At 37.1% G+C, this 115,343-nt stretch carries 114 protein-coding genes, 1 pseudogene and 1 riboswitch (2 of these 116 running past the window's edge); of the genes and pseudogenes, 37 read left to right on the top strand and 78 right to left on the bottom strand.

Annotation, left to right across the window (positions count from 1 at the left end):
* Window positions 1-95, bottom strand: the start of a protein-coding gene (gene nhaC / locus C1726_RS10410) for a Na+/H+ antiporter NhaC (RefSeq protein WP_102273074.1). Its footprint begins 1,327 nt before the window's first position; the window shows 95 of its 1,422 coding nt (coding positions 1-95); it begins with the start codon at window positions 93-95; its stop codon lies beyond the left edge, outside the window.
* Between the two features lie 226 nt (window positions 96-321).
* Between nhaC and yfkAB the strand changes: the two genes are divergently transcribed.
* Window positions 322-1,458 (top strand): radical SAM/CxCxxxxC motif protein YfkAB, encoded by a 1,137-nt coding sequence (gene yfkAB, locus C1726_RS10405; protein ID WP_102273073.1) that lies wholly within the window; start codon window positions 322-324, stop codon window positions 1,456-1,458.
* Between the two features lie 71 nt (window positions 1,459-1,529).
* Here the strand turns inward: yfkAB and C1726_RS10400 are convergent, their stop codons facing one another.
* Window positions 1,530-2,342, bottom strand: coding sequence for a YfkD famly protein (locus C1726_RS10400; RefSeq protein ID WP_102273072.1), 813 nt, complete (start codon window positions 2,340-2,342; stop codon window positions 1,530-1,532).
* 527 nt (window positions 2,343-2,869) lie between these two features.
* Window positions 2,870-3,928 carry a calcium/proton exchanger gene (gene cax / locus C1726_RS10395; RefSeq protein WP_102273268.1) on the bottom strand — a complete coding sequence of 353 codons (1,059 nt, stop codon included), beginning with the start codon at window positions 3,926-3,928 and terminating at the stop codon, window positions 2,870-2,872.
* A 186-nt stretch (window positions 3,929-4,114) separates the two neighbouring features.
* On the opposite strand from cax, the gene C1726_RS10390 reads away from it, so the two are divergent.
* Window positions 4,115-5,299 carry an MFS transporter gene (locus C1726_RS10390; protein WP_102273071.1) on the top strand — a complete coding sequence of 395 codons (1,185 nt, stop codon included), beginning with the start codon at window positions 4,115-4,117 and terminating at the stop codon, window positions 5,297-5,299.
* A 202-nt stretch (window positions 5,300-5,501) separates the two neighbouring features.
* Window positions 5,502-7,427, top strand: a complete 1,926-nt coding sequence (locus C1726_RS10385; RefSeq protein WP_102273070.1) for a heavy metal translocating P-type ATPase — start codon at window positions 5,502-5,504, stop codon at window positions 7,425-7,427.
* Between the two features lie 222 nt (window positions 7,428-7,649).
* Here the strand turns inward: C1726_RS10385 and C1726_RS10380 are convergent, their stop codons facing one another.
* Genes C1726_RS10380 through C1726_RS10370 form a run of 3 tightly spaced genes read right to left on the bottom strand, consistent with a single transcriptional unit; the run spans window position 7,650 to window position 9,329 of the window.
* Window positions 7,650-8,474, bottom strand: coding sequence for a YihY/virulence factor BrkB family protein (locus C1726_RS10380; RefSeq protein WP_102273069.1), 825 nt, complete (start codon window positions 8,472-8,474; stop codon window positions 7,650-7,652).
* A 28-nt stretch (window positions 8,475-8,502) separates the two neighbouring features.
* Window positions 8,503-8,838 (bottom strand): YtxH domain-containing protein, encoded by a 336-nt coding sequence (locus C1726_RS10375; protein ID WP_102273068.1) that lies wholly within the window; start codon window positions 8,836-8,838, stop codon window positions 8,503-8,505.
* Window positions 8,839-8,858: 20 nt separating this feature from the next.
* Window positions 8,859-9,329: a low molecular weight protein-tyrosine-phosphatase gene (locus tag C1726_RS10370; RefSeq protein ID WP_102273067.1), complete on the bottom strand. Its 471-nt coding sequence runs from the start codon at window positions 9,327-9,329 to the stop codon at window positions 8,859-8,861.
* A 379-nt stretch (window positions 9,330-9,708) separates the two neighbouring features.
* Here C1726_RS10370 and C1726_RS10365 point away from each other — a divergent pair, with 379 nt between their 5' ends.
* The 3 genes from C1726_RS10365 to C1726_RS10355 all read left to right on the top strand — a co-directional run bounded on the left by C1726_RS10365 (window position 9,709) and on the right by C1726_RS10355 (window position 11,695).
* A complete protein-coding gene (locus C1726_RS10365; protein WP_053479034.1) occupies window positions 9,709-9,936 on the top strand; it encodes a DUF1128 domain-containing protein in 228 nt (75 codons plus the stop codon).
* Window positions 9,937-10,118: 182 nt separating this feature from the next.
* Window positions 10,119-11,177 carry a tRNA 2-selenouridine(34) synthase MnmH gene (gene mnmH, locus C1726_RS10360; protein WP_102273066.1) on the top strand — a complete coding sequence of 353 codons (1,059 nt, stop codon included), beginning with the start codon at window positions 10,119-10,121 and terminating at the stop codon, window positions 11,175-11,177.
* Between the two features lie 194 nt (window positions 11,178-11,371).
* Window positions 11,372-11,695 (top strand): helix-turn-helix domain-containing protein, encoded by a 324-nt coding sequence (locus tag C1726_RS10355; RefSeq protein ID WP_102273065.1) that lies wholly within the window; start codon window positions 11,372-11,374, stop codon window positions 11,693-11,695.
* Window positions 11,696-11,830: 135 nt separating this feature from the next.
* On the opposite strand, the gene C1726_RS10350 is transcribed toward C1726_RS10355, so the two are convergent.
* From C1726_RS10350 to sipW, 8 genes are all read right to left on the bottom strand, one after another.
* Window positions 11,831-11,968 carry an anti-repressor SinI family protein gene (locus C1726_RS10350; RefSeq protein ID WP_102273267.1) on the bottom strand — a complete coding sequence of 46 codons (138 nt, stop codon included), beginning with the start codon at window positions 11,966-11,968 and terminating at the stop codon, window positions 11,831-11,833.
* Window positions 11,969-12,006: 38 nt separating this feature from the next.
* Window positions 12,007-12,099, bottom strand: a riboswitch (cyclic di-GMP riboswitch).
* Window positions 12,100-12,419: 320 nt separating this feature from the next.
* Window positions 12,420-12,710 carry a DUF5658 family protein gene (locus C1726_RS10345; protein WP_102273064.1) on the bottom strand — a complete coding sequence of 97 codons (291 nt, stop codon included), beginning with the start codon at window positions 12,708-12,710 and terminating at the stop codon, window positions 12,420-12,422.
* Window positions 12,711-12,831: 121 nt separating this feature from the next.
* Complete coding sequence (locus C1726_RS10340) at window positions 12,832-12,954, bottom strand: anti-repressor SinI family protein (RefSeq protein ID WP_102273063.1); 123 nt, start codon at window positions 12,952-12,954, stop codon at window positions 12,832-12,834.
* A gap of 117 nt (window positions 12,955-13,071) precedes the next feature.
* A complete protein-coding gene (locus C1726_RS10335) occupies window positions 13,072-13,278 on the bottom strand; it encodes a hypothetical protein (protein ID WP_102273062.1) in 207 nt (68 codons plus the stop codon).
* 112 nt (window positions 13,279-13,390) lie between these two features.
* Entirely contained in the window at window positions 13,391-13,951 is a 561-nt protein-coding gene (locus C1726_RS10330; RefSeq protein ID WP_102273061.1) for a TasA family protein, read from the bottom strand.
* A gap of 45 nt (window positions 13,952-13,996) precedes the next feature.
* On the bottom strand, window positions 13,997-15,013 hold the full coding sequence (locus C1726_RS10325; protein WP_102273060.1) for an LPXTG cell wall anchor domain-containing protein: 1,017 nt from the start codon (window positions 15,011-15,013) through the stop codon (window positions 13,997-13,999).
* Window positions 15,014-15,080: 67 nt separating this feature from the next.
* Entirely contained in the window at window positions 15,081-15,713 is a 633-nt protein-coding gene (locus tag C1726_RS10320; protein WP_102273059.1) for a CalY family protein, read from the bottom strand.
* 82 nt (window positions 15,714-15,795) lie between these two features.
* A complete protein-coding gene (gene sipW / locus C1726_RS10315; protein WP_102273266.1) occupies window positions 15,796-16,386 on the bottom strand; it encodes a signal peptidase I SipW in 591 nt (196 codons plus the stop codon).
* Between the two features lie 298 nt (window positions 16,387-16,684).
* Between sipW and C1726_RS10310 the strand changes: the two genes are divergently transcribed.
* Window positions 16,685-17,284 carry a class D sortase gene (locus C1726_RS10310; RefSeq protein ID WP_102273058.1) on the top strand — a complete coding sequence of 200 codons (600 nt, stop codon included), beginning with the start codon at window positions 16,685-16,687 and terminating at the stop codon, window positions 17,282-17,284.
* Between the two features lie 48 nt (window positions 17,285-17,332).
* Here the strand turns inward: C1726_RS10310 and C1726_RS10305 are convergent, their stop codons facing one another.
* The 25 genes from C1726_RS10305 to C1726_RS10185 form a co-directional block, all read right to left on the bottom strand.
* Window positions 17,333-17,860: a KdsC family phosphatase gene (locus tag C1726_RS10305; protein WP_102273057.1), complete on the bottom strand. Its 528-nt coding sequence runs from the start codon at window positions 17,858-17,860 to the stop codon at window positions 17,333-17,335.
* Window positions 17,861-17,862: 2 nt separating this feature from the next.
* Entirely contained in the window at window positions 17,863-18,846 is a 984-nt protein-coding gene (locus C1726_RS10300; RefSeq protein ID WP_102273056.1) for a KpsF/GutQ family sugar-phosphate isomerase, read from the bottom strand.
* Between the two features lie 18 nt (window positions 18,847-18,864).
* Window positions 18,865-19,692 carry a 3-deoxy-8-phosphooctulonate synthase gene (gene kdsA, locus C1726_RS10295; protein WP_102273055.1) on the bottom strand — a complete coding sequence of 276 codons (828 nt, stop codon included), beginning with the start codon at window positions 19,690-19,692 and terminating at the stop codon, window positions 18,865-18,867.
* A 23-nt stretch (window positions 19,693-19,715) separates the two neighbouring features.
* Entirely contained in the window at window positions 19,716-20,381 is a 666-nt protein-coding gene (locus C1726_RS10290) for an acylneuraminate cytidylyltransferase family protein (RefSeq protein WP_102273265.1), read from the bottom strand.
* Between the two features lie 5 nt (window positions 20,382-20,386).
* Window positions 20,387-21,235 (bottom strand): 6-hydroxymethylpterin diphosphokinase MptE-like protein, encoded by an 849-nt coding sequence (locus C1726_RS10285; protein WP_102273054.1) that lies wholly within the window; start codon window positions 21,233-21,235, stop codon window positions 20,387-20,389.
* Complete coding sequence (locus tag C1726_RS10280) at window positions 21,204-22,043, bottom strand: peptidoglycan bridge formation glycyltransferase FemA/FemB family protein (RefSeq protein WP_102273053.1); 840 nt, start codon at window positions 22,041-22,043, stop codon at window positions 21,204-21,206. The genes C1726_RS10285 and C1726_RS10280 overlap by 32 nt, the downstream gene beginning before the upstream one ends.
* A gap of 37 nt (window positions 22,044-22,080) precedes the next feature.
* Window positions 22,081-23,181, bottom strand: a complete 1,101-nt coding sequence (locus C1726_RS10275) for a lipid II:glycine glycyltransferase FemX (protein WP_102273052.1) — start codon at window positions 23,179-23,181, stop codon at window positions 22,081-22,083.
* Window positions 23,182-23,186: 5 nt separating this feature from the next.
* On the bottom strand, window positions 23,187-24,158 hold the full coding sequence (locus C1726_RS10270) for an ATP-grasp domain-containing protein (protein WP_102273051.1): 972 nt from the start codon (window positions 24,156-24,158) through the stop codon (window positions 23,187-23,189).
* 24 nt (window positions 24,159-24,182) lie between these two features.
* Window positions 24,183-25,442, bottom strand: a complete 1,260-nt coding sequence (locus C1726_RS10265; protein ID WP_407642023.1) for a type III PLP-dependent enzyme domain-containing protein — start codon at window positions 25,440-25,442, stop codon at window positions 24,183-24,185.
* 10 nt (window positions 25,443-25,452) lie between these two features.
* Window positions 25,453-26,061: a sugar transferase gene (locus C1726_RS10260; RefSeq protein WP_102273050.1), complete on the bottom strand. Its 609-nt coding sequence runs from the start codon at window positions 26,059-26,061 to the stop codon at window positions 25,453-25,455.
* Window positions 26,045-26,917 carry a hypothetical protein gene (locus C1726_RS10255; protein ID WP_102273049.1) on the bottom strand — a complete coding sequence of 291 codons (873 nt, stop codon included), beginning with the start codon at window positions 26,915-26,917 and terminating at the stop codon, window positions 26,045-26,047. The genes C1726_RS10260 and C1726_RS10255 overlap by 17 nt, the downstream gene beginning before the upstream one ends.
* Window positions 26,918-26,951: 34 nt before the next feature.
* Window positions 26,952-28,472, bottom strand: coding sequence for a murein biosynthesis integral membrane protein MurJ (murJ, locus tag C1726_RS10250; RefSeq protein WP_102273048.1), 1,521 nt, complete (start codon window positions 28,470-28,472; stop codon window positions 26,952-26,954).
* A 41-nt stretch (window positions 28,473-28,513) separates the two neighbouring features.
* A complete protein-coding gene (locus C1726_RS10245) occupies window positions 28,514-29,599 on the bottom strand; it encodes a hypothetical protein (RefSeq protein ID WP_142385072.1) in 1,086 nt (361 codons plus the stop codon).
* Window positions 29,600-29,649: 50 nt separating this feature from the next.
* Window positions 29,650-30,777, bottom strand: coding sequence for a glycosyltransferase family 4 protein (locus tag C1726_RS10240; RefSeq protein WP_102273046.1), 1,128 nt, complete (start codon window positions 30,775-30,777; stop codon window positions 29,650-29,652).
* Entirely contained in the window at window positions 30,774-32,060 is a 1,287-nt protein-coding gene (locus tag C1726_RS10235) for an O-antigen ligase family protein (protein ID WP_102273045.1), read from the bottom strand. Before C1726_RS10235 ends, C1726_RS10240 begins: the two co-directional genes overlap by 4 nt.
* A 65-nt stretch (window positions 32,061-32,125) precedes the next feature.
* Complete coding sequence (locus tag C1726_RS10230; RefSeq protein ID WP_102273044.1) at window positions 32,126-33,658, bottom strand: glycosyl hydrolase family 28-related protein; 1,533 nt, start codon at window positions 33,656-33,658, stop codon at window positions 32,126-32,128.
* Between the two features lie 38 nt (window positions 33,659-33,696).
* A complete protein-coding gene (locus tag C1726_RS10225; protein ID WP_102273043.1) occupies window positions 33,697-34,467 on the bottom strand; it encodes a tyrosine-protein phosphatase in 771 nt (256 codons plus the stop codon).
* A gap of 32 nt (window positions 34,468-34,499) precedes the next feature.
* Entirely contained in the window at window positions 34,500-35,189 is a 690-nt protein-coding gene (locus C1726_RS10220; protein ID WP_102273042.1) for a CpsD/CapB family tyrosine-protein kinase, read from the bottom strand.
* Window positions 35,179-35,904: a YveK family protein gene (locus C1726_RS10215; RefSeq protein ID WP_102273263.1), complete on the bottom strand. Its 726-nt coding sequence runs from the start codon at window positions 35,902-35,904 to the stop codon at window positions 35,179-35,181. Before C1726_RS10215 ends, C1726_RS10220 begins: the two co-directional genes overlap by 11 nt.
* 56 nt (window positions 35,905-35,960) lie before the next feature.
* A complete protein-coding gene (locus C1726_RS10210) occupies window positions 35,961-36,317 on the bottom strand; it encodes a helix-turn-helix domain-containing protein (protein WP_102273041.1) in 357 nt (118 codons plus the stop codon).
* Window positions 36,318-36,386: 69 nt separating this feature from the next.
* Window positions 36,387-37,493, bottom strand: coding sequence for an aminotransferase class I/II-fold pyridoxal phosphate-dependent enzyme (locus C1726_RS10205; protein ID WP_102273262.1), 1,107 nt, complete (start codon window positions 37,491-37,493; stop codon window positions 36,387-36,389).
* Between the two features lie 122 nt (window positions 37,494-37,615).
* Window positions 37,616-38,506 (bottom strand): UTP--glucose-1-phosphate uridylyltransferase GalU, encoded by an 891-nt coding sequence (gene galU / locus C1726_RS10200; protein WP_102273040.1) that lies wholly within the window; start codon window positions 38,504-38,506, stop codon window positions 37,616-37,618.
* A gap of 27 nt (window positions 38,507-38,533) precedes the next feature.
* Entirely contained in the window at window positions 38,534-40,351 is a 1,818-nt protein-coding gene (locus C1726_RS10195; RefSeq protein ID WP_102273039.1) for a polysaccharide biosynthesis protein, read from the bottom strand.
* Between the two features lie 430 nt (window positions 40,352-40,781).
* Entirely contained in the window at window positions 40,782-41,693 is a 912-nt protein-coding gene (locus tag C1726_RS10190) for a pseudouridine-5'-phosphate glycosidase (RefSeq protein WP_102273038.1), read from the bottom strand.
* Between the two features lie 17 nt (window positions 41,694-41,710).
* Window positions 41,711-42,805: a carbohydrate kinase gene (locus tag C1726_RS10185; RefSeq protein WP_102273037.1), complete on the bottom strand. Its 1,095-nt coding sequence runs from the start codon at window positions 42,803-42,805 to the stop codon at window positions 41,711-41,713.
* Window positions 42,806-42,978: 173 nt separating this feature from the next.
* Here C1726_RS10185 and C1726_RS10180 point away from each other — a divergent pair, with 173 nt between their 5' ends.
* Window positions 42,979-43,395: a MarR family winged helix-turn-helix transcriptional regulator gene (locus C1726_RS10180; RefSeq protein ID WP_102273036.1), complete on the top strand. Its 417-nt coding sequence runs from the start codon at window positions 42,979-42,981 to the stop codon at window positions 43,393-43,395.
* 140 nt (window positions 43,396-43,535) lie between these two features.
* Window positions 43,536-44,738 (top strand): MFS transporter, encoded by a 1,203-nt coding sequence (locus C1726_RS10175; protein ID WP_102273035.1) that lies wholly within the window; start codon window positions 43,536-43,538, stop codon window positions 44,736-44,738.
* Window positions 44,739-45,084: 346 nt separating this feature from the next.
* Here the strand turns inward: C1726_RS10175 and motB are convergent, their stop codons facing one another.
* From motB to C1726_RS10160, 3 genes are all read right to left on the bottom strand, one after another.
* On the bottom strand, window positions 45,085-45,873 hold the full coding sequence (gene motB, locus C1726_RS10170; protein ID WP_102273034.1) for a flagellar motor protein MotB: 789 nt from the start codon (window positions 45,871-45,873) through the stop codon (window positions 45,085-45,087).
* On the bottom strand, window positions 45,866-46,660 hold the full coding sequence (gene motA / locus C1726_RS10165) for a flagellar motor stator protein MotA (RefSeq protein ID WP_102273033.1): 795 nt from the start codon (window positions 46,658-46,660) through the stop codon (window positions 45,866-45,868). Before motA ends, motB begins: the two co-directional genes overlap by 8 nt.
* Window positions 46,661-47,042: 382 nt before the next feature.
* Complete coding sequence (locus C1726_RS10160; protein WP_102273032.1) at window positions 47,043-47,255, bottom strand: hypothetical protein; 213 nt, start codon at window positions 47,253-47,255, stop codon at window positions 47,043-47,045.
* Window positions 47,256-47,452: 197 nt separating this feature from the next.
* On the opposite strand from C1726_RS10160, the gene C1726_RS26150 reads away from it, so the two are divergent.
* Window positions 47,453-47,629: a hypothetical protein gene (locus C1726_RS26150; RefSeq protein ID WP_180968175.1), complete on the top strand. Its 177-nt coding sequence runs from the start codon at window positions 47,453-47,455 to the stop codon at window positions 47,627-47,629.
* Window positions 47,630-47,671: 42 nt separating this feature from the next.
* Here the strand turns inward: C1726_RS26150 and hutH are convergent, their stop codons facing one another.
* Window positions 47,672-49,165 carry a histidine ammonia-lyase gene (hutH, locus tag C1726_RS10155; protein ID WP_102273031.1) on the bottom strand — a complete coding sequence of 498 codons (1,494 nt, stop codon included), beginning with the start codon at window positions 49,163-49,165 and terminating at the stop codon, window positions 47,672-47,674.
* 361 nt (window positions 49,166-49,526) lie between these two features.
* Complete coding sequence (locus C1726_RS10150; RefSeq protein ID WP_102273030.1) at window positions 49,527-51,716, bottom strand: DNA topoisomerase III; 2,190 nt, start codon at window positions 51,714-51,716, stop codon at window positions 49,527-49,529.
* Between the two features lie 222 nt (window positions 51,717-51,938).
* Here C1726_RS10150 and C1726_RS10145 point away from each other — a divergent pair, with 222 nt between their 5' ends.
* From C1726_RS10145 to C1726_RS10135, 3 genes are all read left to right on the top strand, one after another.
* Window positions 51,939-53,252: a short-chain fatty acid transporter gene (locus C1726_RS10145; protein WP_102273029.1), complete on the top strand. Its 1,314-nt coding sequence runs from the start codon at window positions 51,939-51,941 to the stop codon at window positions 53,250-53,252.
* Window positions 53,253-53,369: 117 nt separating this feature from the next.
* On the top strand, window positions 53,370-54,647 hold the full coding sequence (locus tag C1726_RS10140) for an MDR family MFS transporter (protein ID WP_102273028.1): 1,278 nt from the start codon (window positions 53,370-53,372) through the stop codon (window positions 54,645-54,647).
* 259 nt (window positions 54,648-54,906) lie between these two features.
* Entirely contained in the window at window positions 54,907-56,139 is a 1,233-nt protein-coding gene (locus tag C1726_RS10135) for an aminopeptidase (RefSeq protein WP_102273027.1), read from the top strand.
* 43 nt (window positions 56,140-56,182) lie between these two features.
* Here C1726_RS10135 and C1726_RS10130 read toward each other — a convergent pair whose 3' ends face one another.
* From C1726_RS10130 to C1726_RS10120, 3 genes are all read right to left on the bottom strand, one after another.
* Window positions 56,183-57,337 (bottom strand): hypothetical protein, encoded by a 1,155-nt coding sequence (locus tag C1726_RS10130; RefSeq protein WP_102273026.1) that lies wholly within the window; start codon window positions 57,335-57,337, stop codon window positions 56,183-56,185.
* Between the two features lie 133 nt (window positions 57,338-57,470).
* Window positions 57,471-58,919: a sodium/pantothenate symporter gene (gene panF, locus C1726_RS10125; RefSeq protein WP_102273025.1), complete on the bottom strand. Its 1,449-nt coding sequence runs from the start codon at window positions 58,917-58,919 to the stop codon at window positions 57,471-57,473.
* Complete coding sequence (locus C1726_RS10120) at window positions 58,916-59,212, bottom strand: YhdT family protein (RefSeq protein ID WP_102273024.1); 297 nt, start codon at window positions 59,210-59,212, stop codon at window positions 58,916-58,918. Before C1726_RS10120 ends, panF begins: the two co-directional genes overlap by 4 nt.
* 277 nt (window positions 59,213-59,489) lie before the next feature.
* Between C1726_RS10120 and mscL the strand changes: the two genes are divergently transcribed.
* The 3 genes and pseudogenes from mscL to C1726_RS10105 form a co-directional block, all read left to right on the top strand.
* Window positions 59,490-59,861 carry a large conductance mechanosensitive channel protein MscL gene (gene mscL, locus C1726_RS10115; protein ID WP_102273023.1) on the top strand — a complete coding sequence of 124 codons (372 nt, stop codon included), beginning with the start codon at window positions 59,490-59,492 and terminating at the stop codon, window positions 59,859-59,861.
* 72 nt (window positions 59,862-59,933) lie between these two features.
* Window positions 59,934-60,572, top strand: a complete 639-nt coding sequence (locus C1726_RS10110) for a Bax inhibitor-1/YccA family protein (protein ID WP_102273022.1) — start codon at window positions 59,934-59,936, stop codon at window positions 60,570-60,572.
* Between the two features lie 232 nt (window positions 60,573-60,804).
* Window positions 60,805-61,242 (top strand): annotated as a pseudogene (locus C1726_RS10105) (peroxiredoxin-like family protein); the annotation flags it as partial.
* Between the two features lie 13 nt (window positions 61,243-61,255).
* Here C1726_RS10105 and C1726_RS10100 read toward each other — a convergent pair.
* From C1726_RS10100 to C1726_RS10080, 5 genes are all read right to left on the bottom strand, one after another.
* Window positions 61,256-61,555 carry a hypothetical protein gene (locus C1726_RS10100; RefSeq protein WP_102273020.1) on the bottom strand — a complete coding sequence of 100 codons (300 nt, stop codon included), beginning with the start codon at window positions 61,553-61,555 and terminating at the stop codon, window positions 61,256-61,258.
* 147 nt (window positions 61,556-61,702) lie between these two features.
* Entirely contained in the window at window positions 61,703-63,046 is a 1,344-nt protein-coding gene (locus C1726_RS10095; RefSeq protein ID WP_102273019.1) for a TldD/PmbA family protein, read from the bottom strand.
* 1 nt (window position 63,047) lies between these two features.
* Window positions 63,048-64,439 carry a TldD/PmbA family protein gene (locus C1726_RS10090; RefSeq protein WP_102273018.1) on the bottom strand — a complete coding sequence of 464 codons (1,392 nt, stop codon included), beginning with the start codon at window positions 64,437-64,439 and terminating at the stop codon, window positions 63,048-63,050.
* 1,840 nt (window positions 64,440-66,279) lie between these two features.
* Window positions 66,280-67,791 (bottom strand): cardiolipin synthase, encoded by a 1,512-nt coding sequence (gene cls, locus C1726_RS10085; RefSeq protein WP_102273017.1) that lies wholly within the window; start codon window positions 67,789-67,791, stop codon window positions 66,280-66,282.
* A gap of 150 nt (window positions 67,792-67,941) precedes the next feature.
* Window positions 67,942-69,372, bottom strand: coding sequence for an erythromycin esterase family protein (locus tag C1726_RS10080; RefSeq protein WP_102273261.1), 1,431 nt, complete (start codon window positions 69,370-69,372; stop codon window positions 67,942-67,944).
* Window positions 69,373-69,504: 132 nt separating this feature from the next.
* Here C1726_RS10080 and C1726_RS10075 point away from each other — a divergent pair, with 132 nt between their 5' ends.
* A complete protein-coding gene (locus C1726_RS10075) occupies window positions 69,505-70,002 on the top strand; it encodes a GNAT family N-acetyltransferase (RefSeq protein ID WP_102273016.1) in 498 nt (165 codons plus the stop codon).
* 136 nt (window positions 70,003-70,138) lie between these two features.
* Here the strand turns inward: C1726_RS10075 and C1726_RS10070 are convergent, their stop codons facing one another.
* Both C1726_RS10070 and ggt read right to left on the bottom strand, forming a co-directional pair.
* On the bottom strand, window positions 70,139-70,465 hold the full coding sequence (locus C1726_RS10070) for an SCP2 sterol-binding domain-containing protein (RefSeq protein WP_102273015.1): 327 nt from the start codon (window positions 70,463-70,465) through the stop codon (window positions 70,139-70,141).
* Between the two features lie 144 nt (window positions 70,466-70,609).
* Window positions 70,610-72,379 carry a gamma-glutamyltransferase gene (gene ggt, locus C1726_RS10065; protein WP_102273014.1) on the bottom strand — a complete coding sequence of 590 codons (1,770 nt, stop codon included), beginning with the start codon at window positions 72,377-72,379 and terminating at the stop codon, window positions 70,610-70,612.
* A gap of 227 nt (window positions 72,380-72,606) precedes the next feature.
* Here ggt and C1726_RS10060 point away from each other — a divergent pair, with 227 nt between their 5' ends.
* Entirely contained in the window at window positions 72,607-73,119 is a 513-nt protein-coding gene (locus C1726_RS10060; protein ID WP_102273013.1) for an acyl-CoA thioesterase, read from the top strand.
* 38 nt (window positions 73,120-73,157) lie between these two features.
* On the opposite strand, the gene C1726_RS10055 is transcribed toward C1726_RS10060, so the two are convergent.
* The 6 genes from C1726_RS10055 to C1726_RS26755 all read right to left on the bottom strand — a co-directional run bounded on the left by C1726_RS10055 (window position 73,158) and on the right by C1726_RS26755 (window position 79,701).
* The gene (locus C1726_RS10055; protein ID WP_102273012.1) at window positions 73,158-73,700 is read right to left on the bottom strand and encodes an RNA polymerase sigma factor; all 543 of its coding nucleotides are present in this window, start codon (window positions 73,698-73,700) and stop codon (window positions 73,158-73,160) included.
* A gap of 96 nt (window positions 73,701-73,796) precedes the next feature.
* Window positions 73,797-75,122 carry a polysaccharide biosynthesis protein gene (locus C1726_RS10050; RefSeq protein ID WP_102273011.1) on the bottom strand — a complete coding sequence of 442 codons (1,326 nt, stop codon included), beginning with the start codon at window positions 75,120-75,122 and terminating at the stop codon, window positions 73,797-73,799.
* A 206-nt stretch (window positions 75,123-75,328) separates the two neighbouring features.
* Entirely contained in the window at window positions 75,329-75,874 is a 546-nt protein-coding gene (locus C1726_RS10045) for a DUF1697 domain-containing protein (RefSeq protein WP_102273010.1), read from the bottom strand.
* Between the two features lie 139 nt (window positions 75,875-76,013).
* On the bottom strand, window positions 76,014-77,288 hold the full coding sequence (locus C1726_RS10040; RefSeq protein WP_102273009.1) for an L-cysteine desulfidase family protein: 1,275 nt from the start codon (window positions 77,286-77,288) through the stop codon (window positions 76,014-76,016).
* An 81-nt stretch (window positions 77,289-77,369) separates the two neighbouring features.
* The gene (abc-f, locus tag C1726_RS10035) at window positions 77,370-79,253 is read right to left on the bottom strand and encodes a ribosomal protection-like ABC-F family protein (protein ID WP_102273008.1); all 1,884 of its coding nucleotides are present in this window, start codon (window positions 79,251-79,253) and stop codon (window positions 77,370-77,372) included.
* Between the two features lie 316 nt (window positions 79,254-79,569).
* On the bottom strand, window positions 79,570-79,701 hold the full coding sequence (locus C1726_RS26755) for an RAxF-45 family protein (RefSeq protein ID WP_268877013.1): 132 nt from the start codon (window positions 79,699-79,701) through the stop codon (window positions 79,570-79,572).
* Window positions 79,702-79,894: 193 nt separating this feature from the next.
* Between C1726_RS26755 and C1726_RS10030 the strand changes: the two genes are divergently transcribed.
* Entirely contained in the window at window positions 79,895-80,578 is a 684-nt protein-coding gene (locus tag C1726_RS10030) for a DUF421 domain-containing protein (RefSeq protein ID WP_102273007.1), read from the top strand.
* 76 nt (window positions 80,579-80,654) lie between these two features.
* Here the strand turns inward: C1726_RS10030 and C1726_RS10025 are convergent, their stop codons facing one another.
* The 6 genes from C1726_RS10025 to C1726_RS10000 form a co-directional block, all read right to left on the bottom strand.
* Window positions 80,655-81,605 carry a cation diffusion facilitator family transporter gene (locus tag C1726_RS10025; protein WP_102273006.1) on the bottom strand — a complete coding sequence of 317 codons (951 nt, stop codon included), beginning with the start codon at window positions 81,603-81,605 and terminating at the stop codon, window positions 80,655-80,657.
* A gap of 129 nt (window positions 81,606-81,734) precedes the next feature.
* Window positions 81,735-82,367, bottom strand: a complete 633-nt coding sequence (locus C1726_RS10020; protein WP_102273005.1) for a response regulator transcription factor — start codon at window positions 82,365-82,367, stop codon at window positions 81,735-81,737.
* A gap of 41 nt (window positions 82,368-82,408) precedes the next feature.
* The gene (locus tag C1726_RS10015) at window positions 82,409-83,431 is read right to left on the bottom strand and encodes a sensor histidine kinase (protein WP_102273004.1); all 1,023 of its coding nucleotides are present in this window, start codon (window positions 83,429-83,431) and stop codon (window positions 82,409-82,411) included.
* Window positions 83,428-84,162: a cell wall-active antibiotics response protein LiaF gene (gene liaF / locus C1726_RS10010; protein WP_102273003.1), complete on the bottom strand. Its 735-nt coding sequence runs from the start codon at window positions 84,160-84,162 to the stop codon at window positions 83,428-83,430. The genes C1726_RS10015 and liaF overlap by 4 nt, the downstream gene beginning before the upstream one ends.
* Window positions 84,163-84,246: 84 nt before the next feature.
* Window positions 84,247-84,894, bottom strand: a complete 648-nt coding sequence (locus C1726_RS10005; RefSeq protein ID WP_102273002.1) for a PspA/IM30 family protein — start codon at window positions 84,892-84,894, stop codon at window positions 84,247-84,249.
* Window positions 84,895-84,919: 25 nt separating this feature from the next.
* Window positions 84,920-85,264, bottom strand: a complete 345-nt coding sequence (locus C1726_RS10000) for a lmo0954 family membrane protein (RefSeq protein ID WP_102273001.1) — start codon at window positions 85,262-85,264, stop codon at window positions 84,920-84,922.
* Between the two features lie 197 nt (window positions 85,265-85,461).
* On the opposite strand from C1726_RS10000, the gene C1726_RS09995 reads away from it, so the two are divergent.
* Window positions 85,462-86,439: a VanW family protein gene (locus tag C1726_RS09995; RefSeq protein WP_102273000.1), complete on the top strand. Its 978-nt coding sequence runs from the start codon at window positions 85,462-85,464 to the stop codon at window positions 86,437-86,439.
* A gap of 33 nt (window positions 86,440-86,472) precedes the next feature.
* Window positions 86,473-87,999: an FAD-dependent oxidoreductase gene (locus C1726_RS09990; RefSeq protein WP_102272999.1), complete on the top strand. Its 1,527-nt coding sequence runs from the start codon at window positions 86,473-86,475 to the stop codon at window positions 87,997-87,999.
* Between the two features lie 85 nt (window positions 88,000-88,084).
* Here the strand turns inward: C1726_RS09990 and C1726_RS26750 are convergent, their stop codons facing one another.
* Together C1726_RS26750 and C1726_RS09985 are read right to left on the bottom strand one after the other, a co-directional pair.
* Window positions 88,085-88,219 carry a hypothetical protein gene (locus C1726_RS26750; protein WP_268877012.1) on the bottom strand — a complete coding sequence of 45 codons (135 nt, stop codon included), beginning with the start codon at window positions 88,217-88,219 and terminating at the stop codon, window positions 88,085-88,087.
* A gap of 77 nt (window positions 88,220-88,296) precedes the next feature.
* Entirely contained in the window at window positions 88,297-89,436 is a 1,140-nt protein-coding gene (locus tag C1726_RS09985; protein ID WP_102272998.1) for a DEAD/DEAH box helicase, read from the bottom strand.
* Between the two features lie 183 nt (window positions 89,437-89,619).
* On the opposite strand from C1726_RS09985, the gene C1726_RS09980 reads away from it, so the two are divergent.
* Window positions 89,620-90,042 carry a hypothetical protein gene (locus C1726_RS09980; protein ID WP_102272997.1) on the top strand — a complete coding sequence of 141 codons (423 nt, stop codon included), beginning with the start codon at window positions 89,620-89,622 and terminating at the stop codon, window positions 90,040-90,042.
* Between the two features lie 38 nt (window positions 90,043-90,080).
* Here C1726_RS09980 and C1726_RS09975 read toward each other — a convergent pair whose 3' ends face one another.
* Window positions 90,081-91,532 (bottom strand): alanine/glycine:cation symporter family protein, encoded by a 1,452-nt coding sequence (locus C1726_RS09975; RefSeq protein WP_102272996.1) that lies wholly within the window; start codon window positions 91,530-91,532, stop codon window positions 90,081-90,083.
* 297 nt (window positions 91,533-91,829) lie between these two features.
* Here C1726_RS09975 and C1726_RS09970 point away from each other — a divergent pair, with 297 nt between their 5' ends.
* Window positions 91,830-93,038, top strand: coding sequence for an MFS transporter (locus tag C1726_RS09970; RefSeq protein ID WP_102272995.1), 1,209 nt, complete (start codon window positions 91,830-91,832; stop codon window positions 93,036-93,038).
* Between the two features lie 128 nt (window positions 93,039-93,166).
* Window positions 93,167-93,748, top strand: a complete 582-nt coding sequence (locus tag C1726_RS09965) for a hypothetical protein (RefSeq protein WP_102272994.1) — start codon at window positions 93,167-93,169, stop codon at window positions 93,746-93,748.
* A 46-nt stretch (window positions 93,749-93,794) separates the two neighbouring features.
* Here the strand turns inward: C1726_RS09965 and C1726_RS09960 are convergent, their stop codons facing one another.
* The gene (locus C1726_RS09960) at window positions 93,795-94,706 is read right to left on the bottom strand and encodes an aminoglycoside phosphotransferase family protein (protein WP_102272993.1); all 912 of its coding nucleotides are present in this window, start codon (window positions 94,704-94,706) and stop codon (window positions 93,795-93,797) included.
* Between the two features lie 401 nt (window positions 94,707-95,107).
* On the opposite strand from C1726_RS09960, the gene C1726_RS09955 reads away from it, so the two are divergent.
* Window positions 95,108-96,157 carry a lactonase family protein gene (locus C1726_RS09955; protein WP_102272992.1) on the top strand — a complete coding sequence of 350 codons (1,050 nt, stop codon included), beginning with the start codon at window positions 95,108-95,110 and terminating at the stop codon, window positions 96,155-96,157.
* 47 nt (window positions 96,158-96,204) lie between these two features.
* Here the strand turns inward: C1726_RS09955 and map are convergent, their stop codons facing one another.
* Window positions 96,205-96,945, bottom strand: coding sequence for a type I methionyl aminopeptidase (gene map, locus C1726_RS09950; RefSeq protein ID WP_102272991.1), 741 nt, complete (start codon window positions 96,943-96,945; stop codon window positions 96,205-96,207).
* 68 nt (window positions 96,946-97,013) lie between these two features.
* Window positions 97,014-98,018, bottom strand: a complete 1,005-nt coding sequence (locus C1726_RS09945; RefSeq protein WP_102272990.1) for a zinc-binding dehydrogenase — start codon at window positions 98,016-98,018, stop codon at window positions 97,014-97,016.
* 188 nt (window positions 98,019-98,206) lie between these two features.
* On the opposite strand from C1726_RS09945, the gene C1726_RS09940 reads away from it, so the two are divergent.
* Both C1726_RS09940 and C1726_RS09935 read left to right on the top strand, forming a co-directional pair.
* The gene (locus tag C1726_RS09940; protein WP_102272989.1) at window positions 98,207-99,379 is read left to right on the top strand and encodes an amino acid deaminase/aldolase; all 1,173 of its coding nucleotides are present in this window, start codon (window positions 98,207-98,209) and stop codon (window positions 99,377-99,379) included.
* Window positions 99,379-100,713 (top strand): D-arabinono-1,4-lactone oxidase, encoded by a 1,335-nt coding sequence (locus C1726_RS09935; protein ID WP_180968171.1) that lies wholly within the window; start codon window positions 99,379-99,381, stop codon window positions 100,711-100,713. Before C1726_RS09940 ends, C1726_RS09935 begins: the two co-directional genes overlap by 1 nt.
* Before the next feature lie 62 nt (window positions 100,714-100,775).
* Here C1726_RS09935 and C1726_RS09930 read toward each other — a convergent pair whose 3' ends face one another.
* On the bottom strand, window positions 100,776-100,976 hold the full coding sequence (locus C1726_RS09930) for a cold-shock protein (protein WP_102272987.1): 201 nt from the start codon (window positions 100,974-100,976) through the stop codon (window positions 100,776-100,778).
* Between the two features lie 347 nt (window positions 100,977-101,323).
* On the opposite strand from C1726_RS09930, the gene yunB reads away from it, so the two are divergent.
* The gene (gene yunB / locus C1726_RS09925; protein ID WP_180968156.1) at window positions 101,324-102,088 is read left to right on the top strand and encodes a sporulation protein YunB; all 765 of its coding nucleotides are present in this window, start codon (window positions 101,324-101,326) and stop codon (window positions 102,086-102,088) included.
* 88 nt (window positions 102,089-102,176) lie between these two features.
* Here yunB and C1726_RS09920 read toward each other — a convergent pair whose 3' ends face one another.
* Window positions 102,177-104,018: a M6 family metalloprotease domain-containing protein gene (locus tag C1726_RS09920; RefSeq protein ID WP_102272985.1), complete on the bottom strand. Its 1,842-nt coding sequence runs from the start codon at window positions 104,016-104,018 to the stop codon at window positions 102,177-102,179.
* 280 nt (window positions 104,019-104,298) lie between these two features.
* Here C1726_RS09920 and C1726_RS09915 point away from each other — a divergent pair, with 280 nt between their 5' ends.
* From C1726_RS09915 to C1726_RS09905, 3 genes are all read left to right on the top strand, one after another.
* Window positions 104,299-105,030, top strand: coding sequence for a DUF3784 domain-containing protein (locus C1726_RS09915; protein ID WP_102272984.1), 732 nt, complete (start codon window positions 104,299-104,301; stop codon window positions 105,028-105,030).
* A 30-nt stretch (window positions 105,031-105,060) separates the two neighbouring features.
* The gene (locus tag C1726_RS09910) at window positions 105,061-106,020 is read left to right on the top strand and encodes a calcium/sodium antiporter (protein WP_102272983.1); all 960 of its coding nucleotides are present in this window, start codon (window positions 105,061-105,063) and stop codon (window positions 106,018-106,020) included.
* Window positions 106,021-106,140: 120 nt separating this feature from the next.
* Window positions 106,141-106,602, top strand: a complete 462-nt coding sequence (locus C1726_RS09905) for a CoxG family protein (RefSeq protein WP_102272982.1) — start codon at window positions 106,141-106,143, stop codon at window positions 106,600-106,602.
* Between the two features lie 54 nt (window positions 106,603-106,656).
* On the opposite strand, the gene C1726_RS09900 is transcribed toward C1726_RS09905, so the two are convergent.
* Entirely contained in the window at window positions 106,657-107,193 is a 537-nt protein-coding gene (locus C1726_RS09900; RefSeq protein WP_102272981.1) for a ribonuclease H-like YkuK family protein, read from the bottom strand.
* 227 nt (window positions 107,194-107,420) lie between these two features.
* On the opposite strand from C1726_RS09900, the gene C1726_RS09895 reads away from it, so the two are divergent.
* A complete protein-coding gene (locus tag C1726_RS09895) occupies window positions 107,421-108,155 on the top strand; it encodes a DsbA family oxidoreductase (protein WP_102272980.1) in 735 nt (244 codons plus the stop codon).
* Between the two features lie 56 nt (window positions 108,156-108,211).
* Here the strand turns inward: C1726_RS09895 and C1726_RS09890 are convergent, their stop codons facing one another.
* A complete protein-coding gene (locus C1726_RS09890) occupies window positions 108,212-108,664 on the bottom strand; it encodes a hypothetical protein (RefSeq protein WP_102272979.1) in 453 nt (150 codons plus the stop codon).
* A 260-nt stretch (window positions 108,665-108,924) separates the two neighbouring features.
* Here C1726_RS09890 and C1726_RS09885 point away from each other — a divergent pair, with 260 nt between their 5' ends.
* From C1726_RS09885 to C1726_RS09870, 4 genes are read left to right on the top strand one after another with little or no spacing between them, the layout of a single operon-like run.
* Window positions 108,925-109,449, top strand: a complete 525-nt coding sequence (locus tag C1726_RS09885) for a cupredoxin domain-containing protein (protein WP_102272978.1) — start codon at window positions 108,925-108,927, stop codon at window positions 109,447-109,449.
* Between the two features lie 20 nt (window positions 109,450-109,469).
* On the top strand, window positions 109,470-110,951 hold the full coding sequence (locus C1726_RS09880) for a cbb3-type cytochrome c oxidase subunit I (protein ID WP_102272977.1): 1,482 nt from the start codon (window positions 109,470-109,472) through the stop codon (window positions 110,949-110,951).
* Entirely contained in the window at window positions 110,932-111,564 is a 633-nt protein-coding gene (locus C1726_RS09875; RefSeq protein ID WP_102272976.1) for an SCO family protein, read from the top strand. Before C1726_RS09880 ends, C1726_RS09875 begins: the two co-directional genes overlap by 20 nt.
* Before the next feature lie 4 nt (window positions 111,565-111,568).
* Entirely contained in the window at window positions 111,569-112,126 is a 558-nt protein-coding gene (locus tag C1726_RS09870) for a hypothetical protein (RefSeq protein ID WP_102272975.1), read from the top strand.
* Window positions 112,127-112,161: 35 nt separating this feature from the next.
* Here the strand turns inward: C1726_RS09870 and C1726_RS09865 are convergent, their stop codons facing one another.
* On the bottom strand, window positions 112,162-113,436 hold the full coding sequence (locus C1726_RS09865; protein ID WP_102272974.1) for an MFS transporter: 1,275 nt from the start codon (window positions 113,434-113,436) through the stop codon (window positions 112,162-112,164).
* Window positions 113,437-113,910: an ArsR/SmtB family transcription factor gene (locus C1726_RS09860; RefSeq protein ID WP_235822743.1), complete on the bottom strand. Its 474-nt coding sequence runs from the start codon at window positions 113,908-113,910 to the stop codon at window positions 113,437-113,439.
* 224 nt (window positions 113,911-114,134) lie between these two features.
* Between C1726_RS09860 and C1726_RS09855 the strand changes: the two genes are divergently transcribed.
* Window positions 114,135-115,343: the 5' portion of a methyl-accepting chemotaxis protein gene (locus tag C1726_RS09855; protein WP_102272973.1), read on the top strand. Its footprint extends 327 nt past the window's final position; only the first 1,209 of its 1,536 coding nucleotides appear in the window; the start codon lies at window positions 114,135-114,137; its stop codon lies off the right edge, out of view.

The raw sequence follows: 115,343 nt of genomic DNA, 5'->3' as shown, positions 1-115,343 counted from the left end.
GGCCCTTGCTCCAATTTAACAACCGTAAAAAACATGACCAAAATCATTACAGCAAGCGGAATAATTGCAACTAAAAATGGCATATCCCTTTTCATAAACTTTCCCCCGTTCCCAAAATACAGTAATAATTAGACAATTTAAAATTGTCGTTAAATAGTCGTTAATAAAAATATAATAAACTTTCATATAGTTGCAAGTCAATTAATTTTTATCCAAATATAATTTCAGAAAAGTTGGTTTTTATTATGGATAATCAGTATCTATTGACAATATAGCCCGTAAAATTAATAATATCAGATGTTACTAGAAAGGAAGAAAAGTATGATAGGAAAGCTAAAGCAAATAAGCCCGAAATATGATCCATGGGAAGCATATATGGACATGGAGGAATATGGAAAGCTGACTCTGTCTAATATTGAATTTACGACCACTGTTTTATGTAATATGAGATGTGAGCATTGTGCTGTCGGCTATACACTTCAGCCCAAAGATCCAAATGCACTGCCAATTGATTTTTTGCTTAATAGACTTGAGGAAGTTCCACATTTAAGATCATTAAGCATTACTGGCGGAGAACCAATGCTATCGAAAAAGTCTGTGGAAGAATATGTTGTCCCACTACTCCGTTACGCACATAATCGAGGTGTTCGGACACAGATTAACTCGAACTTGACACTCGAACTTAGCCGTTATGAGTCAATTATTCCTTTTCTTGATGTTCTGCATATTTCTCATAATTGGGGAACCGAGAATGATTTTATCGAAGGCGGCTTTGCGATGATGGAGCGCAAGCCTACTGTTGAACAAAGAATGAGACTTTTTGATCGAATGATTGAGAATAGCCGTGAGCTTGCAAAAGCAGGTGTAATGGTTTCCGCGGAGACGATGCTTAATAAACGCACCTTGCCATATCTTGAGAAAATTCATAAGCAAATTGTTGAAGAAATGAATTGTGGACGACATGAAATTCACCCGATGTATCCATCTGATTTTGCCTCCACATTAGAAACATTGTCTTTAGAGGAAATGCGTTCAGCTATTCACCATTTACTTGATATACGTAATGAGGATACATGGATGCTGTTTGGCACCCTTCCATTTTATGCATGCAGCTCGAATGCGGATGATTTAGATCTATTAAAACGGCTCTATGCTGCAAAAAATGTAACTGTACGAAATGATCCTGATGGACGCTCCCGCTTAAATGTAAATATTTTCACTGGTGAGGTGATTGTGACCGATTTCGGTGATACCCCGGCACTTGGAAATATTCAGGAGGATACTCTTGAAGAGGTGTTTCAAAAATGGATGGGATCCGATCTTGCAGAATCATTGAACTGTCATTGTCCACAAGTTCGCTGCCTCGGTCCGAATGTATTAGTGAAAAACAGCTACTACAAGGATATTGATTTTCTAAAAAGAAATGCTCAGCTTACTCACACAACAACCAGCCGCTAAAAACGGCTGGTTTGTTTTATTTTCAATCCAAATATTGCAGGGTACATATCGTCCGCAGACAAAGAAAGATATTACCTTGGGTGTTCAGATGCCATAAAACCAAATGAGACATGATCTTGAATCGGAATCCATGCCCCCACACCTTGTGAAGTAACATTTTTAATAATGATCATTTTTTTGTTCCCTTTTAGCATGATATATACTTCTCCATAAGTTACCTTTCCTTTTTCATTGACAGCTGGGGCATAGGCATATAAATAGCCTAAACGCTTTGGCGGAATGTTGTATTTATGATCCTTTTTTGTTCCTCCGCCTATAATTGTTTCAAAATCGAGCGGCAATCCTGACTTCTCCATTGCTTTTAAAAGCATCATCTTTTTAACATCTTCAGTATTTGGAACTTTAGCTGTAAGTCCCCCTCTAACAATTTTTTGAGCCTCTTGAACGTAATGAATTTGATAAGGAGCCTTTCCACCCCGATTATCAAAATAATTTGTATTAATCTTTTGATACTCCCAGTTTGGCGATGTTTCCGACGACTCATAATTCAGCGGCCATTGCCCTAAATAAATAATTGCCCGATATCCAATAGCAAATGGCGTGCTATTTACCGTCGTTTCATTAAGCATTCGAATCAGATCAGGGTTCTCAATCTTTACTTTCGATGAATCAATTAACTTTTGTGCGAGTTCACTAGGCTGCAAAGTTGGCATGTCTTGAGCCGGATTCGGATACGTATTTTCTTTCGTTATTTGCAAAACCGAATTCGGAACCGTTACTCCCTTTGGCTCATCCTTTTTCTGCGCCTTATCTGCCCCAGCAGGATGTTGAAGTGTAAATAAAAGAATTAGACCTAACAAGAAAATGGACAAGTACTTTTTCATGCTGATAAACTCCTTTCAACTCACAATCTTTTTAGGTTTGCTTATAGTTTTTTCGGAGTTGTGCAATATTATCCATTCCTAGAAATAAAATTAAACGTTGTTTCACATATTTTGTAACACTTTTGTAAAAATCAGAATATTTACAAATATTAATAAATATTTTATAATTAATTTACTTAAAAGAAAAAGGAGGGCCGTTAAGTCGATTCGCTTACTAATAAAGGAGGATGGCATTTTTATTGTATAGAAATCATCGTTCCAGCATAGGTTTTATGGTCAAATAACAACATGAAAGTTGGTGATCAATGCCTTTTCAAGCGAGTAGATTGACATTCCTTTTCTAATCGGATAATAGAAAGAAACGACTCTGTGATTGCTGCAGAGTCGTTTTTGTATGTTGAGAAGCTATATTTTAGTTGCCCATTTTTATTTTGTAAAATCTTTATTATTTTTGCAGATACAACCCTCTTTTTTGCATGTTCCTTATTATTCTTGCAAATATTAGCTCTATCTTTGTAAATCTCACTTTAAAGAAGATAAAATCCTATTCCCATTATTAAATAAGCAGCCAGCAATGTTGCTCCTTCAAACCAATTGGTTTCGCCATCATTAGAAATGATAATCATAAGCAAGGCTGCCGTGACCATCGTGATAAGCTCTGGAAGCGTAAATACTAAAGGCATTGCAACAGGAAACATTAAAGATATTAAAACAAGCAAAGGAGCGACGAACATTGCTACTTGCAAGGTTGAACCAATAGCAATTTCAACGGCAATGTCCATCTTATTCTTATAGGCCATAATGATTGCTGATGCATGCTCAGCCGCATTCCCAACAATAGCAACAATGACTACCCCGATAAACAGCTCTGACCAGCCAAAGGTTTCTCCGACAGATTCAAAGGTATGCACTAAATTTTCAGAAACGTAAGCGACAGCTATTGTTGCAAGAAGAAGAACTGTAATGGCTTTGCCCTTCCCCCATTCAGGCTCTTCCTCTTCATGCCGGCTTTCGCTTACATCATCCGTTTGATATACCCCACGATGGGTGACAAGCTTGAAAAATAAAGCAGCTAAGTACAAAACAATCAAGATAATAGAAATCCCAACGCTAAAACTTAATGTTTTACTTTCAGACATCGTCTGCGAAAAAATTTCCGGGATTACAAAAGCAACAATGACACCAAACATAAGCAGCCCCGAATTATGTCTAGCGTCAAAAACATTAAAGGTTTGACGTTTATATTTAAGCCCCCCGATAAAAAAGGATAAACCGGCAACTAATAATAAATTTCCTAAAACGGACCCAGTTAACGAAGCTAGAACAACGCCAATCAAGCCCTCTTTCAGCGCAAAAATGGATATAATCAGTTCAACAGCATTTCCAAATGTAGCATTCAATAACCCGCCAATCCTCGGTCCCGCTACAATTGCCAGACTTTCAGTTGCTCTTCCCATAAAGCTTGCTAATGCAATAATCGTTAAGCAATAAACAATAAATAAGATAATACTTGACCAATGCATCAAGGTCCCGATAACAGATAGCGGAACTCCAGCCAATACTAATACCGTAAATACTTTATTCATTGCATTCAATCATCCCTTCTAGACCTAATTCACATTCCCCTTTGCTTGCTCCACACTTTTTTCACCTTAATATGTCATTTTATTCTTCCCTGACATTTGATTTAAAAACATTATTTTTCTTGCCATTGCCTATTATTCTCGAGTACCATCATTAGTGAGTGAATAACAGAAATAGAGGGATTCAAAATGAATAAAGAAAATACAAGATTTTGGATTTTAGTTAGTATTGTTGCGATTTCCGGTTTTAGTCAAGGAATGCTGCTCCCTCTAATTGCGATCATTTTTGAAAATGAGGGAATATCCTCCAGCTTAAACGGACTAAATGCGACAGGCTTATATATTGGCATCTTGCTCATTTCCCCTTTTATGGAATTTCCTTTAAGAAAATATGGCTATAAACCTGTCATTATTCTCGGTGGATTACTGGTTGTTGTTTCGCTGATTCTCTTTCCACTTTGGAAATCCTTTTGGTTCTGGTTTATCTTAAGACTATTAATCGGAATAGGTGATCACGCCCTTCACTTCGGGACGCAAACATGGATTACTTCCTCTTCACCTGAGCATAAAAGAGGGCGGAATATTTCTTTATATGGATTATTTTTTGGCGTCGGATTTGCCGTTGGACCTTTAATGGCACCGCTTGTCAAAGTTAACGAGGCTTTGCCATTTATCATCTCATCTGCCCTTTGCCTTATTGCGTGGCTTTTTATTTTTACATTAAAAAATGATTTTCCTGAGCAGGCAATTGAAGTCAATTCATTAAAAGAAACTGTCAAGCGCTTTAAAAAAGCTACCAAATATGGCTGGGTCGCATTTTTGCCTCCTCTAGGCTATGGATTTCTCGAAGCATCATTAAACGGAAGCTTTCCCGTCTACGGACTAAGGATCGGGCTGGAGGTATCCAGTGTATCCATCCTCCTCACCTCCTTTGCGGTTGGTGCAATTGTTTTTCAATTGCCGCTAGGGATTCTTAGTGATAAATATGGAAGAAGAAACATATTGATGATCATTTTATTTGCTGGATTTTTAAGCTTTACTGCAGCGAGTCTTTTGGAAGAAAATATGTTTGCACTAACAAGCTGCCTGTTTATTGCGGGGATGGCTGTCGGTTCAACCTTTTCTCTTGGCATCAGTTTTATGACTGACTTAATGCCAAAGAATTTGCTTCCGACAGGAAACCTTCTTTGCGGGGTAGCCTTTAGTATTGGGAGTTTAATTGGACCATATATCGGCGGGGTTTTTATCCAATACTTTAAATCAATTAGTTTTTTCAATATCATTAGTATGATGCTTTTACTCATTTTCTTGATTGTTGTTTTATTTGGACAAAAGCAAGCTGCTGTAAAAAAGGAATCATATTTTAATGGTTAATAAGGAAACATTTCTCTGTTCATTGCATTCCTTATATAGTAAACTAGATTTAATAAACTAAAATGAATATGTGTCTACAATGATTTTTTTGCTGTCGCCTGCGGGCGGCAGCTTTCGTCGTTTTATAGGGCAATTGACGTTGATTATTTTTCTCAACAAGAATAACAAGAGTCTACATTCATCATCCAAAGGAGGAATCATTTTGAGCACTGAAGCTAGAACTTTGTCCCAAAATACAACCTTAACAGAAAACAAAAGCCTTTTTGAAAAAGCAAAGCCTCATGCCGAATTAATTGCTGCACTGCTAAGCGGTGTTCTCATTGCAGCTGGCTGGCTGCTAGACAAAAATGGGCTTGCAGCAGCTTCGATCAGCACTTATATAGTAGCCTTTATCATTGGCGGCTTTGCAAAAGCAAAGGAAGGCATCGAGGAAACCATTGCCAATAAAGAATTAAATGTAGAGATGCTTATGATTTTTGCAGCCATTGGCTCCTGCATTATCGGCTACTGGACAGAAGGTGCCATACTCATTTTCATCTTTGCGGTAAGTGGTGCGATGGAAACGTATACGATGAATAAAAGTCATAAAGAAATATCTGCATTAATGGAGCTTCAGCCGGAGCAAGCTTTACGAATCAAGGATGGATATGAAGAAAAAGTACATGTTTCCGAATTAGTCGTTGGAGATTTCATATTAGTAAAACCAGGTGAGCGCATTCCATCTGACGGTAAAATCGCCAAAGGGCATACTACAATTGATGAGGCAGCGATTACTGGCGAATCCATTCCTGTATCTAAAGATAAAGAGGATGCCGTTTTCGCTGGTACAGTTAATTTAAATGGGGCGATTACAGTTGAAATTACAAAGCCTAACAGTGAAACCCTTTTTCAAAAGATCATCCAGCTTGTTCAATCAGCACAAAGTGAAAAGTCCCCTTCCCAGCTATTCATTGAAAAATTTGAAGGCACATATGTCAAGGTAATCTTAACAGTAGTTGTGCTAATGATGTTTCTTCCACACTTCCTGTTAGGCTGGAGCTGGATGGAAACCTTTTACCGGGCGATGATTTTGCTTGTTGTTGCTTCCCCTTGTGCTTTAGTAGCATCAATTATGCCTGCTACCTTATCTGCAATTTCAAATGGGGCAAGACACGGGATTCTCTTTAAAGGGGGCGTCCATTTAGAAAACTTAAGCCATCTAAAAGCCATTGCATTTGATAAAACAGGCACATTAACAAAAGGAAAGCCTGAAGTAACTGATATCATTGCTGCCGATGGCGTTTCTAGTGATGAAATGCTATTAATAGCTGCCTCCATTGAAAGTCACTCTACGCATCCATTGGCAAACGCCATTGTTAATTATGCAAAAAAGACTTTAGATCGGGCATTGTTTACTCCTGAAAGAATGGAGGATATTCCAGGCTGGGGAGTAAAGGCTTTTATGCTTGAGAATGAGTGGAAAATTGGCAAACCGTCATTTGTTGGGCTTGAAGCAGCAGAAAGCTTTTCTAACGGGGCTTTAGCAGGAATGGCCAGTCAAGGCAAAACCGTTGTTTTTGTTCAAAAGAACGGTGAAATAGCTGCTCTTATCGCTCTTCAAGATGTGGTTCGCGAAGAAACCAAAAAAGCAATTGATCAATTAAAAACGCAAGGAATTTATACAATCATGCTAACTGGAGACAGCCAAAAAACAGGGAAAGCCATTGCAAAAGAAGCCCACTTAGATGACTTTATTGCGGAATGTTTACCTGAAAACAAAGTAGAGCATTTGAAAAGACTTAAGGAAACTCATAGCAATGTGGCAATGGTTGGGGATGGAATTAATGACGCTCCGGCACTTGCCACTGCCAATGTTGGGATTGCCATGGGAGAAGGCTCTGATGTCGCGCTTGAAACGGCAGATGTAGTTCTCATGAAAAACGATTTGCCGCGTATTTCTGATGCCATCCAGCTTTCTAGACGAATGAATCGAATTATCAAGCAAAATGTCGTCTTTTCTATTACCGTGATCATGTTCTTAATCGCATCCAACTTTCTTCAATTTGTGGATCTTCCATTTGGAGTGATCGCACATGAAGGCAGCACCATTTTAGTTATTCTCAATAGCTTAAGACTGTTAAAATCATAAGAGGAGCCCGGGATTCCCCGGGCTTTTCTTAATGATATCCATTTTGTCCGTTTGCAGAACCGGATGTTTTTTGCTTCGGCTTGTTCTTGCCCTTTTGCTTTGTTCCGCCATCTTTTTTTGTTTGCTTTGTCAATTCGATTGCCTCCTTTGAATGAATCATTTCCCCCTGTCTTATTCTTTAACAGAAGCTTATTTTTATCATAGGAAACTTATAGCATATTTTTAACAATCATCACTTTTATATTTACTGAAAATAGCATTGATTTCTCCGCCAAGAATGATGATGACCCCTGTTAGATAAAACCAAATCATCAGGACAATGATCGCACCAATGCTTCCATAAGTGGCGGAGTAATTGCCAAAATTCGTCACATAAAAGGAAAAGGCGAGGGATGATAACGCCCAGCCAACTGTAGCAAATATAGCGCCTGGAATAACAGTTATGCACTTTAATTTTTTATTAGGGGCGATCCAATATAGCCCTGTAAACACAATGAACAAAATAATCGAACTAACGAGCCACCTAAGCGTATTCCATATCGACATAAACTCATCAGAAAGGCCGAACTTAGCAAATAAGTAGATCCCAATCAATTTTCCAAATACCGGAAGAAGCAAAGCAACGACAAAAACAAATAGCATCGCAAAGGTAAATAAAATCGCCATTCCCCTTGCAAAAAGAAAAGGACGGCTTTCCTCTACTTCATAAGCTGAATTCAGGGCTTTGACAATTGCATTAATTCCATTCGAGGCAGACCAAATGGTTGCAATGATTCCAAAGGAAAGGAGCTTTCCATTTTTTTTTGAGAGTTCATTAATGTTTGTTTCAATTAATTGCATGCTATCTCCTGGTGCAAAATCACGGATAACTCCAAGAATATCCTCCTGAGTGATTGGCAAATAGGGCAAGAGCGTAACTAAAAATAAAAGTAATGGAAAGAGCGAGAGCAGAAAGAAATAGGCCAATTGAGCAGCTAGGCCAAATAGATCATTTGCAAATATTCTTTTTACTAACCTCGGAATAAGAGTCTTGATGGCTTGTCCCATTTCAACACCTCCCTCTTTTCACTTACGCTTAATTCTTATCTTCGATTGGCCACTCTTTATAGGACTCATCGAAATCATCTTCCATTCCAGCCATATCTGCTGTCCCTTCCTTTAGTTCTTCCACTTTGCTGGCAATAAAGGAGACATCAGTAGTGACTTGCTCGATCGTTGTTTTCACCTTATTTGTCATTTCCTTCACTTGACTAATCGCCTCGTTGGGATGTTTTATATAATGTGTAATCTCACCCGTAGTCTTTTTACAATTTGCTGCAACAGCTTGTCTCGTGTCCTTATCAAATAAGCTTAATGCACCGCCTGCTATTGCACCTAAAAATACACCTTTCCAAAATAACGATTTCCCCATTTTTTCACACACTCACTTTCTTATATATTATGGTTCCTGCGCACTTCTTTTAATAAATTTGTACAGCCAATTTTCACGAGTTCATATGTTTCCTCAAAATTCCCAGTAAAATAGGGATCCGGGATATTCTTTTCTTGTCTTTCGTCGACATAATCAAGAAGTCTAACAATATGTGCAGAAGATTTTCCCTTGATAAGCTTCTCTATATTTTGAACATTAGAAGCATCCATTCCAACTATGTATTGAAAATCATGTAAATCACTTTCTCGAATCTGCCGAGCCCGAAGACCCTCTGCATCAATATTGTATTTTATTAAAATGTTTCTCGTCCCTTCATGGGGCTGACTGCCAACATGCCAGTCCCCTGTACCTGCTGAATCAACATGAACCTCATGTTCCAATCCTTCCCTCTTAACAAGTTCTCGAAACATCGCTTCTGCCATCGGTGAACGGCAAATGTTTCCTAAACATACAAATAAAACGTTAATCATGTTCCAATTCCTCCTTGTCATCATTTTCTTTCATATCGCTATCTTCTGCAACCCATATCAATATTTACTGTTGACATTTTATAATGAACATGGAAAGATGGGAATATTATTAGAAAAGCAGAAGCGCCTCGGTCATCGCCGTACAAACTGGAAGGACCGCGACTGAGATAAAGGAGACACAATGAGCGTTAGCGAATTGATGTCGACTTATCGTAGGGAGGGGACCTGAAGTTTGATAGGCGATAGGCGCTGGAGCTAGACATATCGAAAAGCAGAAGCGCTTTGGTTTACGGCAAAGCTGAACAATTATTTATAACAGAAAAAATACTAATTTTTTTGTTACAAGCTGAATATGATAGTTCTGGGAGGGGATGTCTGGGTGAATCTTACGATAAAGTCTACTGAAAATGTGGAGTACATGATTGAAGAGATTAAAAATAAGCTGAAGGTATTAAATTTAGGGGCCATTAAACCATCGCATTTCGATGAGGAAATGTACGAGGAATTAAAAGATATTTACGATCTTGTTATGAAAAAGAACTCCTTTAGCCCAAATGAAATGCAGGCATTAGTTGAAGAACTGGGAAGTCTTAGGAAAAACAAGTAAATCTAGCTTGCAGCCTTTATGAAAGGCTGTTTTTTTGTGTGAAAAATAAATTATCGGTTTGATTAATTGAACAAGCCTTTATGTACAAAGTAATAACCTAATAGGAAATTCTTGATATTTTCATCCTCCGAAAAAATCAGTTAAAATAGTCATTATATATGATGATTCGAAAGGAACAAGTTATGAGAGAAATTACTGTTGATCAATTCATTCAATTGAATAATGCAGTGGCAGTTGACGTTCGCTCACCAGGAGAATTTAAGGAATTTCACATTCCTGGGGCAGTCAATATTCCAATATTTACAGATGAAGAGCGCGCCATGATTGGTACCATTTATAAACAAGAAGGAGCAGATATCGCAAAGTGGAAAGCGATGGAATTAGTCTCACCGAAGATTCCTTCGATTTTAATGGAAATTAAAGAGATTCATGAAAAAGGATCTGAGCCAGTCATTTACTGCTGGAGAGGCGGAATGCGGAGCAAGGCAGTGGCAACCTTTATCGCTTTTGCAGGTATTTCTGTTCCGCGGCTTATTGGCGGCTATCGGGCATATCGTCAATATATTCTTGAGAAAATCCCTGCCATGCTGCCAGATAAGGCAGTCACCCTTCACGGAATGACCGGAGTTGGTAAAACGGACGTATTAAAAGGGTTACATGCTAAAGGTTTACCTGTTATTGATTTAGAAGGATTAGCAGGTCATCGAGGATCCATCTTCGGAACTTTCGGTTTGTTCCCTGGAAACAATCAAAAAACATTTGATTCCCTTTTATATAAATCATTATCGGAAATTGTCAACTCTCCCTTCTTTATCATCGAAGCTGAAAGCAAACGGATTGGCAAAGTTGTGCTGCCGGATGAACTTTTAAGGAAGAAGCAGCTCGGTGCCAATATTCATTTACAAGCTTCAATGACCTCAAGGGTGGAGCGTATTTATAATGACTATTGTTTGCCCTACTTGGACAATGAATGGTTCCATGAGAAAGTAATTGAACGACTTTCATACATTAAAAAGCGCATGAAGAGTCATGAAATTATTGCTTGTCTTGACAAAGCAGCTTCTCAGCGTGCGTACAAAAATGTCATTCAAATACTTCTCGAAGATTATTACGACCCCCGCTACGCCCATAAACAAATGGAATATAGCGAACCGTTTCATTATATCGATGCTGAAAATACAGAATTAGCGGTTTTAGAAATCATGAAGAGGATTCATACACAAAATGCTCTAGTCAATTAACCTGGGGCATTTTTGCTGGATAATAATATCATGATTGCTGGAATTTTTTTTATACGGACAGATTCTATGCAGGCACCTCGTATATTTATGATAAGATATTAATATCTTTTCAAACCAGTTGTTCTTAATATGGAACTTTCCGTTGTTTTTTGGTATGATTATATTACATATTATAGTAAGGTGTGTGAGATTGGATGATCGGTGAACGAGTTAAACTACTACGAAAGGAAAAGAAAATGTCGTTATCCGAGCTTGCCGAACAAGCTGGTGTGGCTAAGTCATATTTAAGTTCGCTCGAGAGAAACTTGCAAACAAACCCTTCGATTCAATTTCTTGAAAAAATTGCTGCAGTATTAAATGTACCCGTCGATCATTTAATTCACGAACAGCCTAATAAAGAAGAATTGGATTCAGAATGGATGAAAATTGTACAGGAAGCCATGAATTCTGGCGTTTCTAAAGACCAATTTCGAGATTTTTTAGCATTTAATAAATGGAGAATTGATCAAAATAAATAAGTTCCTTATCATAAAAAAAGGCAGGAAGCTCAAAAATTATTTATAAGCCTCCTTGCCTCTTTATTTTAAAATAAAAAGTATTTCTTATATGAGAGAACTCTCACAAGAAATACTTAACACTTGTCCCCATCATTTTCAGCCCTTTAGAATTATTTCTTTTACCCCACAGTTCATAAAGAAATCCCTAATCTCTTCTTTTTGGATTCCCATTTTTTTTGCCTCAATAATCAGCTCTAGCCATTCTAAATCCATTTCCCCCATAGTCAATTTCATCTCAACCACATAGTTCCCCCCAAAATACGAATCGTATTTAAGGCAACCCAGCCATCTTAGTATTTTAACCTACATACCTTAGACCTGTGACTTTGCGTCCCTGCCTTTCAGCAGGTTTGCCTTTTTCTATATTTTTTATAAAGATTATTTATTCTATATTATGTATTTTATATGATGTATATCACTTATACTGTTGATTTTTGTCTATTCAGAAAATTTTTAACACATTTTTTAAGACTATCTTTCGACATTATTCCTCAATTACATTAAGCAGCTTATTTCGAATTTACAAATATACAAACTTAATACCTAATTTTTTGTTAAATTTTATATAGCATTTTGAGGAAGTTTGTCAATTTATTATTATACACTAGGAAAAATATCCCATTTCCATTATTGACAAAATAGTAAGTACAGTATCTCAAAACTCGATTAAAAAAGAGGGGAAGTATTATCTAAATATCCATACACCATGTAATCCAATAACGATAGTGTAGATTATAGAAGCTGCAATCGACAAACCTTTTATAATACGAGTCGCTGGAAGCTTCTTCGTTAAGATCAGTCCGTAAAGAACAGCTGAGAGAAACAGCTTATATCCTAAAAAAAGCAAAGGACTTATTTCATATAGACGATTCATCAGCGGATTGCTTTCTTCAATCATCGAGAAATGAAGACCCCAATACGTAGCAGCTCCATCAAGTAAATTTAATATGGCAAGGTAAGAAAATAATATTTTCAAATAGACCACCCTTTAATTGGCAGCTTTATAGGGAAGTGCCTGCAATTTTTATCTAAAAATAAAAAGCATTTCCGAAAAGGAGTCCCTTCTCTTAGAAATACTTAATCGAATACTCAATTATTTATACATGATTATTTAAATAGTCCAAGATCTCTTTTTTCTCTATTCCTAAATTCTTTGCTTCGATTATTAACTGCAGCCATTCTTTATCTATTTCTGTGACCTCTATATTTGTCCCGACCACAACTTTCCCCCCAAATAGGAATCTTATACTAGTTAATCTATTTTTATTTCTAAAACTCTTTGTCTATGCATCTTCTATTGGGAAAACTTCTGGATTTGAATGGCTAGTTAACCTGCATTACACTTTCATATAAGCATTACCTTTTCGGTAGGCTTCAACTTTTTTCCTGATCGTTGAATGTTTAATATTTATCCTTTCCAATGTCATCGCATCAAAAATAGGATAAATTGTTAGATCCTGACCGCAAATTGGGCACAGCCATTCACCCTTTTCACTGCTGCTGTATGACGGGCGGCAGCATCGATCACAATTTTTTTGGTACATACTAAAGTTCCTCCTTAAATAAGGATAGACTTGCGGGGAATTTCCAGAATCTCAGTAATGGAATTTTTTTTAAAAAGCGGGTACTGAATCCCACCTTTTGAGTTTGTTTTAATTACTTATTTGAACCATCCTGTTGTTTAGCCTCAAAAGACCAATTAAGCTTTAAAGCATCATTTTGGAATTTGTTTTGATCTTCCTCATTATCGACAAACTCAAATTGCACAGTAAATTTCACATTTTTTGCTCCTGCTGGAAAGTTCTCTAGTATTTTAATTGGATTATCCTTTATTTCTGCTAGAGTATTCTGGAAAATCACTGTATCTTTACCAGAAGCATTGTAAAGGTACTCCACCATAATATGTTCCCCAAAATCCTCTCCAGAATTGTCGCCATTCGCATCAACTACTTCATAAGTGGAGTTTAGCAGGATCTCTTTCATATCAAGTGTCCCATCATTTGATAGCTGGAAGTATCGAAAGAAACGGTCACCTGGCTTAATATTATCAATATTTATAATGGTTTCTTTATCGATTCCTAAATCTAATGTTCCAGCAGCAAAGGTACTATTCGTTGTTTCAACATCGTTAAAGTATGCAAATGTCCCTCCGCCAACTAATGAAACGCCTAGTGCTGCAGTTGCAACTCCTAAACCAATTTTCTTCTTAATACTCATTACTAGAATCCTCCTCATAATCTATATATTTATTTCTGTCCTAAATTATTCATTATTCTGAATTTTATGTCTGTAGAAATAAAGCAAGATACTGCCTGCTATAAAAAGTACACTGCCAATTAGTAAAATGTTATAAGTGTTTGTTGCTGTTTTGGGAAGAAGGTTTTTTCTAACTTCTGGTGAAACAACAATTGTTTCTGCTGGACTATTTGTTTCAATCACTTCGCCATCTGTATCTACTCCAATTTGATCCCCTTCTTCAGGGTTTGCTCCATTCGGCTCCCCTTCATCAGAGCCTCCATTTTCTGAATCTCCTTTGTCCGGATCTCCTTCATTAGTGCTTCCATCACCCGATTCCTCTTCAACTGGATCTCCGCCATTGGGACCTCCTTCGTCAGAGCTTCCATTTTCTGAATCTCCTTTGTCCGGATCTCCCTCATTAGTGCTTCCATCACCTGATTCCTCTTCAACTGGATCCCCGCCATTTGGGTCTCCTTCGTCAGAGCCTCCATCACCTGGGGGTTCTTCACCAGGGGGTTCTTCGCCTGGATTCCCTTCACCTGGTTCACCGCCTCCAGTATCACCTAAGGCTTCAGCAACAAATAATATCTCTACTTCGGCGCCGGAGCTTTGAAAGGCATTTCCTAATTCGGATGGCATCGTAACTTGAAAAAATAAGGTCTCAGAGTCACCTTTTACTAGACTTCTTGGAGTAAATCCTGTAAACTCGTCCATTTTTCCTTCATACAGCACTTCTTCGCCCTTTTTAACGATTAAATCTAGTTCCTCTAACAAACCTTTTACCGATTTCTTTTTACCAAGCATTGCCGTATACCTAAAATCCTGTGTGCCCTCATTTAATATCGTTATATCTCGTGGCATCCAATCTCCAGGTTTTAAATTTCCAACTTCAAAAAAATAGCCGCTGGGATTCATTTTCGTATTTATATCAATCTCATTCCCATCAGCCCTTGCACTTATCTCTCCGAATAATATAAATAAGAAAATGCCGGCTATAATTGCGATAATCTTTGGTTTTGCCAGTATAAATCTATTATTCATGGCATGGCCTCTCCATCTGATTTTTAACAAAAGGCAGGAACGAATTCCTGCCTTTTGTTATTGAATATTATTTAGATTCGCCTTCTCCTTGATGAGCTGTGAATGTCCATTCAAGTGCTAATGAATCCCCTTGGAATTCGTTTTGATCTTGTTCATTATCAACGAATTCAAATGCTACATACATTTTGTCGCTAGTACCAGCTTTTAAACCGCTGTCTTCTCCATTTAATCCTAACAACCATGTAATCCAGTGCTGTAAGTTTTCTGTTGCATCAGGAGTCTGATTTTGAAGGTCATATAGAGTTGTCTCGGAAATTACATCATTGTAGTCTCCAATAACCCAGCCATCCCCTGTTTTGTCTGCATTTTCAAGGAAAAGAACTTTAATATGCTTACCAAAATCATCTTGGTTGTTACCATTAGCATCGTTAACAGTATACTTAGTGCCTAGATCAATCGAAGAAATATCTAAAGTTCCGTTGTTTTCTAGATTAAATTCTCTAACCATAGTATCTCCAGGCTTGATATTTTTCACATCAATAATAGTCGTTGGGTTTGCTGCTAAATCCAATGTACCAGCTGCAAATGTGCTATTCGTTACTTCAGTGTCGCTAAAGTATGCAAATGTTCCTCCGCCAACTAATGAAATACCTAGTGCTGCTGATGCGATTCCTAAACCTAATTTTTTCTTAAAGCTCATTTCCAATTTCCTCCTCTTACCCTTTGGGTATGTATAATTTTTTTATATTGACCCTTGTATTTTTACAAGGAGTACAATTAAATTAAGCTGTTTTTTCTTCGGTGTCTGTTCCTTTCTTTTTTGGATCAAGCTCTTTAAGACCTTGGTAAATGCTGAATGCTGCATAGGCTAAGAGCAATAAACCAGGACCAATCAGCAGGATGGCACTTCCTTCTTTTGACTGAGCAAAGTCGATAAAATAACCTACATAAGGAATAGTAAATCCGGAGTAGATAGCCTGTACGTTATCAGAAAGGACTGGATCCAAGTCAGCTGCATCGTTGTTATCGCCTTTCGTTTCGTACATCACATGCTCTCCGCTAGTTTTGATTCCGATGACCCTGTGGGTAATTAATCTTTCTTTACTATCTACAAAAGTAATTACATCCCCTTCCTTGAGGTTCTTTTTTTCATCCCCCTCAAGTGGTGTGACTGCTATGACAGACCCGGTTAAAAAAGTCGGTTCCATTGAGCCAGATAATACTGTTTTAAGCTGATAGCCAAATGCCTGAGGTTCTCCTCCGGATGCTTTTGAGGAGATTACTAGAATGGCCATTACAATTAAATTAATAAATAACACAGCAGTAATAATATTACTGATGAATTTTCTTGCTTTTTTCCAAGTAAACTTCATCATGTTCACCTTCCTTAGAAAAATAGGTTCTAGGATTATTAGTCCTCTCAAAATATCTGAGTAGATTCCGTTCTTTGTTACTAATTCATTCGTTCTTTTTAACGAACCTTATGAATTGAGTATAGTCCAAATGTAATATTTTGAAAAAGTTTAAATTCGGTCGATTTTGCGTTATAAAGAACGTTTTCCATTTGTTTTCTCATGTTTTCTTTAATTATCTTACTTTTTTGTATTTTTTATTGAACGTTCCGTTCTTTATAATGAAAATACAATATCCTATTTTGGAGGTCATGGGCAGATGAAGATATATAAACGCTTACTTTTATTTGCATCCATAATATTTATACTGGCTGGCACACTACTTATCAGTCTGTCACTATCAGATCTAAATCATAGTGAGGCAGAAACTGAAAATGCATTAACAGAAGCAAAAGAAAAAGTTCGTGATAAGGAAGGCGGAACAATCCTAAGAAAAAACGCTATTATTCAATATGAAAAAGGGGAAGTAATCGGAATATTGGAGATTCCAGGATTAGAAGCAGAGCTTCCGATCATTGAAGGCACACATGAAGATGAACTTGAAAAAGGGGTTGGTCACTATGCCGGGTCAGTTTTCCCAGGCCAAGAGGATCAAATCGTGCTTTCTGGTCACCGTGACACCGTATTTCGCCGATTAGGAGAGTTAGAAATTGGCGATACCTTACAAATAGTTATGCCTTATGGAAAATACAGCTACAAAATTAGTCAATCACAAATTGTTGAGGCGAACGATACATCAATCATTCAATCTACTGCCCCAGTAGAAACATTGATCGTTTCCACCTGTTACCCATTCTCTTTCATTGGAGATGCTCCATATCGTTATGTACTAACCGCCTATCGGGAAGAATCAAAATAAGCGCCGTCCATCCTTTGATTCCACAAAGAATGGACGGCACTGTTTTTGTTACTGGGCTGTACCTTCTAGTTCTATTAAATAATTTGAAACAAGTTCCCCATAATTTACTTGCTGGGATAGAACGTACTCAATGGCTTCTCTGACTGCCCCATTTCCTCCGTGAAATTGACTTACAAAAGTAACGGATTTTTTCACAATATCTGCAGCATCTATGGGGGCGGCAGATATTCCAGCGCTGTTAATTATCGGCAGATCGTTGATATCATCCCCCATGTAAAAAACATTTTTAAACTCAATGTTTAAAGAGGCAGCAATTTCAGCTAAAGCATTCACTTTATGTGTAATTCCTTCATACAAAAAGTCTATATTCAATTCCCTTGCACGGATTCTTACCGCTTCTGATTTTCTGCCTGAAATAATGGCGATTTTTATCCCGCTGAAACGAGCTAAGCTGATCCCCATTCCATCCTTTACATGAAAGCTTTTTAACTCTTTTCCATCGGGACCTATTAATAATTTACCATCTGTTAATACGCCATCAACATCCAATGCAATTAATTTAATTTTATCCTTCATCGTTAAAAGCCTATCTTCGTTATATCATGTAAATGAATCATTGCGATGGGTTCATCCGCATCATTTACTACAGGTAAAACATTTATATTTTTTCTTTCCATCATTTTGAGGGCTTCAATGGCCAAAGCCTCCTGCTTTATTGTAATTGGGTTTTTATTATATATATCTTCGATTGTAATATCTAAAAAATCCAGTTCCAGTGCTAAGAACCTTCGAATATCCCCGTCCGTTATAATCCCAACTAACTTCCTATTTTCATTAATAATGCTTGCCGCCCCTAGCCCTGACTCCGTCATGCAAAAAATAACCTCTTTAATTGTGCTTGATTTACATACAACTGGATTCTTCCTAGTAATCTCCATTATAGTTTGGACAGTAAATAATAATCTCTTCCCAAGCGAACCTCCAGGATGATAGACAGCAAAGTCTTCTGGTGAAAAGTTTCTTGCTTTTAAAAGGGCAATAGCAATGGCATCACCTAATGAAAGCATCAAAGTTGTACTTGTGGTAGGTGCCAGACCAAGAGGACAAGCTTCCTTTACATTCCCGATCCATAAAAATAAGTCTGCTTTAATCGCTAATGTAGAACATTTATTCCCTACGATGGCTATCAGTTTTGCCCCAATTCGTTTTAGAGAAGGTATCAAATGAATAATTTCATCTGACTCCCCGCTCTTTGACAATGCTAAAACAATATCTGATTTTGTAACCATCCCTAAATCACCGTGAATCCCCTCTGATGGGTGCAAAAATAAGGCAGGGGTACCTGTGCTTGATAAGGTAGCAGTTATTTTCCGTCCTATAATCCCTGATTTTCCTACACCAGTAACGATCACCCTTCCCTTGCATGAGAGAATCATTTCTATTGTCATCGCCATTTCTTCATTCACATTGTCAATTAGTTTCAATATTGCCGCTGCTTCTTCCCCTAAAACTTCCTTCATAACGGTGATATGTTCAATAGCAGTGACTGCATTTCCCACCATGAATCATCCCTTCTGTTTTCACCTTTCCTTTAGAAGTCTATCAATCTCTGCAATCGGTTTTAAAAACTCTTCCAGTTCATTTAGTTTAATCATGTTAGGACCATCTGATAATGCCTGGTCAGGATCTGGATGAACCTCTAGAAATAACGCATCGATTCCCACCGCTGTGGCTGCTCGGGCAAGATAGGGAACAAACTCTCTTTTTCCGCCTGTTCTTGTACCCAATCCTCCAGGGATTTGTACACTATGTGTTGCATCAAAAACTACGGGTACATCAAGTTCTCTCATCGTTGGGAGTGAACGCATATCAACAACTAAATTGTTATAGCCGAAGGCAGTGCCTCTTTCCGTTAATAATACTTTTTCATTGCCAGCTTCCTTCACTTTTATCACCGCATTCTTCATATCCCAAGGAGCTAAAAATTGCCCCTTCTTAATATTGATAATCTTATTGGTTTTTGCGGCATTTATTAACAAGTCGGTCTGCCTGCATAAAAAAGCCGGAATTTGAATAATATCTGCAACTTCTCCAGCAAGCTCTGCCTGATAAGGTTCATGAATATCTGTTGTTATAGGAATTTGCAAATCGCTTTTTACTTTCCTTAAAATCTCTAGCCCTTTTTCAATACCTGGTCCTCTTTCCGAATAAATCGATGAACGATTTGCCTTATCAAAGGATGCTTTAAATATGAAAGGAATCTTCAATCTTTCTGTCACTTTTTTAATAAATACAGCTGTTTCCATTACAAGCCTTTCACTTTCAGCCATGCAGGGACCAGCTATTAACACCAATGGGTGATTCCCGCCGAAAACAATGTGATCCCCTAATCGAATTTCTTTACCCATCACTTTCAACTCCAGTTACAGTTTCAACATATTGGTATTTGTTTGTTCGTTTCGAGTATCTTTAACGCAAATTCATAATCCTCTCGCGTATCAATGTCAATTGCCTCTATATCATTCAGTTTTTGAAAATATGGATTGAATCCTATTCTTCTCCCATATGTTAGAAGATGTTCCTTTTTAAACATATAAAATCCGCTTGTCTCCATATAAATTGGCATAATATCCTGCGTGCGCGGTATATTGCTGCTATCATAATTAAGCGGCTTTCCGTCATACCATATAAAGGTCTGTTTTTGCTGAACACTTAAGGCAGAATCATATTTCCCACTTAACATATTTAATAGTGCATTTTCGATGGATTTGGAAGTTAAAAAAGGCGATGTTGTGTGTGCAAGCAAGTAGATATCACCATCGACAAGATTTACGAATGATTGATAGATCTCATGTCCTTGGACCATATCGCCATCAAGATAGCTATCTCTTTGTAAAAATTTCACCCCCTCGGGTATATAATTCATAATTATTTCATCACTGCAAAAGACATATATTTCATCGATCCCTGCCACATTTAATAAATTCTTGAATATATACCAGCTTAGTGAATGATCTCCAAAGGGGAGAATATTTTTGTGCGGTAATCTTTGGCTATTTAATTTAATAGGAACAAATGCTACTACTTTATCTCGCATTTTTTTCACACACTTTCGTAAATATAATTTTCAGTATCTCCCGTAATGACAGCATCTAAATTTACTCTTTCAAATACTTCAAGCATTCCGCCTCTTGTCGCATTAAAAATTTTCACATTGTTCCTGTCTGTATATTGTTTTGCTACCTTGTATGCGGCAACCATTTGGTCATGTGCTAAAGAAAAGGATGGATCCACATAACCATATTCTTTAAAATGGTGGTTCATATCACTTGAATAATTACAATCAGCACCAAGTAAATAGATCTCTTCAAATCCCATATATACAGCAATTTGAATGAGAGAATAGGTAATTGAATAGCCGCTGTAGACAACCGCAAAAGCATCTTCACTAAATTTAGAATGATACTTTCGGTGCTTCATTACGTGATTGAGCAAATTCAAGGGAAATACGTAGTGATCATCTAAAACATTCATTTTTTTTGCTAAATTGTCACTGATAAATTTCCCTTCAACTACTAGTTTTTCGATATCATCTTTCAGACTATTAAATACTTTTATATCCTGAATCCCATAATATGTTGGTCTCCAATCCGTTTCATCAAAGGCTAGACATATTGAATTCATACTAAAAGTAACTTCATTTTTCAGCTTTTCTAAATCCTCTATCGTTAAACTTGGACCCGTAGCTACAATAAAACATCTCTCACCTGAATGCTTGTTTTTAATCTTTTTCAGCTTTTCATACGGGCTATTTTTATAAATTTTTGTTACTCTGCCAATTTTTTTTATATTAAAGACAATGTAATAAATGATTAAATAATGTATTTTTAATACTTGTATCCCAATAAAAAAAGTAATTTTATTCTTTTTCAAAAGATCTTTCAGTGTCATATTTCTCACCTTTATCCATTTTACTTTTCCATTTTAAATACAGTAAATAACAGCAGATATTCCCCCGTATGCTTTTTGGGATATATATTCTGCGATCATATCCACTAATCGTTCCAAACCTTCTTTTAAAATCATTGACACCTTGATCTTCCTTTTGATTTACTTCGCCTCCAAAGTTATACCAATCCAACCCTCTTTTTTTAGCTGATTGTATCTCTTTCCATTGCAGATATTTATTCGCTCTCCCTATTAAGACTCGCTCTTTTTGTGTCGTTTTGGATAAGCGGGCAGATACACCATACAATCCGTACAACTGTTTACATTCTCTATCCATCATCAGCATGCTTGCACATAAAATGTTATTTTGTTCGTCTCTAACAGATGTCAGCATCAGGGAATGATTGTTCCTAATAGCATGCAATTTTTTAATATTACATAGAGGAAGTTTTTTTTCTTCCGCAAATGAATTAAACATTAAAGAGAACTCCCTTATTTGTTCATCAGTAGGATGCTCCTTTTCGATATACATAAAATTATTCACTTCTGCTGCCTTTCTTATATCTGCTCGTGTGCTTTTATGAATTTTTCTGTAAATCTCATCTTCACCCTTAGTTAAGTCTATAAGGAAATTAGGGATGTTTAATTCAAAGGAGTCTTTATGGCTCACAATTGGTGCTTCTGGTGCTGATAGTACAAGATCGAATTTTATAAGGACATCTGCCTTGGGAACGGATTGGTCAAATCCATCATCTTTTCCAATCGATTCAATAATCTTAAAAGGTCCTTTTTTATATTGAAAAGTTAACATGCTTCCGCCCTCTCTATTCACACTTCCTAAACAATTGCTACTCACTTTCAACCGGGATAACAATATGAGAATTCATTCGGTAAGCCGGAAAGAACATCCCATTTGCCTTTCGGGCATAATACTTCTCCCAGCTAGTAACGAGCCAATCATATTTTTCTTTATGGTGAATTTTCCTCCCAACATAAAATTCAAGCGTTTCTTTTGGATTAAATCGATGCTTAAATTGGAATAAGGAATCTCTCCCCACATGTCCCCCGCCTAAATGGAGAGTATGAAAACCATTTTGCTTTGTCCAAAGGGCAATTGAATGAAATAAAAAAACATTTCCACCCAAGGGAAGCATCTCCTGCTTTGAGCAGCCAAGGTGGTAATGCACATTCCCTCCTTCACACAGGCATAAAGCAGCTGAAACCATTTCCCCTTCAAAATAGACTGATGCAATAAATGAATGTTCGTCTAGATTAGTAATTAGATTTTCTACATATTCGATTGAAAAATAAGCGTATGGAGAAGCATTCAATTTATCCATTGTTTCTCTATATAAAGAATAAAAGGCATCGATTTTCTGCAGCGCATCATCTTTTTTATGAACATGAAAGGTTAATTTATTTTTCATCGCTTTTTTAAAATTCCGCTTGTGATTTTTGTGGTATTGTCCAAGGATTTCCTCTTCACCTTGCCGCAGATTAATAAACACGGTTTCCCGGTCAAAAAAAACATCCATTGTATCATCTAAATAATGATGATTTTTATACAATGGATGGAATCGGATAAATTCACTTATAATGTTTTCCTTCTGACAAAAATCCTCAAACGCTTTTCTGAAATCATGTAATAGCTGCACATCATTATTTTCGTAAAAGGGACCGCCATACCCATATGGCGGTGTAATAATATCAAATAACTCTTCATCCAGCTTACCTTCAGCAAATGGCAATACTTGAATTGGTCTTTTAAAAAATGCATAGCAAACCTTACTCCCGTTTTTATCTGTATAGATAAATAAATAAGGATCTCCGTCCCCAAGTGAAGGATAAAGACCGCAATAGGAATGAAAATAAAAAATATCCTTTTCTCGAAAGTGTTCTAATGATTGATCCCATTTACATTTATTTGTATGGGGGATTACCTCATACAACAGTCTCACCCCACTTCATGAATAATTTGGTGACTATCAAACTTGATCAAGATGGACCCTTCTTCATAATTTCCAATTTGAGGTGTATTTGATAGGCCCTTCAAATTGTTAATGATATTTCCAGGAAAATTCTGCCCCAATTCATGAGCATGCGGATACCCGCCGCCAAATCGAGGGTTAATTTCAGATATAATGTAACCCGCTTTCGTTTTAAAGCAATCAATATCTACAGGTCCAATCGGTTTTAACGTGTTTATTAGTTTTTCAACAAGGTTCATTAATTCCTTGTCCTTTACAGCTATCGATTTGTCCGTTTCCCCAGCTCTCATTTTAATTTTTCTTTTTATAAAGATATTCGTCGCTTGTTTAGTTAGTAAATCAATATAACAATCAACACCGTATTCATCTCCATCAATAAATGGCTGTACGATTAAATCCTTATACCTCTCAAATAATCCATTCAGCTCGTTTAGGGAGTTAACCTTATGAATCCCGATACTCGCACTTCCTTTTCTCGGCTTTACAATTAATGGGAAACGAATTCTACCATTAAGCAGATCTCCTTCCACGTCTTCACTATTAATATAGGTAGAGATGCATGGAAGCTCGTTTTCTTGTAAAAAGGTAAAAGTTAAATATTTATCATAGCAAGTATTTACAACTTCCTTGTTTGAGATAATGATTTTAATATTTTCTTTTTCAAATTCGTGTATATTGCTTGCTAAAAGGGATAGTTCAGGATCAATGAGAGAAAGGACCGCATCAATTTGGTATTTTTTGCATATGCCTTTTATCGTTTGCAAATATTCACAATGCTCGATATGTGGAACAATTTCATATGCATCTGCAGAATACAAAGCCGGCGCTTTATTATCGCAATCGACAGCGATAACCATTCCACCAATCTTATTCAATTCCTCTTTAAAATAACTGACAAGCTTTACTCTTCTGCCTGCACTGCATAATAACACTTTCATTTGAGCCACCGCTTTTCCCTTAAGTTAAAAACTATATATGTCCTCATTAAAAAATTCCTTGATTGTTTCTTTTTTTCTAACGGCAAATGTTTGATTCCCATCCAATGCGACAATACTTGGTCTTTCTTTTATAAATGGCGGATTAAAAACGATCGTATAAGCACCTACATTTTCGAAAATAAAATAATCATTTTTTTTCGGCAGATCACCAGCAATATCGTGTGCCAAGTAATCCTTTTCCATGCATGTATACCCGACAATATGATACAAGCCTTTATCTGCTGATAAATGATTTCCTTTCACATGCTGGATAGGAAGATTTCTTTTATGCATAGTTGGTTTAATATTATGGACACTTCCATCTACAAAAACAAAATTTAATTCTCTTATTTGCTTTACTTCAACCACTTTGGCAATAAAAAAAATAGTATTAGCTACCATCGACATGCCTGGTTCTAATACTAGAAATGGTTTTTTCTTAAAAAGGGCAAATTCCTCATTCATAATCCCGCATATAGCTTCGGCATAATCATCGAATGTTGGCGCATCAATCTGAAAGGATTCTGGTATTTCGCCGTAGATTCCACCGCCAATATCGATATATTCAACCGTATCGATCAATTGTTCCTTTGCAATATTACATAAAAATTTAGTTGTTTTTTTATATGAGGAAATTTCCCTATTTTTCGTTGAGAAGTGGCTGTGTAATCCGATAATGCTGAGATTCTTAATGTTCTTTAGTCTCTTTATTGCATAGGATAAGTCCCCGTTCTCCTCACAAATTCCAAATCTGCTTGCCTCATAGCCTTCCTGGAGCAGATTTTCCCCATCTTTTGTAAGATTAAAATTTACTCTTATCCCAATTTTAAATTGTATCCCTTGATGCTCTAAACAGATCCTCTCTACATAATCCACCTCATACATGGAGTCAATGTTTAGGATACTCCCGCTCTTTAAAGCAGTTTCAATATCATCAAAGGTTTTTACTGGTCCATTAAATATAATTTTATTAGCCTTCACGCCAATTTTTAATGCCAGGTCATATTCTAACCTTGATACAACTTCCGCATATCCTCCTAGTTTATCTATTTCCTTACATAAATACGGCAAATAATTTGTTTTATATGAATAGCCAATGAGGAAATTTTCATATCTGCTTTTAAACGCGTTTTCAATTTTTTTATAGTTGTCTCTTAATTTATTTACATGAAGCAGATAGAAGGATGAACCGTATTCCATCTCTAAGTCATATATTCGATTGTAGTTAAAAAACAAGCTCTTCACCTCGATTCCATTACAAAATACTGCGTTGGCTCCGATTTCCTTTAAACTCTGGCATCGTAACATGACCTTCTTGATTAATTCCCTCTGGTTTAAGAAGTTTCCTTATAGTCATCAAAATAATTTTTATATCTAAAATAAAAGATCGATTATCAACATACCAAACATCTAATTCAAAGCGGTTCTCCCATGGAATCCCATTCCTTCCATTCACTTGAGCCCAGCCAGTAATTCCTGGCTTCACTTCATGACGTCTCGCTTGGAATTTAGAATATAAAGGTAAATACTCCATCTTCAGTGGTCTTGGACCAACCAAGCTAATATCACCTTTTAAGACATTAAATAATTGCGGGAATTCATCTAAGCTATATCTTCGCAGGAAGTTTCCAAAAGAGGTGACTCTCAAATGATCTGGTAATTCATCTCCATTGATATCGTATTCATCAGTCATTGTTCGAAATTTGTATAGTACAAATGACTGCCCATTTAAACCAGGACGTTCTTGTTTATAAACTATCGGTGATCCAAGCTTCATTCTTACTAAGATTGCCGTTAAGATAATAAGAGGACAAAATAAAAGGAAGCAAAAAGAAGAAGCCACTAAATCAAATATTCTCTTCATCAAATCCTCTCCCATTTCTTTTTATGATCTCTAATGTATAAGTATATTCAGGATTTTCCTTTAAAATTAATTTTAAGCGTAAAAGGAATAGAAATATTTTCCCCTTCAAACTTTTTGAATAATAGATTCTTAAATCATGGGCATGAATACTGCCAAAAGATAATTTAAATTCATTTATATTTTGACCGCTTTTATCACTTGGATTTAATATTTTCCCGCCAAAGTTATACCATTTGCACCCTTTTTGCTTAAAACTGAGAATATCTCTCCAATGTAAATATCGGTTTGCTCTGCCAATTAAATTTCGATTGTCCACTCCATCTTTTTCAAATCTTCGTGAGGCAGAATAGAGCAAATATCCTTGGGTGCCAGCAACAAAATAGACATGGTAACAAAGTATTCTATACCCGCTATCTTCTATATAGGAAATCACTAATGCCTCCTGATCCCTTAATGCTTTTAATTTAGTCATGTCACATTCTCTAATATTTTTCTCCCTTGCAAAGGGATTATAAAATTCTTTAAAATCATTTATTTGATTATCTGACGGTGAAGTTAATTCTACATAATGCAGTTCATCACGAGTTGCCGCTCTATTAATCTTATATCTTGTATTTTTGTGTATTCTTTTTAATATTTCATCCTCATCCATACTCAAATCAATAAGATAAGTAGGTTCTAATAAAGAAAGTGAATTCTTAGAACTAACTAACTTTATTACTTCTTCCGGCGAAAGCTGCAGTTCAAATTTATAAAGAAGATCAGATGTTACCTTCTCTGATTGATTCACAGAAGGATCTTTTCCTATTTTTTCAGTAATTCGGACAAACCCTTTTTTGGTATGATAAGTAATCATAATACCTCCTTATATCCAATAAAAATTAAGGATGTTAGGATACTCTCTTCCTTTTCCTCTTTAATTCTAGAATAAATTCATCTACTTCCTTAATTTTAATAAAGTATATTAATAAGGAATAAACGGCTATACCGATTATGATAGAGATAAGAAGGGATACACTTAAATGAAGTGTATCTGACAACAGCATATATGAAAATTTCACCATAATCCCCATAATTATGGAGTTGATTAAAACTTTCAAAAATGAAATCATCATTATTTTCACTTTGAAAAATCCTATTTTCTTTCTAAGACTAATGAATAAAAGGATCGTACAAACAATTCCTGAAATACTTGTAGCAAGGGCTAATCCGCCAACACCTAAATACCTTGATAAGATAATATTTAGGACAATGTTAAGAAGCATAGACAACATCGCATTAATCATTGGCGTTCTTGTATCTTGCAATGAATAAAATGCTTTATTTAAGACTTCTCTAATACCAAAGCCAACTAAGCCTAAGGAGTAAAATAGTAAAGCAATCGAGGTCATTTCTATTGCGTCATTAGTAAAAGCGCCTCTGCCAAATAACAATCTAATAATAGGTTCAGCAAGGATAATTGTTCCAACCGTCGCAGGTATAAGAATTACATTAATAACGACAATCAGCTGCCCCAAGGAATTCTTTAATCCGATCATATTCCCCTTTGCAGCCATTTTTGAAATAATCGGATAGCATACTAGCATGATGGATGTAACGAATATTCCCTGAACAAATAAAATGAGCTGATTTGCGTAATTTAATGCTGAGATTCCTCCAATTGCTAAATTGGAAGCTATCGTTCTATCTATCAGTTTATTGATTTGCTCAACTGAAGAACTTAAAATTACGGGTAATGCTAAGATGCACATCTTTTTTACATGTTTATCCTTTAGGTCCAAAACAGGCTTATATTTAAATCCTTTTTTATAAACAAATAGTAATAAAAAAAGAAGCTGTAACAATACAGCTGCTACTTTTCCATATGGAAGGAAATTGATATGAATAATGGAACCTAATATGATTCCCATGATTAATGCCAAGTTTAAAGGCAATCCCATTAGGCTTGGAGCTAAGTGATTGCCTTTTATTTGAAGATATCCGCTAAAAATAAAGACAATACCGCCAAAAAACATACTTGCCAGTGTTATTCTAGTAAATGAAATAGCTAGACGTAACGTCTTTCCTTCAAACCCGGAAGCAAAAACTTTAACTAAAGGTTCAGCAAATATAGCACAAATAATAAATAGGAGCGCTGAGAAAACGAGTATTACATTTACTAAGTTATTAGTAAATATATCCCCTTCTTTACTACCATACTTTTGTTCGATGCTGTTATACATCGGTATATAAGCTGAAACAATTCCTACTCCTATAAATCCGAAGACGACACTAGGTATGACTAATGATATGAGATAGGCATCACTAGTAGAAGAAGCTCCATAAAAATAGGCTAGAATGATATCCCTAAAAAAACCGATCACTTTTGATAAAAATGTTAAAATCATAACGATTATGACAGTCTTTTTCACTTGAATGCATATCCAATCCTATTAGATTTAACAACCGCTTTTTATGCACTTTTGTACTTTTTCAGCATGTTTTTATAATTTCTTAGTTTCATATGTTTAGCTTTATTGCTTAATTGCCTCCATCTATTTTCGTACACATTCATAAAAAAAATATTTAAATAATCATACCGATACTTTTCTTCAAACGTTAGATCAAATATCTTAAACATTTCCCTAAAGTAATGATCGAAAGCTCCTGAAATATATTTCTCCAGATAAAAATGATTGTTATTTATCACTTGGCTTTGAATGAACCAAAAAACGTCATAAACTAATAAAAGATCGTTCGAATATTCAAAGTCTATATAATTGATATCATATTTATTTGACTTTCTAAGCAGAATATTAGGTGCCCAAAGATCTCCATGCATTTTTAGAAATGGGAAACTCTCATTTAGCACCTTTCTTTCGGTCGTATGATGAATAAAAGCTATAACTTCATCTTCTTTATCTAGTATTTTTAGTATTGAGCTTGGCTTTTTTAAATAATAGCTTCCATTATCTTTGCACTTTTTAAAATAGTTAATATAACATTTAAACATATCATCGATGACAAATAACGAATCTTCTTCCGACCATTTATTATTTGTCTTATATTCAACTAATTCTTCAATGAAGAGTAATCTTTCTGAATCACGTGACAGTATTTTAGGGGTTTTAAAAAATTGGCTAAAGTAATGATGATTTTCAATCAATTGCACGTATTTCTTTTCAGAAAAGGAAAATGTTAGTACTTGCTTATTCGAAAAATCAAATGCTTTGGCTGTATTGCACTGATTAATTCCAATGAAAAATACAGTCCCTAAAAAACAATTATTATTTTGTCTCTCGTTTTTAATAACCATATGCCTGTTAAAATATACTCTTTTTATTAAGTGAACAATCCATTTGTATATCGTTTTAGAAAAATAGTTTTTGTCATGAAATAGCTCAAACATGATTTCTTTATTAGTTCCATCTTTTAAGTAGATGAATCTTAATGAATCATCAAATACATATACACCTGACTGAAAAAATTGAGCATTTTCTTTAAATATATGAACCATATGTTTTTTTCTTTTAATAAAGTTAAAAACCTTTTTAAACATTTTCCCCTCCGGTTTCAGAGTGAATTTTGCATGAATTATCCCTTTAATGCCTAGCATATGAATTGCTTTTCATAAATCTCTTTCATTTCCTTTAACACATGATGAATTGAATAAGATTGAATCATTTCTTTATTTCTCAGAGAAAACTCTCGCCTTAATTGCTCTGACTTATATAGCCTCTCAATTGCCCCAGCACAGCCTTCAGCATCCTCTACACTGCATAAAAGCCCATTTACTTCATTAACTACCAAATCTCGATTTCCTCTTACATTTGTAGCAACTAAAGGCAGTCCTGTAGCCATCGCCTCCATTACATTTACAGGAAGCCCCTCTTGTCTAGAGGTGGAGACAGCTGCATCAGCAATCTTCATTAATTCAGAAATATCTTCACGATAGCCTAAAAATTCTATATTTGCTTTTATTCCTAATCTGTTAACCATCTCTTTATAGCTATTTTCCAAAGGACCAGATCCAATAAGCAAAAGCTTTAGATTTGGTATTTTGTCTTTTAATATGCTTACAGCCTTTATTAATAAATCTTGATGCTTCCGAAAGCTTAATTCTCCAACATAGATTAATATAAAATCTTCTAAACGATAGTTATACTCATTTCTCAATATATATTTTTCCTCTATTGTTGGAGAGGTGAATTTTGTTAGATCTAGTCCTACACCATGCACCTGAAATATACAATCTGGCTTTCTAAATTTCAGCCCTTTCGCGATCCGAAAATCTTCTTGGTTCATCGTAATTAATCCATCTGTCCATTTAGCAGACAATCTTTCTAATGTATAGTAAATAGCCCAATTTTTTATTGGGGCTCCTTTAAAAAAGTGAAAACCATGGACCGTATAAAATATACGGATATTTTTCAGCTTTCTGCATGCTAATCTAGTAATGAATGATGCTACAGGCGTATGCACATGGATTAATTCATATCCTTCCTTTGTAACAATCTGTTTGATTTTTTTATAGGCAGAGAGGTTTTCTTTTTTTAAGGGATTTCGATTAAACTCAATTGGATGTATTTTACATGTAAGATTCATCAATTCTGGACTTATATCATCAGAGTTAAAAGCTACTCCTACCTCGTTCCCTTGTTCAATAAGGAATTTCAGATGTGGAATTAAAAATAAATTAACCGTATTGGCTATTGTCGTTACGAATAATATCTTCATCTATTCAAACCTCTCCTCAATACCACTTCTTTCAGATTACTTTTACTGCCGATAGAAACAGAAGAAGCTAATGCTCCCAAAAGCAGCCAAAGTATTCTTGCATTATTCAGCGAAATAGCCATTGATCCAACTAATAGGACAAGAAGAATATCCCTGATCATATCGTTCGATTCCTTGTTAATCATCTGAGCATTTGCAGATTTAACGAATAAATATATGACATAGAAAAAAAAGATAAAGGCTAATGGTATTCCCCATTCAGCTGTTAATTGTAAAAATGTGTTATGGGCAATATCAGTTACTTGGAACACCTCCCATACAACGTTTGTATAGGTGCCTATTCCAACTCCAATAATTGGTGAATGCTGAATAATTTGAAATGCGCCATTCCAAGCCGCATCTCTTTCAGATCCGTTTGAAGTAATGGCTGAATGAAAATCGGTGAATAAATATAGAACTCTTTCTAATGAAGGGATACCAGAAGCGATGTCTTTTACTGCATTTTGAAGTGTATGATAAGAAATTAGAACAATTAATAACATTCCTGCTAATAAAAATAGCTGAGAGATGATCACTCTTATTTTTTTCTTTGAATGAAACGTGTATTCTATTAATCTAAAGATTAAATAACAAAGGAGAGTAATCATTCCTGTTTTAGATCCTGCAGCTAATACAGCTGCTAACGTAACCCCTAAAGCTAAATACCTATAGCTTACTTTCATCTTTTTTACCCTGCTGAAGTAGACAAGTGCAGTAATTTGTAAAACTGAATAGTAATTAGGGTCATTCATTAGCCCTCTATACCTTATATCTGCATAAAACAAAGCGGACGAAAACACATTTATATTAAATACTGTTAAAAATATTCCGAGTCCTCCAATAACCAAGCCAAAAACGGAATACCATTTAATCACTCTAGCCATTTTGCTTAATTTCATCAAATTATAGCCAACAATAAAATATAGGAGAATGGCCGCTAGTTTAATATAATCATTTATCATTCCAGATGGTTCAGGGTAATACATAAATTTAAACGGCACAAAAAAAACAGCAGCACTAAGAACAAAAATAGAAACGAGTATAAAAAAGAGGAACGGAATAATTGGAATGGACAAGTGTCTTTGCAGCATCATATAAATAAATAAAACAAAACAAAATAGGTCTGAAAAGGAAATATTAATACCTAATATTACATTGGATTGATGCAATAAGATCGACATAAGAAAAAGGGATAAGGTAAAAAAATAGTGTCTATTTTTATTCTCAATAGTTAAATTCGTCACTTATTTCCCCTCACCGCCTTTTATTCTTTTCCGTCTGTATTTTTCAAAAATAAAAAGAGATGGTTTTATGAGCCATCTCCTTTTTGTATGTCTGCCTCTTTACGCTTCACAGCAGGACCGAATGAAAGCATGTTTAAACGATTATAATTTTGGATATTCGCAATATAAACTCCATCCGCTGCTTTTTGTGTTTTTAAATATAAAATATGTTCCACTTTTTTTAATCGATCATCTGACACGAGTAAATTTTCTATATTTACAGTCGGCTGAAAACCATAGTCAGAAATGGCAATAAGTTCTTTTCTCCCCGAATTTCTTGTAACCATATTTTCTATCGAAACGTGCTGCTTATTCGTTGCAAACACGTTTAAAACCTCGCCTTGAATCGTATTTGCCTCCAGATATTCAATTGATGCATCGGCTCCCCATAATTCAAGACCTTTTCCATCTGGCTTCGAGATAAAAAGCTTTCTAATTTTTAAATTTGGTTTTTCTTTTCGCTGCTCTTTTGCCGATATCACATACCCTTTCCCATTTAAAAAGTATGCCTCATCAATTGTCCAATTGGCTGAATAGCTTAGGTCTAAATCATTATCCCCATTATTAGCTGAAGATTTCATAAATAATTTCCCAATTTTTAATGTCGATGCATAAGATTGCAATCCGCCAGAAGTGCCTTCCATTATTGATACATTAAATTGATCTATTTCTAGAATCCACTTATCTGCTAACTCTCTTTTTGTGCCGACTGTAAAATCATTGCCCTTTCCATAGGTTGATAAGTAATCGATTCGCTGATAGAACTTCTTTTTTCCCTTATAACCATCTGGTTCCAAGTCTAAGGAATTTTCTCCAGTCCAGTTCCCGTCTACACCACCTGCAGAGTTATCCAAAATAGCTGTTCCTATATGCAATTGATCTACATAATGGATTACTACATTCTTTCTTCCCGCTTTTACCCCTTTAAAATAGTTGATTGTTACAAATTCTGAATAGTTCTCCTCTGTTCCGCCAACAAAGAGATTATCCCCATAAGTATTATATGCGTATGCAGATTCGATAAAAATCCGTTTTGCATCATAAATAAATATTCCATGCATATGTTCATTCCCATTTACAACAGTATGTGCACTCCCATCTACTTCAACACGTCCATATATATTTACATTTGAGACCTCACTTATTACTAATACACGTGTTTTTTGGGGTGCATGATCAACAAGCTTTAATAGAGCCCCCGGCTCAAAATAGATTTTTGCATCACTTGGGATCGAGAGGCACCACCAATCTGAAGAAGTGGAATCTCTGTATTTTAAGGGACTTACTAAATAGGTTTTAGCAGGCACAATCAAAATTTTATTATTTTCTGCAGCATGATCTATCGCCCGTTGAAAATTTACCGTATCATCCGCTATTCCATCGCCTTTTACACCATATTCAACAACATTTATTCCATTTTCTCTAAGATACGAATCATCAGGAACCCACTCGTCTGTATCTGTATTGTCAGCCATATTCGTCTCTTCCTTTTGAATAATGAATACAATAAACAGGATGAACACTGCCATGCTACTAACTATTACTTTTCTACGGTTCACTCCTTATTCTCCTTTAAAATAAAACTGCTAACTTTATATCACGAATAAAAAAGCCCAAATATTTTTTTTCTAATTGGAAGCGGCTTCTGGGTAATAATATGCTGTCCGTTGATAAGCAATTCTGCATTCTCTTTAAAATAATACGTCTGATGGATCCCATATAGATTGGCAATTCGCTCATAGGCAGATTGGAGACAGAAGCCTCTTGTATGAACATTATGAGCATCAGAAGCAATGAAATGGGATAAGTGATGTTCAATAATTTTTTCTGAAAAGGACTTGACCTTTTTGCCAAATTGACCGATCATACTGCCAGCAGTCAGTTGAGTCAATGCTCCCTCCTGAACTAACTCATATAGAAGATTGTTATCCGAAAGTAATCCTCTATTTCTTTCTGGGTGGACAATAATTGGAGTAATTCCTTTTAGTAATAATTCGTAGACTACTTCAAGTGTATAATCGGGAACTTCCCCTGAAGGCAGTTCCAATAATAAATATTTATTTTGATTGCCTAGAGTGAGTACTTCATCTTTTTCTATAGTGTGGAAGATTTCCCTATGAATCCTCAGCTCTTGCCCCGGAAGGATAACAAGGGGGATATTTTCTTTTTTTAAGTACCCATTAAAAAGATCAACATACTTTAATACATCTATTTTTTTATTTTCATATTTTCCATTTAAATGATGCGGGGTCGCAAAAAGACGGGTAATTCCTTCACTTACTGCCCTATTTGCCATCTCTTTAAAGATCATGTAATTATCAGGACCATCATCAACCCCTGATAAAATGTGACAGTGTATATCAACCAATCATACCCAAACTCCCTTCAATATGTTTGCAATCAACCATATTGGCCATAAAATTCAGCCTTTTTGAGTTCCACTCCATTAACAACTACCCCAAGAAGCTGCGTTTTTAACTTGTCTAACAATTCCTTTGCTTTAAAAGCTTTATCCTTCGTTGTTTTCCCACTATATATGACAAAGACAACACCATCACACTTATTGGCCAAAACCTGTGGATCTGTTACAGCTAGAACAGGCGGGGTATCAAAAACAACGTAATCAAACTTTTTTCGCAGTTCATGCAGCAAGACATCCATTGCTTTAGAATTTAAAAGCTCTGATGGATTTGGAGGTATCGCACCGCTTGTTAATACATCTAAATTTGGAATATACGAATTTGATATAGCCTTATCTAAGCTTTCTTTCCTTGCTAGGACACTTGTTAATCCTACGATATTGCTAATATTAAAGGTATAATGAATAGAGGGTTTCCTTAAATCTGCATCTACAAGTAATACTTGTTTTCCTTGTTGTGCGAGGACAATTGCCAGATTTGCAGCTGTAGTCGATTTCCCATCAGAAGGCTCTGGTGAGGTAACCATTATTAATTTTATTTCCTCATCTACGGAGGAAAATTCTATATTCGTTCTAACTAGCCGATATTGTTCAGATATCGCACCTTTTGGCTCATTGTAAGCGATCAATGGGACTGAGTTTTTCTTTTTATTTTTTAAGCTACGACTCAAGGGTTTTACCTCCGTTCATTTGTATTTTTGCTTCAGTCTTTCCTCTTTTTGGCGCGATTTTTTGAATGGAGCCTAACACAGGAAGTCCAAGATATTTTTCAACATCCTCCCCATCCTTCATCGTGTTGTCTAAGTATTCCAAAAGACATGCTATTCCGATTGCAGCCATTACACCAATTACGATCGCTATTGTAATATTCCATAATGGATTAGGGCTTACTGGTTTGGGTGAATTCTCCAATTCAGCTTTTGCTAGTATGTTAACATTATCAACATTCATAATGCTGATAATTTCCCTCTGAAACGTTGCAGAAATTGAATTTGCAATTTCGGCTGCTTTTTCAGCATTCTTATCTTCAACAGTTACCGAAAAAACCTGTGAATTTTCTTGCATGCTGATCGCTACTTTATTTGTAAGCTGTTCGGTGCTTTCTATTAGATCAAGATCATTAATCACCTTATCAAGTACCGCCGGGCTTTTGATGATGACACTATACGTATTTATTAAATCGACATTGCTTCTTAATTGGGTTATATCTACTTCTGAATTTTTTGGATTGACTAAAATTTGTGTTGAAGCCTGGTAAATAGGTGTAATCACATAATAAGAAATAATGAAAGCAGTTAATCCTGTGAACAATGGAATGAGCACAATTAACAGCCAGCGCTTTTTCAGGATTCCAAAAAATTCCTTTAATGTAATGGTTTCTTCCATGTGAACCTCCATATATATTCTTCCTGTCATACATCATTCACAAGAAAACCAGCAATTTATTTGCCTTCAATCGGACTAGCGTTTTCCTTCTGCCACTTAATAAATTCTATCAGCATCTTGTATTCCTGAATTTGGTCCTTTTCAATTCCTAAATCCTTTAATTCATTGAAGATTTCAATCCACTCTTGTTCAATATATTGATGAGTGTTACTATCTCTGCCAGTTTTTAACAGCGTGATTAGGTCAACATTTAAAACAGATGCAATTTTTTGCATGACATCAAGGGATGGATTTTTATTTATATTCCGTTCGATATTGCTTAAATAGGACTTTGATATATCAGCTAGTTCTGCAAACTCCGAAAGGGTATAGCCTCTCTTTTTCCTGATTCTCGCTATATTATTTCCAATCATTTATTTACCTCTTTACTTAGCTTTGTCGTTTATCGTTCACTTCACTGTCCTTAATTTCTCCTAACAATATTAATTTAGGCTGCTTCTCAAGCATTCAATGACTCTCATTTGGTCATCATTAGACATATTCGATCCTGATGGCAAACAAATTCCTGTTTGAAAAAGCTGTTCTGCAACATGCTCCTCTTTGTTATGAGAGTAATATCTGCAGCCTTTAAAAAGCGGCTGCAAGTGCAATGGCTTCCATACTCGTCTAGCTTCAATATTTTCATTTTCTAAGACTGCAAGTACTTCTTTAATTGACATCCCCGTTAAATTCTCATCAACTGTCAATGCTGTTAGCCAGCGATTAGAAAAAGTATTTTCAAGTTCCGGCATAAAATTTACCCCTATCAATCTTCCTAATTCTTGCTGATAAACTTGGAAAATACGCCTTCTTTCGCTGATTCTCTCGTCCAATACTTCTAATTGACCTCTTCCAATTCCGGCGAGAATATTGCTTAGACGATAGTTATATCCTAGTTCACTATGGTGATAATAGGGTTTTGGCTCTTTAGATTGTGCAGCTAAAAACCGTGCTCTTTTTAATGCGTCAGTCTGATTTGAGACAAGTATTCCGCCGCCAGAGGTTGTAATAATTTTATTGCCATTAAAGGAGTAAACGCCAAATTTTCCAAAAGTGCCGCTTGCCTTTCCTTTATAGGAAGCACCTAACGATTCTGCTGCATCCTCAATAATAGGAACTTGATATTGATTGCAGATGGCAAGAAGCTCATCCATTTTTGCAGACTGCCCATAAATGTTAACAATAACCACTGCCTTCGGAAGCTTATTTAGTCTTTCAGCATCTTTAAAAGCTCTGTTCAATGCAGTTGCAGACATATTCCAGCTCTCCGGTTCCGAATCAATAAATACAGGTTCTGCCTGCTGGTAAAGAATTGGATTAGCCGTTGCCACAAAGGTGAGACTAGAGCAGAATACGGTATCCCCTTTTTGAACATTCAATAGAGAAAGAGCCAAATGAATGGCTGCGGTTCCAGAACTCACCGCAACAGCACCTTTGACTCCTACATAGTTTGCTATTTCCCTTTCAAACTCATCAACATTTGGACCTAATGGGGCAATCCAATTGGAGGAAAATGCATCATTAATATATTTAACCTCTTTCCCGCTCATATGAGGAGGAGAAAGATGGATTCTCTTTTTTACTGCGGTATTTGCCAAGATAAACAACTCCCCATGACAATGCGATCATATTAAATTAAATAGTCCGCCTTTCAGTTCTACTCCTTAATTGTCTATTGCGAAATCCTTCTCTCATCCACAACCTGACCTAAATAGGATAAAATATCATTTTGCATATCCTCTCTTTCTAAGGCAAAGTCGATAGTAGCTTTAACAAAGCCAAGCCTATCACCAAGATCATAGCGTTTGCCTTCAAAGTCAAAAGCAATGACCTCTTGTTTTTCATTTAAAAGATTGATAGCGTCTGTTAATTGAATTTCTCCACCTGTCCCCGGTGTTATATTTTCTAATATTCCAAAAATTTCAGGTTTCAAAATATACCTTCCTAAAATTGCATAATTAGATGGCGCTTCTTCAATAGATGGTTTTTCGATTAATTTTTTTACAGAAATTACTTTATTATTATCTGAAAGTATATTCCTTGGTTCTATGATTCCATATTTGTTTACATCTTCTCTATTTATTTCCTGTACCCCTACAACTGAAGTACTATACCTTTCAAAAACTTGCATCAGCTGCTTTAAACATGGTGTAGAGGATCTAACAATATCATCCCCTAATAGAACTGCAAAAGGTTCTTCACCTATAAATCTATTTGCACAAAAAATGGCATCTCCTAATCCCTTGGCCTCCTTTTGCCTGATATAATGGATATTTGCTAAATTTGAGATTCTGGTTATATTATCTAATAATTCATGTTTATTCTTCTTTAATAATATTTCTTCTAGTTCATATGACTTGTCAAAATGGTCTTCTATTGCCCGTTTTCCCCTTCCTGTTACAATGATAATATCTTCAATTCCAGATTCAATTGCTTCTTCCACAATAAATTGGATTGTTGGTTTATCAACAATTGGGAGCATTTCCTTTGGCTGTGCTTTTGTAGCTGGGAGAAATCGTGTACCTAAACCGGCTGCTGGAATAATTGCTTTTCTAACCTTCACATAGACCAACTCCTTTATTCCAATTAGCTAATGAACGACTAACTTTCTCTCACCAGCATAATGATTACTTAGGAAAAGCAGTTTTCCCTTTAAAGTGTCACTATCCATATGTGTATACTCTTCAATTAACTGCATAATCGGATCTGTGCTTTGATTTAAAAATTTCCCAACATATATGTTGGGATACACCTGCTGTTCATGTACTTCATCCGCCTTCAGCAGCTCTTCAAATAATTTTTCACCTGGTCTTATTCCAGTATACTCAATCCCTATTTCTTCAACAGAATGTCCTGATAATCGAATGAGATTTTTGGCAAGATCAACTATTTTTACTGGTTCCCCCATATCTAAAACGAAAATTTCTCCCCCTTTAGCTAATGCTCCTGCTTGAATAACAAGTCTTGATGCTTCAGGTATCGTCATAAAATAACGAATCATTTCAGGATGGGTAACAGTAACTGGTCCCCCTTTTTGAATCTGCTTTTTAAAAAGAGGAATGACACTCCCTCTGCTGCCTAAAACATTGCCAAAACGAACAGCCACAAATTTTGTATTGCTGCTATTCATATGTTGAATAATCATTTCAGCCAATCGTTTTGTTGCCCCCATTACACTTGTGGGATTAACAGCCTTATCAGTAGAAATCATTACGAAAATTCCAACATGATTCCAGCTTGCTGCATTTGCAACATTTAATGTTCCAATTACATTGTTTTTGACTGCTTCTTCTGGATTACATTCCATTAAAGGAACATGTTTGTGTGCTGCTGCATGATAGACAACATTCGGACGATGCTTATTCATAACATGCATCATCTTATCACTGTCCTGAATATCTGCAATTTCCGTACAAAACTCAATGCCCTTATTACCATATGCACCCTCTAACTCCATCTTGATCAAATAAATACTATTTTCACCATGTCCTAATAAAATCAGCTTTTTCGGCTGAAAAAGGGACACTTGCCGACAAATCTCAGAACCGATGGAACCTCCTGCACCTGTAATTAAAATAACTTTATTAGTGATATATTCTGAAACCCCTTCAACATCCAATTCAACAGGTTCTCTTCCTAACAGGTCTTCTACTTGAACATCCCGAAATTGGTTAATCGCAATTTTTCCAGTCATTAAATCCTCAAGCATAGGAATGGTTTGGGTTTTTCGTCTTGTTTTCACACATAGTTGAAATATTTTATTTAATTCTTTGGTATTCAAGGATGGAATCGCTATAACAATATGATCAACTTTGTATTTCTGAACTGCATTCTCTATTTGCTCTCTTCCCCCAATAACAGGAACACCAAGGATATCTAAATGGTGCTTCTTCTTATCATCATCGATAAAACATACAGGCAATAATTCTGCAGTATGATTATGCAATAGCTGTCTGGCTACCATATTTCCTGCAGAACCGGCACCTACGATTAACGTTCTTTTTCGATTATTCATCTCTTTTCTCTTTCTGTTTCTGACAATTCTCCAGCAAAACCTTGATCCACCTATGAGCAATAGATGCAGCATCCAAGTAACAGTAAGTAAACGAAAGTACACAGTCCCATCTATAAAGAATTGAACAGCACCTACTAATAAAACTGATAATGAAATCGTTTTAAAAATAACAATAAGTTCTCCAATACTCGCATACTCCAAGGACTTTTTATAAAGCTTATATCCATAGCTAAATAAATGATATGAAAATAATAAAAAAAAAGCACAAATATATATTGAATGATTTGTACTTTCAAGATTCATATTCGATAAAAAGCTTCCGATAAAAATACCAATAAGTACAATAAATGAGTCAGTAAAGGTTAGGAAAGACAAACGATTTCGATACCCCATCCATATCCCCCTTTCTTCGTATTAAAAGTATTTAACTATAATGTTTTTCTCAAAACATCATAGTTAAATATTTTAATAAATTGGGCATCTAACCCATCCTCACACCACATTCTTGACGACTTGGCGTCTAAGGTTTATTCCAACCCACAATATAGCCGAGTGCCACCATTGATAGAGGTAAGGTGACATCACCTGCCATTGGAAAGAACAAATAATTCTTAATAAAGAACACACGAAGATAAAAAAAGCTATGCCCTTATACATGTACATAGATTTTTTCTACTAATTAATTTATATGTATCATTTTAGTTCATTATAAAGAACATTTCAATGCAAATATTTGTTTTTTTTGCTGGAATAATGAGAAAAGCTAGTCCAGTCTTCTATATAGAAAGATCAGACTAGCCATAATAATAAATGAGACAATTCTCTATTTCTGCAAACTCACCGCAATTTTTGAACCTACTTCAGCATTATGCTTCACTAAAGCAATATTTGCAGTCAAGCTCTTTCCTTCTGTCAGTTCTTTTACTTTGCCTAAAAGGAATGGAGTCACTTTTTTGCCTGCAATATTGTTTTCCTTTCCTTCCTTCAATGCAGATTCAATAACATTTGTAATAAATGCTTCGTCCAGTGCATCTGCTTCTGGAATTGGATTGGCAATAACAAGACCGCCGTTTAATCCTAGCTCCCATTTTGTGCGAATCGTTGCAGCTGCTTCTTCTACAGTGTCTACCCGGTAATTAACGCTGAATGGGCTAGTGCGCGTAAAGAACGCAGGAAGCGTATCTGTTTCAAATCCAACAACAGGAACACCATGTGTTTCAAGATATTCTAATGTTAGTCCAAGATCGAGGATAGACTTGGCACCTGCGCATACAACTGCTACATTTGTTTGGGCAAGCTCCTGCAGATCCGCAGAAATATCCATTGTCGTATCTGCTTCTCGGTGAACACCGCCGATTCCTCCCGTAACAAAAACTTCAATTCCTGCAAGCTGTGCACAAATCATTGTGGAGGCAACCGTTGTCGCTCCGTTTTTCTTATTGGCAATCAAATAAGGAAGGTCTCTGCGGCTTGCTTTTTCGATATCTTTGCTTGTACCTAAAAACTCAAGATCCTCGTCTGAAAGACCAATTTTAATTTTTCCATTAATGATCGCAATAGTAGCTGGCACCGCTCCATTTTTGCGGATAATATCTTCTACTTCCTTAGCCGTTTCAACGTTTTGCGGGTAGGGCATTCCGTGTGAAATGATTGTCGATTCTAATGCAACAATTGGTTTATTTGCTTTCTTTGCTTCTTGTACCTCGGCAGAGTATTCTAAATAGTTTTCGATCATGATGTCATAGCTCCTTATTAAAAGTATTTTTTAAATGTTTCTTGTAATCGAATATGATTCAATGTGGGATTCACTGTTTCATGCGACTGAAGCGTCAGGATGGAACAGGCAATCCCAATCTTACACGCATCTTCTGTGTTTACCCCTTTTAAGTGAGCAAACATAATTCCAGCAACAAGTGAGTCCCCAGCACCAGTCACATCTTCTACGCTCACTTTTGGCGGAAGCACAACACCTGCTTCACCCTTTTTTGTAAAATAGATTAACCCCTTATCACCGCGAGTGATAACAACCTTTTCTACTCCTTTTCCCATGATTATCTCAGCTGCCTTGAAAAAATCACCTTCAGCTTTTATCTTCATCTCTGATAAGGCTTCCGCCTCATCTTTATTAGCGATTAGCCAAGTAACTCCTTGGAGATTCTGTGGAAGCTTCTTAACCTTGGGAGAAGATACAGGTGTAATGCAAAGCGGAATATTTTCTTCCTCACAACGGCTAATCACCTGCTTTAGCACGTTATCTGGAAAATTCGTATCCATGACAACCATTGCCGAAGATGCAATATATCCCCATCTCTTTTCAATAAAATCAAGCTCAACGGAGTCATATATTGCCATATCCGCTAATGCAACGGCCATTTCCCCCTCATTATCCAATATAGCCGTATACGTGCCAGTCGCCGCATTCGGTGATATTTGAGACGGGCTAATGTCAACAAATGACTTCGTATAATCAAGCAGCCATTCGCCCTCATGATCCTCTCCAACAACGGTCATAAGCGCGACATCACAGCCAAGTCTTCCTAGGTTCTCTGCAATGTTTCTTGCCACTCCCCCACAAGATTGGGAGCTTTCAGCAGGATTGGATGTACCAAGCTGGAGGCTGCTTAGTGATTGAATTTTCCTATCAACATTTGATCCCCCAATAGAGACAATATCCTTTCTCTTTGGAAGAACATAGGCTCTGCCAAGCAGTTTTCCTTCTTTCGTCAGAGAGGAAATATATCCTGCTACAGCAGATCTTGATAGCTGTGTTTTCTCAGCCAATTCAATTTGTGAAATAAATGGGTTCGCTTTTATAAGCTGCAATATTAGTGATTCTTTTTCATTCATCGTTAGCTCAGCCCTATCATTCTTAAACTTATGTCTATATTATAAACATATGTTTTGAGGAAAAGCAATATTTTTATTCCTTCATGTAACAAAGCGTTTTCAAATAAAAAACTAGACAATTTTAGAGCAGAAGAATATACTTAGCTAGGTAACTACTTTATCTAGGTGATTTTATGAACGAAAATCAAAGTAAATTCTTTCATTCCATAAACCAATTCACTCGTCACTTTTCTAAATCATTAAACGAGGTGCTTGTCCCTTTAGGCTTATATTCCGCTCAATGGACCATTATCTATCTTCTAAAAACTAACGGACCAGCAACTCAAAAGGATTTATCCCTTTACTTAGGTGTTGAAGCCCCAACCATGACACGTACTTTAGCAAGATTAGAGCTGGCAGGCTGGATTTCAAAAGTGCCTGGAACAGATAAACGGGAGAAAAAGATCAATCTGACAAACGCATCCATCCAAAAATATGAAGTTTGGCTTGCAGCGGTACGGTCATGTGAGAAAAATATATTAAAAAATGTTAGTGACGAAGAAATCAGCACAATGATGGAAGTTATTGGAAGAATGAATGGAAATCTTTAAGTTTGCTTGGCTCTGATAAGATCTTTAGCAATCGGCTCCTCGCCGATTGCTTCTTTGTCCTCGTCTAACCCCTGCTTCAAGCTAACATTCACTCTCAATAAACATCTAGTTATCAAACTTACTTTTTCACGGAGGTCATCATGAAGAAACAACCATTATGGACAAAGGACTTTCTAGGAGTTTCCTTTATTAGTTTATTTTTATTTCTCGTATTTTATATTTTGCTTACGACATTGCCAATTTATGTATTAGATGAATTACACGGAAATGAAACGCAAGTAGGATTGATTGTTGCTGTATTTTTAATCGCAGCCGTTTTATGCCGCCCATTTACAGGAAAATGGATTGACTCGATCGGACGAAAAAAAATCCTGCTCTCTTCCGTTATTATCTTTTCCGTCTCAAGTTTTTTATACGTATGGACAGACTCTATTCCACTGCTGCTTGGACTCAGGTTCTTACATGGAATCGGTTTTGGCATGGCAACAACTGCAACTGGAGCGATCATAGCTGATATTGTTCCGAATGAAAGAAAAGGGGAAGGACTTGGCTATTATGCTTTATTTATGAATTTGGCGATGGTCATTGGTCCGTTTGCAGGTTTAACGATTATTCAGATATCAAGCTTTACGCTTCTCTTTATCGTGTGCACTATCTTAGCGTTCTTTGCACTCCTATTGTCATTTATTGTCCGTATTCCAGAGGCTTCAATTCCTGAGGAAACGGTACATTCCACATTTTCGATTGGCAGCTTCTTCGAAAAAAATGCTATTTCAGTATCCATTGTAGGCGGAATTTTAGCTCTTGCTTATTCAGGAATCCTTTCATTTATTTCTGTTTATGCAAAGGAATTAGGACTGTTTAAGGCAGCAAGCTTTTTCTTTGTCGTTTATGCTGTTGCCATTCTGATATCAAGACCATTTACGGGGAGATGGTTTGACCTGTATGGAGAAAATAAAATTGTCTACCCATCCATTATTTTGTTTGCTGCTGGAATGGTCCTGCTAAGTCAGGCAAATAGCACCTTCCTATTCCTATTTTCTGCAGCTATTATTGGACTAGGCTACGGAAGTCTTTCACCAAGTTTGCAAACTGTTGCCATCAAAAATTCAGTCCCTTCAAAAAGGGGATTAGCAACATCCACATTTTTTACATTTTTTGATTCAGGTATTGGAATTGGTTCTTACGCTCTAGGTGTTATCGCAGTATATACGGATCTATCCACTTTATATTTAGTTCTTGCTGTTGTTGTCCTTCTTGCTTTACTTGCATATTATTTTCTTCATGGCAAGAGATCAACGAGAGAGAATCTGCTTCATTCGGAAGCTGATATTTCATTATGAGGAAAGAGCCCTTTTAAGGGTTCTTTTTTTGTCAATGTTAAATTGCGTATATTTTCTGAATATTTGTTGTATTTTTCGTGAACTTTAGAATATAATGTAAATAATATATTTACAGTGTTTAGGAGGATTTATATGACATTTATTTGGATATTGAATTTTATCATCCCTATTGTTTCATTATTTGGTCTGGGAATTCTAATCGATCATATGACAAAACCAGATAAAGCGGCTAAGCAGGAGATTAATGAATAATCCTTTCATATTTTAGGATGCAGTATATTAGCAGTTTTCCTTATACATTCAAAATTAATGAATGTATATTCTAATCAGCCAAAAAAAGCCAAACCTATTCAGGTTCAGCTTCTGTTCTTGGCAAGATTAAAATCTCTACCCTTCTATTTTTTGCTTTTCCTTGAACTGTATCATTAGAAACGACAGGCTGGAATTCACCAAAGCCTTTCGCACTAAACATCCTTGGATCGAGTTCATCATTTTTTAAAATAATTTTCATAAAATTAATTGCCCGCATAACACTTAGTTCCCAGTTCGAATCAAAAGGAGCGTTTCCGATTGGAACATTGTCCGTATGTCCGCTAATAATAATATTTCGTGGCGGATCCATGACAAGCAGTTCAGCTATTTCGTTTGCAATCTTTAAATCCTCAGGCCTAACATCCGCACTTCCTGGTGCAAATAACACATTATCCCTTATAGAAACCATTAACCCTTCACCAGTTAAAGAGGTTTGCAGTTTCCCTGCTAAATGATTCTCTTCAATATATTTGTTAACTTTCTCTTGGATAGCTTCTAATTCTTCCTGATCTACTTTTTGGAGCAGCTTTTTATCAATCTTCAGCCCATTCGGATCTTCAGCTTCTGTATCCTCTGTCTCTTCATCAGCCTGCATTTGTCCTTCAGGCAATGGACTTGGGAATTCCATCATCCCAGTTCCCCCAGTAAGTGCACTGCTGAACGCTTTTGAAATCGCCTGAAACTTAACAGCATCGATAGAACTTGAAGCAAATAAGACAATAAATAAGGCTAGCAATAAAGTTAGGAGATCAGAATAAGGAAGCAGCCAAGATTCATCCACATGTCCTTCTTCATGATTCTTTTTCTTTTTACGTTTACTCATCCTTCTTCACGCTGCTTTCTTCAAGAAATTTCTTTCTATCCCCAACAGGTAAATATGATGCTAATTTTTGCTCAATCACTCTTGGCGCTTCACCTTCCAAGACAGATAATACACCTTCAATCATCATTGATTTAAGCTTCACTTCTTGCTTTGATTTACGTTTTAGCTTATTAGCAAATGGGTGCCAAAGTACATATCCAGTGAAAATCCCTAGTAAGGTTGCAACGAAAGCCGCACTGATCGCATGCCCTAAAGCATCTGTATCACTCATATCCTTTAATGCAGCAATCAAACCTACAACGGCACCTAAAACTCCTAAAGTTGGAGCATATGTTCCAGCTTGTGTAAAAATCAGCGCACCTGCTGAATGTCTTTCTTCCATTGCCTCAATTTCTTCGCTTAGAACATCACGTATGTAATCAGCGCTCTGTCCATCTACAGCAAGTGACAGACCATTTTTGAGAAAGGGGTCATCTATTTCGCTTGTTTTTGCTTCAAGAGCCAGCAGCCCTTCTTTTCTTGCCAATTGTGCCCACTCAGAAATCATTTTGATTAGATCGATCGGATCCATTTGCTTTTTTTCCTTAAAAATAACGCCAAATAACTTGGGCACTCGCTTGATTTCACTAGTTGGGAACGCAATAATTACAGTTGCTGCTGTCCCCGCAAGGATAATTAGGATTGCCGCTGGGTTTGCTAATGCATGCAGGTCGACTCCTTTTAAAACCATCCCTACCCCTACAGCTATGAATCCTAATATTAATCCAATTAACGATGTTTTATCCATATGTCCTCACCTATTTCTATTAATCTATGAATGATTTTTCCGAACAAAATTGTGTTGCTTACTCCATGATAATATTAAATGATTTCTTATTTCTTATTTCGACAAAATTCTTATAAGCTTTAGGTGAAATTACATATTTAATTTTTTTCATTTATATTATGTATTTAAATAAAGGACAATAAGAAATGCGCAAGCGCCTTGGTCATTGCCATACAAACGCTGAAGAGTCGGTTCTCTCGATAAAGAAAAACGGTGAGCAAGAGCGAGCCGATGTTGACTTATCGCAGGGAGGGAACCTGAAGGTTGATAGGGGATAAGAAGCTAAGCTTGACAATAATATAAAAAGCAGGGACTAATCATCCCTGCTTTCTCCATTCATTAATTAGAACCAGCAGCATCTTCTTCTGCAGCAGTGTCTATTGTTGTCTTCAGCACCTGCTACATTTCCTCTTCTGCAATGATGACCATTATTATTATTATCTTCCGCACCCATCACAAAAACTCGGTTGGCACGAATAATAACTTGGTCAGCATTTAGAACGGGTCTATTGTTATTGTTGTTATCGTGGTTATTTCTATTACAATTTCTGCACATAAAGTTCCCCTCCTTCCCATTCAGTTACTATAGAATATGTAATCAATAAATAATCGAATGGACAAACGTACCAGGAAAGGACATATTTCTTAAATAATGCTATTACCTAGTCTACCTTATAAAAAAAAGTAATCTGCAAATTTATTCTACATAGGTTTTTCAATTATGGGGAAGCTACTTGAAGATAAAGGAAAGGGGTGTTTATTATCGCACGCGGTGAACATTTTAATCATAAAAAGAAAAACCATCCAGGAAATTTCCCTGACATTGCCGAAACTGAAAAACGTGCGTCAACAGAAGCACAGGAGGATGAAGAATTTCTTGTTGTTCAGGAAGCCTTCAAAAATCGTGTCGAGGAAGAGGAAGATAGATAAAATTAGAAAAGAGGGTCTAATCCACTTAGACCCTCTTTCACATTACATTGATTCTATTTTTACATCCTTAAGCCATTCCGAGCATGCTGCAATATCCTTTGAAAAGATACGATCCTTAGTAATGGAAGGAACAATCTTTCGTGCCTCTTCATAAAAGCGCTTTGTTTTAGTTGCCATATTCTCGATTCCTCTGTACTCTACAGCCTGAAGTGCACAGATTAGTTCGATTGCAAGGACATTATTCACATTCTGAATAATTTGATACGCATGTCTCGAACCAATTGTACCCATGCTCACATGATCCTCTTGGTTTGCCGAGGAGGGAATGGAATCCACACTTGCCGGATGGGCTAATGTTTTATTTTCAGACACTAGGGCCGCAGCAGCATATTGAAGAATCATTGCCCCTGATTGAAGACCAGGCTCTGGGCTCAAAAATGGCGGCAAATCACTAAGCTGCGGATTAACAAGACGCTCAAGTCTGCGCTCAGAAATATTAGCAAGTTCCGCAACAGCTATCTTCATAAAATCCATTGCAAGGGCAATTGGCTGCCCATGAAAGTTTCCGCCTGAAATGACATGATCCCCATCATCAAAAATGAGCGGGTTATCCGTTGCGGCATTCATTTCAATTTCTAGCTTTTCTTTTACATAATCAAGTGCCTGCCATGACGCCCCATGAACTTGAGGAATACAGCGGATGGAATATGCATCCTGCACACGAATATCTCCTTGTTTCGTAATTAAAGCACTCCCTGATAAGTATTCTCGGATTCTCCTAGCCGTATCAACTTGCTGTTTATAGCCTCTTGCTAAGTGAATTTTCTCATCAAAAGCATCAATAATGCCATTCAAGCCTTCCATCGTAACCGCAGCAATTAGTTCACTTTGATAGGCAAGCTTCTCTGCCTCCAGATATCCAACAACCCCCATAGCAGTCATTGCCTGTGTCCCATTAATTAAGGCAAGTCCTTCTTTCGCTTCTAATGTAAGAGGCTCAAGTCCTTCTTCTGAAAGAACTTCATGAGAAGACCTTCTTTCTTCTTTATAAAAAACTTCACCCTCTCCTACTAATACGAGTGCAAGATGAGATAACGGTGCAAGATCTCCACTTGCACCAAGGGAACCTTGCTGCGGAATCACTGGATGTATCCCTTTATTCACTAAATCAAGCAAACGCTCAATAATAATTGGGCGTGCACCTGAAAATCCTTTCAGCAGCGCATTTGCCCGTAAAAGCACCATAGCGCGAGAAACAAGTTCAGGGAACGGTTCCCCCACTCCACATGCATGAGAGCGAATAAGATTAAGCTGAAGATCGTTTACATCATTCGGATGAATGAGAACATCACTAAATTTTCCAAATCCAGTATTAATTCCGTATACTACTCTCTCTTCATTTACAATTCTTTTTACAGCATCATGACTCTTTCTAACAGCATCCATGCTTTCCTCAGATGCAGAAACCGTTTCGTTATTAAATAAAACCTTTCTTACTTCCTCCAATGTTAACGTGTTTCCAGATAAAATAACCATTTCCTTCCTCCTCAATACATTAGTGAGATAAAGAAAAGGCTGTACTTCAAACAAGCGTTTGAAATACAGCCTTTTTTGTATGAACGAGCTATTAATTGACAAGTCATAGCAATCATTCCAATCGAAAATTTTCCGAATATAATTAATTTTACGTTTAGAATTTATGAATTGTCAATGAATAATTGTAAAATTTTAACAAGTTAGATTATTAGATTATTAGTAGGGTAAAGTAATAAATACGTTCAAGCTTAACTCCCCTAAACCAAATATATAAATGTCGGTCTGTCTAATTTCAACTTCACGGGTTTTACTTCGTACATAAAGGCTTGCTCAATTAATCAGACCGACCATTTATTTTTCCTTAATCAAATTTTAACCCTTTTAATGCCTCAGCTAATGCATTATTAATCGGTTCTTCTTGTTTATCTTGCTGTTTTAAATATTTTTGCACAGTCCGTTTATCTGCTTTATTGCCAGATTCCCTATTACGGCGAGCTTGGAATGCCGATAGCTTTTCACGATACCCACAAACACAAGCAAAAATTTGGCCTTCTCCCTCCCCACGGAGCTCCATCTTTTTCTTACATTGCGGACAGCGTGCATTTGTTACACGTGCAACATTTTTTCGGTGTCCGCATTCCCGGTCTTGGCACACAAGCATTTTGCCTTTTTTGCCGTTCACTTCAAGCATTGGCTTTCCACAGTCCGGGCAACTCTTTGTAGAAATGTTGTCATGCTTGTATTTTTTATTACTTGATTTAATTTCTGATACAATTTCTTTCGTATATTTTTTCATTTCGCCAATAAAGACTTCTTTTTTTAGCTTCCCTGCTGCGATGGCTTCCAGCTTTTGCTCCCACTCAGCTGTTAGACTAGGCGATTTTAGCTCTTCAGGCACTAAATCCAATAGCTGCCGGCCTTTAGATGTAATATGAATATCTTTGCCGCACTTTTCGATTAAGAATGAATTGAATAACTTATCAATAATATCAGCCCGGGTTGCAACAGTCCCTAGACCACCGGTTGATTTTAACGTTTCTGCTAACTTTTTATCTTCTGTTTCCATATACTTTGCTGGATTTTCCATCGCCGAAAGTAACGTTGCCTCATTAAAACGTGCAGGGGGCTTCGTTTGACCTGATGTTTGAGCAATTAATTTTACATGTAATGTATCGCCTTTTTCGATGCGGGGCAAAAGCTGTTCCTTCAAATCATCTGCAGCATCATCATCTTCAAAGCGATTTTCGTATACTTCCTTCCAGCCAAGCGATAAAATTGTTTTTCCTCTAGCAGCAAAGTACTCCTCACCAATTTTCGCACGAAGGGTTAATTGTTCATACTCAAAGGCTGGGAACAATACTGCTAAGAATCGTTTAACAACTAAATCATAAATTTTGCGTTCTTTATCAGTGAAGGCTGAAAAATTCACGTAGCTTTCTGTTGGAATGATAGCATGGTGATCAGAAACCTTGCTGTCATCAACAAATGATTTAGAAGCTTTTATCGGTTTAGATAAGATTTTATTTGCTAGTGTCCGATATTCCCCGATTCCACATGCTTTTAAACGTTCTGCGATTGTTCCAACGATATCGGAAGAAATATATCGTGAATCCGTCCGTGGATAAGTTAGAACCTTATGCTGCTCATAAAGCTTTTGCATAATATTTAACGTTTCCTTTGCAGAATATCCAAAAATTTTATTTGCATCACGCTGCAGCTCTGTTAAATCATAAAGTCCTGGAGCGTATGACTTCTTCGGCTTTTTTTCCATTTCTGTCACAATGGCATTTTTGCTGCCTAATTTCTTCACAATTAAATCGACTTTCTCTTTATCAAAGCTGCGGCTGTTCCCTTTTACATCTTGCCAAGTCAGCTTTAATTGATTGGCTGTTTGGGCTTCAATGCCATAATAGGTTTTTGCCTTAAAATTCTTAATTTCATCCTCACGCGCAGCAATAATTGCTACAGTCGGTGTTTGTACACGTCCACAATTTAGCTGTGCATTGAACCTTGTTGTTAAAGCACGTGTTGCATTCAAACCGATATACCAGTCTGCCTCTGAACGTGCAACAGCCGAAGCATATAAATTGTCGTAAGACTTACCAGGCTTTAAGTTAGCGAAGCCTGCTTTAATCGCTTTATCTGTAACAGAGGAAATCCATAGACGTTTCAGCGGTTTATTGACTTTTACTTTATCAATAATCCAGCGTGCAACTAACTCTCCTTCTCTTCCTGCGTCTGTAGCTACAATGATTTCATTAACATCCTTTCTAGTCAGCTGACTTTTAACAGCTTGAAACTGTTTCCCCGTCTGCTTAATCACCGTTAATTTCAAACGCTCAGGGAGCATCGGAAGATCCTCTAAATTCCATGTTTTATATTTCACATCGTAGCTCTCTGGGTCGGCAAGTGTAACTAGATGACCAAGTGCCCAAGTAACGATATATTTATCACCCTCAAGATATCCATTTCCTTTTTTATTACAATTCATCACACGTGCAATATCACGTGCAACTGAAGGCTTTTCAGCAATTACAACACTTTTTGCCATATTTAAAACATCCTTTCAAATTTCCGTAAGTTAAATATAGCATACGTCCTTAATGGATTCAGTAATTCTGAATTTATACGTTTTTTTATGAAAGCAATGAGTAATTTCTATCATATTGAAGTTCAGCTTCTAAATGAACAATATCCCCTCTTTTTCTTTTTTGTCATAAATAGCTCGTCTCCTTTCATAGCATGTACTAATTTAATGAAGGAGAGTGATAATATGTTAAATAGAATTGCAGACCGCTTTTCAAAGCTTGCTGAAAGATACCTCCCTGATGCGTTTGTCATTGCCGTATTAATGACCCTTCTAGTTTTTGTCCTCGGATTCTTTATGAAGCCATCTGAACCTGTAGAACTTTTCAAATCATTTGGTGATGGATTCTGGGTCTATCTAGCCTTTACGATGCAAATGGTTCTCCTATTAATGACCGGAATGGCTTTAGCTTCTGTACCTATTGTTGAAAAAATGCTAGCGTTTCTTGCATCTAAGGCAAAAACGGCCAATCAAGCTTATGTCATGACCTTTCTTGTATCATCAGCAGCCTATTATATTAACTGGGGACTCGCTGTTGTTGTTGGAGCCATAATTGCCCGTGAATTAGGCAAAAGGAATAAAAAAGCTCACTTCCCTCTATTAGTTGCAGCTGCCTATACCCCAACTGCCCTTTACACAGCAGGCTTATCAAGTTCAATTGGCTTGACCGTCGCTACTAAAGGGCACTTCCTAGAAAATGTTATGGGAGTCATTCCAACTTCCGAAACCATCTTTCATCCCGGCACAATTATTATTTTCCTCGCCCTATTAATTACACTTCCTATTTTCATTGTACTTATGGCACCTAAAAAAGGCATCATTTCCTATTCTTCTCAGTCAAAAAAAGAAGAAACTGAGATTCAAAATGAAATAGAATCCACTCCTGCTGAACGATTAGAAAATACTTCGTTTTTAGGCATTATAACCGGATTAATTGGGATGGTTTATGTTGTTTATGAATTTATTAATGGAAGAGACCTCGATTTAAATATCATTAATATTCTCTTTCTATCACTTGGACTTATTCTCCATAAATCACTTGGACAATATGCAAAGGCATTTAAAGAGGCAGGGACAGCAATATCCCCAATTATTCTTCAGTTTCCTTTCTACGCAGGAATCATTGCCGTATTAGGCAGTTCAGGACTGGCAGAGTCCATTATTAATGGCATGGCATCTATTGCAAGTAAAGATACATTTGATATCTTTACTTATTGGACTGCAGGTCTCGTTAACATTCTTGCCCCTTCTGGCGGAGGCCAATGGGCGCTGCAAGGTCCGCTTCAAGTTCCGGCAGGCATTCAGCTCGGTGTCGATCCTGCGATTACCGCCATGGCTGTTGGCTGGGGGGACGCATGGACAAATTTAATTCAGCCTTTCTGGGCACTGCCAATTTTAGCTGTAGTTGGCCTTCATATTCGTCACATCATGGGTTACTGTATTTTATTAAGTATTTGGGTTGGGATCTTAACTACTGTCCTTATGTTCTTTGTGTACTAATTATCTTTCATCCAATTTGAATGTTTTGACTCCTTGCTTTTTTCAAATATTTCTTGTTTTTTCCTCAAAATTGGTAGTATGATAGCGTTATTCTAAAAAGGAAATTGAGGAAACAGCATGAGAATTAGAGAGTGGGATTCAAATTTAAAGGTTCGATTATTTGGGGAAGCCGCTTTAAATATTGCCTTTTGGATGTTCTTTCCGTTTTTAACCATTTATTTTGCTGGTGAATTCGGGAAAGACAAAGCTGGCTTGATGCTTATTTTTTCACAAGTATTTTCAGTATTAGCTAACTTAATGGGCGGGTATTTCGCTGATCGCTTTGGGCGTAAAACGATGATGGTTCTTTCAGCTTTCGGGCAGGGGATATGCTATCTTGTTTTTGCCCTAGCTAGTTCTCCATGGCTAAACTCCCCATGGATTGGGTTTATCTGCTTTGCACTTGTCGGTGTCTTCAGCTCATTCTATTGGCCAGCAAGCCAAGCAATGGTTGCTGATGTTGTAGAGGAAAAGGACCGCAGCCATGTGTTCGCTATTTTCTATACATCTATTAATATAGCAGTTGTCGTCGGTCCGATTTTAGGTGCCATTTTTTATACAGATTATCGCTATCAGCTGCTTCTTGCGGCAGGGATTATCTGTATGGTTCTTTCAGGACTTCTTGCCAAAATGACGCGTGAAACAGTTCCAGAACAAACTGGAACTCCCCAAGAAAATAAGAAATGGCACAAGGTTTTAATCGATCAAATTAGGGATTACGGCATTATCTTTCGGGATAAAACGTTTCTGCTTTTTATTATAGCCGGTGTTTTAGCAGCACAGACATTTATGCAGCTCGATCTTCTGCTCCCTGTCTATATGAAAGAATTTGTACAAAATCAGACATTGCTTCAATTTGGGGATTGGTCATTTACTGTTCATGGAGAGCAGGCATTTGGCATCCTGCTTTCTGAAAATGGCTTTCTAGTTGCGTTGTTTACAGTAGTCGTTACAAAAATGATGATGAAGTATAGAGAGAGAAATGTTTTTGTTTTATCCTCTTTAACCTATGCACTAGCTATTTTTATGATTGGTCAAACAAACTGGATTTGGGGATTAATTTTTGCGATGGCACTCTTTACTCTAGGTGAATTAATGGCCGCAGGCATTCAGCAGAGTTTTGTTTCAAAAATTGCCCCTGATCATATGAGAGGACAATATTTTGCAGCAGCAAGCCTTCGCTTTACGATCGGCAAAACCATTGCACCGATTTCAATCCCTCTAACTGTATGGATTGGCTATGACTGGACATTTGTAATATTAGCTGCACTTGCCTTATTAAGTGCATTCCTATATTGGGTCATGTTTGCTTTATCTGACAAAACTGGAGTTTCCCCAACAAAGGAATCTGTGTAAGATTCCTTTGTTTTGATTAGTGAAGCTGACTCATTATGGAAAGTGACCTGTATATTTCAAAAGTGACCTGTATTTCTACCAAAGTGGCCCGTATTTTTCGAAAGTGGTCGATATATCTACTAAAGTAGCCTGTATTTTTTCTAAACAAGAAAATATAATACAATAAGCATAGAAAACAGTCGAAATAGAGTATTTTGTTTCTTTTTTACTATAAAAACGCTACAATGTTAATGAAGATTCTGAAAAAGGAGATTGCATAATGAGTGACTTTCAAAAAAACTTAGAAAAATATGCTGAGCTTGCGGTAAAAGTTGGTGTAAATATTCAAAAAGGGCAAACACTTGTCGTTAACACGACACTTGATGCAGCTGAGTTCGTCCGTCTTGTCGTAAAAAAAGCGTATGAGTCCGGTGCACATAATGTAGTTGTAAACTGGAGCGATGATGCTGTTTCCCGCACAAAATACGAGCTTGCACCTGATGAGGCTTTCACTGAATATCCAGAATGGCGTGCAAAAGAAGTTGAAGAGCTTGCTGAAAATGGAGCAGCATTCATGTCTGTTGTTTCTGCTAGCCCAGACTTGTTTAAAGGAATTAATTCCGAACGCATTGCGAACTTCCAAAAAGCAGCAGGGAAAGCATTATCAAAATACAGAAAAATGATGATGGCTGACAAAGTCAGCTGGACAGTTATCGCTGCTCCATCACCTGGATGGGCTGACAAGGTTTTCCCTGACGCACCTGCAGAGGAAAGAGTTCAAATGCTATGGGATGCAATCTTTAAAGCTACCCATACAAATGTTGAAAATCCCGTTCAATCATGGAAAAACCATGATGAAACTCTTCATGAAAAAGTAAATTATTTAAACAATAAACGGTATAGGAAGCTTCACTATACTGCCCCAGGAACAGACTTAACAATCGAGCTTCCTGACAAGCACCTATGGTGTGGTGCTGGAAGCATCAATGAAAAAGGACATGAATTCATGGCAAACATGCCGACCGAGGAAGTATTCACCGTTCCTTTAAGAACAGGTGTAAACGGAACGGTTTCAAGCACAAAGCCTCTAAGCTATGGAGGCAATATCATTGATCGCTTTACACTCACATTTGAAAATGGCCGCATTGTCGATGTGAAAGCAGAAGAAGGCGAAGAAATCCTTAAGCAGCTTGTCGAAACAGATGAAGGCTCACATTATCTTGGAGAAGTGGCACTTGTCCCTTTCAACTCGCCAATTTCCCAATCCAATCTACTATTCTACAACACATTATTTGACGAAAATGCTTCTAACCACCTTGCCATCGGCAGTGCGTATGCATTTTGTTTAGAAGGCGGCAAGCAAATGTCCAGTGACGAACTGAAGGAACATGGATTAAACGATAGCTTAACACATGTCGACTTCATGATCGGCTCAGCTGAAATGGATATTGACGGCATTACTGCTGACGGCAAAGCCGAGCCTGTCTTCCGTAATGGGGATTGGGCATTTTAATAAGCACACATAAAGATCATGCGGATTTCCCCCGCATGATTTTTTATTTTTTCCGCAAATACATCTGATCAACTTTCCCATCTTTATCTGTCAAAATTTCAATGCTATATTTATCTGCCAAGTAAACAGCAAGTTTTCCATCATTCTTATTTTTCTCTTGCGCAGGGACTCCAAACAATTTTTTTACATTTGCCAATGTCGTTTTAAGCCGTTCCCCTGGGATTGACACGGCGTTAACGATTCCTGTTGCCTCTTCAAAATAATAGGTAATTTCCGGATATGATACAAATGGAACACCATCCCCATCTATCCCCTCATATAAGTAATTCGCATCTGATTTTTTTATATTGGAAATGCTCGTTCCAATCGGATATGGACTTCCTAATGGAATTCCTTGCTTTGCTTTTTCAAGTACTTCACTAGTAAGTTCTATATTTAAGTATGGAAAAAAGTATTCGCTTTTTTCACACCAGCGCTTGTACCACTTCTCCCCTTCTTGGGCTTCCACACGTGTTTCATCATGCTTAAATAGGATCATTGATTCTTTATCAAATCCCCATGTTGTGAATATCCAATCTTCCCTATCTACTAAATGGGCGGTTTGAATGAACTTCTGGTTGATTGCTTTTATTTTGGTGCCAGCAATTGGCAGCATGTCCTCATTTTGTTGAGCCTCTTTAATTTCTCCATCATCTATAAAATAGAAGTTGGGGTGAGATTCTGTATCAATCACTGCTATCACCGTATTTTTCCCTAAATTTAATGGATATGCCTGAACAGCAGAGGAACTAAAAGTTAATTCTCCTTTTTGATCCAACACTTCCTGTTTATACGCGACCGTTGAATCCTTTTCTGCCAAATACATGGAATAATGACCTGTATACAATTGTTCCCCTTTATTGGCACTATCCGAAGGAGCCTCATTCAATCGGCTTTTCTCATCATCGGCAAAGATAAAGACATTGTATTCAAATTCGTCAGCAACTGCTTCAAATTGATAGAGTGCTTTTTCCTTCAGCCAAATTGTCTCCTTCTTTTCTTTTCCGTTTTTATCTACTGCTATTTTTTTATCATTTAATTGCTGGTTTTGTTTTTTTATATCAATATTTTCTATTTTCATTGTTGTATCAAGTTTCTGTGAACAAGCTGCCAAGCCGGCAAGCATGAATAAAGATAGTATATATATAAAATTTTTCATTGAATTCTCCCTAGTATGTCAATCACTATGTTAAGAGTGTAACAAAAGAGCAAGGAATCTACAAATCTCCCAATTTTCTAAAATAAACTAAAAAAGAGTGCAAAATCAATGCAGATTTCACACTCTTTTTATATTAGGATAAAAGGCTTACTTGGTTTGTTTCCTTTTTCCCAGACAATAAACTAACTATAATAAACGCGATCAATGATAAAATTATCGGTAGGGTGACCGTATGCATACCGAAAGGATTAGGAAAATAAAGGTGAATAATGATATATGAACCCGTACCAACCAACATCGATGTAATTGCCCCATATTTATTTCCTCTTTGCCAATAAAGCCCAAGGACAACTGGCCAAATAAATGCTGCCTCTAAACCGCCAAAAGAAAATAGATTTAACCATATGAGCAAATCTGGGGGACTAATTGCCATTAAGAAAACAAGAATTCCTAACACAGTTGTTACACCAAAGCTCATTTTTTTTATGGTTCCTTCACTTGCATTTGGCTTAATATAGTTAATATATACATCCTTTACAACCGCAGAGCTTACAAGAAGCAGGAGAGAATCTACTGTTGACATGATCGCTGCCATCGGAGCTGCCAAGACCACTCCAGCAAGCCATGGCGGCAATACTTTTAGAGCAACTAATGGCATAACTGAATCTCCAACCTCAATACCAGGCATTATTGGCCGGGCAAAAACACCTATTAAGTGCATACCGAGCATAATAGATCCTACAACAATTGTTCCGATAATTATTGCCCGATGCATTGCTTTTGAGTTTTTATAAGACATAGCACGGACTGTTACTTGCGGCAATCCAACAACACCAACACCAACTAGAATCCAAAATGAGGAGACATAGAGCGGTGTCAACCCCCCATCAAATCCATAAGGAGTAATTAAATTCGGATTTTCAGCAGCCAAATCGCTTATAATCTTTGGAATTCCACCACCTGCAATAATAACAGCGATAAGAAGAATAAGCGTACCAATAAACATGATTGCACCTTGAACAGCATCTGTTAAGGCAACTGCACGAAATCCCCCAATAACAACATAAACCATAACAGAAATGGCAAATATAAATAGAGCCGAAATATAGCTAATGCCGGTTAGTGATTCAATAAGTCTTGCCCCGCCGACCCATTGGGCAGCCATTGCCGAAAATAAAAAGATAATAATACTAAAAGCTGACAGCAGTACGACCCACTTGCTTTTATAACGTTCCTTTAAAAAGTCAATTAAAGTAACCGCCTGATATCTTCTTGCCATGATGGCAAATTTTTTCCCTAGGACCATGAGCACAAAATAGCCTGTAACAACTTGTGACATGGCCAGTAGCACCCAGCCAAGACCTTGCGTATAAGCCACACCAGGACCGCCAATAAAGCTGCTCGCACTTCCATATGTCGCCATCATTGTCATTGCTAATATAAAACCGCCAAGCTCTCTTCCTCCAAGAAAGTATTCCTGAAGAAAAGAATTGGAGGAATTCATTTTTTTGCTTGCCCAAAAACCAATAATAAAAATAAGTACTAAAAATATAATGATTGGGGTAATCACTTGCCAATTCATTTTGTTTCGGCCTCCCCTTCTGCATCCTCATCAAAAGAAACATCTTTAAAGAATAGTTTTACTGCTAAAATGACTAAAACGGCCATAACAATAAAGCCTGCTACACAGCTATAAAAAAACCAAGCAGGCAAGCCGAAAATATATCGATAGTTTTCCACACTTCCTGATCCAAGAGGTCCATATGCAAAGCCAAACCACCAGGCAAAATTAAAAAGTACAAGGCCAATCCCGATCCAAGCTTCCTTAACAGCAACTTTAAATCGAGGATCCTTCCGCTGTTTGTTTTTATTCATTTTATCCTCCTAAAGTTTTCTACTTTTAGTATTGTAAAGAAACCTCTAAATATTTCATAGTCAAAAATATAATAGTGATAAATGACTGAATATTCATACTAATAATTACACGATACCCAAACATTCGCAACAAATTCTTTTATAATAGGTCATTTTTCACACGATAACACCTTGCAGTAATTTCCAAAATTTAATAATTAATTCCTTTTCAACTGGCTTCCTTCACTTACACATAGTATAATTACGATAATTTTTTAAAGAAAGGTGCATCTCATCCATGTGGAATGAATTTAAAAAGTTCGCATTGAAAGGAAATGTTCTAGATCTTGCAGTTGGAGTCATCATTGGGGCTGCCTTTGGCAAAATTGTTTCATCACTTGTTGATGATATTATTATGCCGCTAGTTGGGTTGTTCGTTGGCGGAGTGGATTTTTCAAAACTGGCAATAACAGTCGGAGACGCTAAGATAAAATATGGCTCGTTTATTCAGACAGTAGTCGACTTCCTTATCATTGCTTTCTCTATTTTTATCTTTATAAAAATCATTAATAAGCGCTTTAAAAAGAAAGAGGAAGCTCAAACGGCACCAAAAGTGGACAAGAAAGAGGAGCTTTTAACGGAAATAAGAGATTTATTAAAGGAACAGTAACTTTTTTGAAACCATTTTTAACAATTCACGTATATAAACTATAGTTAAATTATTATGAGGAGAAATGTAACTATGTATGCACAACAAACAACTAATCCATATTTGCCATCAGTTTTAAGAACTTTTGCGATTTCTTTAGCCATTGCCTTTGCTGGTACAATGGCAGGTGTTTTTGTTCCACCCGCCATGTTTTTGCCGCTTATGATTCTTGAAATTGGGATGCTGATTTTCGCGTTCATTATTCGCCGCAAGAAAGCAATGTCTTATTCGTTCTTATTTGCATTTACATTTATTTCTGGTATCACCACCTACCCAATCGTTTCACATTACTTAGCGACGATAGGTCCAAATCCGGTTTTACTGGCTCTTGCTACTACAACAACGGTATTTACTGGTCTTGCCATTTACGCATCTGCAACAAAGCGTGATTTATCTTTCTTAGGCGGAATGTTAATGGCCGCGCTGCTAGCTCTGATTGCCATTTCAATCTTCAGTCTATTTTGGCCGCTAAGCTCTACTGGAATGCTGGCTTTCTCCTTCATTGGCGTACTGGTATTTAGCGGATATGTTTTGTATGATTTTAACCGGATGAAGCATTACGGAGTATCAGCTGAGGAAGTTCCTTTAATGGCTCTTAATCTTTATCTAGATTTTATTAACTTGTTTATAAATATTTTACGTATTTTCGGAATTCTAGGTAGCAGAGACTAAGCAGGAGTTTAACTCCTGTTTTTTTATTGCTTTTATCTCCTAAGTCTGATTACTTTATTGTTTATATCACTCCAGATATAATATAAAAACCACATATAAAAAGGTGGGAAACTAGTTGAATTTTCTTTTAGAAACACAGGAGACTAATAAGAACATTACACTGCAAACCGTTATTAATCATCAATACACAATGGTTGTCTTTGTCCGCCATCTTGGTTGACCTGTTTGCCGTCAATATCTTGCGCAGTTGCGTGAGCGAATATATGAAATAACAGAAAAAGGGTTTCAGGTTGTTGTCATTGCACCTTCCAAAGGAACATTTATTAAGCAATTCCTTGATGAATTTGGTCCATATCCTTTCCCAATTCTAGGAGATCCGTCTAGAGAGGCATACAAAGAAATGGGCCATAAAACGATGCCGAAATGGAAACTGCTGGCAAAGGCTGGCTTCGGCTTTATTACCGGACAAGTAAAAGGATTTATTCCTTCTGATCAGAAGCAGAAAGAGTTTGTAATGAAATCAATGAAAACCCAAGATGTTTACATACAAGGCGGCACTTGGCTATTTTCTCCACATGGGAAAATTCTCTGGAACCATATTGATGAATCTCCAGAAAATCATGCGAAAATTGATGATGTGTTAGTGAAAATGAACCACATAAAAAAATAAACGGGTAAAAAAGTTAATCATACTTTTTTACCCGTTTTTTCATTTCCTGATATTTACTAATAAATTCAGACGGTTCTGCTTTAACATGATAGGAAAATAATCCTCTATTTGTGTGAAGATAGAAGAAACCATTTTCAGAGCTTGATGCCCTATAGGAAATATCCCAGATTTCACCAAGAAGAAATTCATTTAAATGGGAAATAATTTTATCATCCGCTAGAAGCAGCTGCTCTTCTTTTTCTTGATAATATTGTTTATTCCAATCAATCGAACGTGACACAATTATATAAGGAAGAGAAGCAATAATCTTCACAGAGAACCTCCAAATTTCTTTACTGAATCCATTGAAACATAAATCACATCTGTGAACAAATATAATAATCAATATGCGTATAGATGCTAAAAACACAGCTAGTCAAAAAAAGGCATACCACTTTATCGTGAGTATGCCCTTATCAGTCTATTCTACAGTTACAGCCAATTCTTTAATCAGCAATGATGGAGAACCAACATTCGACATCGAAAACTCTAAGTCGGAGCCGATCGCTTCAATATTTTTTAAAAGCTCAAAGAAGTTCCCGGCAATCGTCATCTGCTTCACTGTGTTTTGCACTTTTCCATCCTTCACTAAAAATCCATTAGCGGCTAGAGAAAAGTCTCCAGAAACCGTGTCTGCTCCAGAATGCAAGCCTGCTAAATCAGTAATAAGGATCCCTTCATTAACCCCAGCTGTTAGCTCTTCCATGCTCTTATTAGACGGTACCACATATAAATTCGTTGGAGACACAGTTAAGTTGCCTTTATAGGAAGATTTATATGCATTTCCGGTTGACTCAACTCCAGCAATGCCTGCTGTTTTTCGATTATGAAGCAGGGTGACAAGCTTGCCATCCTTTACAATCGCTTTTTTCATTGTTGCGACACCTTCACTGTCAAAGCTTCTGCTTAATAGACCATCTTCAAAAAATGGATCATCAACCATTTGAAGAGCCGAAACAGCAATTGTTTCTCCTTCCTTTCCATTTAACAAGGATCTTCCCTTTTGAGCGTTCTCAGCTGAAAAAATCTCTGAATAGGTTTGGAAAAGTGCCCCAGCAGCATCGTTTCGCAATAATACCGGGTAGTGTTTACTCTCAGCCGTTTGAGCATTCAGCTTTGAGAGAGCTTCCTCCACTGCATACTTGGCAATTTCCTTTGGGGCAAAAGCAGAAAAGTCCTTGGTTGCCTTCACATAAACTCCAGTTTTTGTTTCGTCCCCCTGCTTCACCACAACAGAAATAATCATACCGATATAATTCTGCCTCTCATTCAATGAAAGACCTTTATTATTACTAATGTATCTCTCTGATTCGGCACTTTCCAGAATAAAGTAATTTGTGCCTGCTACTCTTTCATCGTAAGCATATATATGTTTCTCGATTTCTTTTAAAAGCTCAATTTTTTCTGGAACAGTTACCTTTGCAAGTTTATCGGAATAATAGCTTCCTTCCTTGTATTCCTTACTTCCCGCAAAAATCTCTTCTTGAACTTCCTCTTCAATTAATTGCGCATTTTCTTTTGCACTTTCTATGAGAAATAATATGGAATCCTCATCTAATTTCTCTGTAAAAGCATAGCCCATTTTTCCATTGAAAAGCCCGCGGAATGAACTCCCGGCAATTTCAGAAGTTTCATAGGAGTCGATTTCGCCCTTAAACAACCCACATTTAAACTTTTCTTCGCGTTCAAAATAAAGCTCCATATCCGTAAAGCCATGCTCCTCACCCATACCAAAAAGCTTCTGTTGAAATTCTTGGATATTCATTCTACTCCCCCTCTCTACTTCCGCCAACGGTCATTTCACTGACTCGAATCATCGGCTGACCTACATTTACAGGAATGCTTCCACTTAACGAGCCACACATCCCCGCACCATGTCCTAAATTGTTTCCAACCATATCAACGAGTTGTAATGTTTCGGCGCCATTCCCAACAAGCGTCGCTCCTTTAAGAGGCTTACCGATCTTCCCGTCCTTTACAAGATAAGCTTCCATTACTGCAAAGTTATAATCCCCTGTTGCCGGATTCACGGAACCGCCACCCATATATTTTGTATAGATGCCATGCTCGGTATTGGAGATAATTTCTTCAGGTGAAGATTTTCCTTCTGCAATGTACGTGTTCGTCATTCTCGAAGTTGGGGCAAATCGGTAGGACTGCCGTCTTCCTGATCCTGTCGATTCCATTCCCATTCTGCGGCCGTTAAATTTATCGATTAAATACCCCTTCAAAATGCCATTTTCAATTAATACATTTTTGCGCACTTTTTCTCCTTCATCATCGATTGTGATCGATCCCCACTCATTGGCAATTGTGCCATCATCAATGTATGTAACAACTTCCGAGGCCACTTTTTCACCAATCCGATTGGCAAAAACTGAATTGTTCTTTGCTACAGATGTCGCTTCCAGTCCATGACCGCATGCCTCATGAAAAATAACTCCGCCAAATTCATTATCAATAATGACTGGGAATTTTCCGCTCGGACAAGGATCAGCCCCAAGCATCGTTACCGCAATCCTCGAAGCTTCATTTGCATAATGTTCCAGATTTAAGTTCTCAAAAAACTCAAATCCCTTATGAGCACCTGGACCATAGAAGCCTGGCTGCATTTGTTTCCCGTCTGAAGCGATTGATTGAATGGCCAGTCTGCTTCTAACCCTTTTATCTTCAATAAATTTTCCTTCACTATTCGCAATTAAAACATTTTGTTCTTCATCTAGATAACGTACAAGCACTTGCTCAATGCTTGAATGATAGTTTTTGGCAATCTCGTATGCCTTTTTCATTACACTTACTTTACGAGTTTTCTCTGTTTCCCTCGGATGAATAGCAATGGGATGAGCACAAGTTACGATTTCCTTTTGTAGTGGCTGTGGTTGAATAATTGTCTCTCCTGAAATAGCATGTGCCGCATTTCTTGCTGCCTTTAGTAAACCCTCTTTCGAGCCATCAGTTGTATAGGTGTACACACTTTGAAGTCCCTTAAATACACGAATGCCAATTCCGAAATCTCTGCCTGATAAGCTATTTTCGATTTTTCCTCCTTGCAGAGTAAGATTATTCGTATAACGGTCCTCAAGAAAGACTTCAGAAAAGTCTCCCCCAGTTGCTAATGCCGCTGTAAGGACATCTTCAATCACTGATTTTGCAAGCATATGGCCCCTCCTTATAGTTAATTACTTTTTTCTAACTATTCAAATTATACAGGTAAATCCCTTTTCTTACTAATAAAATACGTCCATCATCAATCGTTACCGGAATCATGTAAAAAAACGATCTACGGGAACGATTAGCTATTAATCGTTACCTCATTCTTTTAAAAAAATAATCTGCGGGAACGATTAGCTATTAATCGTTACCTCATTCTTGTAAAAAAGCGATCTACGGGAACGATTAGCGGTTTATCGTTACCTCATTCTTGTAATAAAACTATCTGCGGGAACGATTAGCTATTAATCGTTACCCCATTCTTTTAAAAAAATAATCTGCGGGAACGATTAGCTATTAATCGTTACCTCATTCTTGTAAAAAAGCGATCTACGGGAACGATTAGCGGTTTATCGTTACCTCATTCTTGTAATAAAACTACCTGCGGGAACGATTAGCTATTAATCGTTACCCCATTCTTTTAAAAAAATAATCTGCGGGAACGATTAGCTATTAATCGTTACCCCATTCTTTTAAAAAAATAATCTGCGGGAACGATTAGCTATTAATCGTTACCTCATTCTTGTAAAAAAGCGATCTACGGGAACGATTAGCGGTTTATCGTTACCTCATTCTTGTAATAAAACTATCTGCGGGAACGATTAGCTATTAATCGTTACCCCATTCTTTTAAAAAAATAATCTGCGGGAACGATTAGCTATTAATCGTTACCTCATTCTTGTAAAAAAGCGATCTACGGGAACGATTAGCGGTTTATCGTTACCTCATTCTTGTAATAAAACTACCTGCGGGAACGATTAGCTATTAATCGTTACCCCATTCTTTTAAAAAAATAATCTGCGGGAACGATTAGCTATTAATCGTTACCCCATTCTTTTAAAAAAATAATCTGCGGGAACGATTAGCTATTAATCGTTACCTCATTCTTGTAAAAAAGCGATCTACGGGAACGATTAGCGGTTTATCGTTACCTCATTCTTGTAATAAAACTATCTGCGGGAACGATTAGCTATTAATCGTTACCCCATTCTTTTAAAAAAATAATCTGCGGGAACGATTAGCTATTAATCGTTACCTCATTCTTGTAAAAAAGCGATCTACGGGAACGATTAGCGGTTTATCGTTACCTCATTCTTGTAATAAAACTACCTGCGGGAACGATTAGCTATTAATCGTTACCCCATTCTTTTAAAAAAATAATCTGCGGGAACGATTAGCTATTAATCGTTACCCCATTCTTTTAAAAAAATAATCTGCGGGAACGATTAGCTATTAATCGTTACCTCATTCTTGTAAAAAAGCGATCTACGGGAACGATTAGCGGTTTATCGTTACCTCATTCTTGTAATAAAACTATCTGCGGGAACGATTAGCTATTAATCGTTACCCCATTCTTTTAAAAAAATAATCTGCGGGAACGATTAGCTATTAATCGTTACCTCATTCTTGTAAAAAAGCGATCTACGGGAACGATTAGCGGTTTATCGTTACCTCATTCTTGTAATAAAACTACCTGCGGGAACGATTAGCTATTAATCGTTACCTCATTCTTGTAATAAAACTACCTGCGGGAACGATTAGCTATTAATCGTTCCCTCATCCTTGTAATAAAACTACCTACGGGAACGATTAGCAATTAATCGTTACCTCATTCTTGAAAAAAAACGATCTACGGGAACGATTAGCAATTAATCGTTACCTCATTCTTGTAAAAAAACGATCTATGGGAACGATTAGCAATTAATCGTTACCTCATTCCTATAAAAAACGATCTGCGATACAATTAGTGGATTTATCGAAGCACCTACATTTTTACCGAACTGCCTCCTAGAGTACACCCGAAAATAAACGGGCAAAGGATTCTTTAGATCTTTCTGCAAATCCCCTTTTATAATATTGAACAGGGCTTATTTTCTCACTTTCCTCCATATCTTGTTCGTAATGAGCTACAAGATCACGAATGGAGCTTGTGCCATATAAGAAGACATTCACTTCAAAATTTAAATGAAAGCTCCGCATATCCATATTTGCTGTTCCAAGCGAGGCTAAATTCCCATCTATAATAATAATCTTTTGATGAAGAAATCCCTTTTTATAGGAATAGATCTCAGCACCTGTTCGCAGCAGCTCTGGAAAATAAGATCGGCTCGCATATTGAGTTAAAAATCCGTCATTTACTTCAGGCACCATGATTCTTACCTCCACTCCTTTTGCAGCTGCAATCCTTAAAGCCATCCGTATGCCCTCATCTGGAATAAAATAAGGTGTTGCAATCCAAATAGACTTTTCCGCACTGGCAATCATTGCAAAGTAAAAGTCACACATGAGGCCTTGCCGGGTATCAGGCCCGCTAGCCACAACCTGTACAGCTCCATCAAGAATAGAATCATCTATGTCCGTTTCCCTCTTAGCATATTTTTTCAATACTCTTTCTCCGCTTACATATTCCCAATCCAGCAAAAAAACCGTATGAAGAGAATACACTGCCTCACCTGTCAGCTTCATATGGGTGTCACGCCAAAATCCGATCTTCTTGTCTTCTCCAAGATATTCCACTCCAACATTTAAACCGCCAACAAAACCAATCTTCCCATCAACAATAATAATTTTCCTGTGATTGCGAAAGTTTAACTTTTGATTAAAGAATCCATATTTCAATGGAGAAAATACTTGCACCTTTACCCCTGCCTGCTCCATCAATTGAATGTCATCAGGTGCAATCTTTCGGCTGCCAGCTGCATCGAATATAAATAAAACCTCGACCCCTTGTTTTGCCTTTTCTATTAAGATGCTAATAATTTCCTTCCCAAGCCGGTCCGTGCGAAAAATATAATATTCAATATGAATGTACTGTTCAGCCTCTTTCAGCCTTTCTTTAATTTCTGAAAAAGTCTCCTCCCCATTCTTAAGGACATACGATCGAGATGCAGTGCTTATTGGGGTTGGTGATCGATGGTTTGCAAATTTCGCAAAAGAATGCTGCCCATCCTGTAAAAAAGATAAATCTGGAGATTCGTCCTGTTGAAGGAGCCTTTTCCATTCCTCTCTATCCTTCTTTCTCTTGCTTCTAAACAGATAGCCTTTTAAATATAATTGCCCTGAAAACAAATAGAACAAGTATCCAAGCAAAGGAAAAAACACTAGTACATATATCCACAGGAGTGTATGCTGAGGGGATCGATTTTCCAGCATTAATGAGTAAATACTAACCATAATGGCTGCAATGTATAAGATGAAAAGCCATGTCTTTGCTGCGAGGCTTAGATTGGATAATAGTATCAGCGAAAGAGAAAAGGCTAAAATGAAAGCAATTAAAAATTCAACCCGGCGTTTTCTCATTCTTTCTCCTCCACATAGAAAAAGTATAATTAGAGATTAATGTACATATCATACCCATATTGAATAGCTTTAAAAGCCAGTACCCAACAAATGTTTAACTTGTATAATAAAAAGCCCCTTAATAAAAGGAGCTTCTCCATACTTCATTCCTTATTTTATATAAATTGGCGCTTTAACTTTATTAATTAAAAGTAGTCCATCATACTGGTCTCTAGGGACAAAACTTTCCTCCATAATCCCCCAGCTATAGGCAAAACGCGGTTCAAACATCCATGAACTCCCCCGCTCATTTTGGCGATACCTTATATCAATGAAGGTATACGGACTTTGCCTGCTTCCTAAAATATCTTCAATCGAACCGCTTTTTACAGGAAGAACACTCATTGGATTGCGCATATTATCTGCCGTTTCCCCACTTGCCATGTACAATCCTAACACATAGCTATATTTTTTTATTTCGTCAGGTAATAGCTCTCCCATTAGCTTGACTGGATACGGCGATCCTTGTACTTCTGATTGAGATTTACGAATATGATCATTATGTCCCCAAACGATAAATTTTTCGTTCGGATAGACTTCGGTAGCCAGCCAGATTAAATTGGCTAACATCGCTTGATCACGCCATTCCATTGATTTTAAAAATGATGTGGGATCATAGTTTTCCATCTCAATATTAGATTTTATGTTAATTTCCACATATTCTTTAACGACTCTTACTCTTTCATTTAAAGCCCGTTCCATTAATTTTACAATTTGAGGTTCGTCAGGGTATGCTGTCTTTAACGCTTTTTCCTTTTGTTTCACCTGTGCTGATACTTGTTCATACGTTTGAATCAGATCTGATTTTGCTTTCTGATATCCCTTTAAATCTTTGCTTCCTCCCCAATTCATCAGCTGCTTTTCCGCTTCAGCTAACTGTTTTGCCAATTTTTCATCCTTAAGCCAGCTTGTATCAATAAATTGACCCTGCTGCTGAATATCAAATCCAGCTAATAGCAGCGGCTGATCAGTATTCCGAGTTGTTTTTATGTAATCAAAGAGAGGTAATGTCTCTTGCGCCCACCAAACGCCAAAAATAGAGTCCTTCATCGCCTGCTCTGCAGATAAACGGCTAATTTTGCCTTGAACATTCATCGAATTACTTATTCCGCTTTCAAATGCAAGGACATTAAATCCCATTTCTTCATGCAAAAATTGAATCAATCTTGTCTTTGCCAAGTTAAACTCAGCCACCCCATGTGAGCTTTCTCCCAAGAAAACAATGCGTTTGTCGTGCAGTAAAGGCTTTAGCATGTCTAAATCTTTGAACCGATCCGCAGGAATCTTTCCCTTCACCGCTGCTTCAGGCTGAATGCTAGAAAGGCTATAGGCATGATCTGCTGTCCACTTTTTCCAATCCTGGAGTGTTTCCATGGAAGTACGTACAGATTCACTATTTGCCGCGGCATACACTGCTTGCTGCTTTCTTTCTCCTCCTTCTGCCGATGCTGCATTTAGTCCTGCCACACCAGTAAAGCTTGTTATTACAGCAGTAAGTGAAAGTAAAACAAGCCTCTTCACATGCTTTTTTCCATCTCTAATACTCAAATTCTCAACCCCAATCAATTATTTTAATATAATCATAAAATTTAAAGGTTAAAATTATGATTGGCTTTGTTTAAAATTTGTTTAAAAATGGTAGAATTGAAGAACATTAACAAGGAGGGGAATCTGATGAATATTAGACTTTTATCACCTAATGATTCTGACGCATATAGAATAATGAGATTAGTGGCTTTGCAGAAACACCCTTCAGCTTTTGCGTCAAGTTACGAGGAGGAAAAAGATCGATCAGCAGAATTTTATGGGGAAAGGTTTCATTCTGAGGAGTCTTTTACTTTTGGAGCATTTGAGGAAGAAAAGCTTATCGGGTCCGTGACTTTGCTAAGAGAAACAAAGCTTAAGTTAAAGCATCGTGCTTTAATTGTTGCTATGTATGTTTCAGAGGAAACACGAAGAAGAGGAGTTGGAAAGGCATTAATTTCTGCTGCACTTGAGAAAGCAAAAGAAATTGAAGGGATTGAACAAATCTACTTAGCTGTCGAATCAACTAATGAACCAGCAAAGAATCTATATTTGTCTTTTGGCTTTGAGGTATTTGGAAAAGATAGAAGAGCGATAAAAATTGAAGACAATTATTATGATGAAGAGCATATGGTGCTGTGTCTCTAACAGCAAATAAACCAGGTAATTTACCCTGGTTTTTTTACTGTTATGTTTGCCCTTTAGAACTATTCTTTAGGACTATTTAATTTTTTCTCTTCATTACAATTGATACTAGTTTTATCAGCTTATTTTCTACCTTGCCTTATTGGTACCTCTTTACAATCTCCTGCAGCTTTAAAGCAAGTCCAATTTTTCCATCCACCTTTAAGCCGCCTGTCATAAATGCCATCGTTGTATTTAACTCATCCTTTAACAGCTTTGAAAAGTTTTTATCAGAAAGGATCAGCGTTACTTCTGGTTCATTTGGAGTCCCCTCTGCAATTTCGATTCTTCCATCCTTTAGTACAATTTGAAGTGTGCCGGCCTCATCTAAATTCACCTGAAAAACACGATCCTTTTCACTCTCAATGTGCACAGGATTCTCATTCATTTTTTCCGCTAAATTCTTAAGTTCCGTAATAACTGACATTCGCCATCCCCCTTAGCTTTTAGTTGTTTCTCTTTAAAGTTCAACGATCGATGCATCAATTCCTCTATTTGAATGAATATTCACTCATTTTTTCACGAATAATAAACAACAGCCCCCTCCTGCATGAAGGGTGCTGTTGTTTGTTTATCTCTTATTTCCCTTTAGATCAATCCCAATGGCTGCTCCGTTCCTGCTTGAATCTGCTACACCTTTAAATGTACCATTCTGATGATCAATAAATATACTTTGAACATTCCCGATAGTGACAGGAGTTTTGCCAAATTTATGTCCCATTTGATTCAGTCTATTAATGACCTCTTTAGAGATTCCTTCCTCATATCGGTAAGAATCTAAATTGTTCGTATAGATTCTTGGTTCCTCAACTGCAGCTTTCAGCTCCATATCATATTCAATCGCATGAATTATTGTTTGAAGGACAGAAGTAATAATGGTTGCTCCTCCTGGTGAGCCCACCGTTAATACTGGTTTGTCATCCTTAAAGACAATGGTTGGTGTCATGCTGCTTAATGGCCGTTTATTCGGCTGTACCTCATTTGCGCCGCCAGGGACTGCATCGAAATCGGTCAGCTCATTATTTAGCATAACCCCATAGCCTGGAACCATAATTCCTGTTCCAAATAATTGCTCAATGGTCGTCGTATAGGATACGACATTCCCCCATCTGTCTGTTACAGAGAAGTGCGTTGTTTCCCCATATTTGCGATCATTTGGCTGTTTTGTTTGATCATAATTGGCTAATTTTGATTCATATTTCCAAGGGTCACCTGCTGATGGATTTTTGTTTACTTTATTTAAGCTGATCAGCTTTTGGCGTTCTTTAATGTATTCAGGGTGCAAAAGTCCATTTATAGGTACGTTAACAAACTCAGGGTCCCCTGCATATGCTGCACGGTCAGCATAGGCTAAATGCATCGCCTCAGAAAGGAGATGATATTTTTCCCATGACTTCACATCATATTGTTGAAGATTAAAATCATCCAATATCTTTAGCATCTGCAGAAGAAACACTCCGCCAGAGCTTGGAGGCGGCATACTGGCAATCTCGTAGCCTTGATAGTCACCCCAAATGGGCTTGTCGATTGTTACATGATATTTTTTCAAATCTTCCGGTGTCATCGAACCACCAAATGCTTGCACAGTGTTAGCAATTGCTTTTGCAGCAGGACCATTATAAAATCCTGCAGATCCTTTCGAACGAATAAGCTTAAATGTTTTCGCTAGATCTTTTTGGACAAGCGTTTCTCCTTCAAGTAAAGGTTTTCCGTTTGGCATGAAGACATCCTTAGCAGCTGTTCGTGACAGGACATCCTTATTATCAGCGATTGCATCAGCTAATACTGAATCAATTGGGAAGCCTTTATCTGCAAGCTTAATTGCAGGTTGAATCAGCTGCTGCATCGGACGTGTTCCCCATTTCTCTAAAGCTGTTTCCAGCCCTTTTAAAGTACCAGGCACACCAACTGCTTTCCCTCCAGTTGCCCGTTCAGCAAATGGAATAGGCTTGCCGTTTTTATCCAAAAACATGTCAGGGGCCGCTCCTGCAGGGGCACGTTCACGGCTGTTGATAATGGTGGTTTCCTTTGTTTTCCCATCATAAACCATCATAAATCCACCCCCGCCGATACCTGACATCATCGGCTCTACGACATTTAAGGCAAATTGAATAGCTACAGCTGCATCAATTGCGTTTCCGCCTTTCCGCAAAACTTCTGCACCAATTTCGGATGCTAATGAATGAGCTGTAGCTACCATTCCATCCCTTCCAACATCAACTTGACTGTACTCTTCACCTTTTACATTTTCCCCCTTGGCTTGACTGCTTAATGGCAAGGTTCCTGCAATCAGAAGAATACTAAATAAAACTGCTAAGCTCGCTCTTATCAATCTCCTCATTATTTTCCTCCTTATGTAGACTTGTTCTCATCTACCTTATGAAGCAGAAAAAATGGTTATGTCTCATTCTCCTTTTAAATCGTTTTTTGATAATAACTTCCTACTTCAACTATTTCAAAAGTATGAGATAATTTTTGTTTTTGTAAATTTTTTAAAGTAAATTTCCCTCTAAAACTCTGATATGTTATATTGACGAAATATATATCACTTTTTCAAGGAGGACTAAAATGAGCGAATCAAAGAAATGCAAGGAATCCTTTGTAGTAAAAACAAGTATTGTTTTGCCGCCAGATACAAATGCTTACGGTACATTATTTGGCGGAAAACTAATGGCTTATATTGATGATGTCGCAGGAATTTCTGCTATGCGCCATGCAAGAAAAAATGTTGTAACCGCTTCTACTGATTCTGTGGATTTTTTGCACCCTATTTATCAAGGGAACTCTGTTTGTTTGGAAGCATTTGTGACCTACACTGGCAGATCATCCATGGAGATATTTGTGAAAGTTATTGCCGAGGATTTATTGTCTGGAGAAAGAAATATTTGTGCCATGTCATTCCTGACAATGGTGGCGATCGATGAAAACGGGAAGCCTAGCCCCGTTCCTTCTGTCATCCCAGAAACTGAAGAAGAAAAAAGCTTGTATGATTCCGCAAAGGAACGTGCAGACATTCGAAAAAACAGAAAAAAAGACAGCGAATATCGAGCCAAAAAATATGGGATCAATCAATCGATATAAGAATCTAACTGAGCAGCCCTTCAGCTGCTCAGGCACTTTTATCCATTTGCCACTAGTTCCTTTACCTTTGGACGCAATCGATCCTTCGCACGTCTCATTCTCGTTTTAACTGTAGATATCGGCAAACTTGTCAAATCGCTAATCTCCATTAATGTTTGGTTGTGATAATAGAATAATAGCAAAGGATCCCGATACATTTTTGGAAGATCCTGGAGCGTTTCGACCATCTCTTCCTGACTGCATTTGTTGAGAATGGATTCCTCGGGCTGGAGGGTCACGTTCTTATCTTCTGCATACAGATAAACCTTCTCCTCCCAAAACCGATTGGATGATTTTTCTCTCCTCCAAAAATCCCTGCATTTATTGACCGCTATCTTAAATAACCAATTTTTCACCTTCGCTCTTTCTTCAAAAGATGGCAGTGCTAAATATGCCGAAATTAATACTTCCTGATACAAATCCTCTGCTAGCTCCTTATGCCTTACTAATGAATAAATATAATTAAACAAGGATTTGCCATGTTCTAAAATGCAAGTTTCAAAATATTGATCCATTGATTGTTTGTTTTTACAGATTATCATTTTATATTTCTCCTTAAAAATTTCATCTCTCACATTAATAGACGACTTTTGCTTGCAAAACCCCTACACTTTTTTTAAAAATAATCTTCTATTCTATTAATGAAATCTCTTTAAAGGAGCTAGCAAAATCGTTACACCAATTTTTTTGCAAATGGTCAAGTAATGCATCAGATACAAGACAACTGCTCCTGCATTCATTCCTATGATTACCCCATCCATCTGAAAGGCATGCATCGATCCTAGTAGATAAATGACGGAAAATGAAACGACAGTCGACCAGACAAAATGATAAAGAGCTTCCTTCATTAGACCAATACCAATTAAAAAGGCTTGCATCGGTATGATGAAATAGTGCAAAAGGAAAAATGGCCAAAGCATTTGTAAATACACCGCAGCATCAGGTGAATGGAAAAATATCCTCGTAATCGGCTCAGCAAAAAAATAAAAGAGTGTAACAGCGGGAACTCCATACAAAATCGTTACTTTAAACACTTGCTGAAGTAGACTCTGTAATTTTTGATTATCTTTATCTGCATAAGCTTTTGAAACTGTTGGGATTAACATAATTAAAAACGAATGCGCAATGAATGCCGGAAAGAAACCTATAGTCATTGCGATTCCAGCAAGCATGCCAAAGTGCTCAGTAGCGACTACTCCGCTTACTCCTGCTTGCAAAAGAGCAGCCTTTATTAGAAATGGTTCGATCGCATGTGTCAGCGCATGAAATACCCTCATTGCGGTCGTTGGAATCGATACAGCCATTAAACTGCGTCGGACCGTTTTTCCGCTCATCTCTTCATTAGGCTCCTTTTTAACTTGCTGGAACTGAATAATAAACATATGAAGCAAGTATAAAAAGACAACCACCTCACTGCCAATCAGCGTACAAAAGGCAATAAACACGGAGGTCTTTGTATCAAATTGAAAAAACTGATATAGGAATACAAGGAACAAAAGCTGAAAGAGCTTACGTAAGAAATTATACGTAGCAATTTTCCCCATCTGATTCTTCCCCATAAAAAAACCTCTTGTTATTGAGGAAAAAGAAACGATTGGTATAAACGCTATAACGACCCACCTGAGATATGGGTGGTACTGGTCAAAAACAGTTAGAAAAGGCATGACCAGCATCGCAATCGGCATAAGAACAGCGGTGAAAATCACTGTCAATTTAATCACATGGTTCAGCATGCTTTGATGGTACTTTTTATCCTTTTCAGCAATAAACTTAGAAATCGAAATTGGCAGTTCAAAGCTTGCTAGAAGAACGATTAGAAAAATTGTCGGCAGAATAGACATATACATGCCAAGCCCGTTTTCTCCTAACTCTCTGGCTAAAACCATATTTACTAAAAATTCAATGCATTCACCAGCAAAAGCAGCAACCGCCAGCAACAGTGTTCCTTTAAAAAATGTATTCATCCTGTCTCCCCTTATACATCTGACTCGTTAGACCGGTTTCGCTTTCCGGTACGCATTCTATATAAGATATGAGACAAGTTGTTTAATTATTTTATTGTTTTTCTTTTAAGGGATTCAGATTTTTAAAAAAAGAAAGAGGCCGTCATGCGTAGAAAAACCGCTTGGACTAAAAAATCCAAACGGTTTTATGATTATCATCTGGAGAACTAACTATTTTGTGCTTGCATAAGTTCATATATTTTACGAGAGGTATTCACATTTCTTACTGTCACTTGTTTATACAACTTTGATCCAATGATCTTTGTCATTCCGCTTTTCGTCACATTTTTCTTATCAACGGACCAAAGAATTGCTCCGGGGACATATTTCACCGTATCAATATTTGGTTTGATAACCAAATCCAAAAGTACAGACTCATCATCAATTTCATCCCATAAAAACATGACATCACTTTTCATGTCTTTATCATTTTTCCATGTGTCGGGAATTGCGTCAATGATTCTTTTGATGTCATCGAAACTTCGAATAACCACTTTAATTTGTAATCCGAAATCAACTTGTATCGCCTCTTCCAAAATACGCGATAGTTCCGTTTTTGATGGACCTTCGCAGGAAAAAATAATATTGCCAGTATTGATATATGTCAACACATTATTCATTCCGACCTGTTCAAACGTCTGTTTAAGCAGTTTCATGTCAATTTTATTTTTTCCACCCACATTAATTCCCCGAAGAAGTGCGATATGAACCATAAACATCCCCCTTTCAACTTTTTACTTATTAGTCTTATCTTAATGACTATACTTGCTTTTCTAACCTGTTCATTAACATAGAATTTTTCACAAACGATTACTGAACTACTTAAACATGCCTGTCAGTCTCAAATGGCATTTATTTCTCTAACATCAATTTCAAAATCATTTCATCTGTTTGCCTTGTTCCTTCATTTCCGAGCTTACAAAAGCTTTCAATGCTTTTTTCAACATCATCATGAATGAAGCCATCTGTAGAGCTGATTTCTTGATGGTTTAATGCTAGTAATGCAGATTGGACGGCTACATTCGAGCAGGTTGAGACCTTCATCGCACAGCCTGCCTTTGCCCCATCACAAATCATCCCAGAAACATTTCCGATTGTATTTTGAACAGCTGCCTTTACTTGCTGAATCCCTCCATCCAGCAAATAAACAATCGCAGCACTTGCTCCCATTCCAGCAGCTGTTACACCGCATAAAGCCGACAAACGCCCAAATTTTGATTTGATGTGTATTGTGATTAAATGGCTCAGTGCTACTGCACGAATCATTTTTTCCTCTGAAACTTTCAGCTTTAATGCTGCAGCAACCACAGGTAATGTTACAGCAATTCCCTGGTTCCCGCTTCCCGTATTTGCCATGACGGGAAGGGTAGACCCAGCCATCCTTGCATCAGAGCCTGCTGCAGCAAGAGACATAGCTGCTGTCGCCAAATCATCTGACAAGATGCCTTTTTTCACATTATCCTGAATCGTTTTTCCAACATTTAAACCATAGGTACCGGCTAAGCCTTCCATCCCAATTGCCTGATTTAATTCAATACTCTTTTTTACGAGTGTTAAATCACTTATATTTATCTGAAGAACCCAATCATATATTTCATCGATTGTAAGCTCATCAAGTTCTTCCTCATCCGTTTGGATTCCAATATTTTCACAGCCGCCAAGGAAAACAGCTTTACCATCTACCTCAATTAATGTAATATTGCTATGATTATCAGAAATAACAACCTTACAAATCTGCTCCTCTGTTTCCACAATGACCTCAATATAAAGCCTTTTAGGCGTATCTGCTTGCCCTGCAGTTACCTTTCCTTCTTCAATTAGCCTAATGGCACGCAGCTCATCTTCATTCGTAAGGCCGTCTAACACTTCAAGTTTTTTTGAAGGATCACCTGCAACAGCCCCAAGTGCAGCAGCAAAATCCAAGCCTTTTCCTGTCATTCCAGGGATTCCGACAGACTTAGCATTTTTAATAATATTTCCGCTAGCCTTCACACAGATCTTCTCTATCCCTCCCTTAATGTGACTCTTTGCAGTTGCAGCCGCAAGGGCAATAGCTACTGGCTCCGTACAGCCTAATGCAACAACTAATTCCTTTTCTAATATAGACATGATTTTATTCTTTTCCATTTGACCCCACCTGCTTCTCCATAATGTACAATTATCTAAAATTCTATCATAAACATTGTGGGATTTTTCAAAAAAATATAATTACAGCCATTTCTCTAATTGCTGATACAATACTTCCCTTCTTTTTTCCAAATCCTCTTTTTTCTTATATAATTTTTGCAGATTTTCTAAAACTTCTTCACATTCCATTTCTATCTCTACTAGCAAAAGGGCTGCTTCTAATTCCTCTATTAAACTTTCCAATTCCATCATGTTCTGTTCATTGCTTCTTTGCTTTGTTGTCGGTTCTTTAAGCACACTCTCTTTTCTCATTGGACTTTCTGGAACAATTGCTTTTCTTTGTTCATCTAACTTTTTCTTAGCCCAGTTGTAGTCTCCTGCAAAGAAGTGAACTTGTTTATCATCAATCCAATAAATCTTCTGAAAAATTTTGTTGATAAAGAACCGGTCATGAGATACTGCCAAAATGGTTCCTTGATAATCCTCAAGTGCTTCCTCTAAAACCTCTCTAGATTCAATATCTAAATGATTCGTTGGCTCATCCAATATAAGAAAGTTAATATCCTGATACATAAGCTGTGCCAAGCGGAGCCTCATTTTTTCTCCGCCGCTTAATTGTGAAACCTTTCTAAAAACTGCGTACCCGTAGAATAAGAAACGCGCAAGAATATGACGAGCTTCCCCTTCGGTAACTGATACCTCCTCACGGAACATCTCGATAACGGATTGATCCCTTGCTCCAGCAAAAACATGCTGGGATAGATAGCCCACCTTCACATTGCTTCCTCGACGCACTTCTCCAATATCAGCCTCAATCTCATCAAGAATCATTTTTATCAATGTTGATTTTCCCGTCCCATTATCGCCAATAATGGCAATTCTGTCTTGAAATTGAACATGTATATTTACTCTATTAAATAAGTTCCGGTTCCCAAAAGATTTGGAAACTCCCTTCATATAGACAACATCTTTCCCGCTTCGGTCAGATGAATCTAAATCCATATTCATCTTCTTCCGGTTTATGTTGGGACGGTTTAGCTTCTCCATTCGTTCAAGCGCCTTCTCCATACTCCGTGCCCGGCGATGAAGTCCTGCGTTTGGGGGATTAGCCTGATTGGCCCACTCTTTTAACCGTTTAATTGTTTCTTTCATTTTTTTTATTTTTTTCTGCTGTTCCTCATACTGCTGAAACTCCCTTAACAGCCTCTCCTCCTTCTCTTTTACAAATCCTGAGTAGTTGGCATGATAGAGTGTTAATTCACCATCCTCCAGATCAAGAATTTTATTTGCTGTCTCGTCTAAAAAATACCGATCATGAGAGATGATGACAACCGTTCCGTCATATTCTTTCAAAAATCCTGCCAGCCATTCAACAGCCTTTATATCAAGATGATTGGTAGGCTCATCCAGCAATAGAAGATTTGGACTTTTAAGCAGCATATGGCCAAGACAAATTTTTGTTTTCTCCCCGCCGCTTAAAGAGTTAAAATCCTTATTTAATAGCTCGGCAATATTTAGCCCATTGCTGATTCGGTCGATAAAAGCATCCATTTCATATCCATTTTGAAGAGTAAACTGCTCCTGAAGCTCCCCATATTTATGGATTAGTCTACTTAACTTTTCAGAATTGGTTTCCTCCCCCATTTCCTTCTCTAACTTTTTCATATCTGCTTCCATTTCCACTAAATGTGTAAAGGCTATTTTCAATACATCTATCGTCTTCATCCCATTAGGATAACTTGGAATTTGTTCTAAAAACCCAATTTCACACCCCTTTTGCCAATGAACCTGGCCTGAATCAGGTACCTCCATTCCTGCTAATAGCTTAAACAGAGTTGTTTTCCCGCTGCCATTTCTGCCAACCAAACCAACGATATCCTTTTCATGTATTTCAAATGAAAGATTCTCAAACACAGAATTTCCGCCGTACATTTTTCCAAGCTGTTGTCCACTGCATGCAATCATTATTTATACCTCCGTTAATTTACATATTTAAAAAATTCACAAAAACATTCAAGTGTATCTGCTCTAAATATAAATGTCGGTCTGCCTTATTTCGCTGGCATAGTTATTACTTCGTACATATAGGCTTGCTCAATTAATCAGACCGACTATTTATTTTCTGACAAAAAAAGACCATAGGAATGCATCATCCTATGGCCCAGTGGAATGGTAAAAGGAGAGCATAAAGAAGCCCTCCTTTTACCATTCCTTATTATAAGATTGTCATAAAGAAGTTTGTTCTTCCTCATGTACAACATAAGTGGGTAAAGTGATGTTCTCACTGTTTGGTTTTCATTATGCAATTGCTAAAAAAAGGCACACGTATCCCGTTAAAAGCAGCATCATGAAAAATTGCACGGCAAAGATATAAATGTTTCATTTCTTCACGTGCAAAAACAGCTTGAGTCATCCCTTCTCCACCTCCATTTCAAATTAGTTATGTATATTTTAATATTTCTGCAATTCAAAATCAACAAATTTCCAATTATCAGGACAATAAATTTTGGTCAAATCTATTCATATTTTCAACAGGCAGGTTAAATACTAAAAAATAGGAGAAATACGGAGTTTATTATTATCATTTTTCGATTGGGGATTTAACATTGAGTATCGTTCACTTAACAATTGATTTATTCGTAGGCTTCTTTTTTTTGTTTATCATTATTAAGTTTGTAGGAAGGAAAATTATTAATCAAATCTCTCCGTTTACATTTATTGCATCCATTGTTTTAAGTGAGATGCTCGGAAATGCGATGTATGAAGACAAGGTAGGCGTTTTCTACATTATCTACTCCATGGGACTGTGGGGAATTTTATTATTTACTGTTGAATATCTTGATCGGAAGTTTTTATTTTTCAGAGGAATCTCCCAAGGAAAGCCTATCGCTCTTATAAAAAACGGAGTAGTAGATAAAGATGCATTAAAGAAAGGAAGGTTAAATCTAAATCAGCTGCAAAGTCTCCTTCGCCAGAGCGAAACCTTTTCTATTCGCGAAGTTGCCTATTGCTACTTAGAAGGAAATGGTTCCATCAGTATTCTTAAAAAGTCACGCTACCAAAAAACAACGCAGGAGGATTTTAATCTCCCGGGGAGTGCTGTTCATGTGCCAGTTACACTTATTCGTGATGGGACCGTTTTATGGGATGAAATAAACAATCTTGGTTTTGATGAAACCTGGTTAAATCAGCAGCTCTCCCCATTCAAAATAGCCAATTACAAAGACGTGTTCCTAGCTGAATGGCTGGAGGGTGATGGGATTTTTGTCCAGACTATTTCTTCACCATAAGTATAAAAATTACCCAACACGAACAAAGCTCACAAAAATGTCCACAAACCGTGTCTTGCACGGTCCGTGGACATTTTTATTTCCAAGTCTGAATTTGATCCGTTTCTAATATACCCAAGGTGACATCACCTATATCAGGATCTTCCAGCAATTTATCCCTTACTCTAAACTTTATATCATCTGCATCAGCAAGCGATAACCCTTCAGTTAATTCAATATAGCTTTCTACATGATACTTTCGGCCTTCCTGAAGAATTCTTAAATTTTGAATATCAACAACATGGTCATCAGATAAAATGAGCGCTGCTACACGATCTTCTACTTCTTTTGGTGCGGCTACTCCAATTAAGCCTAATGTGTTTTCATAGCCAATCTTTATGGCTATCCCTACTAAAAGCAGACCAATCAATAGCGTTCCAATTCCATCAAGAATATACAAGCCCGTAAAATGAGCGATAACAATTGATATAAGGGCTAACAAAGCTCCAAATGTAGCAATAATATCTTCATAAAACACCAATCGGGTCGGTGGAGAAGCTAGACGGACATTCTTTATTGCTACAGCAACAACCCCAAACCCTTTTGAAGTGCTTCTTGATTCATGAGCAATTTCTTTCATTGCCTTAAATAGAATGAAACCATCAATGAACACAGCAAATAACATAACAGCAACATTAAGCCAAATATCAGTGGATTCCTTCGGATGCTGAATTAATTCCCAGCCTTTATGTATGGTTTCATAAGCCATAATCGAAATAACAATCACCGCAATCAAAACAAAAAGATTAATGACCCTCCCAAAGCCTGTTGGAAATTTCTTTGTTGGTGCCTTTTCAGCCAAAGCACTTCCCAAAAAAACAAATCCCTGATTCAATGCATCTGCTAAAGAGTGAAGGGTCGTAGCAAGCATTGCTCCGCTTCCGCTAATAACTGCCGCCACTCCTTTAACGATAGCAAGTACTGTATTGCCAAGAGCGGCAATCCCTGAAGACTTATTCCCCTTTTTCAAAAAGCTAATAAATGACATATCATCACCTGCCTCATACTATTTAGCTAAATTATGCTCTATAAATAAATGCCCTTATTTAGTATTCTCCAAATAAAAAAGAGCTATCAATTTAATTAGCCCTTTTCACCTTCAATTATATACTTTTCCTTATTCAGCCAGTGAATGTTTAAATGCGTATATAACAGCCTGGGTACGGTCCTGTACCTGCAGTTTGCTAAGTATGTTACTAACATGTGTTTTCACTGTTTTTAACGCAATAAAAAGCTCATCAGCTATTTCTTGGTTTGTTTTGCCTTCTGTCATTAACAAAAGGATTTCCATTTCCCTGCTTGTCAGCTCTTCATGAGGAAGCTGCTGTGTTTTCTGCCTCATTTTCACCATCATTTTTCCCGTTACCTCTGGCTCAAGTACAGATTGGCCATGAAAAGTTGAGCGGACGGCATCTGCAATTTCACTTGCTTTTGATGTTTTTAGCATATAGCTTGTTGCTCCTGCTTCAAGTGCAGGATAAACCTTTTCATCATCTAAAAAGCTTGTAACAATAATAATTTTCGCTTCCGGCCACTGCTCAATAATATTTCTTGTTGATTCAATCCCATCCATTTCTTTCATAACTAAATCCATAAGGATAATGTCTGGACGTAATTCAAGGGCCAATTCAATAGCCGTTCTCCCATTATCAGCCTCTCCAATGACTTCTATATCCGGCTGAGCGGATAAATAAGAAGAAACTCCAATCCTCACCATTTCATGATCATCAACAAACAATACTTTAATCAATTAGCCTCACCCTCTCCTAATTATTGTCACAATTAGACACTTTATATGATTGGTACCTTCACTTCAAGTCGTGTTCCGTTATTTTTCAAACTAATAATCTTCAGTGTACCGCCAACTTCAACAGCGCGTTCATACATGTTTTGCATTCCATATGAACCTGCTTTTGCTTCCTCAACGTCAAAGCCTATGCCATCATCGACCACTCGCAAAATCACAAACTCGTCTCTCTGAATGAGAAGCACTTCAAGTGTCGTTGATTTAGCATGCCGAAGTGTATTTGATACTGATTCTTGCAGGATTCGAAATAAATGATCTTCTATTCCTTTATCTAATGGAAAATCTTCAACCTTCCATTTTATTTCCATTGTTACTTTTTGTGATAATTCAATTAATAGCTCTTCAATTCCTTCCTGCAGCGTCTTTCCTTTTAACGCAACTGGTCTTAAATGAAGAAGGAGTGCTCTCATTTCCAGCTGGGATTGATGAATCATTTCCTCAACCATTTTCAGCTGCTTCGTTTCCCTGTCATCCGTCCTTGTCTTAGCTTCGTTGATTGCAGACATCATCATGGATGCGGCAAAAAGCTGTTGGCTGACAGAATCATGGAGCTCTCGAGCTAAGCGATTTCTTTCTTGAGAAATGATTTCCTGCATTCGGCTCTCAATATCCTCCGCCTTTTCAGTTGCCAGTTTCTGTGAAAGCTTTGCTTGCTCTGCTATTTGTTTTTGAATTTTCTCTACCCTTGTTGCAATTGATTGAATTTCAGACCCTGCGTTTATTTCACTAAGTTCAAGCTGTCTTCCTTCCTCAATCTGATGAAGCCAGCTATCGATTGATTGGATTTGTTTTTTCCAGTGCATACCTGATGTTAACCCGAAGAGAATACCAATGACGATGCTTAAACTTGGAATAAAAATGATAAAAGGAATATCCATTACATCCGTTTCCCATAATGACCGCCAGTCTGCAAGTGGAAACCGAATAAAAAAGAAAACGGTAAACAACACACAAATCAAAATAGAAAGTCCTGCTCCCCAAAACATTTGCCGCTGTACTGTACTCATACACGCTTCACCTCTAAATCACCAACAAGCAATGAGGTGAAGATTTTGATTCTCTGTTCAGCCTGATTAAATCCAGGTGTTTGGATATGAAGGGATTGATTGAATATTTTTGATTCTTGGAAGTCAAAAATTTCTGTTGCTCCCGCAATAACAGAATGGTTAACACTCACTTCCACATCATATGGAACGAGAATATGAATATTGCCAACAAAGTTCCGGATAAAAATGACTGTTTCACCTTTAGGCAGTACGGTATAGCTAAAGTCGATAATTGTATCACCAATTCCAGCTTGAATATTTATATCGCTCCACTCATATCCCTGCTCAGGTGTTTTTTGCTGTCCAAATAATTGATTGGAAAATAGTGATTCCTTTTTAATCACGGTTTCTTTTTCAATAGATGGACGAGACTCCTTGATTATAGGCTTTAAATGGGCTGGACTCCGCTTTGATTGTACAAATTGAATGAAGAAATGCAATAATATTGCCAGCAGAAAAAACTTAAAAGTCATCATGTTAAAAATATTAATAATTAAAAAAATGAGTCCGAACCAAAACAGGAGCTTCCCAGATGTTTTCGTCACCCGTTTTCTCCCTATGTAAATCATACCGATCGACACGAGAAGAGAGAAAATCAAGCCCCGGTTAAAAAAGAAAAATTCTAACAGCAGAACGATGATCCCTAGCAATATAATCCAACTAGCATATTCACTTTTTACTTTGTTTAACATCGGACTTCCTCCCTTCTGCGAGACCTTTACTTTATGCCAAAAAGGCGCAGCTGTCCTACGCCTTTTTAGAATAACACGTTTTCCTTATGAAATAGAATGAGTTTCTTCCTTTTTCATCTCTTTTTCTAGTTGAGCGATGCGGGCATCGATTGTATTTCGATAATATGAACTGTTTACTTGGTGCTCAAGACGGTCAAGATATGACTCAATTTCCTGAAAACGAGAGTACGATTCATTTGAATATGCCTGATTATCAAGTACCTTATTCATTCTATTGTTCGCTCGTGTTACATTTTCCCGGCCCATTAATTCCATCCGGCGGATATGCATATCCTTCAGTTTATGTTTCATTTCTTCATATTTTCTTTCAAGCTCAGAAAGCTGCTGTACCGTATGATCTAATGTTGCTTTTAAACGAGTAGCTCGTTCCTCATATTGTGCTTGCTCATTAGCAGCAAAAACATAAATTTCTGTTTCTCCTGCCTTCGTAGCAATTTCAGCTTGACGCTTACGCTTGCTCGCCACTTCTTGCGCATGGTTGTACTCACGAGTAAATTCCTCTTTAAGCTGATATTGGCGCTCTACCAACTTTCGTACCTTTTCAGTCTCTGCTTCACATTCACGTAAGTATTGGTTTAATAACGTTATAGGATTTTTCTTCTCCTTTTGATCTAATACCTCATTGATATCTGCTAATACTGTATTTTTAATGCGTGTAAATAAGTTTGCCATGCTTTTTCTCTCCTTAATAAGTGGATTAGTATTTGTTCATATCTGCCCATTGCTTTTCAAAGTTGACAAATGGATCCTTCTCTTCCATTACGACTGATTTAGAGGTATTCCATTTTTTATATACAAGGTAAAGTACGTATGCAGCTGCGATCCCTAAGATTGCTGGGATATTTGAAGCGGAAGCCATCAGTGCAATAAGTCCGATGATTCCCCAGCCAATCTTACCTAAAGTTGACTTTTCTTTAATAAACTGTTTAAACACAAGGTATAGGATTGCTACGCTAATCGCTAGCCCAATCATCGGACCTAAATTTGACAACAGCACGATTGCAGCAATTCCTCCTGCCATTAGTAATCCAAATTTTTTCATCTTCGTTTCCTCCTTTCTTGATTTCATCTTACCTTGATTCCAATTTTCTTATAACGAGCCTGAGCTTTATTTTCATCTAGGGCCTGAGACGTATCACACGTAAGACTGATTTTTTCATAGAAGTTTGATCATTAAACCATTCCATCACATGAAAATTGCGTACCCAATCCATACTAACTTTGGAGGTGTAAGAACAGATGAATTCAGCTTGGTTTTTCGGGTTATTGCTAATCATTCAGCCTATCAATCCTACTGAAAGTTTAATAATTGAAAATCAGGGCGAAATGATTACAACCATACATCGGAATGATTACACTATGTCTTTTCCTGGTATCCCAATAATTGATCTTACAAAATACAATGCGTTTATCGAGAAGTTGGATGAACAAACGTACAAACCGCCAGTAAATGCTTATATAAATAATTTTGGAAGTGTAATTGAGGGAGAACCGGGTAGAAAATTATATCGTAAGGCATTTAATGACTTGTTCTATTCTTATTTTTATAAAACGAATGCTTCAAGAGTTCAGGTTCCGATGCTTCCTATTTATCCAAGAATTGACCGCGACCTATTATTGCGTATATATGTAAAGCAAATTGGCCAATATGTAACTTATTTCAACCGCAATAATACAGCACGCAGCCATAATATTACTCTTGCGTCAGAAGCAATTAATAATTATGTGATCTTTCCGGGTGAAAAGTTTTCTTTCAACCAAGTGGTTGGAAAAAGAACGAAGGAACGAGGTTATATGCGGGCACCTGTAATCGTTAGAGGGGAATTAGCAGAGGACATCGGGGGAGGAATATGCCAAGTGTCTTCTACACTTTTCAATGCAGCTGATCGAGCAGGGTTAAAAATGGTTGAACGCTACTCGCATTCAAAAAAAGTCCCTTATGTCCCTCCAGGAAGAGATGCAACTGTCAGCTGGTATGGTCCTGATTTTAGTTTCATGAATGAATATAGCTTGCCTGTTCTCATCCGCTCCAAAGTTCTAGGAGGACAAATGATTATTCAAATTTTTTCATCGGACGAGATTGATTACGAACCACGTCCAGTTCCAAGTACCAAAAAGGTTCCCTATCTAGAAATACAGAGGGAAAAGGAAATAATCAACAAGATTTCCTTCTCCCCATTGCATCTGTATACAAAAGCTTTTAATAGGGAAAATTGAGTAGAAAAGGCCTTTTATTTAGGAGGAAAAAATATGACATCTATTCACGAAATGCCTCAATACCCTGAGTCTTATTGGAGAGAAATAAATCTGCCTTCATTTGAGAAGCTTTCTGAGCATACATCTGTAGACATTGTAATTGTCGGTGGGGGGATTACTGGAATTACTGCAGGGTATCTACTAATTAAAGAGGGATTCAAGGTTGCTATTTTAGAAGCTGGAAGTATACTTAGCGGAACAACAGGACATACAACAGCAAAAATTACGGCACAGCATGGCTTGATATATGATGAATTAATCAATCATTTCGGGCTTGAAAAGGCCTCTTTATACTATAACTCTGCTAATGAGTCTTTAGAATTCATTCGAAATACGGTGAAAGAAAAACAAATTGAATGTGATTTCAGCCAAGAAGATGCATTTATTTATGCTACAACTGATGAGTACGCACAAAAAATAGAAAAAGAATTAGAAGCATATGAAACCATTGGCATTAATGGCGGTTTAGTGGAAGGCATTCCTTTTAATATTAAAACAAAGACCACATTAAGTATGAGGGATCAAGCTCAATTTCATCCGCTAAAATATTTGGAGCGTTTAGTACAGGATTTCGTAAAAGCAGGAGGAATCATATACGAGGGCACTACAGCAACAGATATTGGCGAAGGAGATCACCCCGTTGTCATTACTCGGGATGGACACCGAGTAAAATGTAAAAACATTATTGCTGCCTCTCATTTTCCCTTTGTTGATATGATGGGATTTTATTTTGCTCGTATGTATCAAGAGCGCTCATATGTTCTTGGCGTTAAGGTCAAAGAAGAATTTCCCGGCGGCATGTATATTAGTGCAGATAGTCCAACTCGTTCCTTACGATATACACCATACAATGATGAAAAGCTAATTCTTGTCGGCGGAGAAAGCCATAAAACCGGGCAAGGGATTGACATGATGAAGCATTATGAGGCACTCGAAGCTTTTGCCAAAGAAACGCTTGGCATAACTGATATTCCATACCGCTGGTCTACGCAGGATTTGATTACCTTAGATAAGCTTCCATATATTGGTCCCATTACGAAACAAAAATCTGGCATCTACGTTGCAACTGGATACAGAAAATGGGGAATGACGAATGGAACTACCGCCGCTTTACTATTGAGAGATCTGATTATCGGAGCCGAAAACCCCTACAAAGAGTTATTTGATCCAGCTAGATTTCAGACGGACCCTAGTTTAAAGGAAGTTATTTCCATAAACACTGACGTTGCCAAGCATTTAATAAAAGGCAAGCTTGAAACTGTATCAAAAGAACCAAGTGATTTAGAAAACGATGAAGGCTCAGTTGTCATGATAAATGGAAAACGGGCAGGCGCTTATAAAGACAAGGAAGGCAAGCTTCATTTGATTGATACCACATGCACACATATGGGCTGTGAAACCGAATGGAATGCCGGAGAGAGAACATGGGACTGCCCTTGCCACGGTTCACGCTTCTCATATGACGGCGAAGTGTTCAACGGACCTGCAAAAAAACCACTAAAAAAGATTGATTTAGAATAAGAAAAGCGGAAGCGGCTTGGTCATCGCCGTATAAATAGAAAAATCCTCTTAATTAAAAATAGAGGATTTTTCTATTTGTTTCATACTATTCTTGACGGCGATTTTTTTGTTTATCATCGCTGCCGGTTGTAAACTCTACTAATTCTGAGCTTGTTCGATTGCCTTTTTTCACATTTTTATTGCGCTCTGCGTTAGCGTTGCCTTGTTTTTGTCTTCCCATTGTACCTCTCCTTTTTTTCACATGTTCAAAGGTAGTATGAGCGGCAAAATGGCTCCTTATTCATCGTGTATTAGCAATTATTTGTGCCCTGGATCAACAATTTTTCCGCCACGCATAACTTTTTTTGCTGCTTGAATTCCGATCTCATTTGTAAATTTTTTCAGATCTCTTTCTTCCCTTTCAGTAACAAGAGAAATGACAGTTCCTTTTGCACCAAATCTGCCAGTTCTTCCGGAACGGTGAACATATTGCTTTAGATCTCGCGGGAAATCAACATGGACAACATGTGTTACACCTTGGATATCTAATCCACGTGCGGCTACATCTGTTGCAAGCAGCATATTCGTTTTACCCGTACGGAAATCCTTTAAGGAATTTTGGCGCTCAATTTTATTTAAGTCACTATGTAAAGAACTAGATGGAATATTGTTATAGGTAAGCTTTTCAGACATGACTGTTAGATTTCCGATATCTTTAACAAAAACAAGCGCTTTTATTTCTGGAAGTCTGGAAATTTTCTCAAGCATCTTAATTTTATCTCTTTGCTCAACAACAAAGTAGATATGGTCAACTGCAGCCGCATCAATTGTCTCATCCTTTTCAACTCGAATCACTTCAGGATTGTTCGTCAATTCCTTAGCAAGGTTTTCCGTTTCCTTTGGAAGTGTGGCCGAGAAGAGAACAACTTGGCGCTCACTTAAGGTTGATTTAACAATGTTTCTAATAGTATCTATATGCTCTGGTACAAGCAGCTGATCCCCTTCATCAAGGATGATCGTTTTTACCTCATGCATTTTAAGCTTCTTTTGCTTAATTAGCTCAAACATCCTGCCAGGAGTACCTAATGCAATATGGGGATGTTTTTTTAGTTTCTCCAGCTGTCTCTTTACGTTTGCTCCGCCTATAAAGGAAGCAGCCCTGATCCCGCTGCCCTCTCCCCATTTCTGAATCTCCTGCAAAATTTGCATCACAAGCTCCTGTGATGGCGCAATGATAACAGCTTGAACGGCTCTTTTTTCAGCATCTATCTTTTCTAGTAAAGGAAGCAAATAAGCAAGAGTCTTCCCTGTACCAGTTGGCGATTCTGCAATAAGATCCTTTCCTTCTATTGCGGCTGGAATCGCCTTTGTCTGAATAGTAGTAGGCTGTGTAAACTCCGACTTTTCCCAAACCACTTGAATAAATGGCTGCAGTTGGCTTATTAATGAATGTGTCATCAGTATCTCCTTTATTTCTTTTAAATTATTGAATCATTCATCTATGTATAATGATTAGTATTCTCAAAAACGAGTTTCGTTATTGATACTATCTTATGAATGGAAGGATGTCTAGTAGCTTATTCCTCCAATCCCTTCTCATAATAAGATTCATTTTGGTCATATTATGAATGAGGTGGTATTTTGATTAATAAGATTGTTCTCACCGCTTTAATCGCATTTTTAATTAACACTTCACACACTCCTGCTAAAATAAACCGATCCATTGAAATTTATGATATTAATCAGGAAATGGTAATAAAAACAATAACAAACAGCCCCTTAATCCGAAAGGAATCGGAATTAATACTTCAAGGAATTAATGATATATATAAGAAGTTTAATCCAATTCCGGAACAAGGATTGCTGGTGAAAGTTCCATTAGAACCAGCTATACATGTGAGTAATCAATGGATAAATACATTAGTGGATGAATTGATTATTTTTTACCCTGAAGACGAAGAACCTTTTATTTTGGTTTATGATGATGAAAATAACACATATTTTTTTACAATTAGTCAAAAATCAGCTGCGGAGACCCTCATTGCATTGTTATTTTCCCATTAAAAGAGGTGCTCAGCCATGCCGAGCACCTCTTCCTTCTATTATGAAACTTTTTCTTTTTCCTCTTTATATCCATCTGCCCAATAATCCGCATTTTTAATACCTAGTTTAGTTGAATTAAATACAGGGTCAAGACCTTGTTTCTTTTGTTTCTCATAGTCCTTCAGAGCAATTATTGCAGGCTTCATAAGTATGAGTATGGCGATGACATTCAGCCATACCATTAAACCTAATCCGACATCACCAAGAGCCCAAGCAAGACCTGCCGTTTTTACAGCACCATAGAAGGCTGAAATAAGGATGACAAATTTCAGAATAAACATTGGCCACTTACTATTTTTAAAGAGATAAGCAACATTTGTTTCGGACATATAATAATATGCCATCAATGTTGTAAAAGCAAAGAAGAATAATGAAATTGCTACGAATCCTGCTCCAAAGCCAGGGAAAGCGGTTTCAACTGCTGCCTGCGTATAGCCAGGACCAGCCTCAACACCAGGTAGATTGTTAACAACCATCGTTTCCCCATCCGGACCGACCGTATTATACATTCCTGTAAATAAAATCATAAATGCAGTTGCGGAACAAACTAATAATGTATCGACATAAACAGAGAAAGCTTGCACTAAACCTTGTTTAGCAGGGTGAGACACCTCTGCAGCAGCTGCGGCATGTGGACCTGTACCCTGCCCAGCTTCATTGGAGTAAATTCCACGTTTAACGCCCCATGCAATAGCACTACCAACAAGGCCGCCAAACATCTCTTCAGCACCAAAGGCACTCTTGAAAATTAAAGCAAAAACACTTCCTACTTCACCAATATTCATGACCATGATAATAAGTGCTACCAGAATATAACCAAGAGCCATAAATGGAACAACTAATTGGGCTACGTTAGCAATACGTCTAACCCCACCGAAAATAATTAAGCCTAATAACGCGACAATAACTAATCCTGTTGCCCATGTAGGAATTTTAAATGCATTTTCCATCCCTAAAGCAATCGAGTTAGATTGAATACCCGGCATCAATATGGCTAAGGCAAGTACAGCTGTAATAGCGAAAAGGACCGCAAACCATTTAACTCCCATCCCTTTTTCAATGTAAAAGGCAGGACCCCCGCGATATTGACCATCTATTTTCACTTTGTAGATTTGAGCTAATGTTGATTCTACATAAGCTGTTGCTGCACCAATGAAAGCCATCGCCCACATCCAGAAGACAGCTCCAGGGCCTCCCATTGCAATAGCAGTTGCAGTACCAGCAATGTTACCAGTTCCTACGCGGCCGGAAAGAGCAATAGATAAGGCCTGGAAAGATGAAACGCCCGCTTCAGAACTTTTCCCTTGAAACATTAGCATAATCATGTCTTTAATATGTCTAACCTGCAGGAAACGAGTTAAGATGGAAAATAATAATCCTACAGCTAGACAAATGTAAATAACTGGTGTACTCCATAGAATGCCATTTAAGCTATTAACAAAAGCCTCCAAAAAAATCCCCCTCTATTTGTATATTCTGAATCTTTTACCTATTAAGAATTATAAAACAGGCATTTAAATAATACAATCATTATTTTTAACTGCTTGTATAAATCTAAAAGAACAGCTGAACTGTTATATAAGAATATTATAATTACCAAACTGTGTTAAGACAATATTTATTTTTGTAAAATTATTTTAATTTAGTATCTTCTAATCATTTGTGTGAATCTCTTCAATTTCTTCTAAAAATCCGTTATACTATTTAGGGAAACGAAATAGTCAATAAGAAAGAAGTGTGGAATACTGATGAAACAAAATTCAAGTCGGAACTTAGTCATCATGTGGTTCGCCAATTTCTTTATTGCTGGCAGCATGACGATGGTTTTGCCATTTATCTCACTCTACATTGAAACATTCGGAAATTTTTCTGCATCGTATGTACAGCATTGGTCAGGCTGGACTTTTGCAATTACATTTGTGACCGCATTTATTTTTTCACCGATATGGGGGAGAATCGGCGATTTATTCGGCCGAAAGAAAATTCTCATTGCCTCTGGAATGGGTATGGGACTATCCATTTTTTTAATGGGATCTGTTACATCTGTCTGGCAGCTTTTTATGCTCAGGCTATTAATGGGGGTTTTTACTGGCTTTGTTGGCATGTCCCAAGCGTTTATCTCTACACAAACGCCAAAGGAGATTGCTGGAAAGGTTATGGGTACTCTTCAAACAGGGAGTATAACTGGCTCTTTGATGGGACCATTGCTTGGGGGACTTCTTGCCGATACATTTGGCTATGCAGACACGTTTAAATGGACTTCCATTTCTATATTTATCTCTGCCATTCTTGTCTTTTTTACAATTGAAAATAAAATAGCATATAAGGAAGGCACAAAAACAAGTTATACAAGTAAAGAAGTCATCCTTCACATTATCCGCCACCCCGTTCTCCTAACTGTTCTGCTTATATCATCCCTTATCCAGATGGCCCATTTTAGCATACAGCCGATTTTATCCTTATACGTCAGTGAATTGCATGGGCCTGAAAATCTTGCTTTCTTCGCTGGAATTGCTTTCTCTGCTGCAGGACTTGGAAATTTATTAATGGCGAGGCGATGGGGGAAAATTGCCGACCAGTATGGCTATGTTAAGATCCTCATTATTTTGTTATTCATGGCTGGAATCTTCTACTTCCCAGGTGGATTTGTAACGGATTTATGGCAGCTAGTAATAGTCCGATTTGCCCTTGGTGTGACGATTGGAGGAATTATTCCCGTCCGTATCGCCTATATTCGGCAGGAGGCTCCTATCGCTATGCAAGGAGAAGTGCTTGGCTACAATACAAGTTTGCGTTTCCTTGGAAATATCATCGGACCAGTTATGGGGGGACTTCTTTCTGGATACTTCGGCTTTACAGCTGTATTTATTTCGACAAGCATTCTTCTGATTCTAAGCGGAGTGATACTTTTAGCAGCCCTGTACAGACATCCGAAATTGTTGAGAGGCTCAGCCTAAACATATAAAAAGCTGTCCAATAGGGCAGCTTTTATCGTTTTCAATTTTATTTTTCCTTATGAATTTTGAAAACTAAGGTTGTTTTTATACGTACATATAAAGGAATAGCATTTATAGGAGGAAAAAGAATGGTCAAGAGAAAATTTGCGATTATGAAGCAATTGGACATGCCCAATTATAAAGCGTATCCATTTATTATATGTATGGGATTAAGTCTCCTTTTTTTAATTCTTTCATTTTTATTGTGGATAATTTCTGCAATCGTAAAGAAGCAATTTATTCTGTCAGAAATGTTAGGTAATTACTGTGGGCTAACCTTCATGCTCTGTTTCACCTTTACCTTCTGCTTATTCCTTATAGGAACAAAGAACATTCTTGGAAGAATTGCATCAATTTTTGCAATCATCATATTCATTAGTGTAGGAACAGATTTTTATCATGCATCGCATCTACTTTATAAAGATCGGATGGCTTATGAAAATAAACAATATGAAACAAAGGTTGGTGTGCCGGTAAAAGTTGAATATGATAACCCTGATTCTGGGCCAGAATGGTTATTTGAATTAGTCTTTAAAGATAAAACTTTATTTGTTCATCATCTCCAAATTAGCCGGAATGACTATGATGCACATTTTAAAGACAAGCCGCTGGAAATCCTATATTTACCCAATAGCTTGTATGCTGTTGAAATAAAAGTGCATACGAATTAGTTAGGTAACCGCTGCTAAATTGAGCAGCGGAAAGCCTGTGTTGATTTTACTTAAACCAAACAGGCTTTATTAATTCAAAGTTTTTATGATCTTCTAGAATTAGATAACTCCGCTCAATCATTTCATTTAAATTATGAGGTGCAACTTTTATCGTCCAGACAATGGCGGAAAAGATACTCATGCCTAAGTAGATTGAATAAAGCATCCAAAAATCCTCAGGGATCTCTTTATTAAAATAGCCATTTATCTGTCCAATGGAAAATGGAATGCTCACTTCACGGCTGAACAAGCCAACTTTCAGAAAATCATGGTACGGGTCTCCCCAATCATATCGGTTAAAGTCAATGATTCCAGCATATTGCCTATCTTTCACTATAATATTGCCTACATGAAAATCATCATGCTGAAACCGATTTGGACGATTTATTAAAAACTGCTCATTTTTATCGATAAATTCGATAACTTCATGATCGCCTCGAATTTTCACTCCACATATACGATAGGCTTCAATATAATCCTGATGTTTTTTTATTATTCTGCTGTACCATCTGTCGACCTTTGCCGGAGCTTGAACAGCATGTATTTTTGCTAAATCAAAGCCAGCAGATAAACCAATTTCATATTGATCTTTAGTACTATAGAATGGCAGTAAATCACGTGCATCTTCCCCCTCAATATATGTGAGCAGATAATAGGAAAGATTTAATTCTGCTATTTTGCCAACTTCAATCGGAAACGGTGCCTGGATACGATAATTTTGTAAATCAGTTATTAGATCAAACTCTGATTTCTTCCTGTCATACTGATCAATTGCTGCTGTCCGTAACAGATACTTTTTACCATCCGCCAGTTTAACAACATACTTCTTATCATTCGAGAAACCTTTATTAATTTGTTCAATCATTGTTGAGGTTTGAAGGAATGGAATCCTATTTTGAAGCTGCTCTAATAAATTCATAAAACCCCTCCGATATTCTCCTAAGAAAAATCTGGTCTATCAGGTTAGAAGGAAATGATCACTCATCCGATAAAATGCCAATGCCTCAAACAAGAACTTTCTATCATACCCTGTTTTTAAATGAATTCTTTCCACCCACTCTTCAATTGTGAGCAACCGATCTTCTTTAAATAATCCTTCACTTGTACTTAAAAAGTAAAGTCTCCATTGGAAAATCGTGAAATTTCATCCACGTCTTTAGAATCTCGTTCGGTACAAGCATCTACCCACCCTCTCCATAATCTATGGTGGTAATTCTCTTTAAGCAGACGAATTTCCTTTTTTATTACTTGCCATTTTTTATTCACCGTTTATCTATGATACATTTAAGAAATAATAGAATTTTTTAAGGAGGGTTCAATATGGAAAGCACTAAGTTGATTGGATATATCGGTACATACACAAAAAGTGAAAGTGAGGGGATATATGTATTTTCATTGAATACTGAAACAGGAAAAATTACGGATATCAAGCTTGCTGCTAAATTAGATAATCCAACTTATTTGGCCATTAGCAGTGATAATCAATTTGTGTATTCTGTTGTAAAAGAAGGAGAAGCTGGCGGTGTCGCATCGTTTAAAATCCTAGATGGCGACCTGAAAATGCTGAACAAACAAATGGCAGATGGAGCGCCCCCTTGTCATGTAAGCATAGATCTCAAAACTTCTGCTATCTTTAGTGCAAATTATCATAAAGGAACGGTTGAATCCTTTTTAGTCGACAACAAGGATGGTTCAATATTACCTCCAAGTTCAGTTATCAAACACCAAAGTCAAGGGGGGGATAAAATTCCACATACTCATTACGCGGCTCCAACTCCTGATGAGAAGTATATTATCACCGTTGACCTTGGATTAGATCAAATGATTATATATGATATTAATGAAGGAATATTAAAAGAGAAAAATAGTGTTTCAGTTAAACCTGGCAGCGGACCAAGGCATCTTGTATTCCATCCGAACGGAAACTACGTCTATATCATGACTGAATTCAGCTCAGAGGTAATCGTATTTACGTATGAATCCAATACAGCCACCCTAACCCATGTTCAGACCATTTCCACCATTCCTGGGGATTTTCAGGAGAATAATCAAGGCAGTGCTATTCATATCTCTTCTGATGGCCGATATATTTACGCTGGAAATCGCGGGCACAATAGCATAGCGGTATTTGGAGTGATTCCAGAATCAGGTGAACTGGAGTTCATTGAGCATGCATCAACTGAAGGGAATTGGCCAAGAGACTTTGCACTGGACCCTACAGAAAATTTCATAGTGGCCTCCAATCAAAATTCCCATAATCTCGTTTTGTTTTCACGTGATAAAATAACAGGAAAGCTAACATTACTGCAATCAGATATTTCTGTTCCTGAACCTGTCTGTGTAAAATTTTTAAATATAATAAATAAATAAATGAAAAGGCCCTCCATTTTTCGGAGGGCCTTAATTTATTGTTGTAATTAACGAGTCAGAATAATTGGTTCACCTTTCGTAACAATTAACGTATGCTCACATTGTGCAACATAACTCTTGTCTCTTGTTACAAATGTCCAGCCATCATCAAGCTCAATGACTTCTTCTGCTCCCGTTGAAACGAACGGTTCAAACGCAAGCACCATTCCATCTTTTAATAATTGTGAATCCCATGGCTCAAAATAATTTAAAATATGATCAGGCTTTTCATGCAAGGAACGTCCAATTCCATGACCTGTTAAGTTTTTAATAACCGTATAGCCATGCTGATTGGCTGTTCTATTCACTACTTTACCAATCATGCTAAGCTTTGCACCGGCTTTTATTTTTTTCAGTCCTTCTTCAAACGCCAGCTGTGCTGTCTCACAAAGCTTCTCTAAACGCTGATCGCCTCCAACTACAATGGATAAACCTGTATCAGCAAAATAGCCATTCTTTGATCCAGATACATCTATATTTACGAGATCGCCTTCCTGAATGACACGTTTTCCTGGTATTCCGTGTGCAACCTCTTCATTCACACTTATACATGTAAATCCTGGGAAATCATATTCTCCCTTCGGACCTGATAAAGCGCCATGCTTTTCAAAAAGCTCCCCAGCATAATCATCTAATTCCTTCGTTGTTATGCCTGGCTTCGTCATTGCAATTAATTCATCCCTAATGAGTGCTACAATTTTGCCAATTTCTTTTAAGCCGTTTAAATCTTCTTCTGTTTTCACAATCATTTTGATTTCCTGCCTTTTACTTTATATATTGTCTCTTCTATTATATTCTAATTCTTATTAAATTGAACTTAAAGCGTTTCAGGACGAATAAAGAATCCTATTTTCCCCATTTGCTCCGCATCCTCTAATCTTTGAAATGCCTGTTCATATTCGCTTAATCCAAAAACTTTGTCGATAACTGGCTTCAACTGATGACTCTCCATAAACTGGAGCATTTCTTTATATTCTTCAGCACTTCCCATGGTGGATCCTAGAAGATTTTGCTGCGCATAAAAAAATGTGCGAAGATTAAAAGTTACTTCGTCTCCAGCAGAAGCACCAAATATAACGATTGTTCCCCCGCTGCGAAGCTGTTCTAGTGACTTATTAAATGTTGCAGCCCCAACAGATTCAATAACCAGATCCATCTTCACACCTTCTAGCGCCTTACCCCAATCCCCATTGCTTTCAATTGCCTTATGTGCACCGAGTTCTAATGCACGATCACACTTTTTCTTTGAACGTGAGCTTACGTATACCTCTGCACCAGCAGCTTTTGCGAATTGTAATAAAAAAGTGGCGACTCCGCTGCCAATCCCTGGTATAAACACCTTCATTCCAGGAGCTACTTTTCCTCTCGTAAATAAAGCACGGTACGCAGTAAGTCCAGCTAAAGAAAGGACACCTGCTTCTTCCCAGGATAAATAGGCTGGCTTTAAAACGGTATTTTCTGCAGGTATGATAATCTTCTCAGCAAATGTGCCATGATCCGGAAGTCCAACAATTTCAAAGCCTGCTGGCGGTGCGTCGCTTTTTTCTTGCCACCCAAGTCCGGGATTAATCATAACTTCATCCCCGACTTGAACCGTATGGACTCCTTCACCTACAGCATCAATGATTCCGGCACCATCTGACCCAATAATAAGAGGGGGATCAGATGGCAAATGACGATTCAAAACAAAAAGATCACGATGATTAAGACCAGCAGTTTTCAGCCGAACGCTTACTTCACCCGCTCCAGGTTTCCTTTCAGCTATTTCTCCATACGATAACCCGCTAAATCCAGCTTTTCCTCCATGTATTAATGCCTTCATCCAATCACTCCTCGTCCTAAATTAATTTTTAGATATGTCCCAAATTAATTTTACCATATGAATGATCGAATTCCTTCTATACTCGGATTCAATAAACTGAATTTTTAATTAATTATTCCCGTTTTTATTGCCTATCTATTATAATAAAGATAAGCTACACAATTATGGACGATATGTGAGGGATTGCCTTGCTTTCAAAAGAACTGCTTAAAGAAATTTCTCTGCCTGCCTTACTTTTAGACTTAGATGCATTTGATGAAAATTGCAAAAAAATTGCTGAAAAAGCAAATGGGAAAACCATTCGAATTGCCACTAAGTCCATTCGCTCTGTTTCTCTTCTAAGAAGAATACTCCATTCAAACAAAGTTTTTAAAGGCTTGATGTCCTTTACCCCACAAGAATCCATTTTTCTATCAGAAAAAGGGTTTGATGATATTTTGCTCGGCTATCCTTGTTGGGATATGGATGCACTTCTAAAAATCGCCAAAATCAATCAAAAAGAAAAGAAAATCATTTTAATGGTAGATTCCCCGAAGCATATCGATCATTTACAAAGGATTGCTTCGGAGACAGACGGAAAGTTTTACGTTTGTATTGATGTTGACATGAGTACTGCTTTTGCCAATCTGCATTTTGGCGTCAGACGATCCCCGCTAAATAATGAAGAATCGGTCTTTCAGCTTGCAAAAAAAATTAAACAATCTACTAAGCTTGAGCTTATAGGAATGATGGGATATGAGGCACAAATAGCCGGTGTTGGTGACCACATCCCTTCACAATTCCTAAAGAACACATTCATTTCTTATCTGAAAAAGAAATCAATCCCTGAAATTGCTGCACGGAGAACAAAGGTTATCAAGAAACTTATGGATGAAGGCATCCACCTATCACTTGTTAACGGCGGCGGAACAGGCAGCCTGCATACGACTGCGTTAGAAGATTTTGTGACAGAGGTAACGGTCGGATCCGGCTTTTACTCACCGCTTTTATTTGATTACTATCAAAGCTTTAGCTATAAGCCTTCCCTCTTTTTTGCCTTGCCAATTGTAAGAAAGCCTTCTCCTCATATATATACATGTCTTGGAGGCGGGTATATTGCATCTGGAGCAGCTGGAAAAGACAAAATGCCAAAGCCGGTCTATCCCATTGGCGGGAAACTCTTGCCATTAGAAGGAGCCGGAGAAGTGCAAACCCCAGTATATTTCGAGGACCCGACATTGGAAATAGGGGATGCAATCGTCTTTCGGGCAGCAAAAGCCGGAGAGATATGCGAGCGTTTTAAGGAAATTATATGTATATCTAATCAGCACATTGTTTATCGGTATGATACTTATCGCGGGGAAGGAGCATGCTTTCTATGATGAAAATAGAGCAAGGCCGTACATGGAAAAACTGGGCACAAACTTTTGAGAGCCAGCCTGAAAAAATTTTTTATCCCTCCTCTATAAATGAGGTTAGCACCATCGTAAAAGAAGCAGCTATAGAAGGTAAGAACATTCGGGTTATCGGAGCTGGGCATTCATTTACAAGACTTGTTGAATCAGACGAATGGCTCATTTCCCTTGATGCTTTATCTGGGATTGAATCAATCGATAAAGACAATGGCACTGTGACTGTCTTTGGAGGTACACGACTCTATCATGTAGGCGAAGAACTAGGAAAACAAGGTTTTTCCCAAGAAAATCTGGGAGACATTAATGTCCAAAGCATTGCTGGAGCCATATCTACCGGAACACATGGAACTGGGCTTCAATTTGGCAATATCTCCACTCAAGCAATTAAAATATGGCTAGTTACAGCAGCTGGCGAAATCCTCCCTATATCCAAAACAGAAAATGCTCAGTATTACAATGCATGCCTTGTATCATTAGGAACTTTAGGAATCATTGTAAAAGTTACCTTAAAAATTATCGAAAGCCCTGTTTACGAATATAAAAGTGATCAAATAGAGTTTTCAATCCTCAAGAAGAATCTCACCCAATTAATCGAATCAAATCGACACTTTGAGTTTTATCTATTCCCATATTCGGATTTAATACAAATAAAAACAATGAATATTTCCGCCCAAAAACCTAAAAACTTACGTCTTCATCACTTTAAAAATTTATTGCTGGAAAATTATTTATTCTTCATTCTATCAGAGGTTTGCCGATTGTTTCCGAAAACATGCCGTTTTATCAGCAGACTTTCTTCAAAAAGCGTTGGCCGAACATCAATTGCAGCACATAGTTATCAGCTATTTGCAACACCAAGAATGGTTAAATTTAGAGAGATTGAATATTGCATCCCGCTAGAGCATCTGTTACCAGCTATCCAAGAGATTCGTGAATGCATCGAAGAGAAAAAGCACAAAGTACATTTTCCAATTGAATGCCGCATGGTCAAAGCTGATGATTTATGGCTAAGTCCATCCTACAAAAGAGATTCTGCCTATATTGCCTGCCACATGTATAAAGGCATGCCATATGAAGATTATTTTCATGATATGGAGCAAATTATGAAAAAATACGATGGCAGACCGCATTGGGGAAAAATGCATAATCGCAGCAATAATGAACTGTACAATCTTTATCCTAAGTTTGCAGACTTTTTAAGCATTAAAAATGAACTGGATCCATATGAATTATTTTTAAATGGCTATTTGAAGGATTTGTTGAATGACAAAGACTTAATGAATATGAAAAAGGTTCAATAGGTACGAAATGATTTAAAAGTAAAAAGACAGACTCCGAAAAGTTTTCGGAGTCTGTTTTTTATTTATTGTTTTACTACGTTAGCCGCTTGAGGTCCGCGAGCTCCCTCTTCGATATCAAATGTAACATCTTGACCCTCATCAAGTGATTTAAAGCCTTCCCCTTGAATCGCTGAAAAATGAACGAATACATCTTGACCTTCTGAAGTTTCGATGAATCCAAATCCTTTTTCTGCATTAAACCATTTTACTTTACCTGTTGCCATTTCTGTTTCCTCCTTGTGTATAGACACACCTTTTGTTTTTACTATTCTTGCTCAAAGTCATATTCAGGCGAAAAGTATCAAACTTATTCTTTCCTTTCATACCGAACAAAAATAATTCTCTAGATAATACCAAATACAGGAAAGGAATGCAAATCACTCTATGTTCCTTTTTTTAAACCATTCCACAAAAAGAGACAAAAAGCTTATGTTTATTTTTGCATTATGGACATATATTTGTACAAATGACCTGTTGGACATAATTACATTCATTTTCAAATCTATTTACATCCAAATGAGAAGCTAAAAAGAAATGAGTGAGTACATCACTTGAAATGGGAGGTTATTCTTTGCTTAGAAGAGTAAAAGTACGAAGGAGACGGAGATTTAAAGGCCCATTGCCATTTAAATATGTATTATTTATTTCATTTATCATTTTTCTATTAATGACGTTCGGAAGTTTAATCATTATTAATAAGAATATTGAACCAACATTAATTGGCATTGCCGAATCAAGGGCCCGTCAATTTGCTGCTCAAGCAATCAACGATGCCATTGACAAAGACATTTCTGAAAGCATCGATATCAATGAATTAATTGTTAAGCATGAAAACGCTGGGGAACCGAGCTACAGCTTCAACCCACAAATTTATAATAAAGCCATATCCGAGTCCCAAAAAAGAGTTCAAAAGTATTTAAACTTAGTAGAGGCAGGAGACATGGAACAATTAGAAAACTTTAAAAACGATATTGAAATTGATGTAGACAAGACCAAAAATGAAACAGGCATTATTTATTATGTCCCACTTGGCATGGCTACAAAAATGACCTTACTTTCAAACTTAGGGCCTAAGATTCCAGTACGATTAGAAATTATCGGTGATGTTACATCTGATGTTGAAGCAAAAATGGCTGAGTCAGGTATTAATAATACATTTCTAGAAGTCTATATCAATGTAAAAGTTCATATGAATGTTATCATTCCGCTAATTGAAAGTCCGATTGAAGTTTCTAATCAAGTGCGCATTGGTGATTTGTTTCATCCCGGCAAAGTTCCTCAATACTATAATGGCTCTGGCCAGGGAATTCCTGCTGTCATTCCGCCTCCACAATAAAGTGAAACTTCCATCAGTGGGGCTCTTACTGCCCGTTAATCTGCGATAAAGCCTGATCCCATTTGAGATCAGGCTTTTGCTTTAAAGATTATTTGTTCGCTTTTCCTTGATTAGATTGATAATAAAATTTTGCTGTTATCGATCCATCTTTATTTTCAACGATATCAGTTACATGGATGCCAGAATCAGCAGGTGTTGAGTTTTGCCCTTTCCAGAAGTAATACGAACCCGTATGAACTTTTCCAGATACAGGTGTCAGCTTACTGCCAGTTTTGAAAAAGTCTCCTGTATCTCCACGATTCACATTTTTCTCAAGGTCATATTTTCCATCTGCCTGAAGAACGGACAATCCATAGTGAGTAACGACTGTTCCGTCAGCGGCTGTTTCAGATTGATTATATTGGAAGCGCTTATTTTGCCAATTCTCTACATTGTTCGGACGGAAACCTGCTGTTTGATAAAGATTGATAATATTTTCATCCACATGCCAGGCGACTAATCCGTGTGCGTCCTCCCCTTGACGAACTAGCCCTTTATTAAATCCATCCTGTTGAATATTCTCAAATAGGAAATACTCTGTTCCGTTTGATCCAGGCACTTCCATTTTAACAATGCCATTTTGGCTGTTTGCTTGATTAATAGGAGGAAGCGTAATGGTCTTTACTCCATCTTCCGGTGTAACTTTCATTGGTTCTGCCCACCCTAAGAAAACCTTTGAGAATGGGTCAAAATGTGTTGGTGAATTTCCAGAATAAGCAGCATGGTCTGGATAACGCATCCATGAACCGCCTGCCATCATTGAATAGTTTCCTACACCTTCTGAAGTGTAGACTGTATCATAAAAGTCCGGCAGCCCAAGGGCATGTCCGAATTCATGAGCATAGACACCTGTCTGTGCAGGGAATGGTCCAGTTTTTAACGATTCACTATAGGAATCTGTTGCTGCATCATAACCAGCAACATTGCCTCCAATTCCAGGCTGAATATTATAGTTATTCACTACTACACCATCATATGTCATCTCTTCAGCAATCGTTTTATTAATCCACTCTTCCTCACTCATTCCAGAATATTCTGGTGCCGTTTTGCCAGTTTCATAGTATTTCCCATAGTATAGAGCACTTAATATATTCCATTTATGTGACCAAAATTGAGCAGGATCACGGCTGAATTCCGCCCCTGTTCCTTCATGAACAACGAAAACATTTGGAACTTCCCCATTTTCTGCATACTTGGAAAAATCGACTTGATCATCAGCAGCTTTTAGCAAATCGCGAATAAATTCACCTGTGTGCGCATCACCATTCACGTTTCCATTTACATACTTGCCATTTTCAGCATATTTCCCCTCTTGATCCAAGTAGTACGAAGCACCATGAGGCAATTCCACCCAAACAAATTCTGTATTTTCCTTGCGTACGAGATTTACCTTCCCATTGCTCGATTCCTTGTAAGCATTCTGCATTGTACGGTCTGTCGGAGCCTTGACCCCGTTATGCTCTGCATACTGTTTAAATTCATCTAATTCATACGGATTATATTGTGTACCAAAAATTAAATCTTCATAATAATGGGCAGGGACTTGTCCTTTCATATCCCCTATAGGCTCATCCCCATCCTTATACTTAGCTAGAAGAACGAGGACAGGTACGTCACCCTGTGCTTGTTTATAAGCAACATGGTTATCCCCTGCTTGTTGAAACTTTTTCCCATTGTTGGCCACTTTTTCGGCAGGGTCTACTTTTGAAAGGTCAATCCCTAACCGTTTTGCCTCCTCGGCAAGCTCTGGTGATACCCCTACATGGTGGGCTAAATTAATATTATATGTACTCTTTTCTCTTGCAGCAGAATCCGCCGAATGAACACCGGCGAAAATCGTGCTGCCTGTTAATGCTAATGCTAATGCTGAACTAGATAATACCTTTAACAAATGCAACACCCCTTTATATAAAAGTTATTACAACCTAAATATTAATTAATTTTCAGTATTTTCTGAATAGGGAGGAAGCACTTTTTTTATTCAGCTAACAAGCATGTCCAATGGTATATTTTTCTGGATTTTTATTGAATTAACCACTTCAAATGGATTCAATTAATGTTCCTTTACCCTTTCTATCGTTCAAGTTCACCTATGCACTCTTCACTATCAAGATGGTCACTAATCAATTATAATTAAATGTATAAACCATACATCAAAGGGAGTATTTAATATGATGGGACTTATTAGTACACAAATTATTGTTTCCGTTCTTTTTATCCTTCTAGGATGGGCGATTCGTTATAAGAAAGCATATTGGCTTATTTCCGGTTTTGCATCTAGGGCTGAACATGAAAAAAAGCAATTAATTACAAATGGTTCACCGCAAAGAACAGGTATGCTGCTGTTGTCAGCTGGTATTGGTATGCTTGTCTTACTCCCACTTCTCTTTACATCTTTTAAATATGCGGTTGAAGTTCAAATTGGCTTTATGCTCCTCTATCTACTAGGAGGACTAGTATATCTATCCAAATTTGAAATTCCAAGTAAACGAAAACGCAGTTATACAATAAGTATCATTCTTTTTATTGCCGTTATTGGATCAATAGGAACTCTAACTGTATCGAGCTATCAAGGTTATGATCTAATAGTAAAAAATAGTCGTTTTGAAATAACAGGCATGTATGGGGATGAATGGAATCTCAAAGATATTAAGCGAATAGAATTAATGGAAGAAATGCCTGAAGTTTTAGCAAGAACAAATGGCGTTGGCCTGCCTGCACTGTCCAAGGGGCATTTTAAGGTAAAGGATTACGGAAAAAGCCTCCTTTTTGTTCAGAAAGGATCTTCTCCATATATTTATATCGAATTGAAAAGCAGAAAAATATTTATTAATGATAAAGATCCAAAACAAACTAAAAATTGGCATGAAAAGCTACAAAAAAAAGTAGGGAATAGTAAATAAAATAAATTTTTGTGAGGTGTTGTATCGCTAATGTCCATCATTCTGTTAATTATCGGATTAGTCCTATTAATAGTTGGAGCAAACTTTTTTGTTGAAGGTGCATCTAAGATTGCTTCATACCTTCATATTTCTCCATTATTAATTGGTTTAACCATCGTTGCCTTTGGTACAAGCGCACCTGAGGCAACTGTAAGTATTCTTGCTGCAATGGCCGGGAACGCTGATGTTGCTATAGGAAATGTCGTTGGAAGCAATATTTTTAATATCACACTTGTTGTCGGTTTAACTGCAATCATCTTTCCATTGAAAGTGGAAAATGAAACCATTCGCAAAGAAATACCTTTTACACTGCTAGCAAGTGTTGCACTAATGATCTTTATTAGCGACAAAGTATTAGAATCTGTCAGCAATAATGTTGTCACACGCGGTGATGGATTAATATTATTACTATTGTTTGCTGTTTTTTTATACTATTTATTTGAAGTAGCACGAAAAGGCCGCAGCAATGCAATGGAAGAGAATACGTCTCGACCAACTGCTGCTGTATGGGGAAAACAAATCCTTTTTACGATCCTTGGACTCGGAGCGATTATTTTTGGCGGAGATTTAGTTGTAGATGGTGCCACAGAGATCGCATTATCCTTTGGAATGAGCAAAACATTAGTCGGATTAACCATTGTTGCAGTTGGAACTTCCCTTCCTGAGCTAGTCACTTCTATCACAGCGGCTATTAAGAAGGAAAGCGAAATCGCTCTTGGGAATATTGTCGGAAGTAATATTTTCAATATCATGTTCGTTCTTGGTGCCGCAGCCACCATTTCACCACTTGGGGTAGATCCAAAGATGTTCATTGATATCACTTTAATGATCATTTTAACAATTTTACTATTAGTCTTTTCACGAACTAATTTTAAAATCGGAAAGTTTGAAGGAGTCTTTCTCGCTGCTGCCTATATAGGCTACTTAATTTTTATTATTGCTCGTAATTAATGGAGAAATTTCACCATACTTTGAATTACTCTCCACTGGAAAATGGAATACTCCCGCTGAAATAAGAATAGATTTTCATGGAAAGCAGCTTAAGAAAATGTTCAAAAGGAGCGGGAATGAATGACAAGTTTTAGCCATCAAGTGGAAGTCAATGTACCGGTACATTTTGTTTGGGAATTTGTTAGTAATATAGATTATTGGGCACCACTTGTACCAGGTTACATTAATCATCATATTTTAACTGAAAAAGAATCCACATGGAGCTTTAAGAGCGACATCGGAATAATGAAGAAGAAAATTGAGTTAAAGGTCGATATTACTAGTTGGCAGGAGCCTTCAAAGATAACCTTTAACTTGACTGGATTAAATGAAAAGTTTTCTGGACATGGTTTTTTCACTGTTGAAGCGATTAATCAACAGAAAAGTCTCATGACCGGTCATCTTGATATCAAGGCGGAAGGAATAATGGCGAAAATGGCGAATGCTATTTTACAGTCATCGCTCCCCGAAACGACAACCGATTTAACAGCAGCTGTCGCAGCGAAAATTCAAGAAACATTTCTAATTAATTCAAAAAAATAAAGCTGGTCAGCACAATGAATAAAGTTCATTGTGCTTTTGTTTTGCTTACTCAGATCATTTTGTATATCTATTTGCGTAACTGGATGCAACAAATGCATCTGGTTTAATCTTCGGCTCTACTCCGATTGATTCCATTCTTGTCACCATCTCGTTTACAAACTCTCTAGTTTTATTTCTTTTACCTGCACCAATATCTAAATGTCCCTCCATCGAAAAAGTTGCACCTTGATAAATATGAGGGAGCACAATGTTAATCATCTCGTTCTTACGCTCTGTCGTAAATAATGATACAATCTCTTCTGTTAAAGAAGTTTCATAAGATATGCGTTCATGTAAATGAAGCATTTTCCGTGGAATGATATTTTTTCGTATACAAGCCCACGCCCCCTTCCCTTCATTTTGAATAACAATCCCTGTAATAAATACCGTGCGATTACAATGGACTTGAGAATCTGTACCAACCATTAACCGGTAATTTCCCCGAGGGTTTCTATTCATGAACTTAAGTATCCGATTAAAGACATCTTCAAATATCAAATGCCTTTCTTGTAAATTTTGAAATAAATACGTATGATTTTGATCAGTATTCACCTGATATCACCACATTATGATTAGATTGGATAGCAAAGCAGCAAAAAAGTTCTCGCAAACTCAGCTAAAATAACCTCCTCGTACAATTAGTATATTGAGCAAAACCGTTCATGTTGTTTGTTTTTTTACTTCTTCTTAAAATGTATTTTTCTCTGTAAGCATTTTTCATTAGATTTATCTTTGGGTATGCTACTATTAAGTGAACAGAATATGAAAGAAGGGGTCACATGAAAATAGAGGTATGGTCTGATTATGTTTGTCCGTTTTGTTATATTGGGAAGCGCAGATTAGAAAACGCACTCGCTCAATTTCCTTATAAAGATCAAGTTGAAGTTGAATTCAAAAGCTTTGAGCTTGATCCTAATTCTCCTAAGTACAGTGGCAAAAATATTCACGAGGCACTTGCAGCGAAGTATGGGATGAGCGTGGAACAAGCGAAGAAGACGAATGAAGGAATTGGGCAGCATGCAGCAAGTGTTGGCTTAACGTTTAACTTTGATGATATGAAGCCAACAAATACCTTTGATGCACACCGTTTGGCAAAGTTCGCAAAAGCCAGCGGCAAAGAGGCTATTCTTTCAGAGAAGCTTCTTCATGCTTATTTCACAGAATCAAAGGAAATTAGCGATCATACTACATTGGCAGATATTGCAGAAGCTGCTGGTTTAGACCGTCAAGATGCTTTAAACACACTTCAAGATAAAAATGCTTTTGCTAATGATGTTCGCATCGATGAAGCAATTGCCCAGCAATATGGCATAAGTGGAGTTCCATATTTTATTATCAATCAAAAATATGCTATTTCAGGCGCACAGCCACCTGAAACCTTTGCAAATGCACTGCAAAAAGTTTGGGAAGAAGAAGCAGCGGCAGTGCCTAAATTCCAAGACCTTTCAGGTACAGATGCAGAGGATGCAAGCTGTGCAGACGGAAATTGTGCGATACCAAATAAAGATAAATAATGGCAAAATAAAAATGCAGATCAATAATGTGATCTGCATTTTTCATTTATAACCTTCTATTCTAGTAACTTAGTTGTATACTGGGCTATATCCTTCATTATTTCTTTGTATGAGATAGAATCCCAAACTACAAAGACAATAAGACAGAGAAAATAGATCGCAGCATACCATTTTAAAAATTTTTTCGACATCAAAAATTTATTAAACAATACAAAAAATCCCGAAGCAAATAGTGAAATTAGAAAAACATTCACCTTCCATAAGTTATTAGCCTGCGTAATCGGCAATACTGCCTGCAATACGTGGATTGCATTGTCCTCTGCAACCTCAATAGAATGGCTTTCCTTCTCCCATACTCCCTCTTCAATGGTCAAGACATTTGAATGATTGTCCATATAATAACTATAGCCTATCAGATTAAAATCAGTTTTCATTGTAAAAAACAAAAGAACAAATAAAAGCACACAATAAGTGATGAAAGGAAAATATCTTGTATCAAACCTGCGCAAAGAACCCCTCCTCATACAAAAAATACAGAATATTCGCAATTATAATTGTACCATATTAGGTTTTTTTGAAAAAATAGGATTAAATACTTACTCTCACTGTTTTTAAGGTTAAAACAATACAAAATAAAATAAATTAAATATGGATTTTCTGTGACTAGGGTCACGCTTAATTGTGTCTAAATTTTGTATTCTAAAATGGCCATAAATGGGGATATGGTGCTCTTTATCAAAATAGTGGAGTATTGGGGGAGGTATTAAAAATGGTTCAAACAGTAGCATGGATTGTCAGTTTAATTTTTATGCTTTTAATCGCAGCAGTTTTCGGATTTGTCGCCTTCAAATCAAAAGAAAAACGTGATTATGAGCCTATCAAAAAGAAGTGGTATAAGGCACGAACTTTTTATGGGGCAACATTAGTTGTAGTCATGCTAGTCATTACAATTTATACACTTCGCGAATTACCGTATAACCAGCCCGCATACGGTGCAGGAAATGACCCTACAATTGTAGATGTCGAAGCTATTCAGTTTGGCTGGAAAATGAGTGAAACGGAATTTAAAGTGGGAGAACCGATAGAATTTCATGTCACTAGCACAGATGTCACCCATGGGTTTGGCATTTATGATTCAGAGTTGAATTTACTCGCTCAAACACAAGCAATGCCAGATTACACAAACAAAGTTTATATTACTTTTGATAAGCCAGGTACGTATGAAGTTCTTTGTCTAGAATATTGCGGATTAGCTCATCATTTAATGATCGGCAAAATCGAAGTGACTGAATAAAAAGGTGGAGGTGTTGAAGAATGGTTACGGCTATAAATAAAGGAGAATTTAAATCAAAAAATAATCTGATAGCAACTTATTTAATCATAGGTGGATTAGTGATTGCTGCTATGATGATTTTTGGTATTTTAATGCTTTTGGCTCAAGGTGGCGTGCTGGACCTTCCCCCTGCAGCATTCTATCAATTCTTAACTATTCATGGAACTGGAATGGTTGGCGGAGCAGCATTAGCAGCTTCAGCAGTTATGTGGTATTTCTTATCAAACTATGTAGAGTTATCTAAAAAAGTATTCAAGTTAAATCTTATATTATCTTTAATTGGCGTAGTAATGGTTATCATTGGTGTATTTTCATTTAAATACGCAAGTGCATGGACATTCCTGTATCCGCTTCCAGCATTGTCTGGAGGAGCCTGGGGTGTTACCGGCGCTCTTTTATACCTTGTAGGGATGCTTATTCTTGGTGTAGGATTCTTGCTTCTTTACATTGATACTGGAAGAGCCATTATTAAAAAACATGGAAGTTTAGGAAAAGGTCTAGGATGGGATGTTATTTCTGGAAAAAGAGCAGAAAAAGACGCACCATCACCAACAGTTGTTGCAAGTACGATGGTAACGATTGTTAACGTGACAGCATTAACTGCTGGAGCAACGGTTTTGATTATGAATATTATAAATGTCGTTAACCCAGCTTTTACATTTGATCCGCTTTTAGCGAAAAACTTAACTTATGCTTTCGGTCATATTTTTGCTAACTCCATTATTTATATGGGTGTTATAGCCGTTTATGAAATTTTGCCGCGCTATACAAACCGTCCATGGAAATCTAATCGTCCATTCCTAATCGCATGGACGATGTCAACAGCATTTACATTAGTCATCTATACGCACCATATGCTAATGGATTCAGTCATGCCAAAATGGATGCTCATTATGGGACAAGTATTATCCTATGCTAATGGCTTGCCAGTTCTCGTTATTACAGCTTATGGCGCATTAATGATTGTTTATAAATCAGGCATTAAATGGGACATGGCATCTGGCTTAATCTTTATGTCCATGTTTGGATGGGTTGTAGGTGTCGTTCCTGCCATCGTCGATGCTACTATTGTTGTCAATCATGTAATGCATAATACGAAGTGGGTACCTGGCCATTTCCACATGTATATGGGGCTTGGTGCTGTCGTCATGATCTTTGGGTTCATCTACTATCTGTCTAAAGTTGATAGCGGCTTACAAACGAATGGATTAGATAAGGTTGGCTTTATCAGCTATACGCTTGGCATTATTAGTGTAAGTGTCGGCTTCTTAATTTCTGGTGCAATAAGCACACCAAGAAGATGGGCAACACATTTTCCTGAGTGGATGGCTCCTGCAGTATTTGGCGCAATTGGCGGTGTTCTTGCTGTTCTTGCAGTTACCATCTTTATTATCCATTTTATTCGCTATGTAAAAGTTAGAGGTACTACAGGAAGCGATATAAATGAGCAAAAATTGGCGTAATACAACAGCGATATTTTTGACTGTTCTATTAGGCTGTGTATTATTTTATGCAGGTACAGATGGGTTTCGGGCATTTACAGCTGAAAGTGCCCGAACCTACAAATTGCTTCAGGATAAACCAAAATTTCCTGACGTTACTTTGGAAGACAGCAAAGGACGCGTATACCCTTTTTCAGAATTTGAAGGAAAGTACATCATGCTTACCTTTATTTATACGGCATGTTCAGATGTATGTCCGAAGCTGGAAATGAATTTAGCAGAGGTATATAACAAAGTTCCGAAAGCATGGATTGGAAAAGATATATTATTTTTAAGCATCAGCTTTGACCCTGATCGGGATGATGCTGCTACATTAGAAAAATACAGAAAAGCTTTTGATAGTGACGGGGAAACTTGGCGAATGGCAAGAATAGCTGACAAAGATGAACTAGACCATTTACTAAAAGAATTTGGAGTCATTGTCATTCCAGATGGCGAGGGTGGCTTTACACATAATTCAGCCTTTTATTTAGTCGATAGAAAAGGCTATTTGGCGGAAGTAATGGACTATACAAAAATTGATGAAGCAGCAAATACTGTAATAACGACACTTAAGAATGATACGGGGGAGTAACTTTATGAAACAAGCAGGATTAGGTATTATCTTGTACGGGATATTAGTCATTCCTCCTGTTAAAGCCTATACTGAGTCCATCATGCTGCTCCATATGCTCGTCCAGCTGCCTCTTCTTATTCTTGCAGGCTGGCTCGTGGGTGATTGGCTCATAAAGAAATTTAATCCTTTTTTCAAAGCATGGAATACAGATGGAGTCCCTGGCATGATCCTAGTTGTCTTTATTACAATGTATTGGATGCTGCCGCGTGCTTTAGATGAAGCAGTAACCATTTACTATATCGAACTATTTAAGTTTATTAGTCTTCCATTAGTTGGGTTATTTTTAAGAGATAGCTGGAAAAAGATGCAAACTTTAGGAAAAGGCTTTATCTTCTTAAATTATTTATCTATGTTTGCTTTAATGGCTTGGCTGTATATCGATTCACCCATTCAAATTTGCAATAACTATTTAGAGACCCAACAAAAGGTATTAGGCTGGGGGTTCCTTGTTATTACCATTTGGATGATCTTATACTTGCTGCAAGCTGTTTTTACTGATCACTCGGAAAAAGCTGAGTAAAAATCGACAGGTGACAAAAGCCTGCCGATTTTTTTTCATACTTCTGCAGAGATTGGCTTTGGGCTATCTGCTTCTTTTAATGACTCAACCAGTATTTTTCTTTTAATATGATATAGGATTAATAAAATGATGCTCATTCCACAAATGGCCATCAATATCCAGACTGGCATTTTTTCCAGCAGAAAGCCAAATATAATGTAACCTAGCGGCGCCATTGCACTTGCGCCCGTTTCCAGCAAGGACATCACTCGGCCTCGATAATCATCTGGCGTGCTTTTCTGCAGAAGGACCATAATTGGCATATTAACAATCATTATGAACGAAGAAAGCAGAAGAACCATAAGAATCAAATACGGAAAGAAAACGGCATTTGAAACACCCATCATGCCAGGAAAGTTCGGAAGTCCCAGCAGAATTAGCACAGTGGACATCGCTATTAAGCCGCCAAAAATGCTCACGTCCTTTCTCTTTATTTCACTTCTTGCTGACAAAATAATTGCCATTAGCATCATACCGACGGAGAAGGTCCCTTCAATAACACCTAATTGAACTGGCTTCATGTTCCTGATAGTTAAAACTAGATATGGCATGGCAACAGGAAATACAGCGAACCAAAAATTTAAAAAGACACTTAAGAAAATTAAATTCTTAATAAAAACCTGATTTTTAACGAAGGAAAATCCAGATTTTAAATCTGTAAATATTGTGCTGTCTCTTTCTTTTTTCTTTTTTTCAGCAAATAAGTCGTACTGAATAAAAATACTGGCGATGCCTGAAATCGTAAATGCGATGATGTTGATGAGCATGAAGGTTGTAATTTGAAAGAAGCCAAAGAACATTCCGCCAAGAACAGGACCTAGTATTGTTGAAAGTGAAGCAGCTGCCTGATTTAATGACATGGCTTTTTGCAGAAAATCTGGACCGACCATGTTGTAGATGGCTGATGTGACCGCTGAAGAATAAAATGTGTTGAGGATGCTTAGTACAGCTGTTGCTGTATATAGAAGCCAAATTTCTGGATAAACGTAGGTAAATAATAGCAAAACAATCATTAACCAGATAGCGCAAGCAAAGTCTGATGTAATAATAATTTTCTTCCTGTTCCACCGATCGCTAAGCGTACCGGCAATCGGTGAAAGCAAAATTCTAGGCAATATACTTAAGATTAAAGTTACAGCAAAATTAAGGCTTGAGCCTGTTTCAGCTAAAATATATAACCCTATCGCAAAGCCATAGATAGACGAACCAAGCACTGCAGTCATTTTTCCAAGGAGAAACAAAATCATATTCCTTTTTACTGCAATCGGCATTTATTTTTCCTCCTCTTCAAGAAGCTTATCAAACTGAAGGGTTACTTGATAAGACGTACGAATGACATCTTCTTTAACCGTTTTCTTTACATATTTCACTAAAAGATTATCGAAATCTGCTTCAAATTCCTTTATCTCTTCATCTGTCAATGAAAGACTGGTGCCCCTTGATCGTTTCCTTTCTTTATCTGGTGTATTTTCATCTCTTAATCTAAATTCTGTCGCTTTAGAGCGATAATACTTTTCAATAATCCCTTTGTTTTCTCTCGTTTCCTCAATTTCCAATATCCCCCCATTAAATAGCTGCTGAATATGATAATGGATACTTCCAGCTGTCTTCCCCATTTCATCCGCTACCTGTTTGGCTGTCATCGCCTTGTTATCCAGCAAATAAATAATCTTTACTCGAATCGGGCTTGAAATAAGCTTTTGCTGCTCCAAATTTATATCCATTGCTTTTGGGCTAAAGTCCATAATAATCTCCTTTCTAATTACATTTATCATTCTAATATGATTATATGTTCTAATTTTTTAGAATGCAATAAAAAAATGGTACATTTTAGAAGTAATTTTAAATTTCTTTTTATTTTTCTGTATTTTCAATTAATACTATTGTCATAGTGAAAATTCTATACTATTATAAAACTGGACATTATTCCCAATACTAAAGTTCTATACTACAAGAAAGAGGGATCCGTTTGATAAGTAAAAAGAATCAGTTCATGCTTATAATTACAAGTCTAGTTCTCTTAATAGCTATCATCATTAACATTAGGGGGAGAACCTTTCAATTATTTGACCATTCTCATGCACTTGGTGAAATGGTCATGTCTCATGATATTGAGAGTCAATTTGGTCTTATACTTACAATTCTTGTTTGCATCCCGGCAATATTCCTTATAATCAGCTTTTTACTATATAAAAAAAATAAGAGCCATCCTCTTATTCCTTATTTACTAACGTTAGCATTAACTTTTGGCAGTATTGCTATTATCTCTGGGGGAAGCGGAAGAGTAGAATTCCATTTTAGTATTTTCATGGTTGTTGCTGCACTTGGGTACTATCAGGAAATAAAATTAGTTTCATTAATGACAGCAATCTTTGCAATACAGCACCTTATTGGCTACCTATTCCTGCCTGAGATTGTATTTGGCGTTAACCGATATTCACTTTCGATGCTGCTGTTACATGCATTTTTTCTAATACTAACTTCAAGTGCAGTTAGTATGCAGATTCTGTCTGGCAAAAAGATTGAACATGCATTAAAGGAAAAGCAGCAAAGCCAGAGAAAGGCTATTATCGAAGAAATTGTTACCCGTTTATCATTCACATCCGATCAAATCTTACAAGTATCTAAATCACTTATACAGCACTCTCGAGAAAATATGGATGCCAGTTTACAGCTTTCTACTGCCTTCCAAGAAGTATCCAGCAGCTCAGACATTCAGAAACAAACAATTGAAAAAAATGTTCATATGATTTCAGATATTCATTCAGGCATTCAAAATATTAATCAAACAGCGCAGGAAGTTACTAAACAATCTAATCAATCAGTTATGCAGGCTGATGAAGGAAGCAATTTAATTAAAAAACTAGCAAAACAAATGAATGATATTAAGTCAGATGTGAATAATTCATTTTCAACGATTCATAAATTACATAATCGTTCACAATCAATTGAGAATATTATTGAAGTAATTGCTAATATCTCTAATCAAACAAATCTATTAGCGTTAAATGCATCAATTGAAGCTGCAAGAGCCGGAGACTATGGACGAGGCTTCTCCGTTGTCGCAAATGAAGTAAAAAAACTTGCAGAGCAATCCTCTGATTCTACTAAGCATATTTCGGAGCTCATCCAGCAGACATTAGAAGAGTCTAATAGCTCTGTTGAATCAATGAAGAAA

It is taken from the genome of Cytobacillus massiliigabonensis, from assembly GCF_900199725.1.
Lineage (GTDB): Bacteria > Bacillota > Bacilli > Bacillales > Cytobacillaceae > Cytobacillus > Cytobacillus massiliigabonensis.
This window is presented reverse-complemented; position numbering and strand designations above follow the sequence as displayed.

Excerpts from the sequence above, each read along its gene's own strand:
- C1726_RS10205 (WP_102273262.1), bottom strand. The coding sequence starts at position 37,493 with ATGAGCGGGAAAGAGGTTAAATATATTAATGATGCATTTTCCTCCAAT.
- abc-f (WP_102273008.1), bottom strand. The coding sequence starts at position 79,253 with ATGATTGCATGCAGTGGACAACAGCTTGGAAAAATGTACGGCGGAAAT.
- C1726_RS09865 (WP_102272974.1), bottom strand. The coding sequence starts at position 113,436 with ATGCCGATTGCAGTAAAAAGGAATATGATTTTGTTTCTCCTTGGAAAA.
- C1726_RS10245 (WP_142385072.1), bottom strand. The coding sequence starts at position 29,599 with ATGTTTAAAAAGGTTTTTAACTTTATTAAAAGAAAAAAACATATGGTT.
- C1726_RS10210 (WP_102273041.1), bottom strand. The coding sequence starts at position 36,317 with ATGATTGGAAATAATATAGCGAGAATCAGGAAAAAGAGAGGCTATACC.
- C1726_RS09910 (WP_102272983.1), top strand. The coding sequence starts at position 105,061 with ATGTCCATCATTCTGTTAATTATCGGATTAGTCCTATTAATAGTTGGA.
- C1726_RS26750 (WP_268877012.1), bottom strand. The coding sequence starts at position 88,219 with ATGGGAAGACAAAAACAAGGCAACGCTAACGCAGAGCGCAATAAAAAT.
- C1726_RS09990 (WP_102272999.1), top strand. The coding sequence starts at position 86,473 with ATGACATCTATTCACGAAATGCCTCAATACCCTGAGTCTTATTGGAGA.
- C1726_RS10290 (WP_102273265.1), bottom strand. The coding sequence starts at position 20,381 with ATGCGAGATAAAGTAGTAGCATTTGTTCCTATTAAATTAAATAGCCAA.
- C1726_RS09895 (WP_102272980.1), top strand. The coding sequence starts at position 107,421 with ATGAAAATAGAGGTATGGTCTGATTATGTTTGTCCGTTTTGTTATATT.
- C1726_RS10285 (WP_102273054.1), bottom strand. The coding sequence starts at position 21,235 with ATGACACTGAAAGATCTTTTGAAAAAGAATAAAATTACTTTTTTTATT.
- C1726_RS09960 (WP_102272993.1), bottom strand. The coding sequence starts at position 94,706 with ATGAATTTATTAGAGCAGCTTCAAAATAGGATTCCATTCCTTCAAACC.
- C1726_RS10150 (WP_102273030.1), bottom strand. The coding sequence starts at position 51,716 with ATGGCAAAAAGTGTTGTAATTGCTGAAAAGCCTTCAGTTGCACGTGAT.
- C1726_RS10045 (WP_102273010.1), bottom strand. The coding sequence starts at position 75,874 with ATGGTTCATATCGCACTTCTTCGGGGAATTAATGTGGGTGGAAAAAAT.
- C1726_RS10025 (WP_102273006.1), bottom strand. The coding sequence starts at position 81,605 with ATGTCATTTATTAGCTTTTTGAAAAAGGGGAATAAGTCTTCAGGGATT.
- C1726_RS10330 (WP_102273061.1), bottom strand. The coding sequence starts at position 13,951 with ATGAGTATTAAGAAGAAAATTGGTTTAGGAGTTGCAACTGCAGCACTA.
- C1726_RS09965 (WP_102272994.1), top strand. The coding sequence starts at position 93,167 with ATGGTCAAGAGAAAATTTGCGATTATGAAGCAATTGGACATGCCCAAT.
- C1726_RS09870 (WP_102272975.1), top strand. The coding sequence starts at position 111,569 with ATGAAACAAGCAGGATTAGGTATTATCTTGTACGGGATATTAGTCATT.
- C1726_RS10075 (WP_102273016.1), top strand. The coding sequence starts at position 69,505 with ATGAATATTAGACTTTTATCACCTAATGATTCTGACGCATATAGAATA.
- C1726_RS09995 (WP_102273000.1), top strand. The coding sequence starts at position 85,462 with ATGAATTCAGCTTGGTTTTTCGGGTTATTGCTAATCATTCAGCCTATC.
- yfkAB (WP_102273073.1), top strand. The coding sequence starts at position 322 with ATGATAGGAAAGCTAAAGCAAATAAGCCCGAAATATGATCCATGGGAA.
- C1726_RS10325 (WP_102273060.1), bottom strand. The coding sequence starts at position 15,013 with ATGAATAATAGATTTATACTGGCAAAACCAAAGATTATCGCAATTATA.
- C1726_RS10260 (WP_102273050.1), bottom strand. The coding sequence starts at position 26,061 with ATGAAGAGAATATTTGATTTAGTGGCTTCTTCTTTTTGCTTCCTTTTA.
- sipW (WP_102273266.1), bottom strand. The coding sequence starts at position 16,386 with ATGAAGTTTACTTGGAAAAAAGCAAGAAAATTCATCAGTAATATTATT.
- cls (WP_102273017.1), bottom strand. The coding sequence starts at position 67,791 with ATGAGAAAACGCCGGGTTGAATTTTTAATTGCTTTCATTTTAGCCTTT.
- C1726_RS10335 (WP_102273062.1), bottom strand. The coding sequence starts at position 13,278 with ATGTACCAAAAAAATTGTGATCGATGCTGCCGCCCGTCATACAGCAGC.
- C1726_RS10180 (WP_102273036.1), top strand. The coding sequence starts at position 42,979 with ATGAACGAAAATCAAAGTAAATTCTTTCATTCCATAAACCAATTCACT.
- C1726_RS09860 (WP_235822743.1), bottom strand. The coding sequence starts at position 113,910 with ATGGACTTTAGCCCAAAAGCAATGGATATAAATTTGGAGCAGCAAAAG.
- C1726_RS09985 (WP_102272998.1), bottom strand. The coding sequence starts at position 89,436 with ATGACACATTCATTAATAAGCCAACTGCAGCCATTTATTCAAGTGGTT.
- C1726_RS10135 (WP_102273027.1), top strand. The coding sequence starts at position 54,907 with ATGAGTGACTTTCAAAAAAACTTAGAAAAATATGCTGAGCTTGCGGTA.
- C1726_RS09955 (WP_102272992.1), top strand. The coding sequence starts at position 95,108 with ATGGAAAGCACTAAGTTGATTGGATATATCGGTACATACACAAAAAGT.
- C1726_RS10015 (WP_102273004.1), bottom strand. The coding sequence starts at position 83,431 with ATGAGTACAGTACAGCGGCAAATGTTTTGGGGAGCAGGACTTTCTATT.
- C1726_RS09930 (WP_102272987.1), bottom strand. The coding sequence starts at position 100,976 with ATGGCAACAGGTAAAGTAAAATGGTTTAATGCAGAAAAAGGATTTGGA.
- C1726_RS10160 (WP_102273032.1), bottom strand. The coding sequence starts at position 47,255 with ATGTGCAGAAATTGTAATAGAAATAACCACGATAACAACAATAACAAT.
- C1726_RS26755 (WP_268877013.1), bottom strand. The coding sequence starts at position 79,701 with ATGACTCAAGCTGTTTTTGCACGTGAAGAAATGAAACATTTATATCTT.
- C1726_RS10240 (WP_102273046.1), bottom strand. The coding sequence starts at position 30,777 with ATGAAGATATTATTCGTAACGACAATAGCCAATACGGTTAATTTATTT.
- motB (WP_102273034.1), bottom strand. The coding sequence starts at position 45,873 with ATGAGTAAACGTAAAAAGAAAAAGAATCATGAAGAAGGACATGTGGAT.
- C1726_RS10000 (WP_102273001.1), bottom strand. The coding sequence starts at position 85,264 with ATGAAAAAATTTGGATTACTAATGGCAGGAGGAATTGCTGCAATCGTG.
- C1726_RS09905 (WP_102272982.1), top strand. The coding sequence starts at position 106,141 with ATGACAAGTTTTAGCCATCAAGTGGAAGTCAATGTACCGGTACATTTT.
- C1726_RS10050 (WP_102273011.1), bottom strand. The coding sequence starts at position 75,122 with ATGAATACATTTTTTAAAGGAACACTGTTGCTGGCGGTTGCTGCTTTT.
- C1726_RS10255 (WP_102273049.1), bottom strand. The coding sequence starts at position 26,917 with ATGATTACTTATCATACCAAAAAAGGGTTTGTCCGAATTACTGAAAAA.
- C1726_RS09945 (WP_102272990.1), bottom strand. The coding sequence starts at position 98,018 with ATGAAGGCATTAATACATGGAGGAAAAGCTGGATTTAGCGGGTTATCG.
- C1726_RS10145 (WP_102273029.1), top strand. The coding sequence starts at position 51,939 with ATGTTAAATAGAATTGCAGACCGCTTTTCAAAGCTTGCTGAAAGATAC.
- C1726_RS10270 (WP_102273051.1), bottom strand. The coding sequence starts at position 24,158 with ATGAAAGTGTTATTATGCAGTGCAGGCAGAAGAGTAAAGCTTGTCAGT.
- C1726_RS10305 (WP_102273057.1), bottom strand. The coding sequence starts at position 17,860 with ATGAAGGATAAAATTAAATTAATTGCATTGGATGTTGATGGCGTATTA.
- map (WP_102272991.1), bottom strand. The coding sequence starts at position 96,945 with ATGATTGTGAAAACAGAAGAAGATTTAAACGGCTTAAAAGAAATTGGC.
- ggt (WP_102273014.1), bottom strand. The coding sequence starts at position 72,379 with ATGAGGAGATTGATAAGAGCGAGCTTAGCAGTTTTATTTAGTATTCTT.
- C1726_RS10380 (WP_102273069.1), bottom strand. The coding sequence starts at position 8,474 with ATGGGACAAGCCATCAAGACTCTTATTCCGAGGTTAGTAAAAAGAATA.
- C1726_RS09875 (WP_102272976.1), top strand. The coding sequence starts at position 110,932 with ATGAGCAAAAATTGGCGTAATACAACAGCGATATTTTTGACTGTTCTA.
- C1726_RS09935 (WP_180968171.1), top strand. The coding sequence starts at position 99,379 with ATGAAAATAGAGCAAGGCCGTACATGGAAAAACTGGGCACAAACTTTT.
- C1726_RS10400 (WP_102273072.1), bottom strand. The coding sequence starts at position 2,342 with ATGAAAAAGTACTTGTCCATTTTCTTGTTAGGTCTAATTCTTTTATTT.
- C1726_RS09915 (WP_102272984.1), top strand. The coding sequence starts at position 104,299 with ATGATGGGACTTATTAGTACACAAATTATTGTTTCCGTTCTTTTTATC.
- C1726_RS09970 (WP_102272995.1), top strand. The coding sequence starts at position 91,830 with ATGAAACAAAATTCAAGTCGGAACTTAGTCATCATGTGGTTCGCCAAT.
- C1726_RS10140 (WP_102273028.1), top strand. The coding sequence starts at position 53,370 with ATGAGAATTAGAGAGTGGGATTCAAATTTAAAGGTTCGATTATTTGGG.
- C1726_RS10320 (WP_102273059.1), bottom strand. The coding sequence starts at position 15,713 with ATGAGCTTTAAGAAAAAATTAGGTTTAGGAATCGCATCAGCAGCACTA.
- hutH (WP_102273031.1), bottom strand. The coding sequence starts at position 49,165 with ATGGTTATTTTATCTGGAAACACGTTAACATTGGAGGAAGTAAGAAAG.
- C1726_RS10005 (WP_102273002.1), bottom strand. The coding sequence starts at position 84,894 with ATGGCAAACTTATTTACACGCATTAAAAATACAGTATTAGCAGATATC.
- C1726_RS10310 (WP_102273058.1), top strand. The coding sequence starts at position 16,685 with ATGAAGATATATAAACGCTTACTTTTATTTGCATCCATAATATTTATA.
- C1726_RS10090 (WP_102273018.1), bottom strand. The coding sequence starts at position 64,439 with ATGCTTGCAAAATCAGTGATTGAAGATGTCCTTACAGCGGCATTAGCA.
- C1726_RS10175 (WP_102273035.1), top strand. The coding sequence starts at position 43,536 with ATGAAGAAACAACCATTATGGACAAAGGACTTTCTAGGAGTTTCCTTT.
- mnmH (WP_102273066.1), top strand. The coding sequence starts at position 10,119 with ATGAGAGAAATTACTGTTGATCAATTCATTCAATTGAATAATGCAGTG.
- cax (WP_102273268.1), bottom strand. The coding sequence starts at position 3,928 with ATGAATAAAGTATTTACGGTATTAGTATTGGCTGGAGTTCCGCTATCT.
- mscL (WP_102273023.1), top strand. The coding sequence starts at position 59,490 with ATGTGGAATGAATTTAAAAAGTTCGCATTGAAAGGAAATGTTCTAGAT.
- C1726_RS10215 (WP_102273263.1), bottom strand. The coding sequence starts at position 35,904 with ATGGAAGAAACCATTACATTAAAGGAATTTTTTGGAATCCTGAAAAAG.
- C1726_RS10300 (WP_102273056.1), bottom strand. The coding sequence starts at position 18,846 with ATGGTGGGAAATGCAGTCACTGCTATTGAACATATCACCGTTATGAAG.
- C1726_RS10350 (WP_102273267.1), bottom strand. The coding sequence starts at position 11,968 with ATGAAATTGACTATGGGGGAAATGGATTTAGAATGGCTAGAGCTGATT.
- C1726_RS10040 (WP_102273009.1), bottom strand. The coding sequence starts at position 77,288 with ATGGAAAAGAATAAAATCATGTCTATATTAGAAAAGGAATTAGTTGTT.
- C1726_RS10355 (WP_102273065.1), top strand. The coding sequence starts at position 11,372 with ATGATCGGTGAACGAGTTAAACTACTACGAAAGGAAAAGAAAATGTCG.
- C1726_RS09885 (WP_102272978.1), top strand. The coding sequence starts at position 108,925 with ATGGTTCAAACAGTAGCATGGATTGTCAGTTTAATTTTTATGCTTTTA.
- C1726_RS10370 (WP_102273067.1), bottom strand. The coding sequence starts at position 9,329 with ATGATTAACGTTTTATTTGTATGTTTAGGAAACATTTGCCGTTCACCG.
- C1726_RS10375 (WP_102273068.1), bottom strand. The coding sequence starts at position 8,838 with ATGGGGAAATCGTTATTTTGGAAAGGTGTATTTTTAGGTGCAATAGCA.
- C1726_RS10130 (WP_102273026.1), bottom strand. The coding sequence starts at position 57,337 with ATGAAAAATTTTATATATATACTATCTTTATTCATGCTTGCCGGCTTG.
- C1726_RS09880 (WP_102272977.1), top strand. The coding sequence starts at position 109,470 with ATGGTTACGGCTATAAATAAAGGAGAATTTAAATCAAAAAATAATCTG.
- C1726_RS10120 (WP_102273024.1), bottom strand. The coding sequence starts at position 59,212 with ATGAATAAAAACAAACAGCGGAAGGATCCTCGATTTAAAGTTGCTGTT.
- C1726_RS10280 (WP_102273053.1), bottom strand. The coding sequence starts at position 22,043 with ATGTTAACTTTTCAATATAAAAAAGGACCTTTTAAGATTATTGAATCG.
- panF (WP_102273025.1), bottom strand. The coding sequence starts at position 58,919 with ATGAATTGGCAAGTGATTACCCCAATCATTATATTTTTAGTACTTATT.
- C1726_RS10390 (WP_102273071.1), top strand. The coding sequence starts at position 4,115 with ATGAATAAAGAAAATACAAGATTTTGGATTTTAGTTAGTATTGTTGCG.
- motA (WP_102273033.1), bottom strand. The coding sequence starts at position 46,660 with ATGGATAAAACATCGTTAATTGGATTAATATTAGGATTCATAGCTGTA.
- C1726_RS10190 (WP_102273038.1), bottom strand. The coding sequence starts at position 41,693 with ATGATCGAAAACTATTTAGAATACTCTGCCGAGGTACAAGAAGCAAAG.
- C1726_RS10095 (WP_102273019.1), bottom strand. The coding sequence starts at position 63,046 with ATGAATATCCAAGAATTTCAACAGAAGCTTTTTGGTATGGGTGAGGAG.
- C1726_RS10110 (WP_102273022.1), top strand. The coding sequence starts at position 59,934 with ATGTATGCACAACAAACAACTAATCCATATTTGCCATCAGTTTTAAGA.
- liaF (WP_102273003.1), bottom strand. The coding sequence starts at position 84,162 with ATGTTAAACAAAGTAAAAAGTGAATATGCTAGTTGGATTATATTGCTA.
- kdsA (WP_102273055.1), bottom strand. The coding sequence starts at position 19,692 with ATGGGTAAAGAAATTCGATTAGGGGATCACATTGTTTTCGGCGGGAAT.
- C1726_RS10070 (WP_102273015.1), bottom strand. The coding sequence starts at position 70,465 with ATGTCAGTTATTACGGAACTTAAGAATTTAGCGGAAAAAATGAATGAG.
- C1726_RS10195 (WP_102273039.1), bottom strand. The coding sequence starts at position 40,351 with ATGGGGTATCGAAATCGTTTGTCTTTCCTAACCTTTACTGACTCATTT.
- C1726_RS10055 (WP_102273012.1), bottom strand. The coding sequence starts at position 73,700 with ATGATAATCTGTAAAAACAAACAATCAATGGATCAATATTTTGAAACT.
- C1726_RS10185 (WP_102273037.1), bottom strand. The coding sequence starts at position 42,805 with ATGAATGAAAAAGAATCACTAATATTGCAGCTTATAAAAGCGAACCCA.
- C1726_RS10060 (WP_102273013.1), top strand. The coding sequence starts at position 72,607 with ATGAGCGAATCAAAGAAATGCAAGGAATCCTTTGTAGTAAAAACAAGT.